87 protein-coding genes, 1 other RNA gene, 2 pseudogenes and 1 other annotated feature (1 of these 91 running past the window's edge) are annotated in these 115,343 nt (G+C 42.2%); of the genes and pseudogenes, 20 read left to right on the forward strand and 70 right to left on the reverse strand.

Annotated elements, in window-relative coordinates; translation table 11 throughout:
- Positions 1-702: 702 nt before the first annotated feature.
- From ilvA to BQ5796_RS14180, 13 genes are all read right to left on the reverse strand, one after another.
- Entirely contained in the window at positions 703-1,659 is a 957-nt protein-coding gene (gene ilvA, locus BQ5796_RS14120) for a threonine ammonia-lyase (protein WP_071460801.1), read from the reverse strand.
- Between the two features lie 78 nt (positions 1,660-1,737).
- Positions 1,738-2,757 carry a ketol-acid reductoisomerase gene (gene ilvC, locus BQ5796_RS14125; protein WP_071460802.1) on the reverse strand — a complete coding sequence of 340 codons (1,020 nt, stop codon included), beginning with the start codon at positions 2,755-2,757 and terminating at the stop codon, positions 1,738-1,740.
- Positions 2,758-2,800: 43 nt separating this feature from the next.
- Positions 2,801-3,094 (reverse strand): acetolactate synthase small subunit, encoded by a 294-nt coding sequence (gene ilvN, locus BQ5796_RS14130; RefSeq protein WP_071460803.1) that lies wholly within the window; start codon positions 3,092-3,094, stop codon positions 2,801-2,803.
- Positions 3,091-4,812 (reverse strand): acetolactate synthase large subunit, encoded by a 1,722-nt coding sequence (gene ilvB, locus BQ5796_RS14135; RefSeq protein ID WP_071460804.1) that lies wholly within the window; start codon positions 4,810-4,812, stop codon positions 3,091-3,093. The genes ilvN and ilvB overlap by 4 nt, the downstream gene beginning before the upstream one ends.
- 359 nt (positions 4,813-5,171) lie before the next feature.
- Positions 5,172-6,839 (reverse strand): dihydroxy-acid dehydratase, encoded by a 1,668-nt coding sequence (ilvD, locus tag BQ5796_RS14140; RefSeq protein WP_071460805.1) that lies wholly within the window; start codon positions 6,837-6,839, stop codon positions 5,172-5,174.
- 24 nt (positions 6,840-6,863) lie between these two features.
- The gene (gene ilvE / locus BQ5796_RS14145) at positions 6,864-7,757 is read right to left on the reverse strand and encodes a branched-chain-amino-acid transaminase (protein WP_071460806.1); all 894 of its coding nucleotides are present in this window, start codon (positions 7,755-7,757) and stop codon (positions 6,864-6,866) included.
- A gap of 75 nt (positions 7,758-7,832) precedes the next feature.
- Positions 7,833-8,083, reverse strand: a binding site (T-box leader).
- 213 nt (positions 8,084-8,296) lie between these two features.
- Positions 8,297-9,490, reverse strand: coding sequence for a PDZ domain-containing protein (locus BQ5796_RS14150; RefSeq protein ID WP_071460807.1), 1,194 nt, complete (start codon positions 9,488-9,490; stop codon positions 8,297-8,299).
- Between the two features lie 161 nt (positions 9,491-9,651).
- Positions 9,652-11,079 (reverse strand): S41 family peptidase, encoded by a 1,428-nt coding sequence (locus BQ5796_RS14155; protein WP_071460808.1) that lies wholly within the window; start codon positions 11,077-11,079, stop codon positions 9,652-9,654.
- Between the two features lie 1,268 nt (positions 11,080-12,347).
- Positions 12,348-13,634 carry a murein hydrolase activator EnvC family protein gene (locus BQ5796_RS14160; RefSeq protein ID WP_071460809.1) on the reverse strand — a complete coding sequence of 429 codons (1,287 nt, stop codon included), beginning with the start codon at positions 13,632-13,634 and terminating at the stop codon, positions 12,348-12,350.
- A 104-nt stretch (positions 13,635-13,738) separates the two neighbouring features.
- Positions 13,739-14,635 carry a permease-like cell division protein FtsX gene (gene ftsX / locus BQ5796_RS14165; RefSeq protein WP_071460810.1) on the reverse strand — a complete coding sequence of 299 codons (897 nt, stop codon included), beginning with the start codon at positions 14,633-14,635 and terminating at the stop codon, positions 13,739-13,741.
- On the reverse strand, positions 14,625-15,311 hold the full coding sequence (ftsE, locus tag BQ5796_RS14170; protein ID WP_071460811.1) for a cell division ATP-binding protein FtsE: 687 nt from the start codon (positions 15,309-15,311) through the stop codon (positions 14,625-14,627). Before ftsE ends, ftsX begins: the two co-directional genes overlap by 11 nt.
- Positions 15,312-15,836: 525 nt before the next feature.
- Positions 15,837-16,145, reverse strand: coding sequence for a cytochrome c551 (gene cccB / locus BQ5796_RS14175; RefSeq protein WP_071460812.1), 309 nt, complete (start codon positions 16,143-16,145; stop codon positions 15,837-15,839).
- 49 nt (positions 16,146-16,194) lie between these two features.
- On the reverse strand, positions 16,195-17,058 hold the full coding sequence (locus BQ5796_RS14180) for a YitT family protein (RefSeq protein ID WP_071460813.1): 864 nt from the start codon (positions 17,056-17,058) through the stop codon (positions 16,195-16,197).
- A 370-nt stretch (positions 17,059-17,428) separates the two neighbouring features.
- Between BQ5796_RS14180 and BQ5796_RS14185 the strand changes: the two genes are divergently transcribed.
- Positions 17,429-18,025, forward strand: coding sequence for a DUF4158 domain-containing protein (locus BQ5796_RS14185; protein WP_071460814.1), 597 nt, complete (start codon positions 17,429-17,431; stop codon positions 18,023-18,025).
- Between the two features lie 590 nt (positions 18,026-18,615).
- On the opposite strand, the gene prfB is transcribed toward BQ5796_RS14185, so the two are convergent.
- From prfB to BQ5796_RS14295, 22 genes are all read right to left on the reverse strand, one after another.
- A protein-coding gene (gene prfB, locus BQ5796_RS14190) for a peptide chain release factor 2 (RefSeq protein WP_097677999.1) occupies positions 18,616-19,717 on the reverse strand; the annotation gives its coding sequence in 2 pieces (ribosomal slippage) (positions 18,616-19,644 and positions 19,646-19,717; 1,101 coding nt in all).
- A gap of 115 nt (positions 19,718-19,832) precedes the next feature.
- Positions 19,833-22,346 carry a preprotein translocase subunit SecA gene (secA, locus tag BQ5796_RS14195; RefSeq protein WP_071460816.1) on the reverse strand — a complete coding sequence of 838 codons (2,514 nt, stop codon included), beginning with the start codon at positions 22,344-22,346 and terminating at the stop codon, positions 19,833-19,835.
- A 312-nt stretch (positions 22,347-22,658) separates the two neighbouring features.
- Positions 22,659-23,207, reverse strand: a complete 549-nt coding sequence (gene hpf, locus BQ5796_RS14200; protein ID WP_071460817.1) for a ribosome hibernation-promoting factor, HPF/YfiA family — start codon at positions 23,205-23,207, stop codon at positions 22,659-22,661.
- Positions 23,208-23,404: 197 nt separating this feature from the next.
- Positions 23,405-23,749, reverse strand: a complete 345-nt coding sequence (gene fliT, locus BQ5796_RS14205; RefSeq protein ID WP_071460818.1) for a flagellar protein FliT — start codon at positions 23,747-23,749, stop codon at positions 23,405-23,407.
- A complete protein-coding gene (fliS, locus tag BQ5796_RS14210) occupies positions 23,749-24,150 on the reverse strand; it encodes a flagellar export chaperone FliS (protein WP_071460819.1) in 402 nt (133 codons plus the stop codon). Before fliS ends, fliT begins: the two co-directional genes overlap by 1 nt.
- Before the next feature lie 21 nt (positions 24,151-24,171).
- Positions 24,172-26,202 carry a flagellar filament capping protein FliD gene (gene fliD / locus BQ5796_RS14215; RefSeq protein WP_071460820.1) on the reverse strand — a complete coding sequence of 677 codons (2,031 nt, stop codon included), beginning with the start codon at positions 26,200-26,202 and terminating at the stop codon, positions 24,172-24,174.
- A 12-nt stretch (positions 26,203-26,214) separates the two neighbouring features.
- Positions 26,215-26,586, reverse strand: coding sequence for a flagellar protein FlaG (flaG, locus tag BQ5796_RS14220; RefSeq protein WP_071460821.1), 372 nt, complete (start codon positions 26,584-26,586; stop codon positions 26,215-26,217).
- Positions 26,587-26,878: 292 nt separating this feature from the next.
- Positions 26,879-28,489 (reverse strand): flagellinolysin, encoded by a 1,611-nt coding sequence (locus tag BQ5796_RS18165; protein ID WP_071460822.1) that lies wholly within the window; start codon positions 28,487-28,489, stop codon positions 26,879-26,881.
- Positions 28,490-28,569: 80 nt separating this feature from the next.
- Positions 28,570-29,808: a flagellin N-terminal helical domain-containing protein gene (locus tag BQ5796_RS14230; RefSeq protein WP_071460823.1), complete on the reverse strand. Its 1,239-nt coding sequence runs from the start codon at positions 29,806-29,808 to the stop codon at positions 28,570-28,572.
- A gap of 147 nt (positions 29,809-29,955) precedes the next feature.
- The gene (csrA, locus tag BQ5796_RS14235; protein ID WP_071460824.1) at positions 29,956-30,174 is read right to left on the reverse strand and encodes a carbon storage regulator CsrA; all 219 of its coding nucleotides are present in this window, start codon (positions 30,172-30,174) and stop codon (positions 29,956-29,958) included.
- Between the two features lie 4 nt (positions 30,175-30,178).
- A complete protein-coding gene (gene fliW, locus BQ5796_RS14240; RefSeq protein WP_071461313.1) occupies positions 30,179-30,607 on the reverse strand; it encodes a flagellar assembly protein FliW in 429 nt (142 codons plus the stop codon).
- A 13-nt stretch (positions 30,608-30,620) separates the two neighbouring features.
- A complete protein-coding gene (locus BQ5796_RS14245) occupies positions 30,621-31,211 on the reverse strand; it encodes a DUF6470 family protein (RefSeq protein ID WP_071460825.1) in 591 nt (196 codons plus the stop codon).
- A gap of 44 nt (positions 31,212-31,255) precedes the next feature.
- The gene (gene flgL / locus BQ5796_RS14250) at positions 31,256-32,173 is read right to left on the reverse strand and encodes a flagellar hook-associated protein FlgL (protein ID WP_071460826.1); all 918 of its coding nucleotides are present in this window, start codon (positions 32,171-32,173) and stop codon (positions 31,256-31,258) included.
- Positions 32,174-32,183: 10 nt separating this feature from the next.
- Entirely contained in the window at positions 32,184-33,704 is a 1,521-nt protein-coding gene (gene flgK / locus BQ5796_RS14255) for a flagellar hook-associated protein FlgK (RefSeq protein ID WP_071460827.1), read from the reverse strand.
- A gap of 26 nt (positions 33,705-33,730) precedes the next feature.
- Entirely contained in the window at positions 33,731-34,204 is a 474-nt protein-coding gene (locus BQ5796_RS14260) for a flagellar protein FlgN (protein ID WP_071460828.1), read from the reverse strand.
- 54 nt (positions 34,205-34,258) lie between these two features.
- Positions 34,259-34,528, reverse strand: a complete 270-nt coding sequence (gene flgM, locus BQ5796_RS14265; protein WP_071460829.1) for a flagellar biosynthesis anti-sigma factor FlgM — start codon at positions 34,526-34,528, stop codon at positions 34,259-34,261.
- A 139-nt stretch (positions 34,529-34,667) separates the two neighbouring features.
- Positions 34,668-35,072, reverse strand: a complete 405-nt coding sequence (locus tag BQ5796_RS14270) for a TIGR03826 family flagellar region protein (RefSeq protein ID WP_071460830.1) — start codon at positions 35,070-35,072, stop codon at positions 34,668-34,670.
- 57 nt (positions 35,073-35,129) lie between these two features.
- Positions 35,130-35,837, reverse strand: coding sequence for a ComFC family protein (locus BQ5796_RS14275; RefSeq protein ID WP_071460831.1), 708 nt, complete (start codon positions 35,835-35,837; stop codon positions 35,130-35,132).
- A gap of 14 nt (positions 35,838-35,851) precedes the next feature.
- Entirely contained in the window at positions 35,852-37,345 is a 1,494-nt protein-coding gene (locus BQ5796_RS14280; RefSeq protein ID WP_074033979.1) for an ATP-dependent helicase ComFA, read from the reverse strand.
- 364 nt (positions 37,346-37,709) lie between these two features.
- Positions 37,710-38,549, reverse strand: a complete 840-nt coding sequence (locus BQ5796_RS14285; protein ID WP_071461315.1) for a DegV family protein — start codon at positions 38,547-38,549, stop codon at positions 37,710-37,712.
- 299 nt (positions 38,550-38,848) lie between these two features.
- A complete protein-coding gene (locus tag BQ5796_RS14290; protein WP_097678001.1) occupies positions 38,849-39,571 on the reverse strand; it encodes a response regulator in 723 nt (240 codons plus the stop codon).
- Between the two features lie 118 nt (positions 39,572-39,689).
- On the reverse strand, positions 39,690-40,829 hold the full coding sequence (locus tag BQ5796_RS14295; protein ID WP_071460832.1) for a sensor histidine kinase: 1,140 nt from the start codon (positions 40,827-40,829) through the stop codon (positions 39,690-39,692).
- 496 nt (positions 40,830-41,325) lie between these two features.
- Between BQ5796_RS14295 and BQ5796_RS14300 the strand changes: the two genes are divergently transcribed.
- Entirely contained in the window at positions 41,326-41,970 is a 645-nt protein-coding gene (locus BQ5796_RS14300; protein WP_071460833.1) for a YigZ family protein, read from the forward strand.
- Positions 41,971-42,069: 99 nt separating this feature from the next.
- Positions 42,070-43,116 carry an LCP family protein gene (locus tag BQ5796_RS14305; RefSeq protein ID WP_071461317.1) on the forward strand — a complete coding sequence of 349 codons (1,047 nt, stop codon included), beginning with the start codon at positions 42,070-42,072 and terminating at the stop codon, positions 43,114-43,116.
- A gap of 91 nt (positions 43,117-43,207) precedes the next feature.
- Here BQ5796_RS14305 and BQ5796_RS14310 read toward each other — a convergent pair whose 3' ends face one another.
- The 7 genes from BQ5796_RS14310 to BQ5796_RS14340 all read right to left on the reverse strand — a co-directional run bounded on the left by BQ5796_RS14310 (position 43,208) and on the right by BQ5796_RS14340 (position 51,755).
- On the reverse strand, positions 43,208-44,266 hold the full coding sequence (locus BQ5796_RS14310; RefSeq protein WP_234969353.1) for a glycosyltransferase family 4 protein: 1,059 nt from the start codon (positions 44,264-44,266) through the stop codon (positions 43,208-43,210).
- Positions 44,267-44,393: 127 nt separating this feature from the next.
- Entirely contained in the window at positions 44,394-45,455 is a 1,062-nt protein-coding gene (locus BQ5796_RS14315; RefSeq protein WP_071460835.1) for a glycosyltransferase family 4 protein, read from the reverse strand.
- A 108-nt stretch (positions 45,456-45,563) separates the two neighbouring features.
- Positions 45,564-46,667, reverse strand: coding sequence for a glycosyltransferase (locus tag BQ5796_RS14320; RefSeq protein ID WP_071460836.1), 1,104 nt, complete (start codon positions 46,665-46,667; stop codon positions 45,564-45,566).
- A 23-nt stretch (positions 46,668-46,690) separates the two neighbouring features.
- Positions 46,691-47,431, reverse strand: a complete 741-nt coding sequence (locus BQ5796_RS14325) for a WecB/TagA/CpsF family glycosyltransferase (RefSeq protein WP_071461318.1) — start codon at positions 47,429-47,431, stop codon at positions 46,691-46,693.
- A gap of 26 nt (positions 47,432-47,457) precedes the next feature.
- Positions 47,458-48,639, reverse strand: coding sequence for a glycosyltransferase family 4 protein (locus BQ5796_RS14330; RefSeq protein WP_071460837.1), 1,182 nt, complete (start codon positions 48,637-48,639; stop codon positions 47,458-47,460).
- A gap of 7 nt (positions 48,640-48,646) precedes the next feature.
- The gene (murJ, locus tag BQ5796_RS14335) at positions 48,647-50,182 is read right to left on the reverse strand and encodes a murein biosynthesis integral membrane protein MurJ (RefSeq protein WP_071460838.1); all 1,536 of its coding nucleotides are present in this window, start codon (positions 50,180-50,182) and stop codon (positions 48,647-48,649) included.
- Between the two features lie 145 nt (positions 50,183-50,327).
- Positions 50,328-51,755 (reverse strand): O-antigen ligase family protein, encoded by a 1,428-nt coding sequence (locus BQ5796_RS14340; RefSeq protein WP_083413129.1) that lies wholly within the window; start codon positions 51,753-51,755, stop codon positions 50,328-50,330.
- Positions 51,756-51,935: 180 nt separating this feature from the next.
- Between BQ5796_RS14340 and BQ5796_RS14345 the strand changes: the two genes are divergently transcribed.
- The gene (locus tag BQ5796_RS14345) at positions 51,936-54,008 is read left to right on the forward strand and encodes an LTA synthase family protein (protein ID WP_071460840.1); all 2,073 of its coding nucleotides are present in this window, start codon (positions 51,936-51,938) and stop codon (positions 54,006-54,008) included.
- Between the two features lie 138 nt (positions 54,009-54,146).
- Here the strand turns inward: BQ5796_RS14345 and galU are convergent, their stop codons facing one another.
- Positions 54,147-55,025 carry a UTP--glucose-1-phosphate uridylyltransferase GalU gene (galU, locus tag BQ5796_RS14350; protein ID WP_071460841.1) on the reverse strand — a complete coding sequence of 293 codons (879 nt, stop codon included), beginning with the start codon at positions 55,023-55,025 and terminating at the stop codon, positions 54,147-54,149.
- Positions 55,026-55,158: 133 nt separating this feature from the next.
- Between galU and BQ5796_RS14355 the strand changes: the two genes are divergently transcribed.
- On the forward strand, positions 55,159-56,301 hold the full coding sequence (locus tag BQ5796_RS14355) for a glycosyltransferase (protein ID WP_071460842.1): 1,143 nt from the start codon (positions 55,159-55,161) through the stop codon (positions 56,299-56,301).
- A gap of 44 nt (positions 56,302-56,345) precedes the next feature.
- Here BQ5796_RS14355 and BQ5796_RS14360 read toward each other — a convergent pair whose 3' ends face one another.
- From BQ5796_RS14360 to BQ5796_RS14375, 4 genes are all read right to left on the reverse strand, one after another.
- Entirely contained in the window at positions 56,346-58,100 is a 1,755-nt protein-coding gene (locus BQ5796_RS14360; protein ID WP_071460843.1) for a glucosaminidase domain-containing protein, read from the reverse strand.
- Positions 58,101-58,358: 258 nt separating this feature from the next.
- Entirely contained in the window at positions 58,359-59,168 is an 810-nt protein-coding gene (gene tagH / locus BQ5796_RS14365; protein ID WP_071460844.1) for a teichoic acids export ABC transporter ATP-binding subunit TagH, read from the reverse strand.
- Positions 59,169-59,187: 19 nt separating this feature from the next.
- Positions 59,188-59,994 carry an ABC transporter permease gene (locus BQ5796_RS14370; protein ID WP_071460845.1) on the reverse strand — a complete coding sequence of 269 codons (807 nt, stop codon included), beginning with the start codon at positions 59,992-59,994 and terminating at the stop codon, positions 59,188-59,190.
- Between the two features lie 90 nt (positions 59,995-60,084).
- A complete protein-coding gene (locus BQ5796_RS14375) occupies positions 60,085-61,275 on the reverse strand; it encodes a CDP-glycerol glycerophosphotransferase family protein (protein ID WP_071460846.1) in 1,191 nt (396 codons plus the stop codon).
- Positions 61,276-61,751: 476 nt separating this feature from the next.
- On the opposite strand from BQ5796_RS14375, the gene tagD reads away from it, so the two are divergent.
- Positions 61,752-62,150 carry a glycerol-3-phosphate cytidylyltransferase gene (gene tagD / locus BQ5796_RS14380; RefSeq protein ID WP_071460847.1) on the forward strand — a complete coding sequence of 133 codons (399 nt, stop codon included), beginning with the start codon at positions 61,752-61,754 and terminating at the stop codon, positions 62,148-62,150.
- A complete protein-coding gene (locus BQ5796_RS14385) occupies positions 62,143-63,333 on the forward strand; it encodes a CDP-glycerol glycerophosphotransferase family protein (RefSeq protein ID WP_071460848.1) in 1,191 nt (396 codons plus the stop codon). Before tagD ends, BQ5796_RS14385 begins: the two co-directional genes overlap by 8 nt.
- A 107-nt stretch (positions 63,334-63,440) precedes the next feature.
- On the opposite strand, the gene BQ5796_RS14390 is transcribed toward BQ5796_RS14385, so the two are convergent.
- Positions 63,441-66,446, reverse strand: coding sequence for a CDP-glycerol glycerophosphotransferase family protein (locus tag BQ5796_RS14390; RefSeq protein ID WP_071460849.1), 3,006 nt, complete (start codon positions 66,444-66,446; stop codon positions 63,441-63,443).
- Between the two features lie 266 nt (positions 66,447-66,712).
- On the opposite strand from BQ5796_RS14390, the gene BQ5796_RS14395 reads away from it, so the two are divergent.
- From BQ5796_RS14395 to BQ5796_RS14415, 5 genes are all read left to right on the forward strand, one after another.
- Positions 66,713-67,759: an acyltransferase family protein gene (locus BQ5796_RS14395; RefSeq protein WP_071460850.1), complete on the forward strand. Its 1,047-nt coding sequence runs from the start codon at positions 66,713-66,715 to the stop codon at positions 67,757-67,759.
- Between the two features lie 147 nt (positions 67,760-67,906).
- Entirely contained in the window at positions 67,907-70,246 is a 2,340-nt protein-coding gene (locus tag BQ5796_RS14400; RefSeq protein ID WP_083413132.1) for an SH3 domain-containing protein, read from the forward strand.
- Between the two features lie 208 nt (positions 70,247-70,454).
- A complete protein-coding gene (locus BQ5796_RS14405; RefSeq protein WP_071460851.1) occupies positions 70,455-72,530 on the forward strand; it encodes an SH3 domain-containing protein in 2,076 nt (691 codons plus the stop codon).
- A gap of 150 nt (positions 72,531-72,680) precedes the next feature.
- A complete protein-coding gene (gene tagU / locus BQ5796_RS14410) occupies positions 72,681-73,595 on the forward strand; it encodes a polyisoprenyl-teichoic acid--peptidoglycan teichoic acid transferase TagU (RefSeq protein WP_071460852.1) in 915 nt (304 codons plus the stop codon).
- A 197-nt stretch (positions 73,596-73,792) separates the two neighbouring features.
- The gene (locus BQ5796_RS14415; RefSeq protein ID WP_071460853.1) at positions 73,793-77,680 is read left to right on the forward strand and encodes a S8 family serine peptidase; all 3,888 of its coding nucleotides are present in this window, start codon (positions 73,793-73,795) and stop codon (positions 77,678-77,680) included.
- A 55-nt stretch (positions 77,681-77,735) separates the two neighbouring features.
- Here the strand turns inward: BQ5796_RS14415 and BQ5796_RS14420 are convergent, their stop codons facing one another.
- Positions 77,736-79,805 carry an Ig-like domain-containing protein gene (locus tag BQ5796_RS14420; RefSeq protein ID WP_071460854.1) on the reverse strand — a complete coding sequence of 690 codons (2,070 nt, stop codon included), beginning with the start codon at positions 79,803-79,805 and terminating at the stop codon, positions 77,736-77,738.
- 150 nt (positions 79,806-79,955) lie between these two features.
- Entirely contained in the window at positions 79,956-81,260 is a 1,305-nt protein-coding gene (locus BQ5796_RS14425) for an N-acetylmuramoyl-L-alanine amidase family protein (protein ID WP_071460855.1), read from the reverse strand.
- A gap of 258 nt (positions 81,261-81,518) precedes the next feature.
- Between BQ5796_RS14425 and BQ5796_RS14430 the strand changes: the two genes are divergently transcribed.
- Both BQ5796_RS14430 and BQ5796_RS14435 read left to right on the forward strand, forming a co-directional pair.
- Entirely contained in the window at positions 81,519-82,532 is a 1,014-nt protein-coding gene (locus tag BQ5796_RS14430) for a processed acidic surface protein (protein ID WP_071460856.1), read from the forward strand.
- Between the two features lie 62 nt (positions 82,533-82,594).
- A complete protein-coding gene (locus tag BQ5796_RS14435) occupies positions 82,595-83,167 on the forward strand; it encodes a class D sortase (RefSeq protein ID WP_071461320.1) in 573 nt (190 codons plus the stop codon).
- A gap of 44 nt (positions 83,168-83,211) precedes the next feature.
- Here BQ5796_RS14435 and BQ5796_RS14440 read toward each other — a convergent pair whose 3' ends face one another.
- From BQ5796_RS14440 to BQ5796_RS17475, 10 genes are all read right to left on the reverse strand, one after another.
- The gene (locus tag BQ5796_RS14440; protein ID WP_071460857.1) at positions 83,212-85,626 is read right to left on the reverse strand and encodes a S8 family serine peptidase; all 2,415 of its coding nucleotides are present in this window, start codon (positions 85,624-85,626) and stop codon (positions 83,212-83,214) included.
- A gap of 293 nt (positions 85,627-85,919) precedes the next feature.
- A complete protein-coding gene (locus BQ5796_RS17970) occupies positions 85,920-86,117 on the reverse strand; it encodes a hypothetical protein (RefSeq protein WP_141769944.1) in 198 nt (65 codons plus the stop codon).
- Positions 86,118-86,506: 389 nt separating this feature from the next.
- On the reverse strand, positions 86,507-87,784 hold the full coding sequence (locus tag BQ5796_RS14450) for an IS110 family RNA-guided transposase (protein WP_071460859.1): 1,278 nt from the start codon (positions 87,782-87,784) through the stop codon (positions 86,507-86,509).
- Positions 87,785-88,220: 436 nt separating this feature from the next.
- Complete coding sequence (locus tag BQ5796_RS14460; RefSeq protein ID WP_071460861.1) at positions 88,221-88,451, reverse strand: helix-turn-helix transcriptional regulator; 231 nt, start codon at positions 88,449-88,451, stop codon at positions 88,221-88,223.
- 23 nt (positions 88,452-88,474) lie between these two features.
- Entirely contained in the window at positions 88,475-89,194 is a 720-nt protein-coding gene (locus BQ5796_RS14465; RefSeq protein WP_071460862.1) for a P-loop NTPase family protein, read from the reverse strand.
- Complete coding sequence (locus tag BQ5796_RS14470) at positions 89,191-90,063, reverse strand: ABC transporter ATP-binding protein (protein WP_071460863.1); 873 nt, start codon at positions 90,061-90,063, stop codon at positions 89,191-89,193. The genes BQ5796_RS14465 and BQ5796_RS14470 overlap by 4 nt, the downstream gene beginning before the upstream one ends.
- Before the next feature lie 112 nt (positions 90,064-90,175).
- Positions 90,176-92,869, reverse strand: coding sequence for a lanthionine synthetase LanC family protein (locus tag BQ5796_RS14475; RefSeq protein WP_071460864.1), 2,694 nt, complete (start codon positions 92,867-92,869; stop codon positions 90,176-90,178).
- A complete protein-coding gene (locus BQ5796_RS14480; protein WP_071460865.1) occupies positions 92,866-95,001 on the reverse strand; it encodes a peptidase domain-containing ABC transporter in 2,136 nt (711 codons plus the stop codon). The genes BQ5796_RS14475 and BQ5796_RS14480 overlap by 4 nt, the downstream gene beginning before the upstream one ends.
- A 76-nt stretch (positions 95,002-95,077) precedes the next feature.
- Positions 95,078-95,245 carry a class II lanthipeptide, LchA2/BrtA2 family gene (locus BQ5796_RS18310; protein ID WP_200792886.1) on the reverse strand — a complete coding sequence of 56 codons (168 nt, stop codon included), beginning with the start codon at positions 95,243-95,245 and terminating at the stop codon, positions 95,078-95,080.
- A 53-nt stretch (positions 95,246-95,298) separates the two neighbouring features.
- Positions 95,299-95,469: a lichenicidin alpha family lanthipeptide gene (locus tag BQ5796_RS17475; protein ID WP_083413135.1), complete on the reverse strand. Its 171-nt coding sequence runs from the start codon at positions 95,467-95,469 to the stop codon at positions 95,299-95,301.
- 148 nt (positions 95,470-95,617) lie between these two features.
- On the opposite strand from BQ5796_RS17475, the gene lanM reads away from it, so the two are divergent.
- The 3 genes from lanM (at position 95,618) to BQ5796_RS14495 (ending at position 100,782) form a co-directional block, all read left to right on the forward strand.
- The gene (gene lanM, locus BQ5796_RS14485; RefSeq protein WP_071460866.1) at positions 95,618-98,353 is read left to right on the forward strand and encodes a type 2 lanthipeptide synthetase LanM; all 2,736 of its coding nucleotides are present in this window, start codon (positions 95,618-95,620) and stop codon (positions 98,351-98,353) included.
- Positions 98,354-99,381: 1,028 nt separating this feature from the next.
- Positions 99,382-100,038 (forward strand): C40 family peptidase, encoded by a 657-nt coding sequence (locus tag BQ5796_RS14490; protein ID WP_159431004.1) that lies wholly within the window; start codon positions 99,382-99,384, stop codon positions 100,036-100,038.
- Between the two features lie 288 nt (positions 100,039-100,326).
- Positions 100,327-100,782, forward strand: coding sequence for a hypothetical protein (locus tag BQ5796_RS14495; RefSeq protein WP_071460867.1), 456 nt, complete (start codon positions 100,327-100,329; stop codon positions 100,780-100,782).
- A 52-nt stretch (positions 100,783-100,834) separates the two neighbouring features.
- Here BQ5796_RS14495 and BQ5796_RS14500 read toward each other — a convergent pair whose 3' ends face one another.
- The 8 genes and pseudogenes from BQ5796_RS14500 to BQ5796_RS14535 form a co-directional block, all read right to left on the reverse strand.
- On the reverse strand, positions 100,835-101,416 hold the full coding sequence (locus tag BQ5796_RS14500; protein ID WP_071460868.1) for an REP-associated tyrosine transposase: 582 nt from the start codon (positions 101,414-101,416) through the stop codon (positions 100,835-100,837).
- A gap of 203 nt (positions 101,417-101,619) precedes the next feature.
- Positions 101,620-102,804: a toxic anion resistance protein gene (locus BQ5796_RS14505; RefSeq protein ID WP_071460869.1), complete on the reverse strand. Its 1,185-nt coding sequence runs from the start codon at positions 102,802-102,804 to the stop codon at positions 101,620-101,622.
- Between the two features lie 2 nt (positions 102,805-102,806).
- On the reverse strand, positions 102,807-103,715 hold the full coding sequence (locus BQ5796_RS14510) for a 5-bromo-4-chloroindolyl phosphate hydrolysis family protein (RefSeq protein ID WP_071460870.1): 909 nt from the start codon (positions 103,713-103,715) through the stop codon (positions 102,807-102,809).
- 354 nt (positions 103,716-104,069) lie between these two features.
- On the reverse strand, positions 104,070-105,734 hold the full coding sequence (locus tag BQ5796_RS14515; protein WP_071460871.1) for a glycerol-3-phosphate dehydrogenase/oxidase: 1,665 nt from the start codon (positions 105,732-105,734) through the stop codon (positions 104,070-104,072).
- Positions 105,735-105,943: 209 nt separating this feature from the next.
- Positions 105,944-107,434, reverse strand: a complete 1,491-nt coding sequence (gene glpK / locus BQ5796_RS14520) for a glycerol kinase GlpK (protein WP_071460872.1) — start codon at positions 107,432-107,434, stop codon at positions 105,944-105,946.
- A 234-nt stretch (positions 107,435-107,668) separates the two neighbouring features.
- On the reverse strand, positions 107,669-108,493 hold the full coding sequence (locus tag BQ5796_RS14525) for an MIP/aquaporin family protein (RefSeq protein WP_071460873.1): 825 nt from the start codon (positions 108,491-108,493) through the stop codon (positions 107,669-107,671).
- Between the two features lie 243 nt (positions 108,494-108,736).
- Positions 108,737-109,299 (reverse strand): annotated as a pseudogene (locus tag BQ5796_RS14530) (glycerol-3-phosphate responsive antiterminator).
- Positions 109,300-109,862: 563 nt separating this feature from the next.
- Positions 109,863-110,687 carry a glycerophosphodiester phosphodiesterase gene (locus BQ5796_RS14535; RefSeq protein ID WP_071460874.1) on the reverse strand — a complete coding sequence of 275 codons (825 nt, stop codon included), beginning with the start codon at positions 110,685-110,687 and terminating at the stop codon, positions 109,863-109,865.
- Positions 110,688-111,333: 646 nt separating this feature from the next.
- On the opposite strand from BQ5796_RS14535, the gene BQ5796_RS14540 reads away from it, so the two are divergent.
- Positions 111,334-111,897, forward strand: a complete 564-nt coding sequence (locus tag BQ5796_RS14540) for a 3D domain-containing protein (protein WP_071460875.1) — start codon at positions 111,334-111,336, stop codon at positions 111,895-111,897.
- Positions 111,898-111,934: 37 nt separating this feature from the next.
- Here the strand turns inward: BQ5796_RS14540 and BQ5796_RS14545 are convergent, their stop codons facing one another.
- The gene (locus tag BQ5796_RS14545; RefSeq protein WP_071460876.1) at positions 111,935-112,786 is read right to left on the reverse strand and encodes a hypothetical protein; all 852 of its coding nucleotides are present in this window, start codon (positions 112,784-112,786) and stop codon (positions 111,935-111,937) included.
- Positions 112,787-113,085: 299 nt separating this feature from the next.
- Here BQ5796_RS14545 and BQ5796_RS18870 point away from each other — a divergent pair.
- A pseudogene (locus BQ5796_RS18870) lies at positions 113,086-114,403 on the forward strand (short-chain fatty acid transporter).
- Positions 114,404-114,655: 252 nt separating this feature from the next.
- On the opposite strand, the gene ssrS reads toward BQ5796_RS18870, so the two are convergent.
- Positions 114,656-114,850: non-coding RNA, 6S RNA (gene ssrS, locus BQ5796_RS14555), on the reverse strand.
- 291 nt (positions 114,851-115,141) lie between these two features.
- Here ssrS and BQ5796_RS14560 point away from each other — a divergent pair.
- On the forward strand, positions 115,142-115,343 hold the 5' end (the start) of the coding sequence (locus BQ5796_RS14560) for a hypothetical protein (protein WP_071460877.1). Its footprint extends 572 nt past the window's final position; the window shows 202 of its 774 coding nt (coding positions 1-202); it begins with the start codon at positions 115,142-115,144; the stop codon falls past the right edge of the window.

Below are 115,343 nucleotides of genomic sequence, written 5' to 3' on the forward strand. Positions count from 1 at the left end.
AAGTAGATTTTCCCGTGACAGGATTCGTTCCATTAACATTGATATAACCTCCTGCGTAAATAGGGTTTCTGTTTGTGTTCTTCCATTCTCCACCCTGTCCTATTGACCCCCATGGATTCACCATTTCTTTCAATAGACAGGTTTCTCTGTTTTCTGTTTCACTGAATGGCAAGATTCGCCTAGCCCCTATTTTCCATAACTGGTTCAGCCCTTCCTTATCCTCTTAAGCGGACAAGTACTATGGCTTCTGCTGACGCCTGCCGTTCAACCTACCCTCACGGATAGGCTTACCGCATGAGTACGGCATTCCGACAGGTTCTCCCCGGGTAAGAGTACAGACTTTCCTTCCACGTCTCCGCCTCATTTACTCTGTGGCACCTTCGGCAGTAAGGGCTTTGTCTTGTTTTGCAGACTCACCCAATGCCACCTAGCCTTATATGAGGTTCGTGTTCCTCGGAGCGGAAGTTTGCCGCCGACTTCCTTCAGATATAAGGGTCGCCCCTTATACCCTTGTCTTGAGCTACAGCTACTACTGCCTTCACTGTTCAGGACTTTCACCTTAGAGCCTGTACCCATGCCGGGCACACAAAAAAAGCTCTTTAAGATTATCTTAAAGAGCTTAGCTTTTTGGTAAAAGTAAAAACTTAGGAACTATTCTATTCATAACTATATTAGTTGCACAAAATAATGACACCATAATAATCATCCAGTATAGTATAGCTTCATTGTAGTTTTTGACATTTCTTTATACATAGGGATTTTAACAGGGTCTACATTGCCACCGCTGATGATGCAGCCTACTTTCTGTTGGTCAATCGGTACCTTTTTGTATAAAATAGCAGCCAATGCAGCCGCTCCTGCACCTTCCACCAGCATTTTTTCTCTTTCGAGCATAAAAATGATTGCATGGGCAATTTCTTCATCGGTAACTGTAACAATATCATCCACATACTTTTGAATGATGGGATACGTTTTAATCCCTGGTTCCTTAACCAATATCCCATCCGCTATCGTGTTGATAGGCAGGTATGGCTTCACTTTCCTGCCAGTGAATTTCTGGTATGTCGCAGATGCCCCATTTGCCTGTACACCGATTACTTTAATGAAAGGGTTGATTGCTTTAATTGCGAGTGCAACCCCAGATGCAAGTCCACCGCCCCCGATTGGTACAAATACAACCTCTAATTGGCTATTTTGCTGCAGCATTTCCAAGGCAACCGTCCCTTGCCCTGCAATCACCATTTCATCGTCAAACGCATGGACAAAAGTGCTACCAGTCTGGTTCATTTCTTCTACTGCTTTGTGGTAGGATTCATGATACGTTTCTCCGACCAATACAATTTCGGCACCATACGCTTTCGTTGCAGCCGCCTTGGAAAGAGGGGTATGTTTGGGCATATAAATTTTCGCTTTCATTCCTCTCAACGATGCGGCCAGCGCTACCCCTTGCGCATGATTTCCAGCAGATGCGGCAAGGATTCCATTTTTCGCTTCGTTTTCAGGCATGGAAACAATTTTATTCATGGCTCCTCTTAGTTTAAACGACCCTGTCTTTTGTAAGTTTTCCAGTTTTAAAAATACGTCGGCATTCGTTAAGTTATTCAGGGTTGTGCTTTGCTTTAAGGGAGTTCTATGGACTTTATCCACCAATTTTTCCATTGCTTCCAGAACGTTGATACCCTTTATTAAATCCCCAATGTCCTCACCTCGTAATGTTTTTTTTTATGATTGTATTATTCATTTACTTTTTTCCGTTTCTCTCTTTGCGTTCTGTTGCACGAATGGCATCATTTTTCTAAGCTCTTTTCCAACCACCTCAATCGGATGCTGCTTCTCCCGGTTATTAACCGCGTTAAATTCAGGCCGGTTTGCTTGATTTTCTAAAATCCAGCCCTTCGAAAATTTCCCCGACTGTATATCCATTAATACTTCCTTCATTCTTGCCTTTGTTTCCGCATTAATCACTCTTGGTCCAGATACGAAATCCCCCCATTGAGCGGTATCGGAAATGGAATGCCTCATTCCTTCCAGCCCTTGTTCATACATAAGGTCGACGATTAATTTAAGCTCGTGCATACATTCAAAATAGGCGACTTCCTTTTGATATCCAGCTTCAACTAGCGTTTCAAACCCTGCTTTCACAAGGGATGTTAAGCCGCCACAAAGAACTGCTTGTTCACCGAATAAATCCGTTTCGGTTTCCTCTTGAAAATTCGTTTCCAGCACACCTGCTCTAGCTGCACCAATTCCTTTTGCGTAAGCTAAGGCGAGCTCTCTAGCATTGCCTGTTGCATTTTGGTGCACCCCAATTAGCGCCGGAACTCCCGCTCCTTCTTCATATGTTCTACGGACTAAGTGACCTGGACCTTTAGGAGCCACTAAAAACACATCCACATTTTCCGGCGGAACGATCTGATGAAAATGAACATTAAAGCCGTGGGCAAATGCCAGTGCTTTACCAGGAGTTAAGGCAGGCTTCACCTCTTCTTCATAAACGCTAGGCTGTTTTTCGTCAGGCAATAAAACCATGATGATATCTGCCGCATCACACGCTTCCTTAACAGATAGTACTCGAAATCCATCCTCTTCTGCCTGGACCCAGGATTTCCCTGGACGTAATCCGACGACTACGTCATAACCACTTTCCCGCAAATTTAAAGCATGCGCATGACCCTGTGAGCCATAACCAACGACAGCAACGACCTTCCCTCTCAACACTTCTTCCTTTACATCAGCTTCATAGTAAACTTTTGCCATTTGAAATCTCTCCCTTTTTCTTAATTTAATAGTGGATATGTTCTTAAGTTAATAACTTCTTCATCGATAAGAGTTCTCTATCAATGACATGTTCGTCTGTCAAATCCGTTATAGACAGTACATCAATTTGTTTATTTATTAGCTTTACAAGCTGCAAAAACTTATGATCATCCTCAGCCTCTACAATGACAGACACTTTTGAAATATCTTTTACCTCGTTATAAACTACTACTGCAAGGCTTATCAGTTTGTATTGATGCTTCGTCAACAGCCCCATAAGACGATTTAGAACACCATTTTGGTTATGGACCAATGCCGTGAACCCCCGTTTTTTCATGGTTTCACCCCAATCATTTCATGTAACCCTTTCCCTGGCGCTACCATTGGATAGACGTTTTCATTAGGATTCACGCAGCAATCAATTAGGACTGGCTCCCGGTCTGTGAAAACTTCTTGCAGAATCCTTTCCGCTTCCTTCCTTGTGGTAACTCTGAAAGCCCTTATTCCATAAGATTGTGCTAGCTGAACGAAATCTGGCTGCAAGGAAAAAATAGATTGCGAAAATCGTTTTTCGTAAAAAGTCTCTTGCCACTGACGGACCATTCCGAGAGATCCGTTATTGATAATCAGGACTTTTACTGGCAAACCCCATTCTTTTAATAAAATCAGTTCCTGCAGTGTCATTTGAAAACCGCCGTCTCCCACTAGCGAAACGACCGTTGCCTCAGGGTCTGCCAATTGTGCACCTATGGCTGCCGGAAATCCAAATCCCATTGTTCCTAATCCGCCGGAGGTAACCCAACGGTTTGGTTGAGAAAAAGAATAAAATTGCGCCGCCCACATTTGATGCTGACCGACATCGGTCGTGACAATCGCTTCTCCCTCCGTATATTTGTGCACCAATTCGATAAATTGCTGGGGTGATAGGAACTCCTCCGAATTGCTATACCAAAAAGGATACATTTCTTTGTTCTTATCTAATTGGTTTAGCCAAAGCTTTGTGTCTGGCCTCTCCTTGCCCGCTTGACTCATAACCATCTGCATGACTACTTTTGCATCTCCTAAAATAGGAATATGCGTCTTAACATTTTTGCCGATTTCTGATGAATCGATATCAATATGCACCACCTTTGCTTTCGGTGCAAAGCTATCCAAGTTACCCGTTAACCGGTCATCGAATCGGGCGCCTATATTGATTAAGAGATCGCATTCATAAATAGCCATGTTTGAGGTATAGCAGCCATGCATACCCGCCATTCCTAAAAATAAAGGATGCTGCGCCGGAAATCCTCCCAGTCCTAAAAGGGTGTGGACTACAGGTATTTGATAATGTTCGGAAAACTTGAGCAATTCTTCTGAAGCCTTAGCATGTAGAACGCCAGCTCCAGCTAGAATGATTGGTTTTTTGGAGAGCTTGAGTGCCTCAAGTAGCTTTTCTATTTGCAATGGATCAGGTTTCACTGTTGGCTGATACCCTGGCAGATGAACAACAGCCTCTTTCAATGGTCCTGTGGGCATAGCTGTTAAATCCTTCGGTATATCGACTAATACAGGGCCTGGCCGTCCGGTTGTTGCAATATAGAAGGCCTCTTTTACTATCCTAGGCAAATCCTCTACTCTTTTCACCTGATAGTTCTGTTTGGTAATAGGTGCCGTAATCCCTACAACATCTGCTTCCTGAAAGGCATCCGTTCCAATTACAGGCGAAGCAACCTGACCTGTAAAAATAACTAGCGGCAACGAATCCATCATGGCATCAGCAATCCCTGTCACTAAGTTTGTTGCCCCTGGTCCGGAAGTAGCAACGACAACCCCCGGCTTTCCTGAAACCCTCGCATAGCCTTGAGCCGCGTGAATCGCTCCTTGTTCATGGCGGGCAAGAATATGCTTGATCGGTGATCTGTAAAGTGCATCATACATACCTAAAACTGCTCCACCAGGGTAGCCAAACAATAGGTCTGTACCTTCCTGCTTTAATGCCTGTATGAACAAATCTGCCCCATTTAAGTTCAATTCATCTAACTCTAGTGCTGCTACTGACTCTTTTAATTCCATATCATACTCCTCCTTTTCAGGATCATAAAAAAAAGCCCAATCACCCTCACAGCAAATTCATCATGTGTGCAGGGGTGAAAAGGCTTATAGCTCTCCACGGTACCACCCTCTTTTGAAACATCCCTTTCGAAATGTAACCTTATAAGGCAAACCAAGATTCCTTTTTTTGATTAAAGGTCCTGATTTGTCTTTTTTTTTGATAACGAGTATACGTACGTATATACTCGATTGTTCCTACTGCTATTTTCAGAACAACACTCAGAGGGGATAAAGGAATTGGCGCATTACTGGCTTCCAGCACGACCAGCTCTCTGTGAATGCGAACTCCAAAGCCTTAAACCTCGTCATCGAGTTAAGTATTAAATTTTTAAAATTCCTCCCGTGCTCGCGGACGTGACAAGCTTTGAATAACGAGCTAAATACCCTTTTTTAATTTTCGGTGGCGGCTGGGTCCATTGGGCTTTTCTTGCATTTAATTCCTCTTCAGAAACAGAGAGTGTGATTGTCCTGTTTTCTAAATCGATGGTTATCCTATCTCCATTTTGCACGAACGCAATTGGGCCTCCTTCAGCAGCCTCTGGTGAAATATGTCCAATGGAGATTCCCCTGGAGGCGCCGGAGAATCTTCCATCTGTAATCAGAGCAACTTTCTTATCGAGTCCTCTTCCAGCAATAGCAGCTGTTGGCGCAAGCATCTCCGGCATTCCCGGTCCACCCTTTGGCCCTTCGTAGCGGATGACAACCACATGCCCCTCCTGGACATCACCATTTTCGATTCCGGCCAATACTTCATCTTGAGAATCGTAAACAATGGCTTCCCCAGTAAAATTCTTGATGGTGGGATCTACCGCACCTACCTTGATAACACAGCCATCCGGTGCAATATTTCCAAATAAAATGGATAATCCCCCTACAGGACTATATGCTGTTTCCTTGCTGCGAATCACATCATCGTTTAAAACTTGAGCATCTTTTACATTTTCATAAAGGGATTTTCCAGTAACCGTCATTCGATCAGGGTGGACGGCCCCTTCCATCTCACATAGCTGTTTAATAATAGCGCTGACACCACCAGCATTATGAACATCCTGCATGGAATAATCCGACGCTGGGCTTATTTTAGACAAATAAGGAACTCGCTTTGCCACTTCATTAATTCTTTTGAGATCATAGTCAATTTCCGCTTCATTTGCGATCGCAAGAGTATGAAGAACGGTGTTCGTAGAGCCGCCCATCGCCATGTCAAGCGCAAAGGCATCATCGATTGTGTCCTTCGTAATAATATCTCTTGGCTTAATGTCTTTTTTTATCATTTCAACTAAATAACGAGCCGCATCATAGATTAATCGATGTCTTTCCTTTGATGTAGCAACTAGCGTACCATTGCCCGGGAGCGCTACCCCGAGCATTTCCATCAAAGAGTTCATCGAGTTTGCCGTAAACATACCCGAACAGGAGCCGCATGTTGGGCATGCATTCTGTTCAATGTCAAGTAATTCCTGTTCGGACATTCTTCCTGATTGATAGGCGCCAACACCCTCAAACACGGATACAAGCGATAAAGGCTTTCCACTGTTTGAAACGCCTGCTTCCATCGGCCCACCGGAAACAAATACGGAAGGGACGTTTGTTCTAACAGCTGCCATCAGCATCCCGGGAGTGATCTTATCACAGTTAGGGATATAGAATACTCCATCGAACCAGTGGGCATTGATTACCGTTTCAGCCGAATCTGCAATAAGTTCTCTGCTTGGCAAGGAATACCTCATTCCAATATGCCCCATTGCAATCCCATCATCTACCCCAATGGTATTAAATTCGAATGGAATTCCACCCGCTTCTCTAATCGCATCCTTGACGACATCCGCAAACTGCCTCAGATGGACATGTCCCGGAATAATATCTATATAGGAATTGCATACTCCTATAAAAGGCTTATCAAGATCCTTTAATTTCACGCCCGTTGCGTAAAGCAAGCTTCGGTGAGGAGCACGGTCTACTCCCTTCTTGATCATGTCACTGCGCATACGGTTCCCCCCTCTGTGTTCCCCTCAAGCATTTTGGCTTTCATATACTTTCACGCCATCTACAAGCACCGTTTTTCGAAACTCCTCTAAAAGCATATTTGTGAAGTGGCCTGGTTTACCATCGCCAATCGTTCTGCCGTCAACTTTCACAACAGCAATTACTTCTGCCGCTGTTCCAGTGAGAAAGACTTCATCGGCTACATACACATCGTGCCTTGTAAAAACTTCCTCTTTCATTGGGAGATTTAATTTATGAGCAATTTCCATGATGACATTTCTTGTAATCCCCTCTAATGCTCCTACATATCCAGGCGGGGTTAAAATCTCCCCATTTTTTACAATAAAGATATTATCCGCAGATCCTTCTGCCACATAGCCCTGGTCATTTAGCATAAGCGCTTCGCCAACACCAGCTAAATTAGCCTCAATCCTGACAAGAATATTATTTAAATAGTTCAAGGACTTCACTTTTGGAGAAAGTACATCCGATCGATTTCTTCTTGTTGCAACTGAAACGATGTCAATTCCCGTTTCATATAACTCTTTCGGGAATAATGCAAGTTCTTCCGCAATGATGATGACTTGAGGCTTGGAACAAGTGGCAGGATCAATGCCCAGATTCCCAACTCCTCTAGAGACAACTACGCGAATATAGGCATTTAGCAGTTTATTTACCTTCAACGTCTCCACAACGAGAGCACTTAATTCCTGTCTACTATATGGAATCGACAACATGATGGACTTTGCTGAGTCATAAAGCCGGTCCAAATGTTCTTTCAGCCGAAAAACATTGCCTTCATACACGCGAATTCCTTCGAAAACCCCGTCCCCGTATAAAAAACCGTGATCATACACTGAGACAACAGCGTCTTTCTTACTAACAAACTGGCCATTCAAAAAGATCAATTGTTCCTGCATCACTAGTTCCCCATTTCCCATTTAATTTTTTGTTTTCACTAAAGTTATTTAAAAATAAAAAAACCCGTCCCCTTAATAAGGGACGAGTTAGCTCGCGATACCACCCTAGTTCCGTCTGTAGAATAAAATCCACATACGGCTCTCAATCAACGTACAATCATACGTGTTCCTCGTAACGGGGGACGATCCGGCAATACTTACTGAAAGGTTTCAGCATTGCATCTCGGAGATGATTTTCGGACAAGTTCTGAACATCGGCTTTCAGCGACTACCGACTCTCTGTGGAACAGGAATCTTATCTTACTCTTTCTCTTCAGCGATTTTTGTTTATTTTAACAATTTAATTAATATAAAAATTATCAGATAAAATCTTATTTGTCAAATGTTTTTTAAAATTCTTTTTTGAGAAGTTTAATTCATAAATAAATGAAAAGGCCCTGTTAAGATGATTCTCTTTACAGGGCCTTTTCAGAAAAAAAGATCAAATTTTGTAAAAAAACCAGTTAATCCTTGAGATAAAAACGCCTTGTTACGGTGTTTTACACTGCAGCATTTCCCCACTTTTTCTCATCCTGCACGAAGAGGATGCCTAGTTCGTGGTGGTCGCCTTCGAACAGCGCTCGCTGGGCGAAACGGATTTGACCGTTTGTGTCGATGACTTCGAGTTTGCAATGGGCACGGTTGTATTGGAGCGCTTCGTACAGCTGCTCTTCATCGCGGACAGCGATGCCATTTACCTTTGACACGAGCTCCCCGACTGTGAGGCCCATTTTTTCTGCAGGTGATCCGGGAATGATTCCTAGAATCATGATTCCGTTATTCTTTTTCGAAAAATAGAACGCAAGATTAGCTTCCTTTATTTTTTGACTCATGGTAATAGATTCCCTGCCAATCATCGCGAGCGCTACAGCGACGATTGACGCAATCGGATACCAATAGCCTGCTGCAGACACCGCCAACACGAGTATAGCAAGCAGCAGCACACGGCGCGCCGTTATCGTTATCGCTTCTTTCGGCAGTAAGCCCTGGACCTGCTGATGGATGCCGATTGGAAACGGAACTAGCAGCAGGGAGAAGGCCTGTTCTCCGAGAGAAAACGTTGGCCACCATGGAAAAATCGACTCAATCGCACTACCGGGGATAAGCAGGAATACTGGTACGAGCCAAAGCCTTTTCACTTCATGCACGCCGACTGTCTGCCCGCGCTTGCTTTTTACAAGCTTCGGAGAAGTTCCTTTCGTTGCATTCTTTCCGATCAACACGCTTTCGCCAATCAATAGCAGCGCAAGCAAAATCGCAAGCGATGGAAAGACAGCGGTATCAAGGCTGGAAAAAGCAGCGCCGATTAGCGGCAATTCCCCACCTCGGCCCGCTGTGAAAACGAGCAGGAAGAAAGCGACTCCCACGGTAAATGCAGGCGAAAGAAGCTTCACTTGAAGCGTTAGCATCGCAAGGAGCGCAACAGCACAGACAAGCAGGAGTGCAGCAAAAGGAATCACCATTCCTGCGCCAATGGCTGCAACAGAAAGCGCTAGCCCTACGAGCCCTCCCAGCGGAAGAAGCTGCCGCAGCTCAAAATACGCATCCTGCGCGCGGACATGAAAGTTTTTCCGTTCGCGTTTAACCCTTGATACTCCCAATGCTGCCGCCATTAAAAAGCAGCCGTAAAACAGAGGGTGAAGAAATAGCTTCCCCGTTCCTTTCAGCAATTCTAATAACCATATTTGCGTCACCCAATGCCACCAGCCTTTTTAAAAAAATTTCTGAACCGTTCGGACAGTTAAGCTTATTTTAGCAAATCTTGTCCAGAAAACATATGGTAACTTGGGAGATTCATATATTGGAAACTATTTCACGGACAAAAAGCTGCCTTTCTAGCTGGCAGCTTCGTTCATTATTTTGCTAGCAGAGTCAACGCTGCTTGGAGCTGTGCGTCGTTTTCTTCCTTCTTCATTTCCTTCTTCGCTGTCTCAACTAAGAGAGATGCTGTTTTTTCATCAATCACGCCTGTGGCCTTCATCCCTTTTTTCTTCTGGAAAGCTTTCACACTCGTTTCCGTCTGTTCGCTGAAATAACCATCTTTTCGTCCGGGGGCAAAGCCAATTCCGCCAAGGATTTCCTGTGCATTCTTTACTTGCTCGCTGTTCATATCCTTTCGCAGCGGTTTCTTCACAGTGATCGGATGCGTCTTGTACAGTGAAGGCTGTTCAACTTTGACTGTCGGCTCAACGCCTTTGCGGTGAATCCAGTTGCCGTCAGATGTCAGCCATTTGAACGTTGTCAGCTTAATATTGCTGCCATCCTTCATTGGTACGGCCTGCTGCACGGTTCCCTTGCCGAACGTACGGGTACCGATTATTGGGTAATCTCCAGCTTCTTTCATAGCCCCAGCCAATATCTCAGCTGCCGATGCGCTTCCCTTGTCGACAAGAACCCCAACAGGGTATGCTTTTTCACTCTTCAATGTCGATGTGAACCTCGTTTTTTTCCCGCTCCGTTCTTCAATTTGATAGAGTACTTCTCCTTCCGGCAGCAGCTGTTTGAGAATAGCCTCGACGCTTGAAAGCAAGCCTCCTGGATTACCCCGCACATCAATCAGCAGTGAATCAATGCCTTTCTTTTCAAGCGACTGCAACTCCTTCTTGAATTCAGCTGCTGTACTTTCGGAAAAAGAAGTAACCTGAAGATAGCCTACTTTTTCTCCGTTCGTCTTCTTCATATCAGAATAAACCGTAATCTGTGGAATCTCATCCCTTACAACATTTACGACAAGCGGGTCCTTCAAGCCTTGCCGCGCTATTTCGAGCTTTACGCTCGTCCCTTTTTCGCCGCGTATCTTCAGCGTTGCTTCGTATAAATCCATGCCTGAAATATTTTTGCCATTCACTTTTAAAATTCTGTCATCGGGTTTCAATCCAGCCTTTTCTGCAGGAGATCCTTTAAACGGGGATACGATGACAATGTTACCATCTACCTTGCTTACCTCCGCGCCGATTCCTTCAAAAGTAGAATCCAAGGTTTCGTTGAATTGCTTGGATGTTTCTTGATTCATATAAACTGAGTAAGGATCTTTCAACGTGGACAGCATCCCTTGAATGGCTCCCTCTACCAGCTGTTCCTCGCCCACTTTTTCCACATAGCTGTTCAGAATAAGGCTGTACGCCTGTCCTACCTTGACAAGTCTTTCAGCAGCCGTCTTTGGCTCCTGCACCTGCTGCATTGCTTCCTCCGCTGGTTTTTTCCACTCCAGTAACGCATAGGTGCCGGCGGAGCCTGCAGCAAGGGAACATGCCATCAGCATGGCTGTCACCTTTCGTCTCATGTTCATCCTCCTCGTCCAATGTCTCCAACATTATATGAACGCGCTGTACAAGTTATGAGTTGGAAATGGGAAATAAAGTATCTGAAATGGCGCAGCATTGTCTGAGGATGCCACTGTATACAAAGTAATGCATCAGACCTCAAAATCCTTTTCTAAGGAAAAATACATTCAGGCCGGCGATATTAAATTTCACCGAAAACCAGTTAAAAATTGTCATTTTGGTAGGTTTTTTTGTGAAAAAGGGAGGAATTTGCGCGATGTGGCGGAAGGTTTTAATTTACATTGTTTGTGTAATCGATTACACAAGAAATTAGCCTTGTTCTGAACCCTTCTGAAAAGCGCTATCTACGGTAACGGTTCGTTTATCTACGGTAAACGGCAATTTATCTACAGTAAACAGCGATTTATCTACAGTAGATCCCAACACGTATCCATTTAATCCGAAATATGTAAATGAACACACAAAGGTTAACCTTCATACTCTCATCATCCATTCCAACGAAAATATGAAAAATCACACTGAAAAGTTAAACTTCATATGAAGCAATTTTTAGTAGTTTTTTTGTGAAAAAGGGAGGAATTTACGCGATGTGGCGGGAGTTTTTGATTTACATTGTTTGTGTAATCGATTACACAAGGAATTAGCCTTTGTTCTGAACCCTTCTGAAAAGCGCTATCTACGGTAACGGTTCGTTTATCTACGGTAAACGGCAATTTATCTACAGTAAACAGCAATTTATCTACGGTAAACAGCGATTTATCTACAGTAGATCCCAAAATGTATCCATTTAATCCGAAATATGTAAATGAACACACAAAGGTTAACCTTCATACTCTCATCATCCATTCCAACGAAAATATGAAAAATCACACTGAAAAGTTAAACTTCATATGAAGCAATTTTTAGTAGTTTTTTTGTGAAAAAGGGAGGAATTTACGCGATGTGGCGGGAGTTTTTGATTTACATTGTTTGTGTAATCGATTACACAAGGAATTAGCCTTTGTTCTGAACCCTTCTGAAAAGCGCTATCTACGGTAACGGTTCGTTTATCTACGGTAAACGGCAATTTATCTACAGTAAACAGCAATTTATCTACGGTAAACAGCGATTTATCTACAGTAGATCCCAAAATGTATCCATTTAATCCGAAATATGTAAATGAACACACAAAGGTTAACCTTCATTAGAAGCAATCAACAGTTTTAAAAAGACAAAAAAAACAAAAAGACAAACCCGATATAGCATCAAGTTTGTCTTTATTAATCTATTAAAAGTATCCGCGCGGGTCAACTGCATTGGATTTTGACTGGTTCCAGTCGCCGACATGGAGTTCAAAGTGCAAATGCTGACCAAAAGACTGGCCTGTGTTGCCCATGAGACCGATTTGCTGGCCGCGTGATACGCTGCCGCCGCTTACAAAGCGTGCGCTCAGATGTGCATAAACAGTTGTATAGCGCTTGCCATTAATAGAGTGGGCAAGGAAAATAACGTTTCCGTAGCTGGAAGAATAGTAGGAACGAATGACAACACCGTCTGCCGCTGCAACAATCGGTACATTGGCTCCCCTGTTCGCAATATCAATACCGGCATGGAAAGATCCCCAGCGCGGTCCTAGACCAGAGGTTACCCTTCCAGTTGTCGGAAATTGAAGCATTCCGCCTGAAGCTGCTGGCATTTGACCGCCTCCGCCGCCAGAAGGTGCTGATGCTGCGGACGAACTGCCTCCGCCACCATTAGAAGAGCTTTGCTTCGGTTGAGAAGCTGCTGCTTGGCGATTTTGTTCATTCTGGATTGCCTGTGCGAATGCTGCTTCCTGAGATGCTGCAAGCTGCGCTTCCTCTTCAAGGCTCAAAGTTTCTGCATGCATATGCTCTTCTTCTTCCTTGAGTTCGCCCATCAAACTGCTCTTCTGTTCAATTTCCGCTTTTAGCTTAACAGAAAGAGCTTCCAGTTCTTCTTTCATCTTCTTTGTTTCTTCAAGCTTCTGCTTTACAGCGTTTTGCTTATCTTCTAATTCTTTTTTATCTTTTTTATGTTCTTCAAGAATATCTTGGTCGGCTTCCACGATAGTTGCCACCGCACTCATTCTTTCAACAAAGTCTCCAAAGCTTTGAGCGCCAAGGATGACGTCTAGATAATCAACGGTCCCGCCGTTTTCTTGGTAGGAACGAGCCCTTTCTTTCAACATCTCATTACGCTTTTCAATTCTTTCTATCAGAACTTTGATTTCTGCCTCGAGCTTCTTAATTTCAGCTTCAATCTTTTTGATCTGCTCATTTTTTTTGTGGATTTTTACAGTTGCATCTTCCACTGCTAGGTCCGCTTTCTTGATTTGATCTTGAAGACCCTTTTGCTGTGACTGAAGTTCGCCGATTTTCGTTTTCTTTTCCTTGATAGCAGAGTCTAGCTTCGCCCTTTCCTGGTGGGCGCGGGACTGCTTTTCCTTCAGTTCGCTAATTGATTCTGCCTTCGCCTGGTTCAGACCAATTGGGCTCGCCAAAGTACCAAGGCTTAAAGTACTAACCATTGCTAGTGAGAGAATTTGTTTTTTCACTAGAGTTTACCCCTCTCAAACTTTTATAGTTTCGTAGCTTTTCTTCTTAGATTTTCGCGCAATGCCCGGGAAAAAACCGGCGCTGTTGCCGGCTCCCTCCTCTATTACACTTTAAGGAATTTACGGACGGACATGAGACTTCCCCAGATTCCGATTGCTGCTCCCATGATCAGCAAAACAGCTGAAAGCTGGTAGACGAATGGATTGAATTCTATTAATTTAATAAAATGCTCTCTAATTAGCTTGGCCTGGATGAAATCGAATAAATAGTAGTAGGCACTTGAAACAACGGCAATCGGAATGATTGCTCCGAGAATCCCCAGCCAGAGACCTTCAAGGAAGAACGGCCATCTGATGAAGGAATTGGTTGCGCCAACAAGTCTCATAATTTCAATTTCCCGGCGTCTTGCCACAATCGTAATCTTGATGGTATTAGAGATTAGGAACATTGCCGTGAACAATAGTCCAATGATGAGGACAAGCCCGACGTTCCTGCTTATTTTCAGCACATTGAAAAGCTTTTCCACCTTGCCTTGTCCGTATTTCGCTGACGAGACATAGTCCATTTTTTCGATCTGCTTCGCAATTTTCATTGTATCTGTTGGATCTTTCGTCTTTACGACGAATACATCATTCAGCGGATTATCCTGCTCAAACAGCTTGAAAGATTCTCCCCTGTCACCAAGGCTTTTAATCAGGTTGTCCAATTCTTTTTCCTTCGGTGAATAAGTAATGCTCTTGATGCCGCCAAGCTGGCCTATCTTTTCTTCAAGGTAATCCTTATCCTTCTCGTTTGCTGCCACATCGATATGTACGCGGATTTCTACGTCCTCTTCTATCGTTGTTGCCATTCTATTGAGATTCATCATAATGACGAAAAACACACCAACAAGCAGCAGTGTGACCGTTACTGCGCTGACGGAGGCGAATGTCATCCAACCGTTACGCGTAAGGCTCTTGAAGCTTTCTCTTATGTGGCGGCGAAAGGTTCTAGCTTTCATATCCGTAATCACCCTTCGCTTCATCGCGGACGATCCTGCCGCCTTCAATCGCGATTACTCGATGTTTGATTGTGTTTACTATTTCTTTGTTGTGGGTAGCCATGACAATAGTGGTGCCTCGTAGATTAATCTCATCGAAAATATTCATAATTTCCCATGAAGTATCTGGATCGAGGTTCCCTGTAGGCTCGTCTGCAATAACAACCTTCGGGGAATTGACGATGGACCTGGCAATAGACACCCGTTGCTGCTCCCCGCCGGATAGCTCCGTTGGAAGCATTCTTGCCTTATGCTTTAATCCGACAAGATCAAGGGTTTCCATGACCCGCCTTTTAATATTGGCAGGCTGTTCTTCAATGACCTCCATCGCAAACGCTACATTCTCATAAACACTGAGCGTCTGCAGCAGTTTGAAATCCTGGAAGACGACGCCGATATTTCGACGGAGGAGAGGCACTTTGTTATGTCTCAGTTTAGAAAGGTTGATTCCATTAACACTGATGGTTCCATGCGTGGGCCGGATTTCCCGGTACATCATCTTGATGAATGTCGATTTTCCCGCGCCGCTCGGACCTACAACATATACAAATTCGCCTTGTTCTATGTTTATATTAATCCTGCTAAGGGCTGTTACACCGTTAGAGTAAGTCTTGCTCACATCCTGCATTTCTATCATTATCAAATCACCTTAGCTTTATGTTAATTCCCTTGGCTATCATTCGACATTTTTTGTAACAAACCCATTATAACATCCTACTCTTTCAATAAAAGCCTTTTAATATTACAGTTTCTTTTCAAAGGAAAAGATATTATCCACCTTATTACAAAAGGAGTAATTGCTGTTATCTTTGTAATGAAGGGGTTTTTCTAAAAAACTACTGCAAGTATTGATATGACAGGATTCGCAAAGCAAGTCGCAACTACACGAATGTTCTGGTATATTTCATTTGTGTTACAATTATTTTCATTAAATTTAGGAAAAAAAAGCAACATTCATAAAAAACTGTTGCTTTTCGCAAAGCCACTGAGAAATTCTGCTGTCCTTTCCCTGCAAAAACCCTGTCAAGCCTCGTCATCAGGCGCAATGCTTTCCGCTAGATGTACACGTGAGCCTTGTCATCGTAATAGCTGCAGCAAAAAAATAAAAAGCCATTCTTCCATCTGGATAGATGGAAGAATGGCTTTTTTCAATGGAGCAAGCTTATTTCTTTTCGCTCAGCCATTTTGCAACAGTTGATGCGTCTTCACCTTCTAGTTGTTTTGCTGGCATACTGCCTTTACCTTCTTTGATGATTTTTTCAATCTCGTCTTGAGAAAGCTTTGCACCAACTTTGTCCAACGCAGGACCTGCTCCTCCTTCAAGATTCCCGCCGTGGCAGCTAGAGCATTTTTGGTTGAATAATTTTTCCGGATCGCCAGCGCTCTTAGAGTCTCCCGCTTCGTCGCTTCCGCCGCATGCAGCAAGTGCAAGCGTTGTTCCCATCAAAATTGCAGCCAACTTTTTCTTCATTCGTAACTCCCCCTTTAAATAATACATACATATTCATTCTATACCATCTCTACGCATTTTTAAAACCTTCACCTACCACTTCAGATGCATCGGTAACAATGACAAATGCTGTAGTGTCTATTTCCTTCACTACTGTCTTTAATTTCGTGAACTCGGTTTGATCGACAACACACATGACGACAGGCCGTTCAGTATCGGTGTACCCTCCATAAGCCGAGAGTCTAGTAACTCCACGATTGATTTCCCGATAAATCGCTTCTCTAACTTCTTCCTGTTTTAACGTAATAATCAGCGCCATTTTCTCCCTGCCGAAACCTACCTGTACAAGGTCGATTGTTTTACTTGTGACATAGAGGCCGATCAACGCGTATAAGCCCCTCTCCACATCAAAAATAATCGCAGCGGAAAGAACGATCATTCCATCAATCATCGCGACGCATTTTCCAAGGGACACCCCAGTGTATTTATGGACAATCTGAGCGGCAAGATCGGTTCCCCCCGTAGAAGCCTCCCCGCGAAATACAAGGCCAAGGCCAAGCCCCACACCAACTCCGCCAAAAAGAGACCCGAGAAGCGGGTCAAGCGTCCAAGGCTCCATATCGTTTGTTAAAAAAACGACAAACGGCAGAAACACAGTTCCAATGAGTGTCTTCATTCCATAGCGCCCGCCTAGAAGCAGCACTCCTGCCGTGAAGAGCGGTATATTAAAAGCCCATTGAACATACGCCGGCTCCCAGCCAAACATGGCGTCAAGAATCGTACTAATACCGCTGATGCCTCCTGAAGCCACTCTGTTTGGTAAAAGGAACTGATTGAATGTAATCGCCACAATTGCAGAGCCTGCCAAAATATAAATATAATCCAATGCCTTTTCGATGATCGGATAAGTTTTCTTGTTCCGGTTTTTCTCCACAGTTTTTTCCCCTTTTTATTTAGTAGAAAGTAATCTGCGGTATGATGTTGACCCCTTTTTTCCGCCGATTCCGACAGTGAGTATAGCATGCCCATTCCTTCCTGTAAATGTCATAGTAATCCCATTTTTTCCTGCACGCCTCGAAGCCGTTTTACTTTTTATGAATTTTTTTGAAAAGGGAAAATATACCCATGCCCCTATGTGTAATTTATGTTATTCTTCGCATATAGGGGTGCGGAAACGATTCGCAGATTGAGGGGCCACACTGGTAAATATTGGGCAAATCAGTTGAACCTATCATTTTGATAGGTTTTTATTTTATTATAATGATAGGAATGTTTAAAACTTTTAGATAAAGAAGGGATATGAATTGCCAAGTATTCAGGATACCATTTACCCCCGGTTTAAAAGTAATCTGACAGAGAAGGACTTGGAAGAAGTATATACCCCAAAAATAAATGAAATAGAATGGGCAGAGATTAAATCTAAAGGTACCATTCAGCAATTGGCGTTACTAATTTTAATTAAAACCGTACAGAAGCTTGGTTTTTTTATGCGTATTGTCGATGTTCCGGAAGTGATTGTCATACATATAGCGAAAAAGGCACACTTGCCTTTGCCTACTGAAGAAGAATGGAAAACATATAGTGGAACGAGAACTGCCAAACGGCACTTCCGTTTTGTTAGGGATTATCTTCAGCTTCAGCCATTTGATTATGAGGCACACCAAATTGTAACCGATACAATGAATAAACTTGCATTTAGCAAAGATGATCCTGCCGACTTAGTTAATGCTGCGATTGAAGAATTAATACGACTACGATATGAATTACCCGTCTTTAATACCTTAAAAGATGCAGCCAATGACGTTCGAAATAAATCCTATCGTACCATCTATCATCAGATTGACCATGCACTAAATGAAGAGCAAAAAAAAGAACATAGACCAACTTTTTCAAATACCTGATGGCGCTACCTTCAGTTCTTGGAATGAACTAAAGGAAGATGCAAAAAGAGCAACTTTGTCACATCTAAACGATTTAATTGTACGTAGGAATTGGTTAATAAATCTACTGATATATTTTTCGAAAAAAAGCTTCGATTTCATTCAAAATGACAAAAATGCAGATTTCAAACCTTAAAAAGATGTAATGCGGCGCTATAGTTCGTTATGTAATCGGTTACACATCGTTTTGCGGACATCCCTATCTTCCTCTCAAGAGGATATCTACGGTAATCTTCATTTTATCAACGGTAAATAGCGATTTTATCTACGGTAAATCCCACTTTATCTACGGTAAACCGCAATTTATCTACAGTAGCTGTATCTTAGTTACTCTCTTAACTTTTAATGTAAAAAATTATTTTGAGCGTCTCTAACTGAGCCCAGAGGAATCAATTAAAATGACAATTTAGGCTTTTAGAAGCCAGCATTGTGAATGACGCTTTTCATCAAAACAACAAGTATATCCTAAATTTACCAATAGTGCGAGCCTGAGAGTTTAACAGCACACCATAAAAATCCCCCGCCTCAAAAAAGGCAGGGGATCGGCATTATTACGCTAGCTTGGAACGCAAGTATGCGTTAATAAACGCATCTAAATCGCCGTCCATGACTGCCTGAACGTTTCCTACTTCCGTATTTGTGCGATGATCCTTCACCATCGAATAAGGATGGAACACGTAGGAGCGGATCTGGCTGCCCCATCCGATCTCTTTCTGCTCACCGCGGATTTCGAGGAGTTGCTTCTCTTTTTCCTCGATTTCGCGCTGGTAAAGCTTTGCTTTCAGCATATTCATCGCGCGGTCACGGTTCTTAATCTGAGAACGCTCCGTCTGGCACGTTACCACAACGCCTGTTGGAATGTGGGTGATTCGCACCGCTGAGTCAGTTGTATTGATATGCTGTCCGCCGGCGCCGCTTGCCCGGTAAGTATCAATTTTTAAATCCTCTGTGCGTATATCGATTTCAATTGTATCATCAAGCTCCGGCACTACCTCGCACGATACGAAGGATGTATGGCGGCGACCGGAGGAGTCGAATGGCGAAATCCGGACAAGGCGATGTACGCCCTTCTCTGCTTTCAAGTAGCCGTATGCGTTATGGCCCTTGATGGCGAGCGTCACGCTTTTGATGCCCGCTTCGTCTCCTGGAAGGTAATCAAGCGTCTCCACCTTGAAGCCGCGTTTTTCCGCCCAGCGCGTATACATACGGAGCAGCATCGAACCCCAGTCCTGGGATTCCGTTCCGCCTGCACCTGGATGGAGTTCAAGTATAGCATTATTTTTATCATAGGTTTCGCTCAAAAGCATTTGCAGCTCGAAGTCGCCAAGACGATTCGCCAAATCAGAAAGCTCGCTCTCCAGTTCCTCTTGCAGGTCAGCGTCCGGCTCTTCTTTCAAAAGCTCAAACGTCAGCTCCAAATTCTCGTACGTTTCGAACATATCATGAAAAACATGAACCTGATCCTTCAGCGCATTTGATTCATTGATGACTGTCTGCGCTTTCTGCTGGTCATCCCAGAACTCCGGCGCCAGCATCACTTCATCAAGTTCTGCAATTCTCGCTTCCTTATTTTCAAGGTCAAAGAGACCCCCTGAAGCCCGCTAATATGTTAGCTGTTTTTTCCAATTCATTCCTGATTTCTGCCATTTCCATTCTCTTTCACCTCATCAATTAGTTGTTATCATTATATATCTTTCCAGCCTGTTTTTCACACACCAGATGAAAAAAAGAGACGGCGGATCGTCCGCCGGCCCTTTCCCTCTCTTGATCAGCCTTCTAGTTTGCCGTGGCAGCTCTTGAATTTCTTGCCGCTGCCACAATAGCATGGATCATTGCGGCCAATGTCAACCGACTTGGTGGCAGGCTTCTTCTTCACCTTTTCTCCATCCTCTTTCGGATTGACAGCATGTCCCTTCACGACTTCTTGACGCTCAAGGTTATTGCGAATTTCCGCTTTCATCACATAGCGAGCTGCTTCTTCTTCGATGGAGGCAATCATGTTTTCGAACATCACGAAGCCTTCCTGCTGATACTCACGAAGCGGATCGATTTGTCCGTAGGCACGAAGGTGGATACCCTGGCGGAGATGATCCATTTGATCGATGTGATCCATCCACTTCGAGTCAACGGCGCGTAGAACGATCACTTTCTCAAACTCACGCATTTGCTCGGAGCCAAGTTGATCTTCCTTTTCGTTATAGCGTTCCATCACCAATGCAAAAATGGAATCTGTTATTTCATCACGGTCTTTATGGCGAAGATCGTCAACGCTGATATCTCCGTCCTGGAGGAGGTTGCCGCTCACATAGTCAGCAATGCCTTCCAGCTGCCATTCATCGCTGTCTTCCCCTGCTGGCGTATGGATGGAGACAACGCGCTCAAGCACAGAAAGAATCATTTTTTCTATTACTTCGCGAAGGTTCTCTGCTTCGAGTACCTCATCGCGCTGCTTGTAGATAATCTCACGTTGCTGGCGCAGCACATCGTCATACTGAAGAAGCTGCTTACGTGCATCAAAGTTATTGCCCTCTACGCGTTTCTGTGCGGATTCAACGGCTTTGGAAACTATTTTGCTCTGGATTGGCTGAGAATCGTCCATGCCAAGGCGTGACATCATGTTTTTCATATTGTCGGAACCGAAGCGGCGCATCAGCTCATCTTCCATGGAAAGGTAGAACTGCGTAACACCAGGGTCTCCCTGACGACCGGAACGTCCGCGGAGCTGGTTGTCAATCCGGCGGCTCTCATGACGTTCGGTACCGATGACCGCTAGTCCTCCAAGCTCGATTACTCCTTCACCAAGCTTGATGTCAGTTCCACGGCCCGCCATGTTTGTCGCGATAGTTACAGCGCCCTTATGGCCTGCTTCCATGATGATTTCAGCTTCACGGCCATGGTTTTTTGCGTTAAGAACATTATGTTTGACACCCTTTTTCAGTAGGAGCTTTGAAATGAGCTCAGATGTCTCGATCGCAACAGTACCTACAAGCACAGGCTGACCTTTCGCATGGCGTTCAGCAATATCCTCGACAACCGCACGGAACTTGCCTTCCATTGAAGCGTAAATTAAGTCTGCTCTGTCATCCCTTATAATCGGACGGTTTGTCGGGATAACGACAACATTCATATTATAAATATTGCGAAATTCTTCTTCTTCCGTTTTTGCCGTACCAGTCATCCCGGAAAGCTTTTCATACATCCGGAAGTAGTTCTGGAAAGTGATCGTTGCTAGCGTCATGCTTTCATTCTGGATTTCCAGGCCTTCCTTTGCTTCGATAGCCTGGTGCAATCCATCGCTGTACCGGCGCCCTTTCATGAGGCGGCCGGTAAACTGGTCGACGATGATAATCTCGCCTTCCTGAATAACATAATCGACATCCAGGTGCATCGTCACATGCGCCTTCAACGCCTGGTTGATGTGATGGTTCAGCGTCACATGCGCAATGTCAAAAAGGTTATCGATGCCAAAGCCGCGCTCCGCCTTCGTGATTCCTTCCTCTGTTAGCTGCACGCCCTTTGTCTTTTCATCATAAGTGTAGTCTTCCCCTTGTTTCAACGTGCGGACAAAAGCATTCGCTTGAATGTAGAGAGAGGTGGACTTCGCCGCAGTACCAGAAATGATGAGCGGTGTCCGCGCTTCATCGATCAAGATGGAGTCGACTTCATCGATTACAGCATAATGGAGCGGGCGCTGAACCTTCTGCTCACTGTATAGCACCATGTTATCGCGAAGATAGTCAAATCCGTATTCATTATTTGTTCCATAAGTAATATCAGCACGATAGGCAGCTTGCTTCTCTGCATTATCCATGCCGTTTAAGTTAAGGCCGACTGTCAGTCCGAGGAACTCATACAGCTTGCCCATTTCCGTCGCATCACGGCTAGCCAAGTATTCGTTGACAGTGACAACGTGAACGCCTTTTCCGGTAATTGCGTTAAGGTAAACCGGCATGGTTGCCGTCAGCGTTTTACCTTCCCCTGTCTTCATCTCGGAAATATTACCTTCGTGAAGGGCGATACCACCCATTAGCTGCACTTTATAAGGATAGAGACCAAGCACGCGGCGGGCACCCTCGCGAACGACCGCGAAAGCTTCCACAAGAAGGTCATCCGTGGATTCACCGTTTTGATAGCGGGTCTGGAATTCTTCCGTCTTGGCCCGAAGCTCGTCATCCGTTAATTTCTCTGTATCACCTGCAAGCTTGTCGATTTCATCCGCAAGCCTTGTTAATCTTTTCACATCGCGTTTGTTCTGGTCAAAAATTTTATCTAAAATCCCCATACTTACGCTCCTTATCCATTCCGTCTTATCCAACAAGCATTTTGCGTTCTATTGGCACTAAATAAAAAAGATTCGCCATAAAACCTACCGAATCCTTGTAAAAATTCGATTTAGTTCTATCTAATTTTAACACTTCAGAAAAAGAGTGACAACATTTCGGGGGATGTTCTCTTGAAAGCTAGGTTCGCAGACCAAGTTTCGCAGGGAAATAATGCGATTTTTCTGGAAAATAGGTTATTCGACATATTCTTCCGACAAAGAACCCAAATAGAAACCCGCAGCCTCAAGTGACTGCGGGTTCGTTCGCGATTCTTATTGAGCTTCGATTAAGCCGTAACGCCCGTCCTTACGCTTGTAAACAACATTGGTGCTGTTTGTATCAGCGTTTTGGAAGACGTAGAAGCTGTGGCCAAGCAGGTTCATCTGGAGGATCGCCTCTTCGCTGTCCATTGGCTTCAGGTCAAAGCGCTTCGTACGGACAAGCTCCAGCTCATCTTCCTCTTCTTCATGCGGAACAGCCTCTGTGAAAATTGGAGCTGACTCCTTGATGCTGTCACTGTTGCGGAACTTGCGGTTTACTTTTGTTTTATGCTTGCGGATTTGTCTTTCCAATTTATCCGTAATCAGGTCGATTGCTGCGTACATATCTTCGTGGATTTCTTCGGCCCGGAGGACGAGGTTCTTCATTGGGATCGTTATTTCTACCTTAGATTTTTTATCTTGATATACTTTCAGGTTTACGCTAACGCTTGCGTTTGGCGTTTCTGTGAAATAACGTTCCAGCTTGGCAATTTTCTTTTCGATATACTCTCTAATTGCCGGAGTTACCTCAATGTTTTCACCGCGAATGTTGTAGTTCATAAGCGAGCTCCTCCTTTAATCTTTCTATGAGTTTATATTTCTATTTTACCCTAAAGAACTCCTGCAAAAACAGGGAAAAGATTTGACGAATTCATGAAGTTTTTCAAGTTCTGGACAGTAGAAAAGTTGAAAACCCTGCCGTTAAAAGGCGAAAACCGCCGAAATGGCGGCTTTCTCTTGTCGAAGATCGGAGGCACTTACTTCCGTTGATCGTAAAATACTCCATCCACCGACAAATTCCCGTATGGATTGATATATCTTCGATTCGATTCTTTTTTATTCTGAAGCTCGCGAATATCAAACTGAATAGCACTGAATTCCTTGGAAAGCAAATCTTCCAGCTTCCGCTCCAAAAAGACGAGCCGCCTGCCCAGTTCCGCTTCCTCCGTGGTAAAGGGCGGGCGGATGCTGCCAAGCAAGCTTTCCCTCTGTTCTAGGAGATTCTCAATTGCAGCGATTTTTTCATCCCGCTCGATACCCTTGCTTTGCAAAAGATCTATCATCGTTACAGTGTATTCGTGATATGAGCTAATAGAACACATCAAGCCCGCCTGCTTTCCCCATATTGCATCTGCCTGTTAATTTGGATTACCTGCTTCCATGTGTCCCGAAATTCTGCAGCGAGGGCTTCTACCTCGACAAGGATGGCCGGGTCGTTTTTGATATTCGCTTCAATCAGCCTTCTGTACATATAATCATAAAGACTCATCATGTCCTTCGCTACGTCCGCTCCCTCATCCAGCGTTACCATCAGTTCCCGGACGATATCCTGTGATTTAAGGATATTGGTGTTTTTCCCGCTGATATCCTTGCTTTCCATGGCTTTCTTAGCAAGTGCTGTGAACTTGATGATTCCATTATAGAGCATGAGGGTCAATTCACCTGGCGAAGCGGTTGTCACTGAATTCTGCTGGTAAGACTCATACGGATTTTTGACTGCCATTTTTACTCTCCTTTTTTATGCTTACTGGCCGCTGAACTGCTGCATCAAGTATGTCGATTGCGAATTCGCTTTGGAAATCGCCTTTTCCATTGCGGTAAACTGGCGCCAATAGCGCTCTTCCACTTGCTTTAGCTTTTTTTCAAAACGCCCAATCGAGTTGTCGATACTGTTGATTTGTTTTCCTAGCGCGAACTGCTGGTTCGTGGAAAAAGTATTGCCCGCTCGCTGCTTCAGATCGTCCATTGTCCCAGTCACCGTGTCATAGAGGCGATGGGCAATTCCCTTCGAAGCATGGTCAGACCCTTCTCCACGGAACAGGTTCTCGACTGATTCCGGATTTTCTTCAATCGCTTTCTTAAGCTTTGCTTCATCGATAATGAGCTTCCCGCCCTCAAGGTAGTTCGGGCTAGTCTTGATACCGATATCCGCAAGCTGCTTCATCATCGGATCAACCCTAGAATTAGCCACTGGTGCATAAAAATCGCTGCGCATCTTAGTCAATGAGCCTGTCAGGATAGAATCTCTCCGCAAAAGACCGCTTTTCGCTTTTTCTTCCCACTGTTCTTGTTGCTTTTCCGAAAGTCCCTTGCGCTGTTCATCTGTCAGCGGTTTGTACGACTTATAGTACTCTTCCGATGTTTTCTTGCCGATTTTATCAATGAGTTCATTGTACTTATCAATGAACCCTTTAATATTGTCAAAAACCTGGTTTGAATCATTGCTGACATTCAATGATACTGCTTTGCCATCGTTGAAAGTCTGTTTGAGTGTAAAAGTGACTCCGCTCATTTCGAACGTATTAGATGAGCGCTCTGTTTGCAGGCCGTTGATGGTGAAAACCGCATTCTCTCCGCCAGATTCTGCCTGCCCGCCAAACTTCAAGACACTGTTCAGAAAATTGCCTGAGAACACCATCTCATTTCCACTAGCGTTGAAGTTTCCCGTTTCCTTTCGGGTCATTGTCATCTGGTCCGTAAAGCTATCATAAAACATTGTCACGCCTGCGTTTGAGCTGTTGACCCGACTCATGACACCTGCGAGAGTTTCGGTTCCCTGAACACCAAAGTTTTCAGTCACAAGCCCTTTTGAAGTATGGGAAGCGACAGAAAAAGTGAAATAGTTTTGCGTATAATCGGCTTTGATTGCTGCATCTTTTTCGATTGCAGCATCTAGCGTTACTTTGCCAGTGATGGTGTCAACACTGCCTACTTTGTCTCCCGCGTCGTTTTTCAGTTCCCTTACTTTATCCGTTGAAACAGTATCCATCGTATAAGTGGAAGTTCCAACGGAAAGCGTCAGGCTGTTAACCGACCCTTTGCCAAGCTGGATAACTGTCTGTCCTTCACCAGCCGTACTGGTTTCTATTTTTTTATTGGCAAAATAATCGACGTGAATAGTTGAACCTGTCGCAGGCGGGGTTTTGAATGTTAAAGTTCCGTCCGCCGCAACCATGACTTGATTATCGCCAAGACCATCTGCTGGAAGAGCTGAAACAACCTGGAATGCCTTCCCGTTCACCTTCACATTCATCGCTTCAATATCCTGGAGAGCAACCCCTTCGCCAAGCTTCAGCTTAATCGGTCCGTCTGCTGCCTTGATGGCTTGCGAGTCAACAGAGCCTTTTTTCCAGTCAAAGTCAGACGAATGAAAGCTGTCACGGCCTTCGTACAGTCCGCCAGTCAGGTTCACCTTCTCAGTTGCGGAAGACGAAATGCCTCCGCTATTTTTCACCATTGCCGATGTCGCGAGATGCGTCACCTTATCGATTGAATAAGATGCCTGTGAAGCAGCACTGCTGGCCGTCGCCGTCACTCGATCGTTGAACGTCGAACTTACGGCCCTTGCGCGATATTTCGTCGTCAGCTTCATGCTCGTCAATTCCGAGCGAAAATTCAGCAGCAGGCTGTTCATCGAGCGGTAATCATCCCGCTGCCACTCGATCACCTGCTTCTTTTGCTTTAATTTATCAAGCGGCATGCGTTCGGCCTTCATCAAATCGCCGACAATCGTATCAATATCCATGCCGCTCGCTAATCCGCCTATCCGTACCATAAAACAACCACCTTAAATTTTTTTATCAACCATCAAGCCAAGATACTCCGTCATCGCAGCATAAATATCGAGCATCTTGCGCGAAGGAATCTCCCGGACCACTTCATCCGTCTTTGAATCAACAACCGTCACATAGTACTCATTTAACTTTTCATGGAACTCAAAGCGGATCGTTGTCTTTGAAACTTGGACGAAATCATTCAGCCCGCGGACAATCTTCTCTACTTCCTCTTTGGAAAGAGCCTCCTCCGGAAAAACCTCTTCCCCCGGAAGAATTGTAGGCCCGCCGTCCGCTGCGCTATGTCCAAGATTCGCTCTCCCAGCCTCCGTAACCCGGAGTCCCGAGGAAAAAACATTCCCAGCCGAAACCTTCTCAATCATCACAGTAGCCCCCATTACAATTCAGCTTCTATAGTACATATATCGGTTGCGGGTGGAGGGTTGTTTAGGGGTTTTTGGGACCATACGCGGGTTTCTCGGCGATCAAATATCTTCAAGCAGCTCAAATATAGTCCGAAGTTTCTCACCAAAATTCTTTGACTTGTCTTCGATAATTTTGGAGCGATTATAATATGATACTTACAACTTTTTTGGAACCCTAGGCTAGGCCTAGATTAGAATTTTCTTTTCCACGAAAAGAGGCTTGTCCATTCGGACAAACCCCTGATTGAGTATATTAACGAAGAAGTTGTAGAACACCTTGTGGTTGTTGGTTCGCTTGAGCCAACATTGCTTGTGCTGCTTGAGACAGAATAGAATTTTTAGTTTGGTTCATCATTTCTTTCGCCATATCAACGTCACGGATACGAGATTCAGCTGAAGTTAAGTTTTCTTCTGAGATAGCCGAAACAGCTATCGCTTTCTCTAGACGGTTTTGATAGGCACCTAGACGTGAGCGTTCAGAAGATACGTATCTAATCGCTCCATCAAATATAGATATGTTGTCATCTGTTTTACTTAAAATATTTACATTATTAATTCCTAGTGATTCACTTGTAACATTAACCAATTCAATATTTATACCTGGACCACCTCGCAATGAAGATACTCCCGCACTAAAAGTTGGCCACTTTTCTACAAAAGCTGTTAAAGGGTTCTCTAAATCTAAATTTACGGTGTCTGGAACGGTTGTATTATCATCACCGCCACCGATAGCTCCGGTGTCAGCATCACTTAAATCTATATTAGAGTTAACAATTGTCGCATTTGCCTTGAAGTCAGAAAGAAAACCTGCTTCATCATAACCTAATAAATCCGTTAAAGCTTGGTCTAGAGTCTTTTCTGCTCCACCAATTTTAATCTCGTCAAACAAAGTTTTAATTCCCCCGGTTAATTGCGCATCCAGGTATTTTACTGCAGCATACGCAGCAGAATAATCCGCACTTGAACTGTCCCATGTATCTATCTCGTTCTTTAGAGTTGCGAAATTTGCTCCATTATTCGAGTCTGCCTTTAATCTTTCATCAGCACCAGCTATAAATTCAGCTGTACCTTCTACAAACCATGTTGGTAGGTCTCGCATATTAGTTGTTCTGCCCATAACCGCATGTGTCATCTCATGAGCGATAATCCGATCATTTGAAATCCAAGATCCACCACCGTTTGGCATAGAAACTGGTGAAAAGTCACTCATATCCAGAACTAATTTCTGATTAAAATATCTCCCATCAGTTCCTGTAGTATAATAAGACCCCTGTACCCATGCCACTCTTCCGTCACCTGAATTTTGTATAAATTGGATATCAAAGGGGGCGTCATCTGTTGCTGCTTGTAAACCATAGTGAGTTGCTATTAGAGTTTCACTATTTTTCAACCAATACTTCTGTAAAGCCTCTACAGCCTTCTTCTGATCTTGACTATTAGATGAGGAAGTTACATTTAGCAAATTGATTGTGTTAAATTCGGTATTATTAGCGATCCGATCCACTTCTTTTACAACTTGATTGATTTCATGTTGGATAGACTGACGATCAATATCAGTTAGAGTGTCATTTTTCGATTGTACTGATAGTTCTCTTCCCCGTTGCAGCAGAGAATGGATTTCTTCCATCCCCCCTTCTGCTGTTTGAAGCATCGAAATGCTGTCTTGCATATTTCTTTGCTCCTGCCCTAAACCTCTAATCTGTGCCCTTATTTTTTCAGAAATTGCTATCCCTGCCGCATCATCACCCGCTCTATTGATACGCAAACCACTAGACAACTTCTCAGAAGACTTCATTATCTGATTTGAAGCTTGTGAAAGGCGACCATAGGTGTTCAAGGCAGCAATATTATGATTAATCTGCATTCCACCAACCTCCAAATTTAAATATTATTTAAGAAAGAGACCTTAGAAGTCTAAGGTCTCTTTCTTAAAAGCTACTAAAATTAACGAAGTAATTGAAGTACTCCTTGAGGTTGTTGGTTAGCTTGAGCAAGCATAGCTTGAGCAGCTTGAGAAAGAATAGAATTTTTAGTTTGGTTCATCATTTCTTTCGCCATGTCAACATCACGGATACGAGATTCCGCAGCAGTTAGGTTTTCAGAAGATGTGTTTAAGTTATTGATTGTGTGCTCTAAACGGTTTTGTGTAGCACCTAACTTAGAACGTTCCGCGGAAACTTTTTGAATAGCCTGATCTAATACTTTAATTGCAGTACCGGCTTGAGATTTTGATCCAACTTGTAAATCTCTTACTCCTAATGTATTTGCTCTCATATCACTTATTGACAGATTAAGAGTTTGTCCTTGATTTGAACCAATTTGGAAATCCGCACTTCCATCTGCACGTTTGTCTTTAGCTTCTGTTGTAGTTGTGAAATTTGACAATGCATTGGATGCAGCTTCTTTTCTTGTTCCATCTGCACTAGTAACCTGGATAGATAGACCATTTATTTGACCTGCAGTTCCAGCAGTTGCAGAAGTTACAACCATTTTTCCTGCTGCAGTTGCTACAGAATCCACTGACGCATCTGCTGCAATTTTATCAGTTACGTCACTTAAAGCTTCAGTTAAGGCACCAACTGTGTGTTCTACAGTCTTCTGAGTGCCATTTACTGACCAAGTAATTGTAAATTTATCACCAACCGCTAGCTGTAAGTTATTTCCGTTGGCATCAAGAAGTCCACTTAACTGTGTATCATCTGCCATTGTACTTTCTAAAGCACCTGTAAGAGCATGGGTTGTTGCAGCGCTTACCCCTGCACCCATATCACCGTTAATTAATTTCTTTGTATTGAATTCAGTTTGTTCACCAATTCGTTGAATTTCTTCACCCAATTGTTTTACTTCGTCTTGTATATTCTTACGGTCTTCTGCTGTATTCGTATCATTTGAGGATTGAACTGCTAATTCACGCATACGTTGAAGTATGGAATGGGATTCATTTAATGCACCTTCAGCGGTTTGAATTAAAGAAATACCATCTTGAGCATTTTTTGATGCCATATCCAACCCACGAATTTGTCCACGCATTTTTTCAGAGATTGCAAGACCAGCTGCATCATCTCCAGCTTTGTTAATACGAAGACCTGAAGCTAATTTCTCCATTGATTTAGATTGTGCATTTGCTGCACTGTTCAATTGGCGGTGTGTGTTAAGTGCTGCGATGTTATGGTTGATTCTCATTTTTGTTTCCTCCTTGAATTGGGTTGTCCACATCCGTGTAGACATTTGTTTTTGCTCGGGGAGCCGGTCGGCCGTCCCTGCTCGCCCTTACAATTGTTTTATCGTCTTTTTGGAGGATTGTTTTATAGTTTTATTCAATTTTTTCTTTTATTTCTTTTTAAGGAATCCCAGCATAGCGCCGATATCTTTAGATGCGTGCTGGTTTTCCTTTGTGATCTGGTCATAGATTTCCTTGCGGTATACTTCAACATGATTGGGAGCCTTGATGCCGATCTTGACTTGGTCGTTTTTCGAAGCGACGATGGTGATTTCGATGTCATCGCCGATTCTGATGCTTTCGCCGTTTTTTCGCGTTAGTACAAGCATGACCTCACCCCTTTGCGCTTTCAAAAATAGGATGCTTCGTCGCATAAGTGCTATCATGAATAATAACCTGCTTCGCCTTCAGGCTTTGGCGGTTCAGAATGATTGGAGCCTGGAGATTTGCTGTTGTATTAACAAACGGGTCTTCCACTGTCAGAATGGAGTACACCTCAACATCCTTTTCTGTCTCTATACCCAGTTCGCCCACCGAAACTTCATCTAGTTTGAAATCGTACTCCTTGAAAAAATGGAAAGGGCTGCTGACGATAAAGGCAAGCTCAGGTGTCTCTATTGATTGCATTGCAAAAAAGATATTTTCCTCGGAAAGCGGCAGAAGGGTAAACTTCTTTTCATCCGGAAATCCGGGAATGCCTTTTTCAAATTCGATTACTTCGCTGATTTCCGTCTCGCCGTGGTATTTTGTCAGGATTCTCATTTTCATCAGTCCTTTAAATGGATTGTTCATAGTTGATTCCCACAAACTTCAGATTCTCAAAATCAATTTTTAATGAAGGGTAGTTTTTTAAGGAAACTTCTGCTTTGCCTGGCGTATAGCTTACACTTGGTTTATTCGCTGTGATGGATATGATCGGCTTATTGGCTTTTGCCCGGATCTCTACCTTTCCGGGGTTGTAATCTATTTTGACACTGCCATGCGACGGAATCCACCCGATATTAAAATCATACATCGGCGTCTCACTGTTTCGCTTTGCCTGCTCAGCAATAGCGTTGCCACCGTTCTCTATCATCATAAGCTCATCACCATCCTGGGAACGGCGTGCGATACCTGACAGCAAGTCCTCGTATCCAAGTTGGGCAAATTCTTCTTTCCTTCTTTTTATAGTCTTCAAATCCATGTCTGCTCGCGCCTGTGTCTGGTCGATCGTCAGCCTTGATGGCGTATGCTCTATTTCTACTTCTGCCGGTGGCTGCTCGATGCTCACCTCCGCCTTCGGCTGCTCGATTTCCAGCTCGCCACGGGTTGTGGCAATCTGGGTTTGCGCGAAGGTTGATTCCATCCTTATTTGCGGTAGCTGCATAACAATACCTCCTAAGAAAAAAAGCTACTCCCAAAGGAAATAGCTTATCGTAAAAAGTCAAGAAGCGATGGCTGGATAATGCGTGCACCAACGCCGAGGGCAGCACGGTGAATGGTTTCCTGTACTTTCAAATCGACGATTGCTCTCTCGAGATCCACGTCTTCATTATCTGATAGAACTCTGTTTGCAATCACTTCCTGCTGGGCAATCCGCTCATCAATCATTTCGAGGCGGTTATAACGAGCACCTAGCTCAGAACGCTCGGCAGAAAGGCTGTCCATCGACTTATCCAAATCCTTCAGCAAGTCGTCCATATTCAGCGTCGCTGGATCAAACTTTTGCGCCGCTTCGCTGTCAGGGTCCATCGCTGCTTGCAGCTTTGTTAACGTATCAAACAGTTCCTGGCCAAACACGTTTGAAGGATTGATGTTCGCCTTCATGGAAACACCACGCGAAACTTCCACATTGTAGTTTTGAATATTAGAGTCCTTAAGATTCGCCGCCACTTGTGGAGGCGTACCTTCCGTCACAGGCGGATTGTTCGTATCGGTTCCGTGAAAAATATAACGACCTGCTACCTGCGTATTCGCAATGGAGACGATATCGTGTTGAATCTGTTCAATTTCGCGCGCAACTGCTTTTCTATCTTCGGGGCTTAACGTACCGGTTTTTGCTTGAATAGTGAGTTCCCTTACGCGCTGCAAGCCCGTATTCGTCTGCTCAACACCCGCCTCGGAATTTTCCATCCAAAGATAAAGCTCAGAAAGGTTGCGTTTGAACTGCTCCACTTCAGACAAGTTGGAACGGTAGAACATCCCTTTCATTGCCACAACCGGATCATCAGATGGTCTAGTAATTTTTTTGCCTGTATTAATTTGGGTTTGGTATTTATCCATTCTGCGGTAGCTTTCACTCAAATTCCTCAGCGAGTTATTTGCTACCATCGATTGTGTGATCCTCATCGCACATCACCTATCTTCCTCCGGTTCCCATGCCGTTGATGATTTTATCTAGAAGCTCGTCCGTCAGGGAAATCATCCTGGCGGAAGCATTGTAGGCATGCTGGAACTGGATCATATTCGACATTTCTTCATCAAGTGAAACAGCGCTGACAGATTGGCGGCGGTTTTCAACCGCTCCCATGAGAGAGCCGCTGTTATAGGATAGCCTTTCAGCTTGCTGTGAAAGTACGGCCATTTCACCTATCACGCCTTCGTAATAATTTCGGAAGTTGGCTTTGCCTTCACTTCCTCCGCTATACGCATATTGGTTGTTGATAACGTTTGCCAAGTCAAGAACTCCCTGGGAATCTCCAAGATAAGGATTGGCAGGTGCGGCAGTGGCAATATTATCGATATTCTCAAGGATTTCCTTCGCAACAGCCATTCTCCCAGCGTAGCCCTTGCGGTCACCGCTTACATTAAAGAATGGGATAGCTTTTTCTCCGTTGGCGATTTCATTCGGGCTCAAGTTGGCTTCATGCACCTTGTTGAACTCTGTTGCAAACGTATATGCTAGGTTGTCCAATTCTTCTAGCATTTTCGGATAGACGCCTTCGACTTTACCGTTGCTATCATAACCGAAAGAATCGATAAGCGCCTTCAGCTTGCCCTGGGATTTCGTGAAATCAATGCTTGTATTACCTACCATCACAGACTTAACAGAGCCATCCACTCCTGAAAAATCAGCGGAAAATTTATTTATTTCACCACCATTAACCATTTCAGCAAGCTTTCCGCCATTGTCATCGACTAGCGAGATGGTTGCCTGGCCTTCCGCTAGTGCACTCGGACTTCCGTCAGGCTCCGTATATTCCACCTTGATATTGGCAAAGGTTGAAAGCTCGTCAATCAAGCGGCTGCGCTCATCATAGAGGTCGTTTGGAAGGTATCCGTGCGGTTCTACTTCACCGATTTGCTTGTTCACTTGACTGATTTGATAAAGAATGGAGTTTAATTTGCTCTCTGTTACCCCAATTTCATTTTTTAAATCGGTTTGAATGGAAGTGAGCGATTGGTTAAGGTATTGGAATGTCTCAGATAGCGCAATACCGCGCTGGCGCACAACAGAACGGGCACCGGGGTTTTGCGGATTGACGGCAAGATCCTGAAGTCCTTGCCAAAATTCGTTCATTGTCTCAGAAAGTCCTGTATCGGAAGGTTCGTGCATAACTTCTTCGAGCTTTTGCAGAGAATCTGCACGGGCTTGCCAATAACCGAACTTATTGCTTTCGCTTCGAAATTGCACATCAAGGAATCCTTCCCTGACACGTTCGATCGAGCCTGCTTCAACGCCAGTACCGAATTGCCCTGGCATTTGCGGCCTGTTCATGGATGCTGCTGGATAGGGGCTTGTCTGGACAAAATTGACTCTTTGACGAGTATAGCCTGGTGTGTTAGCGTTTGCGATATTATGCCCGGTTGTATGAAGTGCACTTTGCTGGGTAAACATCCCGCGGCGCGCTGTTTCAAGACCCATAAAGGTTGAACGCATAATCGTTCCTCCAATGATGTTGTTTTTTATGCTTTTCCGTTGAAGAGTCCCTGTCCTGCTTCATTAGTCTTTCTTTTCTGAGGACCGTAATTATAGTTTTCCTGTTGGGGCATGACAAGGTTTCTGGAAAAACTGATAAATTGCAGCGATTGGTGAATCAGCTGCTGGTTTAAGAGGTTATTCTCTTTTATGTTGTCTATTACTGTAAGAAGGCTTTCCTTTAACTCAAGAAGGCGGGACTTCTCATCGTCTTCCGCCTTTTCCGCTGCCATGGATAGCGTTGCATTGTTTATACCAGGGAATAAGGACGCGGAAACCTTCTCCCTTTCTTTATCAAGTTTTTCGATTGCGGATATATGGGCTTGTTCTTTTTTTATTATGTCATTCAGGGATTCTATATCCCCTTTTTTCACGATTGCGGTTTTCCTTACCGTTAGCTCTTGCAAACTCTGATGCAGCTTTAAAAGCTTTTCCATCACCGGAATAAGTTGGGCTGTCATAGAATCCCTCCATTACATGCAAAAAGAAATACTCGTCATGGAGACGAGTTTCTTTTACTTTTTGAAAAAGAACTCAAGCATGCTTTTAGCTGTTTCCTTCGGCTCCTGTTTGTAGGTTCCGTTCTCTACCTGGTTTTTCAGCGATTCAACACGCTGAGTGCGCTCTTGCTGCACCCGGGACATTTGCTGCATTTCTTTAGCGGCAGATGAAATCTCTACTTTGTCTGCTTTTGTACGCTGATTGAATTCAGTTTTGCCCACTTTCGCCTTTTTTTGGATATAAGGGTTAATCCCTGATGGTCCTTGATTATTATTTATTTTCATAATATAACCTCTCTTTCAACCGTACGTATCTACCACTGATTATATCGGCAAATAAGGCGGAGTTGTTAACATAATAGACGAAAATGGAACAATTTACCCATAAACTAATCTTCTATCGTGAGTTAAGACCTGCGACTTTTTACAGTGATTTCTTTGAAAGGAAGGTTTGATTGCGCTGGAGCTGCTGTTTTCTCTTCTCTTCTTTGTTATAGCGTTCCAGCTCTTCCTTCAATTCTGATGTGCAGCTTGCGCAAAGCCTGCCTTCCCGGATGATGCCCCCACATTTATCGCACGGGTACCCGAGGTTAGGAAATTGCGTCGTACGGAGTCTGCCGGCTTTCACAAATTTGAGGATAAGCGACTCTTTGACACCAGTCGCATCGACAACCTGTGTGATGGTAGCAGCGCGATTCTCCCGCTTTCTCATATACTTAGAAACCGTATCGTACGCCCGTTCTTCTGCTTTCCAGCATTTCTCGCAAACATCGCGAAAATTATTTTTTACAAATATCTCCCCACATCCAGGGCAATTAATGAGATTCATAACGAACCCTCCCTTCTGCGCTTCACCGCATGACCTTCGCACCCAGCCACCGCACCTTTAACGGGCGATGGTCACTGAGTGAATACGCGCCGCACCTGCGCCTTTTAGTATTTTGGCTGCATGTCTGATCGTTGATCCTGTAGTATATATATCGTCAACGAGCATGATTGTTTTACCGGTTAATTCTTCATTTCTACCCAAGGTGAACACCTGTGGTAAATGAATGCGATCCTTCCTGGATTTCTTTGACTGCTTTTCCGAATGGATTCGTGCAAGGAGCAGCGTTGCCTCTCGTCCAGCCTCCAATATCAGCGCCTCCGATTGATTGAATCCCCGCTCGTATAATCGTTCCTCGCTGAGCGGAATCGGAACAAGATAGTCATGAGGAACCTTTCTCAGTACTTCCTCTATCTTCTCGGCAAATACCCTTGCGAGCACATAATCCCCGCGAAATTTATAGCGGGCGATCGTTTCCCTTAAAAAGTCGTTGTAGTGAAACAGCGAAATATTCGAGTCAAGCATACCCGCCCAATCACCGTCCTCTTCCCAGCGAACACAATCCAAACAAAGGTCCTCCTTGCAAAAGTTAGAATCTAGTTCTCTTCCGCAAATCCTGCAAGTCTCTCCTCCAATAGCTTCTAGCTTCGACAAACAGCGGGAACAGCAACCAGTCACTTCTTCACCAAGAAAAACACCGCGCCAAGTAGCGCTTGCCACCATCTCTTCATGACAAATCAAACAGCGTTCTTGCGAAAACATCCCCATCTCTAACCCCCCTCTCAATCAACAAGGCAGCGCTTCTCCGCTTCTTTGTTCATACTCTGAATCACCTTCCGTGCTCTTTGCATTTCTTCTGTCACGCCAAAATGAAAAAAAGACACAACACCCTTTGGAAAGCTCGCACTTCTGCCCGCCCTCCCAGCGATTTGGACAAGGGCACTCTCGGTAAAAAGCTCCGCCTCCGCTCCTAGAACTGCAACATCGATATTTGGAAATGTTACTCCTCGCTCCAATATGGTCGTGGTTAACAAAAGTGGAATTTTTCCTTCCCGCATTTTCCTCACCTTTTCTTTCCGATGCGAATCTTCTGCATGTACAGATTCGATTCCCTGATGCAGCTTTCGGAAAAGAGGCAGCATCTTCTCCATCAACTCAATTCTCGGAATAAACATCAGAGCCCCTTTCCCAGCGTCACACCTTGTTTTCGCCCAACTTACAACACTACCCGGCAGCCTGCCCTTTTGCAGAAGCTTAGCCCAATTACCGCACCAGACAAACTCCGGGACAGGCAGGGGATGGCGATGAAAGCGAGCTGGAATTGTCACATGCGCCCGCTTTCCTTCTCGGCACTCTCTCTGCCAGCTTCTGCATGGTGTCGCTGTAAGGAAAATCATCGCGGAATACGGTTTTCTTGCCTGCCTGACCGCATAGTGAAGCGTTTCATCAACAGAATACGGAAAAGCGTCGACCTCATCGACAATAAGTGTATCGAAAGCGCGGTAGAAACGGAGCAGCTGGTGAGTAGTCGAAATAGTGAGCGCAGCGAAAACATGGCGCTCCTCACTCCCCCCGTACAGTGCGGCAATAGACACATTTGGAAAAACCGCCTTTAACCTTGGCGCAAGCTCAAGGACAACATCCGTCCTCGGTGTTGCGATACACACGCGCTGTCCTGCCGCAATGGCTGCTTCAATCCCTTGGAAAAGAATCTCCGTCTTTCCTGCGCCGCACACAGCCCAGACTAAAAGCTCCTCCTTCTCAAGCATTGCACGCTCCACCCGAATAGCCGCTTCTTTTTGTCCATCTGAAAGCGAACCGTCCCATTGAAGCAGTCTTTGGGCAACATCATCCCGGCCGTTCGAACCAACCTCAGCATCATCCCGCCAGCCAACGAGCGGGGTACACTCACTCACTCTGCCCATCATTAAGCATCGCCTGCAGTATGCGCATTCTTCATTACAGCGATGACAATGGAATGCCGCAAACCAAGTCTTGTCCTCATTACCGCAACGCTGACAAACAAAGCGCTTGCCCGCTGTTATCAATCCTTTCCTGTAGGTGACGTAACCATGTTCGTAATGCTGCTGAATTATTTCATGGGAAAAAGGGACATCTTCGAAAAGAAGCTGTTTGCCATTAAGAATTTTTTTCAAATCAGCTTGAAAAGAAAATTGCGGATCAAGGGGAATCTCGGGGATGTCATCGATTCGGGAAATGGGGGAGCCGAGAATTTTTTCGGGGACAAGCTTGCTATCAATCACTGCAAATCTCATCATGCACCTCCTTTATTTTCTCCCATTCTATTCGGCAAAAAAACTTCCTACCCTGCCGTTTCCTGCTCTGAATTTTTAACAGATCGTGAACATTTCTTCGCTAAAAGGAGAGCAAAAATAATATGGGACTTAAAAGGCAGAGTTGAAGGAGATTATCGTTGTGCGGAACCGATTACACACTCAAGTTGAATCCTCCTAAAAAGGATATCTACCGTAATGACGGATTTATCTACGGTAAACAGCAAAATATCTACGGTAGCTTTTTTTAACTTACTTCTTTTGCATTTTATGTAAAAACAATAACCCCAGAACCAATAAAAAAACAGCCGCAATATCCGGCTGCCGTAACATAACTATCATTCTATTATTTTTTATACCAACCCATTCCCATCGCGCCTTCCCCTAAGTGGGTGCCGATGACAGGACCGAAATAGCTCAGCATAAATTCAACGTTTGGATACTTCTCCTCGAGTTCCGCCTTGCACTCGCGGGCTTGCTCCTCGCGATTAGCGTGGATGATGACAGCGCGGTACTTTTCGCCGTTGCTCACGTCTTCACTAAGCAGCTCGATCACGCGATTCCATGCTTTTTTCCTCGTTCTTATTTTTTCGAATGGTTCGATTTTTTTATCGGAAAAATGCAACAATGGCTTCACTTGAAGGAGGCTGCCGACAAATGCTTGCGCACCGCTCAATCTGCCGCCGCGCTGCAAGTGGCTGAGATCGTCCACCATGAAGTAGGCTCGCATCGTTTGCTTCATTTCCGCAAGCCGGGCCATGATCTCTTCCGGCCCTTTCCCTTCCGCTGCCATGTCAGCAGCTTCAAGCGCATAGAAACCCTGCACCATACAGCTGATTTCCGAGTCAAACTGGTATACTTTAATTCCCTCGGCCATGTTGCTGGCTGCAACCGCTCCCTGAAAAGTCCCGCTGATGCCGCTTGAAAGATGGATGCTGATCACCGCATCGTAATCATTCGCAAGACTTTCGAAAAGCTCGACAAATTGTCCTGTCGGCGGCTGCGAGGTTGTCGGAAGTTCCTTGTCCCTAACTTCTTCGTAAAACTGCTCAGCTGTCATATCTATTTCTTCCCGATAGCTCTCATTTCCAAAAATCACACTCAAAGGAATCAGTCTGATGCCTTTTTGCTCTCTTAATTCCTTCGGTATATATGCCGTACTATCCGTAACGACTGCCGTTTTCATGATAAAGTTACCTTCCTTATCTTTTGGACTACTATATATAAACACCATTCTAAATGAATTTAAGTTTAATTGCATTCCTTTTGATAAAACAGTATTCAGGAAAAAACAGAGTAAATTCGACAGCGCATCCAACATCCGCCCCACCAGGATAGGATGGAGGAAATAAAAAGGTACACCAGCATAGGCTGGTGCACCAGAGGTATGTATGTAGAATCGGTTAAAAAGACAAGCATAAACGGGATGAAACTTTTCATCTTCTCGGTTGACTGGTTCACCGTAAGACAAGCAGAAAACGCTTCCTACCTGACTTCGACCCAGCCATTCTTAATCGCCACAACAACGGCCTGTGTACGATCGTTCACATTCATTTTTTGCAAAATGTTGCTCACATGGTTCTTGACCGTCTTTTCACTGATGAAAAGTGATTCGCCAATTCCCCTGTTGCTTTTTCCATCAGCAAGCATCTGAAGGACCTCGCACTCGCGACGCGTCAGCAAATGCAGCGGCCTGCGAATATCCACTTTCGGCACATACTGGCTTGTTGAAGCAGTTTCGTCAATGGAAAGCCTGCGGTATTCCTTAACGAGATTATGCGTGATTTTAGGATGAAGGTACGAGCCGCCTTCTGCAACCACCTTAACTGCTTCGATCAGCGCATCCGCATCCATCTCTTTTAAAAGGTAGCCCGTGGCTCCCGTCTTCAATGCATGCGTTACATAATTCTCATCATCATGAATGGAAAGAATAATTACCCTCGAATTTGGAAACTTCTCCACTAGCTCATGTGTCGCTTCCACACCGTTCATATTTGGCATGTTGATGTCCATGATAATCACATCAGGATTATATTCCTCTGCAAGGCGGATGGCTTCTGTGCCATCATCCCCTTCAGCAACAACTTCAAATGAATCCTCGAATTCCAGAATCCGCTTTACCCCTTCTCTAAACAGCTGGTGGTCATCTAAAATGATAATCTTGGTTGTCAATACATTCGCCTCCCTTAACCTTCTGTCTCTATTCATTATCGTTCCCCTGCAGCGCAAAGTTAATTGCCTTGCAACTGTACAGTTACAGTACTAGTTTCTTGGAGAAACTGCGGGTTTTGTGTTCCGGGCTGCCGTAAACGCCTCTTCTTTTTTCCTATGCAAGCGGAATTTGTATCATCACGATGGTCCCTAAGCCGACTTTAGAATCGATAGTCAGTTCCCCTTCAAGAAGCTCCACTCTTTCCTGCATTCCCATTATGCCAAAAGATTCCGGGCATTTTTTCCGAATATCAAATCCTTTTCCATCGTCCTTCACAACGACCATCACGACATTGTTCCTGACTTCAAGCTTTACCTGAATAATGGTAGCCTGGGCATGTTTCAGGGCGTTCTGGACAGACTCTTGAATCAGACGAAAAAGGGCAACCTCATACTTTGTCGGCAGGCGCCTGTCGTGTCCCATATTAGAAAAAACTATTTTTGTCTGACTATGATATTCTTCGGTTGTCTGCAAGTATTTTTTGAGGGTAGGCACAAGACCAAGATCATCAAGGGCCATTGGACGGAGGTCATAAATGATTCTTCGCACTTCATATAATGCCGAACGAACCATCTTTTTGACGCTCCGGATTTCCTCCATCGCTTCTTCCTGACTGCGCTCTTTGAATATTCTCTCAATGAGATCGGAACGCAGCATGACATTGGCCATCATTTGCGCCGGCCCATCATGGATTTCCCTTGAGAGCCGCTTTCGCTCTTCTTCCTGAGCCTCAATAATCTTCAGCCCGAAGTCCTGCTTTCGCTTTGCTGTCTCCAGCACTTCCCCCATCTCTCGTATATCGCTCATCAAATAATTTAAGACGACAGATACTTGCGAGACGAGGTGCTCGGCCCTTTCGATTGTCTCGCTAAGACCAATTAGCCTGCGCTCCAGTTCATCTCGCCGTTCCCTGAGCTGCTTCTCGTGTTCCCGACACATCGTCAGATCGATTTGCATCTTATGAGCGACTTCGTATGCCTGACGGACTTGCGCTTCACTATAGTCCTTGAAATGCTTACTTACTTCGGAAAGCCGGTTGCGAGCGAACCTTGCGCTCGTCTCCAGCTTGTCTCCCTCGTCAATCACCTGGGCGACTTGAAGCTTTACTTCCTTCAGTTCATCGACTAGCGACGCATATTCATGCCGGCACTGTTCCCCAATCTGAAAGATTTCGTCTTTTGAATTTCCTACCGTATCTATCATTTTTTCAAGGATTACATCCAGCAATTTCTTATCCAGTTTCTTTATGGCCATACAGATTCCCCCAAAGGCAGTGCATGACAATATTTTAGCTTTAAAATGGTTAAGATACTATGTTTCCCTGTTGAAAAATCCGACTTGGAATAAATTTGGTCATTAAGGCATATTTTTCTTAATCTTTATCATGTCATATATCCTATTATTTTAACAGGAAAATCCATAGACTACTGTGTTCAGTGCCCTTCTCCATTTCTAAGGCGGAAAGTTTGAATGCGTCCTCCATTTTGGCAAATCAAGGATTGAGAATCAAGTCGATTTCATTATATCATTCCGCCACTTTACTAATATTAAAGTTTGATTACATTGCCTAGCAAGATTGTACCGAGAGTCTTGTCGATTTATAATGAAAATTGGCAACTAAAATGGGCCGGCATCCGTCTATATTAAATGAGATGTAAAGAGAATGGACAAAATGCGCCATAATACCATTAATTAACCTATTGAGATTCATTTTTCCAAGAAAGACATTACGAGAAAGGAGCCAGAAACTTTGCTCCCCTATTACTATACTGTATCAGGACAGGGAGAACGGGAGATCGTTATTCAGAAATCAAGGTTTATTTCCCAAGTAGCCCGAGTAGAAACCGAAGAACAGGCTCAAGAATTTATCGCCGCAATTAAAAAGAAACACTGGAATGCGACACATAACTGTTCAGCCTATTTGATTGGTGAAAACGACCAAATCCAGAAAGCCAACGATGATGGAGAACCAAGTGGGACTGCTGGTGTCCCCATTCTCGAAGTACTGAAAAAGAAGAAGCTGAAAGATACTGTTGTTGTCATCACCCGCTATTTCGGCGGCATCAAGCTAGGCGCCGGGGGACTAATCAGAGCATATGGCAAAGCAGCTGCTGAAGGAATTGCTGCAGCACGTATTGTGGAAAGAAAACTTGTGACCACCATGCATTCTACCATTGATTATACCCTCCTTGGTAAAGTGGAAAACGCTCTTCATTCCTCCATCTATGACGTAAAGGAAGTCACTTATCTGGACAAGGTAATAATTGAAACCTACGTTGAAACCGGCCAGGAGCCTGCATTTTGCGACTGGATGACCGAACTGACGAACGGTCAGGCCGACATAGAATCAGGAGAAGAACTTTATCTGGAAAAAAATTTTTCCCAACATGAATGACAAATACTATAGCGATGCTGCCTCTGCGGATGTATACTATTGGTTATCCAATACCATGACATAAGCCTTATGAGCAAAGTAAAAATTAATAAAGGAGAAATTTCGGTGAACAATAGATTGAGAAACAGAGCGGGAATTCGAAAGAAAAAACGGCGTAGAAGAGTGTTTTTCTTTATTTTCCTTCCCATATTCCTTTTGACGATTGCTGGGCTAGGTTATGGCGCCTATCTCTACACAAAGGCGGCTGATGTTCTCGGCTTGTCAAAAGTGGAGCTTAGCCGCGGCGACCAGTCTGCCAAGCGAATCAAAAAAGTTGATCCAAAACATGATAATATTTCTATCCTTATCATGGGGGTGGATGACAGCAAAGTCCGCAACCAAGGTGATGCGACAAGAACGGACGCTCTTATCCTCGCCTCTTTCAATAAGGATGAGAAGACAGTCAAGATGCTCAGCATTCCCCGCGATTCCTATGTGTATATTCCGTCGGAAGGAAAGCGCGACAAAATCACGCATGCCCATGCCTACGGAGGAGTCGATGGAACGATTGAAACAGTGGAAGAACTTTTCGACGTCCCTGTCGATTACTTTGTTAAGCTTAATTTCGATGCATTCATTGATGTGGTGGAAGCACTGAACGGAATCAAGGTCGATGTGCCGGTTGAGTTCACCGAGCAGAACAGCAAGGACACCGGCGATGCCATCCACTTGAAAAAAGGTGTTCAAAAGCTGAATGGGGAAGAAGCCCTCGCGCTTGCCCGGACGAGAAAAATCGATAATGATATCGAACGCGGTAAACGCCAGCAGCTCATCCTAAGAGCAATCATTGACAAAGCTATTTCTGCTGGGTCGATTACCAAATACGGCGATGTGATGGAAGCGCTTGGCGACAATATCACAACAAATATGGAATTTGGCGAAATGCTTTCCCTTTATGATTATGCCTTGAAAGGCCTTGATATTGAGTCTCTTACAATGGAAGGACAGGATGCTAGAATTAATGACGTGTATTATTTTCAGCTGGATCAGGCAAACGTGTATGAGCTTTCCAGCATGTTCAAAAGCCATCTTGATCTCTCGAGCATGAGTTCAAGCCGCGATGACGGCACAGAAGAGGATGAAACAATAAATAGCGACAACCCATAAACATTCTAAACTCCCAAGGTTCCCTTGGGAGTCTTATTTTATTTTTATTCGGTTAAAAAATCTTCTGTAGAGAAGGAGCCTCTTGGCTAGGCTATCCCTTCTTTCTCAACGCAGGAAAAATCAGGCCCATCGTCTTGATGATCGGCTTAAACCGCTTTCCTCCCCACTCGATTTTTTCCGCAAAAAATTCCAAGAGCAGCAAAGCAAAGAGCAGCACTACATTCAGACCGCGGAAATTACTGTGCGAAACAAGCACTCCCAGAGCGCCAAAAACACAAGCGATGAGGTAGATGAGCACAACGGTTTGCCTGTGCGTGAATCCATAATGAAGCAGCCTATGATGCAAGTGGAATTTATCCGCTGCTGAAATGGGTTCCCTGTTCGTAATTCTGCGAATGATGGCAAACAGTGTGTCGGATATTGGGACACCAAGAATCAAGATCGGAACAATGAGCGAAAGGAATGTTAGGCTTTTGAAGCCCATAAGCGACAGCACCGAAATGGTAAAGCCTAAAAAAAGCGATCCTGTGTCTCCTAGAAAAATACTTGCTGGGTGAAAATTATGTAAGAGGAAACCAAGGGTACTAACTAACAAAATAAGGCAGACAGTATAAACAAAGGCATCCCCCATGAGAAAGGCCATGCATGCCATCACGATAAAGGCGATGGCCGAAACCCCTGATGCGAGTCCATCCAAGCCATCGATCAGGTTGATGGAATTGGTGATGCCAATAATCCATAGGAACGTAAAAGGAATGCTGAAGTAAAGGAGATCCAGCTGCCCGCCGAACGGTATGTTAATATAATCAATCTTCAATCCTCCAAAAGCAATAATCACGGTTGCTGCTGTAAGCTGTCCAGCAAGCTTCGCCTTCGGAGAAAGCTCTATCACATCATCAAGAATGCCAACAGCCGTAACAATCGCACAGCCTGCCAAAAAAGCCCATAAAAAAGGACCTTCCGGCCGCAGTATTAGCATTCCTGCATAAAAGCCTGCAATAACGGCGAGGCCCCCCATCCTTGGCACCAACCGCTCGTGCACCTTCCGTTCATTCGGACGGTCAATGGCACCAACGGCACGGGCTAATTTTTTCACAAGCGGTGTGAGAAAACAGGACAGGAAAAAACAACCGGCAAGCACCCAATACATGTCGACCATCCTCCTTAGTCTTAGCCTGCCCAAACTTTCCAGAAGGAACCGCATTTTTTCTATTACCACAAATAAAAAACCGTGGTACATGGCTTTTTAGCATGTTCACACGGTTTCTATGAATCTATTATCTTCCTCTGACCAAAACAGTCTTAAATTCCCTATATGCTTTAATCAGCGGCTTGTAATCATCACGTACGAGACCAATTTTCTCCACGAACAGCTCGATGACGATCAGCATGGCGACGATGACGATCAGCGAACCCCAGACAGTTGCGAACGAGAAGATGAACGCCGTCAATCCGAACATCGCACTCATGGCATAGATCAGCAATACTGTCTGCCTGTGAGTAAACCCTGTCTTCAAGAGGCAATGGTGAAGATGCGACTTATCCGGCGCCGACAGCGGCTGCTTATTCACAAGCCTTCTGACGATTGCGAAGAACGTATCAGAAATCGGTACTCCCAGAATGATAATTGGCACAATCAGGGAAATGAACGTGACGTTCTTAAAACCTAGCAGCGACAGAATCGCAACGATATAGCCAAGGAAGAGTGCCCCGGTATCCCCCATAAATATTTTTGCTGGATGAAAGTTATAGAAAAGAAAGCCGATGGTGCTGCAAGCTGCGATAAGCGCCACAGCAAGCACGTATTGGTTTCCCATGATAAACGCCATGCCGGCGATCGTTAAGAGCGCGATCGTGGAAACCCCTCCTGCCAGACCGTCAAGCCCGTCAATCAAGTTGATAGCATTTGTGATCCCGATAATCCAGATCATGGTGAGCGGGATGCTGAAGATTCCAAAATGAATTTCTCCGCCAAATGGCAGATTGATGAAGGTTACATTCATATCCCCAGCCACTACCACGATCAGCGCAGCGGCCACCTGTCCGGCAAGCTTAACCCGTGGGGAAATCTCCTTTATATCATCAACGAAGCCTGTTGCTATAATGATCAAGCTGCCAATCATGAAAGGCCAGTGATACTTTCCCTCTGGTCCAATTAAGAAGATACCAATGAGAAAACTTAAGTATATAGCCAATCCGCCAAGACGCGGCATCACATTCTGATGCACTTTACGATGATTGGGCTTATCTGTTGCGCCAATTTTAAATGCAAGCTGTTTCACGAGTGGAGTTAGGATGATTGCTGCCAGAAAACTGGCGGCCATTGTTAGATATAACATAATATCCTCCGTATTATCACATAAAAGCATTATTTTCCCTATGGATTGACCTACAAAAATTCTTATCTAGTGGATTATAGCACAACACAAAGCAGTTGAACATTAACTTTAGTTTACAAAGAGTTTATAAGCATTATAGACGCTGTCAGCAAATGATTGGACCGAAAAACGTTCTGACGTGTGTTTCCTGAACTTTTCTCCCATTTCCTTCAATTCACCGCGGGCCTTTAGTCTGGCAGCTTCCATGATAGCTGCTGCGATAGCCTGAGAAGTTCCATCCACAATGAATCCATGTTCCGGATCCGGAATCATTTCTCTGACACCGCCTACATCTGTTGTGATTGCCGGGGTTCCTTCCCGGGAGGATTCAAGCAAGACTAGCGGAAAGCTCTCCGTCCTTGATGTAAGAAGCGTTGCGTCCGCCAATTTAAAAAACGGTGCTACCTCATCCTGATGTCCTAAGAACAAGATATGACTGTTAAGATTCTTCGCCATAACAAGATCTTCCAGCCGCTTCCTTTCTGTTCCCTCACCAACCAATAAAAGCCGGACTTTTTCCTTGGAAACTTTCCTTACAGTTTCAAGCGCTTCAATTGCCAGTTCATGCCTTTTGACTGGATCGAAACGAGCTACCATTAATAAGACGAATTCCTCGGCAGATAGTTTCAAATCCTCGCGCAAAATTTGCGATTTAGTGACGAATTGAAAATCGATGCCATTGTAAATGACGGTAATTCTTTCTCTGGCAATGCCGAATTCTCTCAGCATATCTTTGAATCTATCAGACACGGCAAAATAATGGTCTGCTTTTTTCAATACCGCCATGTTAAGGCCGGTAAACATTTTGCCCGCCAACCCTCTTCCAAGAAAATCGTTTCGCGGGTCGCTATGGACGGTAGTGGCCCATGTCACGCCAGTCATCATCCTGGCAAAAAAGCCGAAGAGATTTGCCCTAGCTCCGTGCGTATGAATGATATCGATTTTTTCTTCCTTGATAAAACGCTTTAGCTTCGATAGAAGAGTAAGGTCGTATCTGGAAGACTGGGAGAAAGTGACGGTCCGGATGCCTTGGGCTCTTGCCTTTTCAGCAAAAACACCATCCTCAAACAAACCGAGAATCAGCTCTTCCGAATCAATTCCTTTCAGGAGGGAAAGGATATGGACCATTCCCCCTCCCGTCTCATTTCCTGCATTTAAGTGCAAAATTTTCATGAAGGCGTTCGCCTCCTTATATTTTAAGTAACATCTTTTTTCTGTCCTGCTTTCACTTTGGCGACTTCAACAACAAATTGCGGCAGAACAAGCATCCGTCTCCAACGGCTCGGTTCCTGGATCAATCTGTACAGCCATTCTGCATGAAGCTTCTGCCAAGCTTCAGGTGCCCTTTTGACCGCGCCTGCCAGAACGTCGAAGCTGCCGCCGACACCGATGAATAGTCCCTTGTTAAATTCGTTGTAATGTTCATAAATCCATTTTTCCTGACGCGGAAATCCAATTGCGACAAAAATGAGGTCAGGCTGCGCCTCCTTTATTTCCTTAACGATGGAACGGGAATCGTGAAAGTATCCGTCATGGTAGCCAGCAATCTCTAACCCTTTGTACCTTGCCTTCACCGTTTCAATCGTCTTCTCGATTACTTCAGGTTTAGCGCCAAGAAAATAGGCACTCCAGCCTTCCTTGCTGCCTGTCTGAAGCAGGGACACCATGAGGTCAAAACCGGCAACTCTCTCAGGAAGCGGTGTGCGCAGCATTTTCGCCCCAAGGATGACGCCGGTGCCATCCGCAATTACATAATCTGCTTGGCTGACGATATTTCGGTATTCGCTATCTTTTCGCGCGTGCATGACAATTTCAGGATTGGCTGTCACGACGAAGGTCTTCTTTTTTCTGTTGATTTTGCTTTTTAACGCCTTTAACAGTTCGTATGCGTTAATATCATCGAATTCCATACCTAGTACATTAACTTTCCTTTTCATGATTGGCACGGGAAATAACCTACTTCCTAACGTGATTGCTTTTGTGACAGCGCTGCTGCGTAAATCTCTGCATATTTTTTCGCTGCCGCAAGATGGGAATACTCTTCTTCAACCTTTGTGCGTGCCAGATGTGCAAGCTTTTGCCCAAACTCACGGTCAGCAAGGATGGAGATGATCGCTCCTGCAAGCTCCTCGACGTTTTCCACATCGACAAGCAGGCCGTCTTTTTTGTCTTCGAAAATCTCCTTCAGCCCTCCGACTGCGCCAGCGACAACCGGCGCCCCCGAGCCCATTGCTTCAAGAGCAGAAATCGAGGTCGCTTCTTCCACTCCATAAGAGTGAACACTTGGAACAAGCACAACGTCTGCAGCAGCGTAAAGCTTTTTCATTTTTTCATGCGGTACAGAACCAAGGAGCATGATGTTTCCCTTCAAACCATGCTTTGCTGCAATTTCCTCGATCCTGCCCTGCTGTTCCCCTGTGCCTGCGTATACGAGCACCGTATCAGGATGTTTGGCAAGCACCTTTTCGAGAGCGAGAGCAGGATAGGAAACGCCGTTTTTCTCGGTCAGTCTCCGCGGTACGAAAAGCATCCGAGCATTTTCGGGAATACCGAATTCCTTTCTGGCTGCAGCACTATCCTCTTTTGACGGCCGGAAGTCGTTCACATCGATGAAATTCTTGATCGTAAATGCCTCCACGCCGGTCTGGTCCATGATATATTTACGGATTCGCTTATCGACTGCAATCACCTTCGCAGCGCCTTTATATGCCTGTTTTTCTGTCTCGAGTATTTCCTTGTCTTCCGCGCTTCCCTTCACAATAGCGCCTCTGCTGATGGCCTCAAAGGAAAAATAACCATGGACAGTCGCGACAGTTGGCACGCCTGTTTTAATTGACGCAGTTGCCGCATACACATCCTGTGAATTGATGACATCGTACTGGCCTTTTTTCTGTTCAAGGTAAGAAGAGAGCAGCTTCCGCTTCTGGCGATCGTTGAGAAGCTGTCCCTTTCCTTTATTCACTTTGTTAAGAAGGAATCCAGGAGCCTGGGCGTACACCTTCCGGAATAATGGATTCATATCGCTGAAGCTTAAAATATCGACAGTATGGCCGAGTTCTTCCAGCCCTTTTTTCAATGTCGCTACATGGGTTGAGAGTCCGCCTTCATGCGGGTATTGAAAAATCGTCGTAATCAGGATTTTCATCTTTCGGTCACCCCTTCTTGAATAATTTTAAGATTGCTTTCGTTTCCTGTATCCGCAATATATAGGACAGCACTAGGAAAACCGCAAACACAACAATTGTAATGACGGTAAGAAGCGGGATTGCGGGCAATTCATTCAAACTTTGGTATACCGGGTAGGCCGCAATGGAGCTTCCGGCAAAAGCCGCTAGAAATTTCAGGATGTCCCAGACCAATTCATTCCATGCGCCTCGTCCTGGCTTTGTTTTGATCCAAAGAAAAAATGCAAGCATACTTGCCTGAAGAAAAGTGGCAAAGCTTGTGGCAATGGCGATGCCTGAAACTTCAAAGTATGTTGATAACGTAAAGCTTAGAACAATATAGACTAATACCATCGAAATGCTTGTATACATCGCAAGCTTTGTTTCTTTCAAAGCATACAGGCAGTTCATCAAGTAATCCCTTAATGCAAAGAAGACTAGTCCCAATGAGTAAAAAATAAAAACCGGAACAGTTTTCATCGTGGCATCAATGTCAAATGCTCCACGCTGGAATGCGAGTTGAATCAAATCCTTTCCCCCGACTACCATGACAGCGACAAACGGAATCGAAAGATAGATGATCGTCTTCGCACCTTTCATAACAAGGCGGAAAAACTCTTCTTTTCCCTTGATGGCCGACTCGACGATGGACGGATACAGCACCGTAATCAGCGGAGCCATCACAATGCTGAGCGGAAGCTGCATCAGTTTGTTTGCATAGCTTAGCGCAGAGACGCTTCCTTCATCCAGTCCCGATGAAATAACCCTGTCGGTCACACCGTTGATCTGGACGGCAAGCGAGGCCACGATAATCGGATAGAAAAGAATCAGCGTCTCTTTGATTCGCTTCCTTTCCTTCTTGAAGGAAAAATTAAGTCTAATATTGTATTTCGATATCGATGGATACTGAATGATAAATTGGAAAATCGTACCGACAAGCACCCCTGCTGCGAGTCCCTTCACCCCGTATTCATCCGCTAACAGCACAGTAAAAAGAATGACGACAATGTTCTGCGCGGTTGCTGTCAGAGAAGGTGTGACAAATTTCTTATGAGAATTAAGAACCCCTGTCGAAATGGTTGTCAATGCCATGAATATGATGCCTGGCACCATGATTTTTGTAAGGAGTGCAGCCTGTTGCTGTTGGGAGTCGCTGAAGCCTGGAGCAAAGATTCGGACAAGTTCCTCTGATAATATAAACGATAAAACAGAGATAAAAGTTGCAATAACGAGAAAAACAGTTCCAAGTACACTCATCGTTTCATCCGCTTTTAGCGGATCTCTTTCTTTTTCCTCTACATAAATCGGGATGATTCCCGAGTAAATGGCAATCCCGATTGCCGTATACAGAAGGGTAGGAATCATATTGGCAACGAAGAAGACATCTGCCATTTCCGAAGCGCCGAAGTAGGTAGCAATAATCGCTTCCCTGACAAAACCGAGCACTTTGCCGAATGCCGAGATGACCGTCACGATTCCGACCGCTTTTACGATTCCGGGAAGTTTGTTAAACTTCGCTCTCATAAAAAAACCTCTTTTTCTCTATGGACAATAAGCCCATTATAAACTTTACGATTTTATATTAGAATAGCAAGAAAATTACCATTTTGTTAAAAAACTGTTAAACAAAGAATCATTCCCGCGGCTTGCACCCCGGGAATGAAAATCGCTACTCAACACTTCTTTTTCCGGCATACATCGTATGAAGGACGAAGCCGAGCATGATATAGAAGTAAAGTGTAAACGTCTTATCTTCAAATATATTGTAGAGCATACCTCCGGCAAAACCTGCAGCAAGGACGGCAATCAGCGGAATTGCTGCCTCATTGGCTTCCCTCCGCTTCCAGCATGACCAAACCATCCCGAGGATAAAGACTGCAAACGCGGCAACCCCAAGGGCGCCAGTCTGGACAATAACTTGAATGTACTGGTTATCAGTATAGAGATTTTTCGGCACCTTATACTTCTCGTAAATTGGCGATAGATAAGTCAATGATGCGGAATCTCCGTAAGTTCCAAAGCCTGTGCCGATAACAGGGTGATCCTTGAAGATTTCAAAACCTCTATTAACCACGTATAATCTGCCCCATGCTGTACTCTTTTTGATTGTTTCTTTGTTGAACGCCTCGTTCATCCTTGTGGAAAAATCGCCTTCAACTTTATCCTGTTTTTCCTTATTCTCCTGTTTCGCCGTTTTGCTCTCCATATAGTCTGTTGCCATAACAACAGGATAGTAGACGAGCGGTAAGGCAAGAATGATGCTGAGCAAGATTGGCCTCAGCACTTTCCAATCCCTTGAAAGAATCAGGTAGACAAGAATGCCGACCCCAAGCGCAATGATCGTTCCCCGAGAATACGTCAAAATGAATGCACCGAAAATCAGTACAGACAAAATAGTGAGGAGCACCTTTTTTCCTTCTGCCAGCCTTCTTAAGTAAAGCGTGAAGACAAATGCGATGGACAGATAAGTTGCAAGCACGTTCGGATTGCCAATCAGGCCGTATATCCGCATTCTGTTCGTCTCAGCTAAAGGCATCTCCACCCAGCTTTGCGGGAGGAGTATGGTCCTTAATGATACTTTCTCCACAATGCCCTGCAGCGACAGCAGTACGGCCATCATCACTGTCACCCACATGAACGAGGCAACGTCTTTCCTAGTGATTTCTAAGCTGCGAACCACGAATATCAGAAGGAAAGTAATCATGAAGGCCCTTAGCTGAAAGATGATTGCGCCGAGCGATACGCCTGTCAGAAGCGCCGATGCTGCCCCAATGGCTAAAAATGCAAGAAAGCCTGCAACAAAAACGAGTCCTGTCCTTGCTTCTTTTCGTTTTCGGAAATAGTATGGCAAGCTTTGTAAAAACAATAATATAATCAATAAATCTCCGATAAACTTTACACTATCATTCACTTCGAGCAGGAATGGCCTTACAGGAAAGTAAACTATCAGAAACAAAATGCCTTGCTTCGGGTTGAACAATAAAATTGCTACAATAAGCACCGTTGCTGCAAAGCCGACAGCCTGATGTGGAACGAGAAGGCTGGCAAGCAGAAATACAACCGAAAGAATCAAACCATATTTACGAATAAAGTCCAATGATGTAACCACCTTTTAATGTGAGCAAATGTGTACTTCATTTCTTTTTCTTGAAATATACTATCACAAATATTAAGAAGTGAAAGAATTATTTTGTAAACTTTCAAATATGCAATAAATTTGTTATCATTAATTTACATTTTAACAAAACATTAACATAAAAAAGAGAGGCAGTGCAGGATGAAAGAGGGAATCACCGTAAATAAAAAAGTTTTCGTATATATGACGTTGCTCATCACGATTCCGTTTCTCACTCTTTTTCTAACTGAAGCAATTCATCGCGGATCGATCAGAAGTGCTTACGACTGGATTTTCGACAGCAGCTTCTCGTTTCTAATATCGTATCTGTTCTACCTTTTCCTTGTATCTTCCTTTATTTTTCTTCCCAAAAAATTGTTCATTCCCTTTTTGTTTCTCCAATCATGGTTCTGGTTCCTTGCAGCATACGGAAGCTTCCGCAAATTCCAGCTGCGGGGAACAAGGCTGATGCCAGCCGACCTGGAACTTGTAAAGGAAGGCATGGCAATCATGGACAGCGTTGGCGAACTGTTCAACTGGAAGATCGGACTGACCATTGCGCTAGTTCTCGTACTATTTATCGTGATGATCTATCTTGGAATCAAGTATTCCAGGCAATTGAACTTTAAAACGAGAGCAGCCATCTCCCTGTTTTCCATCCTAATCTTCGCTGCGCTAACATTGAATCCTCAAGTTTTTTCCATGCGGGTGAGCGACGAGCAACAAAAAGATGATTACGGAAGTCTCGGTCTTGCAGGAGGCTACTTGGAAATCAGGGAAAAGACGACCGTGAAAAAGCCGTTCCGCTATGGAGAGGACAGGATGGCGAAAGTCGGTTCTGCCAAGTCTCCTGATAGCGCTGTTAACCTGAACTTCAAACCGAATGTCATTGTCGTGCTCGCCGAAGCACTGTGGGACCCGTTGAAGCTTGAAAAGTTAAACCTCAAATACGATCCGATTCCTAATTTTCGAGAGCTATACGAAAATTACCCTTCCGGTGAAATGCGGGTACATATTTATGGCGGTGGGACGTTCAATTCCGAAGTCGAAGTGCTAACGGGACTGACGACAAGGTTCCAGCCGGAAGCAATGGAGGCATACTATATCAACCGCCCAACTGACTCGCTTGCGCATGTGCTCCGAAAACAAGGCTACCATACCGCTGCAGTCCATAATTTCAAGAACTGGTTTTATAACCGCAGCGTCGTCTACAAACACCTAGGATTTGAAAAATTCGTTGCAATGGAGTTTTTCAATTACCCAGTAAAAATCGGTCCATATATCGATGATAATGAATTGATGAACAAGGCCTTAACGGAGCTGAAAAAGACGAAAGGTCCTGACTTTCTCAATATCGTCACAGTGGCAAGCCACGGACCGTATATTGATCCCCGGTATAATAACCTGGAAAGCTGCTCAGAATCGAGCTTGTTGAATAATGAAACGAAATACATTTTAGATTTGTATTGCCGGACGCTGAAGGATACGGACGAATCCATCAAGACGCTGATTGACGGCGTGAAGGAACTTGATGAGCCCACAATAATCGCCATCTACGGTGACCACTTGCCGATGCTTGGCAACGACTTTGATATATACCGCCGGGCCGGCTACATGAAAGATACGAATACTTACAGCGACTATGAAAAAATGTACTCAACTCCGATGGTTATTTGGGATAACTTCACACCGCCCGGCAACAAGGAACACTTGAAAATGACACCAAACTTCCTTGGTTCTTATTTGCTGGACCGCGCGAAAAAAGAAATGTCCCCTGTATTCAGGGAAACGAAAAAAATATATGACCAAGGTATCACGATTATTCCGCGGAGAGAGCATAACGACGAAGAAAAAATAGATAGCTCAAAGCTTGAGGACTATAAGCTCATCCATTATGACACACTTTACGGAAATCAGTATCTCTACCAAAACAATCCAATCTCCCCTGTGAAGGACTACTTCCTAGGCAGCGAACGGATTGAAATTACAAGCGCTGAGACGATTTCTAAAGGCAAATACAATATACGCGTCACCGGAAATCACTTCGTGGAGCACGGAAAGGTTTTCTGCAATGATCGATTGCTCCAAACAAAATTCGTCAGCGAAAACGTCATGCTCGCCGTCCTGCCTGAGAGCATGCGGAATCAAAAGGAAAAGCTGATTGACGTCAAAGTTATCGATGACCAAAAAACGCCAATTGCAAAAACGAAGCTTATTCCGCTCGATGGAAACTGACAAAGGACCGACCACTATTTGCAGATTCAGAAAATCCGCCGAAATTTCAGGCTTATTGGGGAACGATACGAAAAAGGCCTGTTCCGTTCCGTTTTGGAATGGAACAGGCTTTTCTTATCCTAACGGCGCTTTTCCAAATTACTTGCCATGAACAATGGCATCAAGGTAACTTCTTACATTATCCTTAATGTCTTCCCGCTGTAAGGCAAAATCGAGCGTTGCTTTGATGAACCCGAATTTGTCCCCGACATCATAGCGGTTGCCTTCGAAATGACAGGCATAAATGCCATCCGATTTGTTCAATATCTGAAGCGCATCCGTCAATTGGATTTCTCCGCCTGCTCCCGGAGCCAGATTCTCAAGAATGCTGAAAATCTCTGGTTTCAGGACATAGCGGCCAAGAATTGCGTAGTTTGACGGCGCCTCTTCACGCGCCGGCTTTTCAACAAGGGCATTTACTTTGAAGACTCTGTCATTCCCCTCTTCGCCGTAGCAATCAATGACACCGTATTTCGAGACATCGTTCCAATCGACCGGCTGGACGCCAACAACAGATGCTTCCTTCTTCTGATAAACATCCATCAGCTGCTTCAATCCCGGTGTTCCTTCCGTCTGAATGATGTCATCGCCAAGAAGAACGGCAAAAGGTTCATTTTCGACAAATGTGCGGGCACAATAAATCGCGTGGCCAAGGCCGAGCGGTTCCTTTTGCCGAACATAATGAATATTTGCGAGACGCGATATTCCCTGAACCTGTTCAAGGATGTCCCATTTTTCCTTTTGCGCGAGCGTTTCTTCCAGTTCATACGATTTATCAAAGTGATCTTCGATTGCCCGCTTCCCGCGGCCGCTGATAATGAGAATATCCTCAATTCCCGATGCAACGGCTTCTTCTACAATATATTGAATGGTCGGCTTGTCGACGATCGGCAGCATTTCCTTCGGCTGCGCCTTTGTTGCCGGTAAGAAACGTGTCCCTAGGCCGGCTGCCGGGATGATGGCTTTGCGGATCTTCATTTTTTAGCCCCCTAATATGTATCTTTGGTTTTCTTTTGCTATACTGCTAAAGTATAATTACATCATATAGAAAAAGGGAATCTTTCACAACTAGCCAAAAATTTGTTAATAAAAATTTAGGAGTTTTTTTACAATGACTACACAATTTCGTCTGCTTGCACTTGGTATGCTCCCATGGAACTATACAGAATTAAGTGATACAATCAGATCTACCATTCTTGCGGGGGATTTCTCCGAAGTGGTCTACATCAACCCTCAGGCTGAAGTAAGAAATCTGTCTCCAAACTGGAGCGAACGGGTGGAGGGAAAGACAAGGATCTGGAACTCGCCGTTCAGCCTCATTCCGACACGTCACGGACTGCACCGCGTCAGAGAAAAGCTCTCTGCCGCCTTCCTCGGAAGCTTTACTGCAAAGAGGCTTGGTTCCGATTGGCGAGAGAACACGGTAATGTACGTGACACCGACAACGCTTGAACAGTCGTATGAGTATGTGATGGCTATGAAGCCAAAGCATCTTGTTTTCGATATTCTTGACGATAATTTGAGCTTTCCTTCCATCAGTCGTGAGAAAAGAGAGAAGCTGACAAAGATGTTCCGCGAAATTGCGGCAAGTGCAACGGTAATCACAGCGGTCTCACAGCACCTTGTCGAAAATGCACAAAAATTGACTGGAAGGGATATTGCCTATTTGCCGAACGCTGTCGACATCGACCGTTTCAGTGCAATTCCCGAGGAGCAGCCAGCCGATATTCGCGCTCTCCCCGACCCCCGCATTACCTTTGTCGGGGCACTCACAAGCTGGATCGATTTCCCGCTTTTAACGGAAACAGCGAAGATTTTGAAAGAGTACCAATTCGTCATGATTGGTCCTATCGACTATCCTGCCATTAATCAAATTGAACTTGCTGGACTGCAAGGCTTGGACAATGTCATCTTCCTTGGGGCAAAGCCGTATGGAGAAGTGCCCGCCTATCTACATGCCTCCGATGTGCTTCTTCTCCCTCGGACGATGGATCCGCACTCCCTTGCGTGTGACCCGCTGAAGGTGTATGAATATTTAGCAACAGGTAAGCCCGTCGTTTCCACGAAGCACCCAAGCATTGAGCGATTTTCAGCGTTCGTAAAAAGCGGTGCAACGCCCGAAGAATTCGCTGCTGCCATCAGAGCAGCCCTGACTCGTGACAATAACGAAAAAGTAATGCAGCATGCGGCTATTGGCGGGCTTTCTTGGAAGGCTAGGGCGGAGAGATTGAAGAAGTTAGTAATAGAGAATTAGCCAAGGCATGTAAAAAGGAGTACCACTCGGTACCCCTTTTTGTTTTATCTTGTAATCACTTTGATGTAATCACCTGAAACATACCCTGTTTCAGTAGAGTTTGGCAAGTATACTTTATACCAGCCGTCGGTGATAACAGGCTTTCCGCCTGAAATTACTGCTTTCAGATATTTTCCAGATGGCACACTTGTCAGAACGGTGCTGCCTGAAGGAGCGTTTCTAATATTCAGGACAGAACCCGATGATACCGTTACTTTTAGCAGATTATCCATTTTGATTAGCTTACCATAGAGCCAACCTCTGCCTGCTCCTGTAGCCACCCTATACCACTTATAGTCATATGGATAAACACCATTCAAGCGAACATCTGTATTATATCCAATCACAGTTATTCGGGAAGTTGCCGAAACCGTATTAATATATGTGGAGCTAGAAGTATAAGGTAGCGTCCTCAACTTCGCACTCTCGATAACTGTCGCGGTTATGCCTTGCGGGAAGTCAATAATGATATGGCCTGGAGAAGTACGGCCTGCTGGAATATCTCTACTGTAGGAACCGGGATAGCCTGAATTTAGCGGCAATACTCCTGCATTCGCGTAGTAGTTCGAATTGTAAGGCTTCATTCTTTCCATTAGGTTACTGATTCCATTTTTCCAGTTTTGATCTGCTGCATAATTGACATTCATGCCACTAAGCGTTGATCCATGCTCGTAATGATAATATGGGCCACCCGGGTTAAGGTAATTGGTCCGAACCATATATGCAACTGCATTGATGCTTTCCGCTGCTGTTGGATAATAGTATCCACATGTGAAAGGACATACATCATATGCTCCGTAACCATACAGATTGTTTTTATATTTCATCAGATTGGATTTTCCCCAACCTGTTTCCCAGATAGCATGCGCAACAAGGTATGCCGCATTTACACCGTATTTAGACTGAGCTGCGAGAAAACTAGATGCATTGTTTCTGAGTGGATTGTTCGGGCTTACTCTATCGAGAAAAGCAACAATTTCTGATGCTGTAATATTGGCCGGCTTTCTTAAATCAAGATTCAAATAAGAGTCCACTTGAAGATTCGTACTGGTATGTGACTTTGAAATATAACCTGTTTTTTTCACTCCTTTCACATATACAGTTGCAGTATACCAGCTGGAAGTGAAATTCCTAACTCTTAAAATAGTGTCTTTTGAATAAGATTTTAAGACTGTAGCACTAGTGGATGCATATGAATACACTTTTGTCGGAGCATTAATCGCGCGCACTTGAAGACTAGTTGTTGATGGAACAGCATTTTCCACGTCGCTCGCACTTATGTACCCTTGAATCTGCTTCCCAGACACATATACCTTTGCTTTATACCAGCCAGGAACGAAAGATTGATAGGAAAGGATCTTGCCTTTCGTATACGTCTTAACGACTTTTGATGCAGTGTAAGCTTTTGAATAGATTGGAGTAGGTGCTTTCAAAGCCACCCCTTGGTAAGAGACAGGGGTGGTATCAGCATCCCTGACATCACTTTTCAAAATATAGCCTGCTGTTGCTAGTCCATTGACATACACCGTACATTTATTCCAAGAAAAATTATATGTATGATACTTTAGAATGGTGCCTTTCGCGTAAGTTTTAATGACTTTAGAGCCTGTCGAAGCGCTCGCATAAATATTAGTAGGGCTTTTAAGCGCAACTCCCTGTACCTTAACAGTTGCAGCTTCTGCCCCTGGCCCCTGTAAGCCGGCTGCGGCCAACAGTAAAAATAAGAACAACAAAATATTTAGTTTTTTTGTTCGTGCCACCAATACACCCCCGTAATTTTTTATCTTTCAAACATTCAACCTTCCAATCCACTATTAATCTATCAAACCCTTTCAGCTATCACCATACGTTTTTAACAATAGAGTTAAAAATGAACCGAATGTCACATTATGTTGAAAATTGATATTGAATTATAGACTAATAGACTCTGTTGCTTATTAAACGCTAAAGCTTCATTGTATTCCTATTTGTGAATGCATTACGTACATCAATAAAAAACCCGCATTTCTGCAGGTTTTTTACACGGACAATGTTGGGTTCGCTTTACTTTGCCTTGCCAACGCCTCTTCCCGATATTTCTTCTGTTCCGCTTTAGACATAGCCTTATACTCTTTAAGGAATTTCTCATATGCCGGTATGACTTTATCCACTGTATCGTACATTTTTAATTCACCGAATTCCAGCCAAATCGCCTTTTCACAAAATTTCTTCATCTGACCAATAGAATGACTAACGAAAAACATTGTCTTTCCACGCTTTTTAAATTCATACATCTTTTCAAGCGATTTTTCCGCAAACGCCTTATCCCCGACAGACAGGGCTTCATCTATAATCAATACATCCGGATCAATATTTACTGAGATAGCAAATCCAAGCTTAGAACGCATTCCGCTTGAATAGGATTTAACAGGTTGATCAATAAACTTTCCCAGCTCGGAAAACTCAATGATTTCCGGTTCAAGTTCTTTAATCTCTTTTTTGTTGAAACCCAACATTAGAAGTTTTAACTCGATGTTATCCCTTCCGCTAAGTTCATTATTCAATCCCGAAGCCACGGCAATTAATGCTGTCTGCCCATTAACTTCCAGTGAACCGCTTGTTTGAGGTACTATTCCTGCAATGATATTGGAGAGGGTTGATTTCCCTGAACCGTTTATACCAACAAAACCAATGACATCTCCAGCTTCTGCCTCAAAACTGATATTTTTCAATGCATAAAAATCTTCCCCGTAGCTTTTCGGCAGAAGAATATCCAGCAGCTTTTCAGATGTCTTAGTATAAAGCTTATATTTCTTTGAAACATTGTTTACAATAACTGATTTGGCCATTCCTTAAATCACTTCCAGTTTATAAGTAATCAACAAAATGCTTTCTGAACTTGGTGTGAACAGAAGAACCAATGATAAAGAAGAAAAGGACAACAGCCCAAAAGTATAGAGTGAACTCCCAATGAGTGTAAATGAACCATTGTTTGTAAAGAAGAGAAGCGCGATATCCCTCAACCAAATAATAAAACGGATTAAGTTTCATTACTACATTAAGAAATCCGCCCAAGTCCCTTTCCCAAAGAATTGGAGTTAAATAAAGCAGCATTCTCATAACTGATTGGACAACCATTTGCACATCACGAACAATCGTTGCAAGTGTTGATGTCAGTAAAGATATTGATACGATTAATACTATTGTAGCAAAGAGAAAATATGGAAGCTGAAGATAATAAACAGAAACTGGGTACCCTAAAAACTGCAGCAGAACGATGCTGATCGCTAGCAGAAGCAAGTGTGAGTACAATTTAGAAAATATTACATAAGTAGGAATTACACTTACCGGAAAACTCATTTTAGAAATAATTTTAATCCGCGTATATATTGACCTGGATCCTTGGGTCATTGCCGGATTAATGAAAAACCAGAGTATAATCCCTGATAGTAGCCATGGGAAGAAGTCAATTCCATGAACAGAGCGCTCCTCACCTCTGATTGCAAAACCAAAAACAAACCAATATATTGCAATTTGAATTCCCGGGTTTAATATCTCCCAAAGTGCTCCAAGATAATTATTATTATTTTGGCTTTTTACTTCATATAGGGAAAGCCTTCTTACAAGGTAAAAATTTTCAATTTGTTCCTTCAAAACCAAAATGGCAGATTTCATATTTGATCCTTTCTAACAAACTGGTGCAGATATAAACACCATAAGATTATACACTATTTAGCCTTCTGATAAACTCTTTGAGTAACTGAACTAGCCAAATAATTTATGAACAACCCGCATAGCTGCTTCACCATCTTCTAAGTGGCAGAACTTCTGGTGAAATGCAGTGAATTCAGGAGAAAGCGGATAACCCTCGGATTCACTTTTTTTGATCTCAGCTATTAATTCATCTGTAGTTTTAACAATTGGACCAGGAGCTTCCTTTTCAAAGTTAAAATAAAAGCCTCTTAGCTTATCCCTGTACGTATCAATGTCATAAGCATAAAAAAACATTGGTTTTTTCCTATTAGCAAAGTCAAAAAATACGGAAGAATAATCAGTTACCAGCAAATCAGTTACCAGATATAGTTCTCTTATATCTTCATAAGAAGAAACATCATAAGCAAATCCTTCAAGAGAAGACAAATCAAGGTTTCCTGCAATCAAATAATGCATCCTAAGCAATAGGATATAATCCGATCCAAGCTTTTGTTGAAAAGCCTCTAAATCAAGGTTCAAGTCAAACTTATACTTACCTACACTATAAAACTCATTATCTCTCCACGTAGGTGCATATAAAATAACCTTCTTGCCAGACGGAATGCCGATATCTTTTTTAATCTTATTAATATAGCTATCTGAATGATCTTTTAGTAGAATATCGTTCCGTGGATAACCCGTCTCGAGCATCTTTTTATCAAAATGAAAAGCCCTCCTAAAAATATGAGATGAATAGTGATTTGGAGATATTAAATAATCCCATCTAGATGACTCTTCCAGGAAGTTCTTTTTATAGGATTCTGTCGTTGTACCTGGCATATATACCTCTTCCATATCAGCAGCAAGACGCTTAAGTGGTGTACCATGCCATGTCTGAAGATATATAGTATGCTTTGGCTTTGGAATCCATAAAGGAAGGCGGCTATTTGATACCCAATATTTTGCACGAGCCATTAAAATTAACCATTTTATAGAAAAGCGATTAACGGTTTCTAAACCCTTGCCTGCAAATGCACTTTGATAATGAGGATCAATGCTCCAATACAATTTGTAATCTGGATACTGCTCCTTTACACACTCATATATCGCACGCGGATTACAGCTGTATTGTTTTCCTAGGTAACTCTCAAAAATAATAAGTTTTTCATCCGCTGGAAACAAACCTATTGTTTGAAAGATAATTTTGTAACCAAGCTTTATTAAAGAACTGCCTTTAATCTTGCGAACCAATTTTTTCAGCATTATTCTTTTCCTTTGTATTTTGGTATAGTCCTTACACAACAACACTATAATAATTCTTTTTATCTTATTCCTCAACCCATGAAATATTATACCAACTACCCCAAGTAATCTCCTTATTTCCATATAAACAACAAAAAGAACCGCCTCGAATATGAGGCGGCCAATAGAAAAACATTGATTTCTTAGGATTCCCAGAGCAAAAAAAGGGTATGAGTGAGAAGATATAATACTGCACTTTGATTCGTTTACAGTTTGTGAGCTAATCTTGCAAAAACATTACATTTGACTTAAAATTATCACAGGTTCAATGAAAATGTTTACAATGTTCGACAAATATAGTTTCACGCTATTTTTTTGTTTATAATCATTTTTAGAGATTAGTATCCTTATTGTAAGTTTACCCTCATAATATTTATTTACAGTTAATTACTTGTAAATTTTTTGATAATATTTTTGCTCGAAAAGGAGGAGAAAACATGAAGAAAGTAATAACTTACGGTACCTTTGACTTGCTTCACTGGGGCCACATTAATCTCTTAAAAAGAGCAAAAGACCTTGGTGATCATCTCACTGTAGCAATATCAACAGATGAATTTAATAAATTAAAAAATAAGAAATCTTACCATAGCTTTGATAACCGAAAAATGATCTTAGAGTCTATTCGCTATGTGGACAAGGTTATACCAGAGAACGATTGGGAACAGAAGATTAAAGACGTAATCGACAACGATATCGATATTTTTGTGATGGGAGACGATTGGAAAGGTAAATTTGATTTTCTTAAGGAATATTGCGAGGTTATTTATCTTCCTAGGACCGTCGGTATTTCCACTACAAAAATTAAGAAAGATATGTTAAAAGTCAACAATGGTTAGGGAGATAGCCGTATTTCTTTATTTACGGCTATTCGCCATATTATTTTACGTCTTTCGTTTATTCCCTTTGCAAAAAGATAAAATTGTCTTTGTAGTATCTTTTACCGAAAATAGTTCCTATATATATAAGGAAATGAAACGACAAGAGATTTCTTGTCGTACTGTTTTTTTAGCTACCAATAAAATGCATCCGTATTTTTCCAAACACAAAGATGCTACTACTTATAAATTTGAACCTAGTAATTTCAAAGACTTTATTTTGTCTTCCTATCATCTTGCAACAGCAAAAATAATATTTGTTGATAATTATTTTGGTTTTCTTGCCACTTGTTCTTTTAAGAAAGAAGTCGAATGCATACAGCTATGGCATGCAAATGGCGCTTTAAAAAAATTTGGCTTAGAAGATGCCTCTGTACCAAGTAGAACTAAGATTGCTCAGAAAAGATTTAAAAAGGTATACAGCAAGTTCGACAAAGTAATTGTTGGTTCCGAAGAAATGGCAGAAATTTTTAAAAAAGCGTTTGGAATAAATGAAAGCAAAATATTAAGAACAGGTATTCCAAGGACGGATTTATTCTACGATACAAAAAGGCATCAGCATGTTAAGAATAAGTATCTACTTAATAATCCTGAATTTAGAAACAAGAAAGTCATTCTTTATGCCCCTACTTTCAGGGATACTAGCATTCATTCCTTCCAAATGCCTTTAAATTTGGACATGATGAAAGACGTGCTCGGACAAGAGTATATTCTCATATTGAAATTGCATCCTGCAATTAAACAGGGAGTGAAGATAAAGGAAACTCTCAAAGACTTTGTATATGATTTCTCAGACTGCAAAAATATTAATGAATTATTTTTCATCTCAGATTTGCTGATAACGGACTACTCTTCCATTCCTTTTGAATATTGCATCCTGAATAAACCAATGATTTTCTTCCCCTATGACTTGAAAGACTACTCAAAAACGAGAGGGTTTTGGGAGGATTACGAAAGCTTTGTTCCAGGTCCTGTTGTCTATACTACTTCGCAACTGGTAAATGTAATATGTAAAATAACTTTGAATAGCTCTCGTTGTGAAGAGTTTAACAAAAAGTGGAATCGATATTCAACAGGAAATTCGAGCAATAATATCGTAAAATATATACAAAACCATATTGGTTCGACCAACGATATAACATAAATGTTAAAAAGGATTCGAAATAAATTTCGGGTCCTTTTTCATACAATAACTTTTTTAGATAAAAGGAAATGAGCCAAACCCGATGATTTAGGTTTGGCTTTCTTTTATTACATTATTTCTTCCATGCCGCTAACTTCAAGGGTTATATCTGAAGAAATTCCTTCTGTAATAGCTTGAAAAATACGCTCATTGTTATGATGGTCTTGATTAGAGAAGATCAAACCTATTCTTTCACTAACTTCTTCTAAAGGAGTGAAATCTCTCTTCACTGCCTCTTCCATTTTCCTGATCAATTCTTCTTCTGTTGCAACAATATCGCCTAAAAATGTTTCTTCTATTGGCCGTAAAATGCCTGATGAGAAGAATAAATCTCTATCGAAATGATAATAAATCACCGGTTTCTTTAAATAAGTGAAGTCAAAGGAAACAGATGAGTAATCTGTTATCATTAAGCTATTTTCTTTGATCAATTCCTGGACATCTTTTTCCCCTAACTTTATAAGCTTGATTCTATCCGATTTAATCTCCACATTCTCTACAATATATTCCTGCATTCGATAATGCGGGTAAAAATTAAGCTGCAAGTCATATCTTTCTAATAGTCCAAACAACTTCTCAGATGTGATAAAGGACATGTATTTTTGAAAATAACTGGAGTGAAGAAGCCTGTCTTCATTCGTAATCCATTCCCTCCAAGTTGGAATAAGTAAAACCTCCCGTTTTGGATGGTGATTTTCTTGTAATTTATCAAATCGGGCGAGTCCGGTATCTCCAACTTCGGAAGGATGATAACCCATTTTTCGAACAACCAGTTCCTTTTCTGCTTGTGATGAAACAATGACGACATCAAAAGGATATTTATAATAATTCTTATGGTAAGGAACGTTTTTCCTTCCCAGCACACCATGCTGAAGAAAAATCTTTTTCGCATTCCTGTAATTTTTAAAATGAATGCCTTTAAAAGGAAGGATATAGTCAAGGTCGTGAGTTCCAATAAAAGTAGAAGCTTTTAAGCTTTTTTCAACATGCTCACTTGATCCAATATATAAAACGTTACCTAATGCCTCCACTTTAAATGCATCTGGTGCTCCACTTTCTATAGCGTAATAAATTTCGATTTCAGGGTGATTATTCCTTACATATTCAAAAAAACGAATGCCGTTATCTTGTGCTGTATTTGGTCTCTCGCCAACGATCCATAAGTTCTGCTGCGGATTGATTCGATCTGCATTTTTAAGAAGTTCATATGATTCATTCTGATAAAAAAAGCTTTCTAATTTCAAATTCCCTTTAGGGGTAATCGTCATATAATATTCAATAGCTCCATTTGTACTATTGTCTGTAAAGCTGCCAAAAACTTCATCTTTATAATAATCAAATTGTTTTAGGCCAATTTTCATCTTCCTGAAGAAACTCTTGCCTTCCAAGACAACATAAAAGTCAATAATCTCCTTAAACTCTTCAATTATTGGAATTAAAGAAGTATAAGGAATTTCTACCTTAAAGTCACTGCCTCTTCGGACAGCTTTTATACTGACGGTTTCCTCCGTACGTCTATTGACAAGCTGGAAAATAACATCTAAGTTTTTTTGCCCGTCAAAGTGGTATTTAAACTTCAAGTGACCCTTTAGGGAAAAAACCCCTTTCTCAAATGAATAGCTTTCTACATGTTTATTCAAAGGAACTCTGCTGTACACAAAAGATAAATTTCGGTATTTTGTCCTGTAAAACATGCAATAGTACCGATCTATTTCATCATTTAAGAAAATGGCGGATTCTTTAAAAGAAGCAAAACGTTGAGTGCGGATTCGATAATTATAAATCTCCCCCAACTGCTCCAAGCCAAGAAACAGATCCCATCTACGTGCATTATTCAAGTATCCTTCTGTAAAAGAGTTCACAGGAAACGAGGCTTTGAAGATATAAGTATTTCCTTGTGGGATAAGCTGAGCTTGTATATCAAAATATTCATTCGTATCACGGGAGTTGAAACGAAGATAACATGCATTTTCTTGTTGAAATTTTTCCACCATCTGAATATTTTGAAAGTATATTTCCATCGATAGTTGATAGTTTTGATGATCATGAGTGATAGTGATATTCTTAGGCAGAATCGTTAAATAAGAAACTTTCGCAAAGATTTTCCCGTTTTTTATGTGGGTCGTCAGCGCCACTGTTTCTTTAAATGCAGGCAAAAAGAAACTTGTGGAAACAACTTGTTCTGCCTTGCGTCTTATATAACTTGGAAAGTATTTTTCCTGTCCTCCCCACCTAACCATTATATAGAAATTCCATTTTCCTTTTGGCATAAATCTGTCTGGAGAAAATTCCAATGCTGCTTCAAAATCTGTACCTCTAGTAAAAAAGGGTGCTTTCACCATCACACCACCTTTTGATTTAAGCACAAAGAAATATTCCGCATCAGGGAAACAGGAAGAAAAAGTGGCTTTCCATATTTCTCCCTTTACAGTTAGTTTGCCATCCTGATAGGAAAGAGAGTTTACAAAGTGAGGAAGATCAAAAATGGTATCAAGCTGGTGCATATAGCTTGCCCGGAAAAAAACTCTTCTGTGCCTGTCTCTTCTTTCCATAAATAAGTGACTGTTTGTCTCAAAAAAAGACACGGAATTTTCTTCTTCATAGTCCTCTTCAAACCGTATGTGATGCCAGCGGCCGCTCACGCCTATGTATAAATAGTACTGATTTTTTTCAGCAGACTGGGGAAGTGATTGTTTCGGAATTTGAAAGGCGTATATATAATAACCTTCTTTTTGTTCAAGCAGGTCGGCTTCTTTTTTATAGACTACTTCCTTCCTTTCCGTCATAAAGGCTAATGCTACATTCGAAGGAGACCTTCCTTTTCGATATTGGACACGGAAAGTGATAGATGAACCTTCGTCCGTCATAGTTAGAAGCTCACCATAGACAAGCATATTGTCTATGATGTACTCTTTTATTTTCCTCTTTTGTCTTTTTATTTTTACAAAAATTTCTTTTCTCGATCTTTTAATTAGGCTTAATACTTTCCTTGCTCTTCTAATGGAAAAAACCTTCTTTCTCAACGAGGTGTATACTAAAAAAATGATGCCCTCTTTTTCAATATGAAAAAACACTATAGCTACCGTCCTTGACAGTGTAGAATAGTGTAGAATAGTGTCGAAAAAATAATCAATTGTTATCCTCCCCAATTTTATGATATTTATAAAACCAAATCAATAGGAGGATGACTATGTGGAGATTGTTTATTCGAATTTTTAGGGGACCATAACCTTTTCCCTCTTTCGACATCTAAATGGAATTTGTTTTTTATTGACGAAAATTACGGAATTCTTTATAGTTTTCTATGAGTAGTCTATAAAAATTTTTAGCGGGGAGAGCCATGATTAAAGAATGGAATTTATTGAGGGCCATTGCCTGTTCTAGTGTACTGCTGCTTCATGCGTTGACACAAACATCCAGAATTGTCGGCCATCCTCAACTTGATGTTTACCACTTTAGCCGTATTATTCTGAGTTTCGCCACGCCCACATTTATTATTTTATCTATTATTATCCTAGCAAATCGATATTCCACAGGATTGCCGGAAAACTTCTGGGCCGGGAGAATTAAATATATTTATCTTCCCTTCGTGTTCTTTGGGATTATTGATGCTCTCGTTCGTAAATACTTTAACGTAAATTTAATTATTGATCATAAGATTTTAGATAACATTTTAACAGGTAAATATGAAGGCTGGTTTGTACTTGTTATTTTCCAGTTTTATTTTCTTTTCTATTTAGTTATTCGCTTTAAGCCTTCTATGAAATGGCTTTTCCCAGTAAGCCTTTTAATTATGGGATGGTATTTGTATAAAATCAGAGGGGAGTTCCCATCGTTAAACGGATTAGATTACTTGCTTAAAATCTCTTTCCTTGCATGGTTTGGCTATTTTACAGCAGCATTTTTGATCGGAAAGCATTATTCCTACCTCGCAGAAAAATTATTTAAATACAGGTGGGCAACAATCTTGTTAGCTGCCGGAGCTATAGGAATGATGTATATTTCCTACCGTTATGGCTATGTTGAGATTAGTTCCAGAAGGATTGATTTATTCCCTCTCGTCATTGCACTGAGTGCTCTCATTTTAGCCTGGGGCCAGCGCCTGCCGCAAAGCAGAATTGTAAATGTTATCAGCAATTATTCTTTTGGAATCTATTTGCTTCATTGGCAAGTTCAAAGATTCCTGAGTCCTTACACGGCTGAATTTACCTCTTCTTACCTCATTCAGGTGGGAGTTTTGTTCGTATCTTCATTGCTTATCTCGATTCTCATCATTAAAATAGTTTCATTGCTGCCGTTTGGAGCCTATCTTGTAGGCAGGGTGCGCAAAACAAAACCAATTGCTTTGAATCAGCAAAAAAGCGCCATTCCAAAAGTAGTTGGTTAATACAAGCAGGCTGGATGATGAATATCCAGCCTGCTTTTTTAGGCAAATTAACCCAATTCCATCCTAATCTTTACTTTCTCACTAAAATTGCCGATATAAGGTATACCAATCCTTTTAAGGATAGGCCTAATCTTATGGAGGTATACCATGAACAAATCAACAAAGGCGATTCTACTTTCTACAAGTCTTTTATTTAGTGGCGTGTCCCCCATTGTCCTTGGCAATCCAATTGAAACAGAGGCTGCCGTCATTCAGCAGATATCCATGACTACAACCGCCAACGTCAATATGCGCACAGGCGCAAGTACGAGCTATAAAGTGATCATGACTGTGCCAAAGGGAGCTAGAGTAGTAGCCTCAGAGAAAGTTGGCAGCTGGTATAAAGTTTCCTATACCTATTCTAGGAATGGGAGCAATGTTACGAAAACTGGATGGATGACAGGAGATTACCTAGCCTACGCTACAACAAAATTCACTAGGACCACCTATAAAACAACGGATAGCCTGAATCTTAGGACTGGCCCTGGAACATCCTTTAAAACGATGTTGACTATTCCGAATGGCAAAGTTGTTACGTCATCTGAAAGAATGAACAATTGGTATAAAGCCGCCTACACTTACAAGGTTAACGGGACTACTGTTACAAAGACTGGCTGGGTTAGCGGAAGCTATTTAAAAGCATATGACCAATTTTCAACTATCACAACAAGCTATTATTTTACAAACAAAACAGCCAGCCTCTTCCCAAACCCTGATACTAGAGGAACAGCTGCATATGCACTTCCAGCCAATAATGGCTTCAATTCAACCCAAAAAGCAGTGAACAGATATGGTGAAACGATGTACAGAGTCTCCTATCAGGGAAAAACGCTATATATTAAGGCCACTGATGTATTAAAAGCTTCTGCCCAAACGATAGCAGCAACTAAATTCAAAGCGAAGATGGACACGTATGTATACGCTTCGTATGGCACATCGTTCAGCAAATTAATCAAAATACCGAAGGATACTGTGATTTCCACATCATATAAAGTCGGCAGCTGGTACAAAGTATCTTACGGAGGAAAAACAGGATTTGCGCCGGCGGCAAGCTTTGTAACGTATGCGGAGCAGACACCTGTACCTCCACAGCCAACTGTTCCAAATCCTGTTCCAACTGTTCCAGATCCTGTTCCAACTGTTCCAGATCCTGTTCCAACTCCCGCTCCAAATCCTGCCCCTGTTGTGTCCGTGACAGAAACAGCGATTAGTGGAAAGACTTATTTGACAACAACTAATTTGAATTTAAGACAATCGTATACTACTGATTCTTCTGAAATTACAACAATACCAAATTCTACTTTTGTCTTTCCGACTGCTGTCACTTCAAATGGCTGGTACAAGGTCAGCTACGCAGGCAAAACAGGCTACGTCTTCGGAGATTACCTCTTGCAAGTAGTGACAGGCGATCCGATGCACCGAAACGGATACCAATTTATTGATTTACGAAAGCCTTCTCTCGTTACGGCATCTCAAATCAATGCCTATATTGATGCGTATGTAGCCCAGACAGGGAAAGCAAGCGTCCTAAGAGGAAAAGGGCAAGCATTCATTGATGCAGGAAACCGTTATGGTGTAAACGCTCTATACCTTGCGGCAAATGCTATTCATGAAAGCGGGTTTGGTACATCGAATCTTTCCCTAGGCAAGTTCAACTTGTTTGGTTTTGGGGCATATGATGCTACTCCTTTCGTTGCTGCCTATCGCTTTGCAACCGTCGATCAATGCATCGCTTATATCGCGCAGGAAATCAAGGCAACTTACTTGAACCCAAATAACTGGAAGCACAAAGGGGCATACCTTGGCTATAGTACGAAAACAGCTGCAACTAACACTAGGGTCGATGAAAAAAGTGAGGGCATGAACTTCTACTATGCCAGCGATCCAAAATGGGGCCAAAAGATAGCTTCCCATATGGAAAAAATCCGCCCTTATAATAAAGCAGAATATGATAGCGCCACTGCCAATTTGGTGTTCCCTGCAAGACCGTCAAAACCAGCCGGCTATGACCGGTTCCCTGCTGGAATCACTGCAGGAGCAAAACAGAACTTGAATTTGACTGCACAAAAAGGCAGTACCACCGTAGCCAAAACCATCGGCGCGAACACTGTTTTCACTCTTTTGGAAAAGCACAACGATTACTGGGTGAAATTGAGTGTTAATGGTGTTGTTTATTGGACAAACAGCATCAAATTCGATGTTTACAACCAATACATCACCGTCAAAAACCTTGGAAGAGTCACAGCAGACTCTCTGAACGTACGTCCTACCGCTTCCACAGCTCAAGCGCCAATTGCAGCGCTCGACTTAAATCAATATGTACAACTTAAGCTTGACAGCACGGGAAAAGTCATCACAGACAACACGGCGGGCTGGTATAATGTGAAGCTTGCAGACGGCAGAGAAGGCTGGGTAAGCAAAAGCTATATTTATCGTGAACTACCATAATGAGACGTTAAGAAGGGACTTTAGGTTCCTTCTTTTTTTCTGCTCTCTTTTTTTCTTCCCTATTAAAAAAGCATTACCTTCCCATTATCTTCTTAACAACTAAGTAAATTAACCGATAAAGTTTATATGGATTATTTTTCACTAGACAAAAAAATACCATATTTTCAAAGGAGGACCCAACAAAAATTTCTACAAGGAGTGTTATATCATGAAGAAAACCGTCTGCCTCTTTATCGCTGTTCTTCTTCTTGTTGCCTCTTCCCTGCCTTTTCACGCAAAAGCAGCTAGAGAAACTAGAATAGCGAAAACCGAATATGCCACGACTCAAAACTTGAACCTTCGTTCCGGAGCCGGGACAAAATACAAGATCATCTTAACGATACCGAAGGGAAAAAAAGTGACAGCAACGAGTCGAAGCAGCAACTGGTACAAAGTGACCTACAGCTATACAGCGAAAGGAAAAAAGTATGTTAAAACAGGATGGGTTTCAGGAGGATACTTAAAACGAGCGCAAGCACCTTCCCCTCCCCCACCAGCTTCGGTAAAGATTACTCGTACAACGTTTCAAACGACAGCAAATTTAAATATGCGCTCAGGCGCAAGCACAAAGTACAAAGTGATCGCGACAGTACCTCGGAAAAAAATCATTACTGCTTTCGAAAAGAAAAGTACATGGTACAGGGTCAGTTACAAATATTCTTTTAAAGGAAAAAGCGCCACGTTGACCGGATGGGTCAGCGGAAGCTATTTGAAAGAGTATTATCAGTATACGAGTACAAAAAAGACTTCCTATGAAGCAAAGCGAACCATTTCGCTTTATCAAACCCCCGATACGAAAAAAAAGCCCTTGGTAAGAATTCCGGGGGGGACAAAACTTCTTGCGACACAGAAAGTGGTCAACAGTGTTGGCCAAACATGGTACCGGGTCACCTATAAAAATAAAAGTTATTATGCTATTCATTCAGATGTAAGCGTGGCCGCTAAAAAGCCGATTACTCTGCCTGAACCGCCAAAGTGGACAGAAGCATCCGCCGGCGGGAAGACCTACATGACATTGGACAACCTGAATATAAGAAATGCTCCTTTTGCTGATGCTAAGCTAATTGCAACCGTTCCAAAAACGACGTTGGTCAAGCCTTCGACACGGACATCGAACGGTTGGTATAAAGTTTCTTATGGCAGCAGCACGGGCTATATTTCAGGGAATTATATAGTGGAAATCATTTCTGGAGATCCACATACACGAACAGGCTACCAGTTCATCGACCTTAGGACAAAGTCCCCTGTCACAGCTGCACAAATCAATCAATATATTGCAGCGAACGCACGTGGAAAGAGTATCTTGCTGAATAAAGGACAGGCATTTATCAATGCCGCAAATAAATATGGGGTTAATGCGCTTTACCTCGCTGCCCACGCTATTCACGAGAGCGGGTACGGGACATCACAAATTTCACTTGGGAAGAACAATTTATTCGGCTTCGGCGCTTTCGATCTTACGCCATATGTGGGAGCTTACCGCTTCGGCTCCGTTGAGCAGAATATCGATTATATCGCTAGGGAAATGAAAGCTACATATTTGAATCCGAAGAATTGGAAGTATAAAGGAGCCTATCTTGGATTTACAACCAAGACTGCGGGTAATACCCGGGTCGACGCATATAGCGAGGGAATGAATTTTTATTACGCTAGCGATTCGTTCTGGGGAAGAGCAATAGCTAATCATATGGAAAGAATTCTGCCATTTAATGAAAGCTACTATAAAAAGGCAAGGCCCAACCTGAATGGTTACACCCAACCAGCAAAGCCTGATGGAAAAGATATTTTTCCTGCTGGAGTAAAAGCGGTTGCTACAAACACACTTGCCCTGTCTGTAAAAAAAGGCGGTTCTTCCGCCAAAACCATCACTAAGGGCAGTTCCTTCGAACTCCTTGAAAAGCATAACGACTACTGGATGCGAGTAAAATACAAGGGAAGCCTTTACTATGCAGGAGTAAAAAACGGTGAAAATACTGTACCAATTTCATTCCATGCTTATAACCGCTACTTTGTTACAAATAACCTTGGCCGCGTCACTGCATTGGATGGACTCAATGTTCGTTCCAAGCCATCGGCGGAAAGCGGCAAAATCGGCTTCCTGCAGCCAAATCAATACGTTGCACTAATTTTAGACAAAAGCGGAAAGCCTGTGTTGGACTCTACACGTGGCTGGTACACCATCCAACTCTCCAATGGAAAAAAAGGCTGGATCAGCAGCTCTTACATCAAGCTGGAGCTTAAATAGGGAATTAAGCGATCTTGAAAAAGTTGAGTCGGAAACAGCATTTGGATTTTCTATAGGGACTTCGTAAAAATATCTATATCCAAGAGACCATATTTTTGGTATCCTTAGGATTATCAATTGCAAAATTTGTAAAACAATGGAGGACTAGTAATGAGAGGCGACAAACATCATAAAAAGAAAAGAAAAGGGCTCAAAATTTTTGGGATTCTTGTTCTTTTACTCGTTCTAGGATTGGGAGCTTACGTTTTCTCGATTTATAGATCACTTTCAAGTGCTGTGGATACGATGCATGAACCGATTGAGCGCAATACACGGAACATTTCCTTTGAGAAAAAAGAGCCCTTCACTGTTCTGATGCTTGGTGTGGACGAACGTGAGGGTGATAAAGGCCGCTCTGATACGATGATCGCTATGACCATAAATCCCGATAAGAACTCTGTTAAGATGCTAAGCATTCCACGTGATACGAGGACGGAAATTGTTGGACGAGGCACCCAGGATAAGATTAACCACGCTTACGCATTCGGTGGTGTGGAAATGTCGATGGACACAGTGGAAAAATTCCTCGACATCCCGATTGACTACTATATGAAAGTGAATATGGAAGGCTTTAAGGATATTGTTGATGCACTAGGCGGAATTACTGTCAACAACACGATTGACTTTTCCCAAGACGGGCACCGCTTTCCTGTTGGCGAAGTTTCTCTCGACGGCAACCAGGCACTTTCCTATGTTAGAATGCGGAAAGAGGATCCTCAAGGGGACTTCGGAAGGCAAAACCGCCAGCGCCAAATCATCCAAGGTGTCATGAAAAAAGGCGCAAGCTTTGGATCGCTGACAAAATATGACGATGTATTTGCGGCACTTGGTGAAAATGTCAAAACAAACATGACGTTTGACGAAATGAAAGACATCCAAAAACACTATAAAACAGCTGCCGACAATATTGAACAAATGAAAATTGAAGGAAATGGCACTTCCATTGGCGGCATTTATTACTATGCGGTACCAGAGACAGAAAGACAACGTGTTCAAGGAGAACTAAAGACGCATCTCGGAAAGTAATCGCAAAATAAAATAAACCATCTTACCCGGTGTTTATCGTTAGCGTCGGGTTTTTCTATTGAAAGATTTGTAGAAAATCGTCGAATTTTGTCAAAAATTTTTTATATAGTTCTTCGGTCATTAATTGTACAATTTTACTAGATTCGTATAGAAAGGAGCATAGTCTAGCAATACTATAAAAGATAAAGGGGTACAAGATGAAAAAAAAGAAAGTTTTAGCCGTCTCACTCGCAACCATGCTTTCCGTTTCTGCTGTTGCACCAGGCCTGCTCTTTGGATCAACAGATATCAGCGCTAACGGGGAGATCAGAAAAAGCCAGCTTACTCCTGCTAAAAAGTCCATGAAAAATCATGAGATGAAGCCTGTTATGAATGAACATGCAAGGAAACTACGGGATATGATGAACAAAAAGGAGAAAAAGCAGGAATATGTCAAAGGTGAATTGATTGTCACCTATAAAAAATCCGCATCTTCTTCCACCGCTAAAGCACTGCATAGCAAATATTCACTTAAAAAAGTGAAAAGTTTTTCCTCCATGAAAAGTGATATTGTGAAGGTACCTGCTGGCCAAGAGCAAGCCATGATGAAAAAGCTAAAAAGCGACCATGCAGTTGCTTCCGTACAATACAACTATAAATATTACCCTTCTAGTGATTTGAATACGCCTAATTACTTTAACGAACTATGGGGATTGAACAACATAGGCCAGCCTATCAAAGGCATACAAGGTAAACCGGACGTTGACATCGACGCTCCTGAAGCATGGTCAAAGCTAAAGCTTCCATCCGATAAAAAGCTTGTTGTTGGCGTTATTGACACCGGTGTGGATATCAACCACCCTGATTTAAAAGAGAAAATCTGGACAAATGAGAAGGAAGTTCCTGATAACGGAATCGATGATGATGGCAACGGATATATCGATGATATCCACGGCTATGATTTCTACAACAAAGATAACACTGTCTATGATCCGCTTGATGGAGATGAGCATGGGACGCACGTATCTGGCACGATTGCAGCTCGAGCAGAAGGACCATCCATCAAGGATAATACCGGCGTTGTCGGAGTTGCACCAAACGTTGAAATTATGTCGCTGAAGTTCCTTGGACCAGAAGGCGGGGATACAGCAGGCGCAATTGAAGCAATTGAGTATGCGAAGAAAATGGGCGTCAAGCTGACGAACAATAGCTGGGGCGGCGGAGAATATGACGAGCTCCTTGAGAAAGCTATCTCGGAAAGCGGCAGCCTATTTGTTGCAGCAGCTGGGAATGACAGCATGGATAACGATGAAGAAACCGTCTACCCTGCCGGCTATGAATCTCCTAATATTCTTACTGTTGCGGCGTTGAATAATGCCGGCAAGCTTGCTGATTTCTCCAACTATGGCGCCACTTCTGTTGATGTGGCTGCACCAGGAGAGAATATCCTAAGCACCGTTCCAAAGGTCCCGCTTGAAGACTATGAGAAAAAATTAGGTAATATCTCTGCAGCAGTCTCAGTCGATCATACACAATACAAGTTCAAATCTATCATCGACGGAATAGGCTACGAAAAGCTATCTGAAGAGGTTCGCCAGGCTGCATTCGATGCAGCAATGAACTACCTTGCTCCTGATGCAAAGAACGGAAAAGTACTGCTTGTCCAAGATGATGAGCATGACCTTGCAACTATCTTCAAAGGAATGACGGACACCGAAAATTACTTTAAAGATTATCTTCCAATCTACGAAAAGCTTTTAAGCGGCTATAACCACGATAAGGTTACGTTGAACGCAGACGATTCATTGCCCGAGGACACAGATCTTGGCAGCTACGATGCAGTTGTTTGGTTCACAGGCCACGGTCTAGGCTTTGGCTCAAATGAAGACACGACTCTCACTGACGATGATTTGAAACTGCTTGATGCTTACTTGAAAAAGGGCGGAAAACTGTTGCTTACAGGTCAAGATGCTCTTATGGGGCAAGAGGGATCAGCCTTTGTCAAAAATCTCTTGAAGCTGAAGGTACATGCTGATCTAGCTCAACATATGAACGTGAAAGGTGTAGAAGGTTCTATTTACAATGGAAAGAAATTTGAGGTGGATCGTTCGGAAAGTCAGTTTCCTTCTGCTGATTTCTTTACATCGACAGATGCATCAGTGAAACCGCTGCTGAAATATCATACAGACTACTCGCAAGCGTATGATTACTACAGCGGCACATCGATGGCTACACCGCATGTGACTGGCGCAGCAGCATTGTTCTTGGGAATGAATCCTGATATAGAACCGGATTTCGCTAAGCTTTATCTCATGCACAGAGGATTGAAGCTTGACAGTATAAATGGCTTTACGAAGAGCGGCAAACAAGTGAAAGCATCAGCACTTGATACCGTAAACGACGATCTCCTTCCTGGTGTACCATTTAAAAACCATACAGAAAAAGGAAGCCTTGATGCATCGACCGATAAAAATGATGTATATGCCTTTGATATGAAAGAGGGAGAAACAATCCAGCTTTCTTTAAGAGGAAAACAAGGGACAGATTTTGATTTATATGTTTACGGAGAAAATGACGCTGACGTCAGCAATGCGAATGGCCTTCTTGCTCATTCTGAAAACCAAGGTACATCAACTGAAAAGATTACTTTCACAGCTCCTGAAACAGGCTTTTATTTTGTCAATCCTAGTGCATTCAAGGGCAGCGGTGAATACCAGCTTTCCGTTGGCAATTTCGGCGGAGATTACGAGAACCAGTCTCGTGCAATTCAGTACGAAGGCGAATGGGAAAAAGTCAGCAATGCGAAGCACTCTGGAAAATCTGCTAGCATCCTGAAAGAAAGCGGAGAAATGAGCTTTACATTTGTTGGCTCCAGCTTTGAATGGATTGGCTTCAAAGATGCCACCCAAGGACTTGCTGACATTTACATTGATGGCACGAAAGCGGACTCCGTTTCGTTGTTCTCAAGCACGCATAAGTATCAGCAGTCTCTATTTAAAAAAGATTTTGGCTCTTACGGAAAACACCATGTCCGTATCGTCTGGACAGGGAAAGATGACCCCGCTGGCCGCAAGAGCGCTTCCGGCATCAATATTGATAAGCTGATCGTGAAAAGCAGCTCTTCCAAACCGGTAGCCTCCTACCAGACTAAGAGTAAGGTTGTCAAACTAGCATGGCCTGCAACAAAGTGGGGCAATTCTTACAATGTATATCGGAAGGAAGCGGGCGGAAAAGAATACGTCAAGCTGAACAAAGCACCGCACAAGACTCTATCGTTTGAGGATAAGACTGCAGTCATGGGGAAATCCTACAGCTATGCAGTCTCCGTCAACACAACTGAAGAGGAAACATCATTTGCTGAAACACTGTTTGTGTTTGATGACGATATCAAAGGGGCACAGAGCTGGAAAGGAACTTCCACAGCAGGAAGCCTCGATGCCAGCCTAGGTGACAGCAATGATGTATGGGTGAAAAAATTAGAAAAAGGCAAGACGTATCGAATTTCTCTGAACGGACCTGCTAAAACTGACTTTAACTTGAAGCTTTATATCGCCCGGACAAAAACAGTATATGGTACAAAGCCTGAAGCGAATTCCTCGAAGTCAGGATCAGCAGAAAGCATTAGCTTTACACCAAAGTCAACAGGCAACTATTATATTGCCGCAAGCGCTGCTTCAGGTGCAGGTACGTACATGCTCAACATCGGCATGAAAAATGTCAAGACTGCAGAGAATAATGCCTTGAAATACAGCGGTAAGTGGTCTGTAGAGAAGCACGCAAAAGCATCCGGCGGCTCCCTCTCCTACACCGGGAAAAAAGGAAATGCTGTACAGTATGATTTCACAGGGGAAAGCATTTCTGTCTTTGCTAAAAAAGACAAAAACTCCGGCCTTGCTGATATTTACATCGATGGCAAGAAAGTAAAACAGGTAGATCTATACTCTTCCTCGACTAAGCATCAGCAAAAAGTGTACACAGCTTCCGGGCTAAAGAGCGGCAAACATACGATTAAAATCGTAGCCGCAGGAAAGAAAAACAAGTCATCCAAAGGAACCAATATTTCTGTCGACAAGCTTGAAGCTATTTCGTACACACCAGTGAAATAAAAGAAAAAACTCCGGAAAGACGCTTGGCGTCCTCCGGAGTTTTTTTAATAGAATGTTATTTTTTCACCGTAACCTTAGCACTTTTGCTTGTGTTACCTGCTCTATCCTTTGCGTATACGTATACAACAGTATTCACTCTTTGCCTGGGAATTTTTACTGAAAAGGCGTTTGAACTCTTGAGCGTTTTCTTGCTGACTACTTTTCCTTTTATTTTTACATAGACAGTCGAGTATGGCTCCGCTTTTCCCTTCACATAAGAGGACGAGGTTTTCAGCGAATAGACACTTGGACGCGCTGGAGCTGTTTTGTCGATGACTTTTACTGTAGCGTTTCTGTTTTCATTTCCTGCTTTGTCTTTAGCATATACAGAAAGAACGGTTCCTGCTTTCTGGGTTGTTTTCATTGCTACACTGTAATTGCCATATCGATCAGCAGCAGCGTAGCCCAAGCGTGTTTTTCCTTTGTATACACTTACTGTTGCCCCTGGTTCTGTTTTACCGCTAATTACCTTGTCATCATCCTTCACTGTGTTAATAGCAACTTTAGCAGGTGGAGTCTTGTCGAGAACCCTCACCCTTCTTTCCACGCTTTTATTAGCGCCCTTCACACTGTGGATTTGCAGAACAGTCCCGGCCTTTTGCGGCGTGATCGCCAGTTTAAAAGTTCCATCAGTCCTTGCTACCGCTTTTCCTAATAGCTTACCATTTGCTTTAATATGAACGGAAGCTCCGGCGGCTGCTTTTCCTGACACCTGCTTATCGCTATCACCAACAGTATTCGCTATTGGGCTTTGCAGCACTCCGGCAGATGTGCTATCTGTGTACGTTACAGTGGGACCGGCATTGGCTGGTACCGTGAAATCTGTACTCACAAATTTCAAGATAGCCCCGCCGCCTCTTAAGTTAACGGTTCCGCCTGTATATGGCTTTGTTTTTAATGCATTAAATTCTGGTTTTCCTTTAAATCCGTAAGGACCTGTTGCATCCTTGCGCTGCATAGCAAGCCTGAAATTCGTCATCAAACTTCCAAAAGGAATTTTTAGTGCATTTTCCACCGCTTTATAATCATTCCGCTTATCGTTCAGCATTTCTTTAAAGATGGCATTCCCTTTGTTCGACTGCAGCATGATGTACTGACCGAAAAGATAAGATAAAGAATAATTAGCTAAAACGTCACCATCTTCGTCCCAGTAAAGCAACGACTGGCCACGAGCGATGGAGTCAGAATTATTGTAGTAATCTATTCTTTCATGCAGCACTTTCCCCGAATAAATCTGCTCTGCTGCCATGGCAAATGCTTCATCGAGCCAAGTATCCATTTGCTCTTCAGCATTTTCCATAAAGATGTTTCGGTTGAAGTTCACCATATGCTGGAATTCGTGAGCAAGCGTAGTGTAAGCAGCAGATACATCCCTGCCTCGGTCTGTTTGCATCAACGGAAACGTATCAATATGGAAAACTTCAGACTCATTGGATTGCGGGATTCGGAACAAATCACCTGCATAAAAATAGCCTGCTACGAAATCGTTTGCCCCATTAAATCCATCTTGGATATCATAACAAAGAATATTAATCCTCTTGTCACCGTCCACATCGGACTCTACACCGAAGTTGTTTGCTACAGAAGGATAAATCTTCGCATCAAATTCCTTGCCGAGTTTTATTGCTTCTGCTTCGGAGATTTGGTTGCTGTGAACCCATACGTTTGCTTTCTTTCCTTGGTAGTATAGTTTGAAAGGCAAACTTACTGTCGTATTCATAAAAATATTACTTACATAAAAACGCTTCGCATTACCAACTGTATATACTGCCTGCTTTTTGGCCTTGCTGCCGTCAATTCGGCCTTCCCCGTTCTTCGGTACTTCGAAAGGCTTTATATAATCGCGCTTATACATGCCTTTGGGCTGCCCAGGCACCGTATTAAATTTAGTGCTGCTTGCATGCAGCGTTCCGCTGGATTCCTGCTTTTCGGGAGAGATAGATTCGTTGCTTATAAGAACGTACTTGCCCTTAGAGGAAACATTCAAGCTTTTTTCTCCATTTTCACTAGCATTCGCTGCCAACGGCATAGCCATTACCGAAAGAGCAAGCGCTGCACCGCTCATTACTTTTAAAAACTTCTGCATCATTTACCCCCATCTTCTCTTCTATATATCCATAAATTCCATACTATAGCATATTACTACAAAAAAGATTGTCTCTTACTAATTTAACATTCTTTTATGGGAAAAAATAGTGCGAATGATTCGTTTTCATTCGCACTTTCTACCTATCTATTATCTTGTTGCAAAATAGCTTAGTATTCCGTTAAAAATTCCACGTGTTGCTTTTGCTTGATAGTTTGGCGTAGCGATATACCTTTCTTCGACAGGATTGGACAAGAATCCAAGTTCTACGAGGACCGCCGGCCTGCGGTTTTCCCTTAGAACATGGTAATTTCCAAATTTCGCACCCATATTCCTCATTCCGGTCTCGCTAACCAGTCCGCGCTGAATACTGCTTGCCAGAATGCCTTCTTTACTATAGCCATAGTAAAAAGTCATCACGCCGGATGAAGTGCTTGCAAAAGAATTGTAATGCAACGACACAAAAGCATCTGCATTATATGCATGGCTAATGCCAACCCGCTTGCTTAAGCTTAAATATACATCCGATGCCCTTGTCATAATTACCCTTGCGCCACTGTTGCGAAGAAGGCTGGCAAGTTGATTTGCGCTCGTGAGCGCAAGTGCTTTTTCCTGGTAGCTTCGGCCAAGCGCGCCAGGATCCATCCCGCCGTGTCCTGCATCAATGACGATGGTCTTGCCGCTAATACCTCCACCAATGGAGGGTTGCGGTGACGAAGGTGCGGGAGTTGGCGCAGGATTAGTTCCGGAAGGTTTCTTCACTGAAAGATAATTAGAAGATGACCAGCCTTTTAATCCGTTGCTGCTTTTGATTTGCGACCATGAACCGCTTTTTGCATACACTTGGACGGCAGTATTTTTTTTCACGCTGCCAAGCACCGAACCTGAAGTGGACGGCTTGCTTCTCACGTTAAGTGAGGACGCTGTGACATAATAGGTTTTCGTGCTGCTAGGCGGCGCACTTGCTTTGCTTTGTTTTGATTTTGAAACATACGACTGCGAAACCCAGCCTGTCATCTTTTTAGAAGGAACATATACCTTTAGCCAGGAGGATTGGCTGCCTCGAACTGTCAGGCTTGTTCCATTTGGAAGAGATGCAATTACTCTTCCTTTCATGCTCGGGGTGCTTCGTAAATTTAGGCTTGTTGCATTCACGTATCCGGTCCAGCTAACAGCAGAAATATATTTTGCTGAAACCCAGCCGTTGACTCTGCCAACTGAAACCTTTAACCAGCCGTTCTGTTGGGAGGTGACATTTACGACTTGACCATTCCGCAGTTTTCCGACAATAGCATAAGACGTACCCGGCTTCGCTCTGACATTTAGAATATCGGCAGTCACCTTGCCCTGATAACTATTGGCAGCATGTGGCTGTAATCCTGGAAGGACACTCATCAAAACCATCGCGACAAAGACAACCAGACAGAGGGTTTTTTTAATCATTGATGCATTCACTTTTTCCCCACCCTTTTATGTATTTCCCATGGACGAAAGTGGCAGTCTCTCTCTCTAGTAAACATTTGGCTATACCCTATTTTCAGAACATTACACTTCTTTAGAGAAAATAGTCGAATATTATATCGGCTGTATATTGTTTTCCTTAATAGGAAATCGGGAAAAAACAAGCCAGTTTTACATATATTGCACTGTCAAAATTGCAAGAATTAGATTATATTTAAAGAGATGGAAAAATTTTATTTTGGAGGAAGAGAGATGCGTAAATTAATAGCGGTATTGATGGCAATCTTGCTGGTTGCCGGCGGCCCTGCAGCACAAAGCTTTGCTGCATTCACGGAACAGGACTTGGATACCTTTTTGAAGAGCGAGGGGATTACGAAAGAGCAGCTAGCAGACCATCTCGAATACTACTATGATACCGTTATCGATGACTTTGAAAGTATTCAGAAACTGGACGAGTTTCTGGGAGCGAAAATTGACGAAAGCAATCTTAAGGCATTGCTTGGAGAGTTCGGCTTTGCCAACGAAACCGAACTTGTAGCTTTCCTTGCAGAAAATGGCGAGATGGAAAGCAATGAGAATGTCAGAGACATTTTCATTTATGAAGATGCCCTCAGATCCACCGTCGAATTCTATCAAGAAGAGCCTATGTTCGATGATGCAGAGCTCCAAGCAGTCCTTGCCGAGCTTGGAATCGGTCTATCAGAAGCGGAAGCAGAGAATCTTGCGAACCATTTCATGAGCCTTGATCTCGAAAACCCTGCCTTCTTGGAAAAATTGATGAATCTTGCTTCAAGATTGGATGCAATCGGCGAGTTTGATAGTGCAACAGACCTAACTCCACAGCAGATCCGAGAGCTTGTCAGCCTTTATAAAGAAGGAATGAATTTGCTTAACCTGAATGCGAAATATTATCTAGTAAAAGACGGTGCTAAGACACCTATTTCCCAAGATCAACTTATGACGCTTGAAGATACGAATGGCAGCGACGTGCTGATTGAGTTTTATAACAAACAAGGCACTTTCCTAGCAGATATCTTATTGACGGCAGAAATGTTCGGCTCCAATTTGATTGATGGTGTTGACGAAGTGGTCGCAAAGGCACCTGTAGTGAAAGATAAGGGTGAAAAAGGTGAAAAGCCTCAGACAGTAAAAGGCGGAAAGCTCCCGAATACTGCTGGCGATTATGCTGGACAAGCGCTCTTAGGCGCAGCATTGCTTGCAGCCGGGTTCGTTCTTTTCCGTAAAAGGAATGCGCGTATACAGTGAGAAAGAAACGCAGGCGGAAAAGGAAAAAGCTTTCGTTCGCGGCATTGATTGGATTGTTATGCATGATAGCAGGCGCGGCATTGATTTACCCGAATGTCTCCCGCCTGCTCCCTGCTTCCGGCGCGTCGAAAGCGGAGACGAAAGCCCCTGTGAATGAAAGAGCGAAAGAAACTCCTGCTCCAGTCAAGAAGGAGACGGAAAAAGTCCTATATTCTACCCGTCCTGCTGAGGGAGAAATGATGGGCGAGCTTTCTATTCCGAAAATAAATGCGACACTTCCCATTTACCACGGGACCGATGAGGATGAGCTTGAAAAAGGTGTCGGGCATTACGCAGGAAGCGTTTTGCCTGGTGAAAAAGACAATTCCGTCCTTTCAGGTCATCGTGATACGGTGTTTCGGAAGCTTGGCGAGGTTGGAAAAGGCGATTTGCTCGTTGTTAAGACTAACGCGGGCGAATTTACCTATAAAGTTAGAAAAGTTAGAATTGTAGACGCGGACGACCGCACTGTCATTGTTCCAAAACCGCGCGCTACCCTGACCGTCACAACGTGCTACCCGTTCTCGTATATCGGTGATGCGCCCGAACGCTATATACTTGTCGCAGATCTTACGGAACAGAAACTGCATGAATAAATGAAGAGCTCCACATCATAAGCTGACGTGGAGCTTTTTGCTGTTTAAGGAGTAACAGGTGCCCCTTTTAAAATGGTGATAGTCCCACTAGAACTTTCAACGAAAGAATAGGAATCTTCCAATGTAATGGTATATGAATATTCCCCATCCTCGAGAGATTCGGGATTCACGGTGAACACTTGATTCCCTGCTTCCATCTCGTTTTTTTGAGTTAAAACAGTTTGCCCCTCATTAAAAATTTCCATTGTCACAGTACCAGCCCGGTTGGTCCTATATGTTATCGTGTTGAAGCCACTTGCAGTTTCAGAAGCGAGAACAGGCGGAGCGACTAGGTTGAAGGTTTTGCTTTTTATTGTGGATCTATTCCCCGCTGCATCCGTCAATTCCAGCTTATAATAGTAACTCCCTTCCATTGCCTTTCTCCCTCGATGATCATTGCCATCCCATTGGAAGGCAATCGTTCCAGTTTTGAGGGGTTTTTTTAGCGTAAGCGTCTTTACGACTGTTTCATTCCCTGTCATGATATATGCGCTTGCCGTTGCATTCTCCTTTATATTTGCGGTGAAAGCAAATTTTTTCCTTCCATCCTGTCTAAAAGGAGACTTTGCCGGTGTTACTATAGCGGTGGGAGCCTTCGTGTCTACCGTCAAGGTCATTTTCCTTGTGGCCTTTCGCTTGGCGGAATCAGCCGCAGAGAAGACTAACGTGTATTTTCCATCCTTCACGAATCTTCCTTTCTCGTCTTTTCCATCCCAAATGATTTTATGCGTTCCTGACGTTTGCAACCTTGAAGTAAGCAGCCTGCGGACTTCCCTGTTTCTTGCGTCCCTTATGCTTGACGTCATATACACCTTTTTATTGATGCTGTAAGGAGCGGAAAGCGTTTTTTTCACTGGCGGTGAAAATAGAGCATTAGCATTCGCCTTTATTGCCGGCAACACATTGTTTGTTGCTATGATTGTCGCTCCTTTGGAGGCTGTCTGTTTTCCGTTGGATGCTTTGACCATCAGCTTGTATGTTCCAGCTGCGGCATACTTCCCGTTTGAAAGCCTGCCATCCCAAGCTGTCGAAACTATCCCTCCGCCCGATTTTTTCTTTGTGGCAATTTTACGGACAATGCTTCCTCTCGAATTCTGGATATAAACGGAGTATGTCACTCCCTTTGCTAAAGCAAATGAAATATTGTCTTTTAAATCGCCATCAATGGAAAAGCGAGGAAGTGATTGTTTGATACTCGATATGGCCTCCGGTGTTTTCCCGAGCGCCGCTCCAATGTCAATCCTTCCATAGCCGTAATATCGATCCCAGCCTTTCTTCCCAAGGTCAATGGCTGATTTTTTTAGGGTATTTATTATCTGGGCTTGCGAAAAAAATGGATTTTTCGACAGGATGAGGGCAGCTGTCCCTGAAACGACAGGTGTAGCCATGGAGGTGCCGCTCATGTAACCAAATGAACCACCAGGAACAGTGGAAAATATCCTATCACCCGGGGCTGCAAAATCAATATAGCTGCCATAATTGGAATAATAGGCAAGTCTATCCTGGCTGTCTGTCGCACTAATGCCAAGAACATTTTTCAAGGAAGCAGGGTAGGTAATTTCTTTTGTACTTTCATTACCTGAAGCCGCTACAATGAGCGCCCCCTTTTTCCAGGCGTATTGGACGGCATAATCGACGATATAACTGTAGCTTGGTGTACCAAGACTCAAGTTGATAATATTGGCGTTCCTGTCAGCAGCGTAAATAATCGCATCGGCAATATCATACATTTCAGCGTCATTTCCGGAAAAAACGTTGATTGGCATGATTTTCACATTCGGAGCCACGCCTGAACCGCCTAGCTTATTGCTAGAGGCGGCAATAATTCCAGCTACATGAGTGCCATGCATATCCGGGGTTATTTTCGTCCTGCGGGAAACCATGTCATACGGAGCAACAATTTTGCCAGCAAGATCCGGGTGGTTAATTTGTACCCCGCCGTCAATAACTGCAACAGTGATTTTTCTTGAGCCCTTGCTTGCATCCCACGCTTTAGCAGTATTTAATTTTTGTAAATACCATTGTTTCTTAAAGTCAGGATCTGATGGTGTAAAAGCTGCTTCCGCCCGATAATTCGGCTCAACAAACTCGACATTCGATAGATGATGAAGTTCTTTAGCGGCCTTTTGGAGGCTTGTCCCTTTTGGCACTTGTATAAGAGAGAAACCAGCTTGTGCTAAGCTCTCCTTCTCTTTTGCCCGGATGGATTGCAGCGCTTTCTTTCTAGCCTGCTCGCTCGTCCCTTCTTTAAATTTAATAATCAGCTCGGTGCTGGCAAAGTCATTCTTTTCTTTGTCAAAACGCTCTCCAGTGCTCTGCGGTGGTACTTCTGGTGCCATATCAGTTGAAGCTGTGCCTGCTCCAGCGGGATAAAAGGATAATAAGAGCGGGATAAGAAGCAATAAGCATGATTTTTTCATCGTATTCCCCTTTATTTTTGAAGTTTGTTTCTCTTTATATCGGTATTTTCCTAAACAGTTACTGTTTTTTCGACAAGGGCAGGAATGTACCGTAGATGTTGTTTCTATAGGGACATGGACATAACGAGGCAAGTCGTACGTACGGGGAAAATAGTAAGTTTTCGCTCTGAGACAGGAAACGCACCTCCCTAATAGGAGGTGCTGCGTGCTTACATGCGTCGTTTGATTGGGGGTACGTGTCCTACACGATACAATCACAAATATAAGAAGCAAAAATTGGCTAGGTGCCGTTTTTATTTCATATTAAACTTGGTAAATGTCCAAACCGCAACAATGAGGCAAAGTGCTAAAGAGATTCCCATAATAGCTGTGTCTTGCAATGAGGTATTGAACTGGAAAAACTTTTTAAAAGAGTATGATAGAATAGCTTGTGCAGCAATAAAAACAATAACGCCTAAGCCGACTGATATTAAAACTCTTAATAAACCCATTATATTCTCTCCCTCTATAAATATTGATATATCAACGGTTTGACCCGTTGTTGGAGTGTCAAAAAAATATTTTTCGACACAAACCCTAACAGATATTAATAAATATGTGATTCTCTTACAAATGCCAGGTACGCTACGCGGTCACTACTGGATAATAACGGAAAGTAGTGATAGGAATTTATGCGATGCACCATGGATCTCTGCGTAGCTTATGATGACGTACCCTCCCATGTCTCTGGGCATCAGTGTGCCTACATTCCTTCGTTCGGTCTAGTCATAAGGCAGAGGCTAGCGAAGCTCCTTTAGGGACTCGAGGTCGAATGGAAAAAATAGTGCCAGCTTCTCCGTGTCATCCTGTTGTCTAGGTCCAATTAAGGGGATGTAGGGCCTTATGCAACCTCTGCGAGGCCGGGAATATCCCTCATCATTCGCTTTGCGTCAAACGCTTTGTGCTTGGTGCTAATTCCATGTAATACTTTTAATAGCTTACCGCATAGAACCACGATAGATCGCTTCTTGCGCAACGGATTAACCTTACGGTTAGTGTAATATTCGTGTAGCTTTCTAAAGGCTTCATTGTGGCGAATCATCGGCATCATTACTCGGAACAGGAGGGCACGTAGCTTTCTTCTGCCCCGTTTGGAGATGCGTTTTTGCCCTTTGTGCAGGCCGGAGGAATTTTCACGTAACGTTAATCCCGCGAGTTTGATTAGTTGGCGTGGATCTTCGTAGTGTGAAAAGCTTCCGATTTCAGCTAATAGGTCAACAATCGTGGTATCTCCAAGCCCTGGAACCGTTGATAACCATTCGTATTCTACAGACGTTTTTACAAGTTCAACTAAGTGTTGAGTAATACTTTCGATATCTTGTTCTAGCTGGTGGTAACGGCGAACGAGTGTGGCGATTTCGATACGGGCCATCTCACGTCCTTCTGTTACTCCAATAGAGCTAGCTGCGACTTCGATAAGGCGCACTGCTTTTGGTCTTTGGGGGGATTTGAGTCCCTCGACCTTTCGATAAAGGGATAACACCTCATCGGGTTGTTTCTGGTGAAGATCGCTCGGAAATGGAGTGCATTCAAGTGCAGCCATAGCCATTTTTCCGAATAACGGAAATACCTGAACGAACTCTGGAAAATAGCGATCTAACCAGCGAATCATCCTGTTTTTGACAGCGCCTAGCTCCTCTGCAAGCTTACTTCTAAGCGAGGATCCAACGCGAAGTTCAGCCTCCATACCTTTCAAGATACGGGGGTAGCTGAAGCGCCCATCTTTTACAAGACGAGCAATTACCAGTGCATCTTTGCGGTCATGTTTGGTTGGTAGATTATCGTCCAACTCTTTTGAGCGTTTGACATGCATGGGATTGGCCATCACCAAGGGAATGCCCCGTTCGTCCAGGAAATAGGCTAAATTGAGCCAATAATGGCCGGTAGGCTCTATCCCGATGATGACTTCTGTTTTCCCGTTCTCTTTCATTGCGGCGAGAATACGTTGATAGAAAAGCTCGAATCCATCTCCAGATTGAGAAACAGAGAATGATTTTTGGAGCACTCGTCCGCGGTCATCCACAAAGCAAGCGTAGTGTGTCCGCTTGGCAATGTCGACTCCCACAACAAGTGTTTTTTCGGTGACTTGATTAATCTTGTGATTTTGTATAAAATCCATATGGAGTCCTCCTTGGTTATCAAATTAGGGGTCAATTCGTGCTACGTTTTGACACCCCGCATCATACCAAGAGGGCTCTTTTTGTTCAAGTCCCCGAAAATGCTTCTAACAGGAATGCTCCTTTATAAAAAAGTACAGAAAGGAAGCTGCTCCGCATAAAAGAGCCAGAGATATGATTGTCAGAAGGTATAGCTTCATATAGATCAAATAATAGTCTTCAGGAAACATGTACATGAAAAAAAACAGCAGTATTACAAGAAATGTTAAGACAATTTGGTTGACCTTCAGTTGTATTGCTTTCCGCCTTTCATCCAGCTCTCCTATTCTGTATGCTAAAATTCCTAAAGTGACAATTGAAAACAAAAAGATACATAACAGTAACCCTACATATAAATTAAAGTTACTTCTGTCAGCCCCTATCCATTGGTCCAGAGCTTCAAGCATCTGTATTTCCTCCTTCAAAGCTGAATATTTCTTCTATATTTACTTTAAAATATTTAGCTATTTTAAAGGCTAGTAATAAAGAAGGAACGTATTTATTCTTTTCCATCACAATTATTGTTTGTCTCGAAACCCCAATTTCTTTTGCCAGTTCTTGCTGAGTTAATTTATTTAATACCCTATATTCATACACCCTATTCATGATTACTTCTTCATGCTTTTCCATAATAAACCCCTTCATATGCTTCATTAGTAATCTTGTTTGGATATCGCAAAAAGGGAGCAGAGCAAAACCACTACTATTGATAATGCAACTATCAAATATTCCATTCCACTTAAATTGTGAGAACCAATTAAAATAGGGAAAAAGTAAAACGGAACTTTTTCAACGATCTTCTCTACACTGGCCGGAAGTATATTTCCCTCGAGCAGCGTACTCACTAAATTAGGGAGAAAAGAAATGGACAATACTGCTATGACAAATAAAACAGTTACTTTTCGATAAAATAAACTGATGAATAAAAAGAAGGTGGCATATAAAACAGAGAATAGAATGTAGTTTAAGATGCTTTTCAAATAAAGACTTAGTTCCACTGTGGAATTTAAATAATAAGCCATCCCCAATGTCATTAGCGAGCAAGTAATACCGAAAACAAGCCCGATGTATAGGAAACCAGTAAATTTAGAGAGGACGTATTTCTTTCTATTGGTTTGGCTATTGAAAATCAATGTATTTACACCACTGCCCATATCCTTTGTAAACAAGTTCATTCCGAAGCTGACACAAAGGATACTTCCAAATAGTGCATAAAAAGAAGTAACATGAAGAATCGTAAACGGGCCATCAAGGTTTTTGATCGAGTATGCAATCCCAAAAGCAGGGAAGATAGAACCAATTAATGCGACATATAGATAAAATTTAGAGTGAAGACCTCTTACATCAAGCCAGAACAGTTTTGATGCTATCATAGTACTTCTTCCCCCTTCTCGGATAAATGGAAATAATAATCTTTAACTGAAGTGACTTTCTTCTCAATATTTAAAGGGAATATGTTGTTAGCAGCTAGATTTTTAAGGATTTCAGAGTAATCCTCCATATATTCTGTTTTGATGATATTACCTTCAACTTGAACATTCCTTATACCATCTTGCAAAATAGCATATGCCGCTTTAACATCTTTCTGCGAAAAAGTAAAAACAATAAGACCCGAATTCGTCAGGTTTTGTTTATTGACAATATCCTTAATTCTTCCACCATCAATATAAATGATATTGTCGCTAATGAACTCTATGTCTTCTAGTTTATGGCTGGATATTAATATAGCCATATTGTTTTCTTTTGCTATTTGTTTAATGGTTGTCAAAATACTAATTGTCCCCTCAGGATCCATTCCATTAGTCGGTTCATCCAAAATTAAATAGTCAGGTTTCCTTAATAAAGCAATTGCTATTCCTAGTCTTTGTTTCATCCCCAATGAATAATTCCGAACTTTTTTATTCATGTATTGTTTCATTTCTAAAGTATCAATAATTTTGTTCAAGAAATTCATATCGACCTTATTCGTAAATATTTGCTGAAAATACTTCAAGTTAAACAGTCCAGATTCATGAGCATAAAACTTTGGATGTTCAATTAAATAACCTACTGAAGTGTTTGCGGGAATCTCAACTCTTCCTTCAAAGTTAACGATATTCCCGCAAATGATTTTCATAAGGGTTGTCTTACCTGCACCGTTCTTCCCAACAAGCCCATTAATGGTCCCCCGCTCTAATTCCATTTGAGCATTTGCTAGTACCGTATGATCTTTATAGGTTTTAGAAACGTTTATTATCTTCATCCCTGCACCCCCAAATTAAAGTATATACATATTGTAAAACAAACCATACAAAATGTAAAGTGCGCTTTACTCAAAAAGACGAAACTACCTTTTATCTACAATTGGAATGTTTTTATTGTGCCAACAAAACATTATTCGATCGGATAATGTTTTTTTCTAAAAATAGTAAGTACATAAATAAAATACCGCTATATCCGGTCATAAATGATTTATTCATTCCATTTATATCGTCAACGGAGAAATAACTGGTGAGACCATCCTCCAATTTCTTCATAAACTTGTTATACAGAACCTCGTCTTTTAAGGAATAGGCTATATATATACCAATAAAATAATTACCGAATTTCCCATGGCATAAGGATAAAGATTGCTTTTCACTTTGTTCCAGTGTTGATAAATTATGATAAATGACCTCTTTTAAGTTTCCTTTTGCATAGCCTTCATTGAGGAGTTCCGTAAGTGAAAGTAAAATGCCAGGAGCGCCATGGCACCAATTATCCAACTCCTTCTTATTTTGAATGGAACAAGGCCAATTCTTCGTCGTACTATTGTTAGCGGAATTTAAAAATTCCAAACAATCGTCCACGATTCTAAATAATTCTTGATCATCAAGTAATTTTGCACATTGGAACAAAACAGGAAGATAGCCAGCAATTCCATGGGAATAACCGAAACTAATATCGATGCCGCTTTTTTCCTTTGCAAGCCAACCGGAGACATTATTTTGTTTGTAATAATTTGTCACAAGGTGATTTTTGACAAGGATGATATTTTCTTTGAGGATGTGTCTATAGTTTTTGAATCTTTCCGCATGATAAATATCAAGCAGTGCTTTTAACAGGCCAACACTTCCTGATACTATATCAAAGGAGAGATCATGCGATACATTCCTGCCCAACTTTTCAATTGTTTTGATTATTTCTTCTTTGTAACTAGGATTATTCTTTTCAAACTCTACCATTAGATACAGCAGTCCGGCCGCACCGTCAAATATCCCATTCTGCATTGATGGATTATTGTCGATGTCCTTTTGAAAATCCTCAATAAATAATCGTATTTGCAACTGCAATTCGTTTTCTTCACGCGTTTTCATTTTGAAATGCTGACTATATTTCAATAAATATAAGTATATACCCACTTTACCGTAATAAAGAGTGTCAGGCATATAGTCCACCTGATAATCCTTATATAAGTCGTTTCCTTTTTCTACAATTTCTAACCAATTCAGCCTATTATTCTCACTATAAAAACTTTTTTGCATTAAATTTTCATAGCAATGAAGAAAAATGTCATTTAAGTCCCCATTATGGGAGGAGACATTTTTACTTACTGGATTGCTTCCACTTCGAACTTGCTCAAGAATATAGGCTTCCTCAATAAACTGTAGTTGTTTCTTCAAATCGAGCATGCAAAACTTATGATAATATTGTGGATCAATATTGATTTCTTGGCGGAAACTTGGAATGTTCCCCTCTAGAAGAAAGTTAATTTCATTTTCCTCAAAAATTTCGAGCGTTCTGAAAAACTCTTCTCTCCATTTCCTTGCCGTCAGAAGCTTCGGGGCATAACTGGACCAAATAGCATCACTGTATATGTAGGTGTGTTTTTTAATAATTCTATTTTGTATTCCGGTAAACAGACTTTCCATTTTATTCATCATTTCCAGTTTGTTATCAAGGAAAAACTCATATGATTTCTTAAATCCCTCCATAATAAAATTTTTATATTGATAAAAGATAAGTTCTTCGCCTTTATATTTAGGGATATTAAGGTGAACACTCCCCTTTTTCTCAATAACTTTCCTTACTTCTATACCTTTCTTGGTGATTTCGTATACATACTTCAAAATATCTAAATCACCCTCGAAATTATTGGAGAATGCGGCGAGTGTCTTCTCCCTTATGGAAAAGGAAGGCAATAAGGCTGTATCATAAACAGTGAAATCCTCTTTTATATTAAAAATATTCTCCGAATCTATTGTGATGATTGTATCTTTTGTTGAAATAATGTTTTCATAATGGAAGTCTGATCCCGATATTAAATATGTGGTGAACAAAAAAATACCAACATTTTTAAAGTATGTCTCGACGCAATCTATATCCTCCACTATTATTTCTCTTTGTATATAGAATTGATCTAATGTTAAAATATCCAAGTCAACTTCGGGGCCATTCATATGTAAGCATTCTCTCAAATATTCATAAAGATGCTGGTGGTTCATCTCAGCTTTAGCATCTTTCCATTTAACAAAGAAATTTTCCTTTCCGATTTTCACGGAAGCAGTACACCGACCATTTTCGTGTTTATCTCCTTTACTTAAATCAAAAGATAGCAGCTGATATTCCGCTTCACTAATGGAGAATTTCTGTTGTATCGCGCTTTTATTTTCTTCTAGTAATTGGAGAAGGTACTCTACATTATTTAGTGTTTGATTATAATAGTTATAGAGAATCGATATCGCTTCAGGAAATATACTGAAAAATTCATTAAACTTTTTATTGTCCGCAATAAATTCCTTTTTATACATAGAGTAAAATTCTTGGAAATCTTTCACTTTATTTAACGAATCTTTATATAAGTTATTCAGGTAAATAGTAACGGCCCTTGAAATCACTCTCATGGAGAAAGAATGTATATCTTTTAAAACATCCTGGAAAGCTGGTTCCAGGATGTTCATCCATTTGTTCTGCTCAAGGACATAGCTAAGAATCCTTTTATAAACAAACCCAAATTTATAATGTTCACAGTGATAGTCTTTATCCGATTGGTAACGACTTGTTACTTGAATTAAATTGTGAGTATTCAACTATAAGCTACCTCACTTTCTCTATTAAGTTCACGATAAGATTGGCTATTCACTAAGAGATATTCATGGCTTCCTGATTCCATGATCACCCCATCCTCCAAAATAAAAATAGTATCGGAGTTTAAAATGGTGCTTAGCCTATGGGCTATTACAATTTGCGTTTTATTGTTGTTTTTAAAATAAGAAGTAATCGCTTTTTCTGTTAAATTATCAAGAGAGCTGGTTGCTTCATCAAGGATGATTAGCTCCGGGTTATTCACTAATGATCTGGCGAGGATAATCCTTTGCTTTTGGCCGCCGGAAATATTTTGGCCAGATTCAGATACTACCGTTTCATACTTCATTGGCATAAGATGAATCTCTTCATATATTTGCGCGACTCTGCAAACTTCTTCTACTTTTTCCATTGGGATGTCCTGGTTCATTACTATATTTTCTTTTATAGACTTATTGAATATAAACGGCTCCTGGGGAACGAACCCTATTAATGACTTTAATTTTTCTTTGTCGAGCATTTCCAACTTGTACCCATTAATAAGAATCTCCCCTTGATTAGGAGAATATAAGCCCAATATTAGTCCAATTATTGTTGACTTTCCGGAACCGGTTTTGCCTACGAACGCCACTTTTTCGCCACTGTGAATGGTGAAATTTAAATTCTTTAGAACGTAACTCTTTTGTCCCGGATATTTAAAGTAGACATCTTTAAACTCAATTGTTTCAATTTCATTGATTTCGATGGAATCCGATCTGTTTGTGTCAGAAGGGTGTTCGAGAATATCTGAGATACGCTCTAAATTATTCTTCAAGGTTCCATATACATTAAAAGCTGTAAATATGCTTCCTAAACTGCTGAAATATATGCCTAAAAGGGTGTAACCAAAGATTGCCTTACCAATACTTATTTCCGATTCCAAAACAAAAATAATCACTAAAAATAGACATACTGGGCCAAAAATGGAAAATGCAGAGATAACCATGGAATAGAGATCATTCGAAAATGTTCTCTTTTTATAAAACTCCAACGATTTTACATATTGTTCATTCAATAGCTTGTTCATAAAGGATTCCTGATTTCCTGCTTTTACCGTAAACATTGCAGACATCGTTTCATATTCAAGCGACTGCAGCTTCGTGCCTTGGAGGATTTCAAGCTTATGATTTTTTAAAATAATTTTTCTTATGTAAACCAATATAACTCCCATAAGGAAACTTGCTAACAATGTATATACAACGAGAGCAGGATTAATATAAAACATCATTATATTAACGGTTATAACCATCCCAAAATCTATGAGCCCCATCAATACCGTGTTTATCAGATACTCTCTATTAGTTTTTAACAATCCAAGCCTATACATTAAGTCGCTGGAATTCCTTGTTAAAAAAAAGCTGTAAGGAACATGAAACATTTTGTTTATTACTTTAATGTATATGCTTTTATCCATTGCTGCGGAGAACTTGATAACGACCAAACTTCTAAGAGTATAAATCATAAGAAAGGAGAAAATGGCAAGAATGATCCACAGAAAGTTCCGGAGATTCGCTACCTGCTGCTTGTTTTCATAGTACTCCGTAAAAAATCTCATTAAATTTGGAGCTACTAACGTTACTGCATAACTTAGAATGGAGATAAACAATAATAATAAAAAGATCTTTTTTTCACTTTTAAAAAAGTCAGTGTATACCTTGAAATAGTTCTCTTTTTCGCTTATATATTCTTTATTTTCTTTCGGCGTCGCCAAGAGTACGATGTTGCTAAAAAATTTCTTAAACTCCTCTTCTTTCAGCTTCATTCTTCCTATGTTTGGATCAACAATGACAAATTCATTCTTCCTTATACTTTCAAGAACAACAAAATGGGAATTGTTCCAATAAAGAATTAAAGGTGCTTTTTCTATCTTATCGAGCATTGAGGTCGAGACTTCATACAATTTCACTTCATATTGTTTTCTTTCTAAAATGCCCTTCATATCATTTAAACTGACGCCATCTCTTCCTACTTCAACTATTTTAGAAAGCGATTTTACAGATATATGTTCACCATAATAACCCATGACCATGGATACACAGCACAACCCACATTCAGACTCTTGCACTTGCGCAACATAAGGAACTTTTCTTGAAAACATTTTTTTACACCTCAAAATAGTAGACTCTTTCTATTAAAAAATAGAAAGAGCCATATTTTCTAAGTATATAAATCGATTAGCACTGAGAAGTACATTTAGTTGTAGGACACATGGAAACTGAAATTGTTACTGTAATGCCTACACATGGAAGAGTTGTAGTTCCGCCATTTACTCCCTCAGCGTTCGATAATTCCCTCAAAATTCCTTCGTTTTTTTCATTTTTTTCCAAAGCTTTTGAAAACATGTTAACTCCCCCTAAAATTTAATTTTCATTCAATAGTAAGTATTCGGAATTTACTAGTTGCATGAAGGCATGCATTCCACTGTAAGAGTGCAAAATTTCCCGTCATTTCCCAGCAGAGAAGATAATCCACCACCGGCAACGTTCACAGATTCAAATTGTTCAAGTTCTACAAGATAATCTTTTTCCATTTCAGCAACCATTAATTCCTTTTGCTCTTTTGTCATTTAGTTCACCCCCTTCCTGATATAACAATATATAACATGATTAGTAATTTAAAGTAAGTATATTTACAAAATATTTACAAAAATACGACATAAATATGGTATTGTTGTCATATCCAAACAAAATATGAATTCTAGGAGGTTCTTACAAATGTCACATAGTTTTATAGACATCCTTCATTCTTTTCATGATAGGGAAATAGCTCTTCACAAAGTAGAGGAAAGACTTACCCACTTTTTAGGTGAAGAGCTAGCTGCCAATTTAATAGATCAGCTGAAAAAACAACTGGTTCCAATTGTTATAAATGTTTTACATTCTGAATATGAGGGCTACAAAGAGCACTTTCATTTAGCGCCAGACGTCGCGCTGAAAAAATTTAACGATGAAGTTAAATCTAGTCCGTATTTTTTCTCTTTAAAACAAAATTTCCCCCTTATGGAAAGGAAGATTAGGACAACGATTAATCACTTTCTTCTTTTTATGGAAGAAATCAAAAATAACTTAAACTTACATAAGCGAAAAAATCATTTTGACCATATCGACAATATGGAAGTCTCCCTCGGAGATACCCATAATAAAGGAAGAACAGTCTGTTTTGTTGAATTGGATGGAGAAAAGTACATTTATAAGCCGCGAAACTCAAGTATTGATGTGAAATTTATGAACTTTATTTCACAATACATTCCTGAATACAAATACAAAATCTTTAACTACCAGCACTTTTCCTTGCACGAGGTAATCGAGTATAAACCTCATCATCATTCTCTGGAAAGTGTAAGGAATTATTTTTACAATATTGGGTTTATTTCCGCATCGTTTTACTTTTTATGTTCAACAGATATGCACTTTGAAAATTTAATTGTAAACGGGGAAGTACCCGTTTTTATTGACTTGGAAACCATTTCTGACATTACCGATTTCGAAAAGAATAACACTCATAATGATCTTTATAACCTTATGTCGAATTCCATTTTCCAAAGCATGGTTTATCCTTTTGAAATGAGCGAAAATTATTTAAATATATCCGCACTAACAGGAGAAAAGGGGACAGTTTCCAAATTTCACTATACAAATTCCAAAACAATGATTAATTCTGAGGGAGAATTGGAGATTGCTGAGGAAAATCCTTTCCTAGAGGAACAGAAAAATAATATTTATTTAAATGGAACAAAGCAAACACCTAGCATGTATACAGGTGATATAAAACGAGGTTTTCTTCATTTTTGCAGAATCGTGTTACAAGAGCCGGAAAAAATGTACGACCAGTTGCTTTCAATTATTAAAGACTCACAAATCCGGCAAGTTATCAGACCTACCCACATTTACGCAAAGTATTTAAATATATCCTTAGAAGCTTATTACCTAAAGGAGTTAGAACGGGATACTCAACTATTCAGCAACTTAGGAAAATCAAAAGCCCCCGCAATCATTCAAAAAGAGATGGAAAGTCTCTGTGACGGTGATATTCCGTTATTTTACACTTATCACAACTCATATGACCTGTACTCGGAAGGGGAAATTATTGCAGAAAACTATTTTTCAACATCAATTGAAGAAAATATTAAAGGGAGAATTTTGAATTTCAACTCTAACCGTTTACTCCAGGAATTAAATAACATAGAGAGTTCTCTCCTCATCTATAACTATAATTATTGCAATGACGCATCGATAAGCAGGGAGTCTGTTTTTCTAGGTGAAAATGACCCACTAAAATTTTTAGAGGAGTTTAACAATATATTTCAAACATTAAATGACTCAACTTCAGCTCTCTTACCGACCTTTTCAGGTTCAAAAATGACTCTTTCCCCCATTACTCCTTCAATTTTTGAATATGGCGGGAACCTCCTTTTACTTTTATTTTGCAAGGATGAATTAAATATCGAAACAGAGCGTTTTATTCAAATATTTAACACGATGAAGAATTGGAAAACCTACAGCAGGGAAGAGGTTACAGGGTTTAATGGGGTCAGTGCCAGTTTATATTTACATTTAAATGCATACAAATTAACAGGAGAGAGCTATTTCTTGCGTGAATTGTTAAAAGAACTGAATGAAATTCCTATTGACAACGAAGCAGCCATTAAAAGCCTTGACTATTTTACAGGACTATCAGGAATGATAACCGTCCTTTCAGAAATCAATCTAAATATTACTAATCAAGATATTAATGACCGAGTGGACGATATTTTAAATTCGTTTGTAAAAACATTGAAGAAGCGGCACAATGAACTGTTAGACAGTGATTCAAGAATTGGATTATCTCATGGTTACAGTGGTTTAATCCTTGCGCTATCTCGCTATGATCGAATGAGGGGTTCTGATGCTCATAAAATGTTAATAAACCAATTCATTACAATGGAAGAGAACTATTACGATGAAGGGTATATCAATTATACTGATTTAAGAGACATGAGTTGTAGTAAGTATTATATATGCTATGGCATTGTTGGGATTCTATTAGCCAGAATTGAATTATTGGACAACGGCTATAGCGAACTTAGAGGAGATATTGCCAAAAAGTCCTCCCTTCTATATCAGGCACTGCTAAATGATCAGATTAACTTAAGAGGGGAAAGTTATTGCTTATGTCATGGAGTTGGAGGACTTTTAGAACTTCTAGAAGAATTAAAGCGTTTAAATCTCGTTGACCTAACTATTTATGAAAAAGCACTAGATAAATTGCTTTTCATGTTAGGGGAAAATAGAGTTAATGGCGTAAATAACTTTTTAAAGTATTCTAGTTTTATGTTAGGTTCTGGAGGAAAGGCTTATAATAAATTGAGAAGCACCTCAGATATGGCTTCTATTCTACGTTTAAAAGTATTGAAAACATGTACGGAAAGTTTTGATGCAGATCATTCGCGACAATTAACTCAGCAATATTAGATGACATAACAGTTGGTGGAAAAGAAGCGATCAACTGCTTTCTTCCACCAACTCTCCCCACCGAAAGGCAAAAGAAGAAGGGAATTATTACTATTATATTTTCCCCTTGCAAAAAGCAAGGGTTTATACGAGACTTGTCTGGTACTTTGGTGCAGAAAAAGGCTTGCCACTCACTTATTATTATTATTATTACTATTATGTTATTACGATTGTGACCTTATTTCTGTTTGTAACCGGATTGCTTTTGAACAGTGATAGCGCGCTTTTTCAATTAGTTTTGCCTTGAGAACTTCACAGTGCGCATCTTTCACCAAGGCTTTATTATGTTTATGCCAAAAGGTATGCCAGTGAAATCGGATTTTAGAGATTGCCTTGCACATCACTTCTCCTCCTTACGTTAAATATAAGATTGTTATATATTGTACGGCACGTGTTTAGCTGTTTAATAAGAGGTTTTCCTCATTTGTTTTATTATGTACGAAAATATAGAGGATGTTCCAGTTTAATCTATCGTATTTTTTCGATAGAAAGATGGTGAAATCACCCCTTTCCATCTAAATTTCCCCAAAAAGAACGGGAATATGCCAAAATACAGATTATTTCTCGGGAAATATGTAGATATTTTTGTTGTTTGATCCTTAATGAATGGCGGTATAAAGTAAGTATAAGAATACCAGATTTTAACCAGTAACCTATGGAGATTGTTTTTTATCTTTTTAATAGGAGTGATTGTAATGAAAATCAGAGCTGGAAGCTGGAGTATGCTGTCGAGACAAGAGAAGCTGTTTATCCTCAAAGCGATTAGTTATCGGTCGCAAAAAATATCTCAAAGTGAATAATCGGAGAGATAGCATAATCGAATGCTGTCTCTTTTTTTGTTTATATGGGTCTCATATCAGGGAAAATGTAACAATTTATATTTTCCCTGTGTCGTTGTTTGTAATAAAAATGTAATGATGCTGTTATTTGAATGTAACCCCTTTCCGATTATACTTAGTTTACCAACTAGCAATCGGGGGTATAACACCTTGTTAAAGAGAATACTATCTGTTTTATTATTTTTTGCTCTTGCTGCCGCTGTTGCACCGTCATTGGATAAGGCTCATGCTGCTGGAAAGACCTATTATGTAAATATCGACTCTGGTTCTTTAAATGTCCGCAAGGCTCCATCGACACGTGCCGCGATCATCACAAGGCTGACAAAAGGCAAAGCCCTTACAGTGTATTCTCAGTCCAAAGGCTGGGCAAGGGTATCCGCCAATGGAAAACAAGGTTATGTCAGCTCTAGCTTTATTACGACAAGAAAACCTGCTGCTCCTAGCTCAAACTACCGCACAAAAGCAGTTGCTATCGCGAAGAGCAACCTTGGTGTTAGATACCGTTACGGCGGAACATCACCTAGCGGATTTGACTGCTCTGGATTTGTCGGTTACTCCTACAAGAAAGCAGGCAAAAGCTTGCCGCGCACCGCTTCCCAGATGGCTTCAACTGGAAGGCCAGTTTCATCCCTTTCACCCGGGGACCTGATGTTCTACGCAACAGGCGCACCTGGTAGAGTATCTCACGTAGCTATCTACATCGGAAACGGCAAAATGATCCACTCAGCAACTTCTTACGGAGTATCTATTGCAAGCACAAGCAATTCTTACTGGAAACCTAGATATCTTGGTGCGAAACGCATCTAACCATATTAAAGAGGTCATGTAGGCTCAGCCTGCATGGCCTCTTTTTTGCTATTCCCTATTGGCAGAGCGGGTGAAGCAGAGCGGCAATCCGCTTTCGCACATTAAAGTGCTGGGGGTCAGGCACGCTGCGGTACTTTGGTGCATTAAAGGTTATAAGCAGCCTGGGTTTCCTAGGCTGCTTTCTCTTATTATATAAATATAAAGGAATGAATAGTTATTGAATCTCTCGGTCTAATAGTTATCTCTTTCACATAAAATGGAAAAAAACCTCTTATGGAGGCAAGATGAATGAGAAAAAGATATTCGCCCACTTTAAAACTGTTGCTAATCTGTTTTTCTTTCTTAGTATTAGCGGCAATTTTTTATAAATTTATCTCACTCGAAAGCCAAGCAGAACGGGCTGTTGAGCAATTTTATCAAGAAGAACAAGAAGGAAATTACTCTGAATCGTGGGAGCTCTTACATCCTCTACTGAAAGAGAAGTTTCCCAAAGCCGTATTTATCCAGGATCGGACGCATGTGTTCATGGGTCACTTTGGAGCGGACACCTTTTCCTATTCTATTGAGAGTGCGGGGAAAGTGAAAAACTGGAGAATAGAAGCTGAAGGCAAGAAATTTGCTGATGGGTTTCGCTTTCTTGTCACACAAAGCTACAAAGGAAAGTACGGGATATTCCACTTTCAACAGGAGGTAATTGTCGTTCAGGAAGACGGAGACATGCTGCTGCTGTGGGATTACAATTAACTTTATCGTATTAGCGCATTGGGGGACAGGCACGCTTTGATGATTTAGTTTATTAATGCGGTATCCAGACGATTTCACCGTTTTCGCCAACTAGCTCTTCTATCGGTGTTTCAACATAGCGTCGGTATTCTTCATGTGCTGGCTCTCTGAAGTAAGATAGGGTTTTTAATGGATCAATATGGGGATTTGCCTTGCCGAGAACGTAGGAAGAAAAGCTGCTCCATGGATAATCTTCCATGGCTGTCACCATGCCTGATTCAAGAGGATTGCGGTGGATGTAACGACTAACTTGGAGAAAGTAATCCGTGTTTTCAATAACCTTAGCTCCGTATCTGCCCTGGAAAACATGACCGTCGAGTTTGAACTTTTGATTAAAATACACTGCATACCGGAATTGTATCTCTTTCATAATGGATTGAATGGGAGAATCGTTTGTTTCGAGTTGGAGATGAAGGTGATTGGTCATTAAACAGTAGGAGTGTAATGTGAAGGGTTGATGCATGCGGACGTCCTGTAAAATAGTTAAGTACTTCTTGAAATCTTCACTTTCATTAAATATGGCTGCTCTCCTATTTCCCCTTGCAGTAAGGTGATAGGTGGCGCCTGGGTACCAGATTCGATGTCTGCGTCCCAACGGAAATCCCTCCTGCCTTTTCATGGTTTAGAGTTGTATTGCAGAGTGATAAACCTCTAAATCCATTTTATTCCTTTAATAGGTGGCAGTCAACAACAAAAAGCACAGCCTCCTTTTTGTTTAAAGGAGCATCTGTGCTTTATCGCATCACCGCGCCGGGGGTCAGGCACGCTTTAGGGATTTAGGGCGGTGATGCAGTACTCTTATTTGTCCTTGATTTCCAGGAGTTTGCGGCGGAGGTCATCTTCCATTACTGCAAGGTCTTGCTCAGCTTGTCTGCGCTTGTTCCGTCCTTCTTCCTGGATTCGGAGCGTTTCTTCGAGCGTTGTAATTAAACTTTCCTGCGTCTTCTTCAATGTTTCGATATCGACAAGGCCACGTTCGTTTTCACGTGCTGTTTCAATCGAGTTCGTTTTCAGCATTTCTGCATTTTTTACAAGAAGTTCATTTGTCGTTTTGCTCACTTGTTTTTGCGCTTCGACTGCGCTTCGCTGGCGCAGCAATGTGAGCGCAATCGCCACTTGATTCTTCCAAAGCGGGATAGCCGTCATGATGGAAGACTGGATTTTTTCCGCAAGCGCCTGGTTCGTATTTTGAATCAGCCGAATCTGCGGCGCACTTTGTATAGTGATCTCCCGGCTAAGCTTCAAATCATGGAGACGCTTATCCAGCCTGTCTGCAAACTGAATCATGTCATTGACTTCCTGAAACTTCATCTGATCGCTAGTAGCCGCTGCAGCTTTTTTCATCTCTGGAATAGTCTTGTTCTGCAATTCCTCGAGTTTGAGTTCGCCCGCAGCAATATATACATTCAATGCATGAAAATACTCCTTATTGTTTTCGTACAGCTTTTCAAGCATAGCAATGTCCGATAGCAGTACATTTTTACTCCGATCGAGCTTGACGCTGATGCGGTCGATTTGAGCACCAGTCTTCTGATACTTCGAAAGCACCTCCTGGATAGAGCCCGAAAGCTTGCCAAACATTCTTGAAAAAAACGAGGGCTTTTCCGTTTTCAGTTCATCGGGACTTACCTCATTCAAACGCTTCATTAAATCATTGATGATCTCTCCAACCTCGCCAACATCCTTCTTTTGCACATGCTCCAGCATGGCGTGAGAAAAAGTAAGAAGTTTGGCCTGCGCTTGAGTTCCATAGGAAATCATCGCTTGATGATTCGTCGGATCAATCATTTCCGCAAGCTGGTATGCTTTCGCCTTATTTTCCTCCGGTATAACATCAATTAGCCGGACAGGTTTTTCATCGCCTTTTTTTAGCTCTTTTTGAGGTGCTAGTTGGAGCTCATCATCTCCAAACGGGTTAGTTAACATGTCATCCATCAAACTGCCGGAATTTTTTAAAAGAGATTCATTGTTGTGCTCACTCATTTTTATAACCTCCTGCTTTTTTCACTTTTTCCGGCATCCGCTGGACGAACCGGTATTCCTACTTTCGATTTCGGAGTTGTATCTGTATTAATAAAAAACCTTTGTGCCTCAGGTTCCTTTTTTCCATTTGAGCACTTCTCGTCTTTCTCATGTCGCGCCATTCTAGTTTTCGGCTGCTCACTCGTTTCCTGTTTGCATTTAAATGAAACGAAAGGGCCCTTGTCCGATCTCACTTTCACAGATTCATCGGTTTTCACATTTTCTATCGGCCTGACAGTCTCCAACCTTGAGCCTCTTTCCGTTTTTAGCGTATTTTTTGCTACATCAATTTCAAAGTTTAGGTTCTCGACGTCATCGGAAAGGATTTCATACAAATCTTGTTCCACTGTACGGGTTAGATCCTCCAATGTCCATCTTGTATCTGCAAGCGCCTCCGAGATGTCACGGTTCTTTTTTGGCTGAGAGGCCAGAAAGGCATACTTTTCGGTCAGCTCCAATACTGAATCCAAGTGTGAAAAGTAAAAACGCTCGGCCTGGTAAAAACGTTTTGGATCTTTTTTAACGATGCTGTTGATTTTTTTCACAAGACGGACAAGCTCAAAGCGTTGCTTAATCGTTGGCAAATGTTTGATAGAGTATGCAGACTTCTGAAGTCTGGATATTTTCCCTTTTGCTTCATCTAGATTTTTCTTAATATACTTGTACTCTTTTCTCGTCACGCCATGCTTTTTCAAGAACTTGTTCTTCCAGAGAAAGCCGAGCATCCAAAAAAGGGCGAGCGATCCGCCGATGGCGACACCTGATGACAAAATAGCGGAAAGGTCAGCTCCAAAATAACTTACAAGCCATATGACAACTGCGGCAGGGCCCGCAATGAAGGATCGCAAAACAAACGAGAGAAACGGGTTCATGTTTATCGACTCCTGTCGTGAATTCCTTTATTGTGTTACGGATGGATATGCAACAATGTTTCAACTAAGAGAGAAAAAATATACCTGTTTTTTATTCTTCCTTTATTATACATTATCTGAAAGGTCTGCGTCTTTCCACAGACCATAATTGTAAACTTTTCTAGGTCTTGAGGCGGAGAAAAAATGTGCAAGGGAATTTCGAGTCCGGTTGATGAGAAACAAAGAGATTTATACACAGATTTGATCATATTTGCTGAGGGAAACTGCTGTTATATTATTAACTTTTGCATAGAAAAGCGTGCCTGATCCCCTTTACCGCGTTAAACCACTGGGGGTCAGGCACGCTTTAGTGCTTTATTTTTCTGAAGTTACTGGGTTTTGAGCGGATACTAGCTCTGCTTCTAGCTCTGCGGCGCGCACTTTTGTCTGCTCTTCCGTCCAGCCGAAGCGCCCTGACATATAAGCAGTAACTTCGTATTTATACTCCTTCACTGCTTGGATATCGAACAGCAGCGCTCCTGTTCGTCTAAGGAAAAAGTCCAACGGTGTTGCCACCATTTCGTGCTCCATGCCGTATATCAGCTTCGCAAATAGAACGTTAGAAATACCGGAAGCTACCGCCTCCTCCTTATGCTGCGCGAACAAGTTGAATACCAAGGGAGCATTGGAACCGAAGAACAGCGCAAGTTCTCTCGCCTCTTCCTTCGTAAGGGTGCCGCCTGCTGCACCAGCACTAGCTGTCTTCTCAACAAATTCCAGAAACTGCTCTGAACCGCCAACATTACCGCCTGAAATCGGAAGATGCTTCGTACGGCATGAATCGAACTTTTTCCCTTCCTCAGAAGCAAATTTTTCCGAGACAAGATCGACAATCGTCTCCGCCATTTTGCGGTAACCTGTTAGCTTCCCGCCGGCAATCGTGATTAAACCCGAATCTGACTCCCAAATCTCATCCTTCCGGGAAATCTCCGAAGGACTCTTGCCTTCCTCGTGAATCAGCGGGCGAATTCCCGCCCAGCTGGACTCGATATCCCTTTCCGTTATTTTTACTTCTGGGAACATATAGTTAATCGCATTGATTAAATATTCCATGTCGCTTACTGTCATCTTAGGATTCGCCTTATCGCTATCGTAAAAAGTATCTGTCGTACCCACATATGCTTTGCCGCTGCGCGGAATGGCGAAAACCATTCGTTTGTCCGGTGTGTCAAAATAAACCGCCTGCTTCAGCGGAAATCGAGACTGATCAATGACAACGTGAGCACCTTTTGAAAGAATAAGCTGCTTTCCGTTCCTCGATTTGTCTTTTTCGCGAACCGTATCAACCCATGGGCCGGTCGCATTGAGGATTTTTTTCGCACGAGCTGTGAATGTTTCTCCTGTTAAAAGATCTTCCACCACAGCACCCGTTACTTTTCCGTTTTCCTTAACTAGTTCGACAACTTTACTATAGTTTAATGCAGTTGCCCCCTTATCCACAGCTGCTTTCAACACCTCGATTGTCAGCCTGGAATCATCCGTCCGATATTCAACATAATAACCGCCGCCTTTTAGTCCCTGCTTTTTAATAAGCGGTGCTTTTTCCAGCGTCTGTTCCTTTGAAAGCATCGTACGGCGTTCCCCTTTTTTCACACCTGCTAAAAAGTCATATACCCTTAGACCGATGGAAGTAGAAAAGCTCCCAAAGGTACCACCTTTATGGAATGGAAGCAGCATCCATTCTGGTGTTGTAACATGCGGTCCATTCTCATATACAATTGCCCGCTCACGCCCAACCTCTGCGACAACTTTAACGTCAAGCTGTTTTAAATAGCGCAAACCCCCATGAACGAGTTTAGTGGAACGACTTGATGTTCCTGAGGAGAAATCCTGCATTTCAAACAACGCTGTGTTCATTCCTCTTGTTGTTGCGTCAAGGGCAATCCCTGCACCTGTAATTCCGCCTCCAATGACAATCAGATCAAACGGCTCCGCTTGGACCTTTTTTACGATATCATTGCGTTTCCTATTGCTGAACATGCTGTTAGCCTCCTTAAAAAATAAAAAGAGACCGCAAAAAACACTACCTTCAAAATTGGTAATGCTCTGCGGTCTCTCCATATCTCCTGCCGAATATTAACTTGTTTTCATTATAGCAAACTTGTATCTAAAAGCATATGCTCTAGAAGGCGATGGATTATACAGAACCACCTTCCTTACTTTACCAAAATCGACTATCATTTAAAATTTTATTTAAAAGCCATTGCTGCGTTTACAGCCTTTTTCCATCCAGTATAAAGCTGATCGCGTTCCTCATCGCCCATCTTCGGCTCAAAAGAACGGTTAATTGCCCATTGTAAAGCGATTTCCTCTTGGCTTTCCCAGAAACCGACAGCGAGTCCTGCGAGGTAAGCGGCTCCTAGTGCCGTAGTTTCATTTACCATTGGCCGCTCAACCGGAACGTTGAGAATGTCACTCTGGAATTCCATCAGGAAATTGTTCATAACGGCTCCACCGTCGACGCGGAGCGTTTTCAATTCAATACGAGAGTCAGCTTCCATAGCCGAAAGGACATCTTTCGTTTGATACGCAAGTGATTCAAGGGTAGCGCGGACAAAATGTTCTTTTTCCGTACCGCGGGTCAAGCCGAATACCGCACCTCTTACATCGCTGTCCCAATATGGCGTGCCAAGGCCGACAAATGCTGGAACAACGTATACACCGTCAGTAGAAGCTACTTTTCGTGCATAGCCTTCGCTTTCGTGCGCGTTCTTCAGCATCCTTAAACCATCGCGAAGCCACTGGATTGCAGAGCCGGCGACGAAGATACTTCCTTCAAGCGCATACTCGACTTTGCCATTGAGACCCCATGCAAGAGTTGTGAGAAGCCCGTGGTCTGATTTCACCGCCTTCTCCCCTGTGTTCATCAGCATGAAACAGCCGGTTCCATAAGTGTTTTTCGCCATTCCTTCCTCGAAGCAAGCTTGGCCGAATAGCGCTGCCTGCTGGTCACCTGCTGCACCGGCAATCGGCACTTCTTTTCCAAAGAAATGGTAGTCAATAGTCTTGCCGTAAACCTCTGAGGAAGGTCTGACTTCCGGCAGCATGGATGCTGGCACGCCGAGAATTTCAAGCAGCTCTTCATCCCACTTCAGTTCATGGATATTGTACATGAGCGTACGGGAAGCGTTGCTGTAGTCCGTCACATGCGCGCGGCCGCCGGAGAGCTTCCAAATTAGCCATGTATCGATGGTGCCAAACAGAAGTTTTCCTTCTTGCGCTTTCTGGCGGGCACCTTCTATGTTGTCAAGGATCCATTTTACTTTTGTTCCTGAGAAATATGCATCGATAAGCAAGCCTGTTTTTTCACGGAAAAGGTCATTATAGCCTTTCGCTTTCAGTTCATCACAGATACCGCTAGTCTGGCGCGACTGCCAAACGATGGCATGATAGACAGGGATGCCAGTTTCCTTATCCCAGACGACAGTTGTTTCTCGCTGGTTCGTTATTCCAATACCCGCAATTTGTTCGGACCTAACATTGGATTCGGACAGGACCCCTGCTATAACTGCAAGGATAGAGCCCCAAATTTCACTCGCGTCATGCTCAACCCAGCCTGGCTTCGGAAAATGCTGTTTGAACTCCTTCTGTGCAACATGAACAGCCTCGCCCGCTTTGTTGAAAAGGATTGCCCGAGAACTCGTCGTCCCCTGATCCAAAGATAAAATAAATTTCTCCACTGGAATACCTCCCCATATTTATATACAGTAGCAACTTGTTTCTATACAGTAAAAATCTAAGCGCTTTACCACATCACCGCGCCGGGGGTCAGGCACGCTTTAGCGCTTTAATACACTGGGGGTCAGGCCCCTTGCGTGGTAGTGCGGCAATGCGTTAAATTATGTTCTTCTCTCTCAGAAACTAGTGTTTCAACTTAAATTAGTAACCTAATAATAAGATTAAATGATTTCCTCCTAAGCAATAATTTTGGAGGCTTCCATTTCTCCCTTTTGTTTGCTTCCAAATGCATAGGCTGCTCCTAATACAACAACCGCCACAGCTATAACTACCCAAAAGACAGTTGATATAACACCTGCAAACAACGCTTTATACACGACGGCACCCAGCGCTCCGCCAAGCAGCGGACCTACAACAGGAATCCACGAATATGCCCAATTCGATCCAGCTTTCCCCGGGATCGGTAGGATAAAGTGTGCAATACGAGGTCCTAAATCGCGTGCTGGGTTAATTGCATAACCCGTCGTTCCTCCTAGCGACATACCGATAACCACAATCAGAAGGCCTACTGCAATAGGATTCAAACCTTCGGAAAATTTGTTGGCCCCGATAAAAAGCAATCCAAGAACAAGAATGAAAGTACCGATAATTTCACTTAATAGATTAGAAAAAGTATGCGGGATTGCAGGAGAAGTAGCAAAAACACCAAGCTTTGCTCCCGGATCCTGCGTTTCTCTCCAGTGAGGCAAATAATGAAAAAATACCATTGCTGCACCTACAATTGCTCCAAGCATTTGAGCTAAAATGTAGCTTGGAACTAAGACCCAATCAAAAGAACCATCAATTGCTAGTGCTAGCGTAACAGCCGGGTTTAAGTGAGCTCCGCTTATTGGACCTACTGCAAATACTCCCATCGTAACTGCAAGTCCCCAGGCAATTGTGATCACAATCCAGCCTGGGCTATTAGAATAAGTTTTTTTTAGAAAGGCACCAGCACCAATACCAGCACCAAAAACAATCAAAATCATCGTTCCAATCAATTCTCCCATAAATGGCGACATAAATTATCTCCTTCCATTATGTGATTTTTTCGCTAGTATTTAAAAATATGCTTGTGACGAAAAAAAGAGACCCACAACAGAAAACACCTTTTCAACAGGTATATCTGCGTGAATCTCCAATTCTCCGTCACAATTTGTTGACTTTTTATTGAAGTATACTCCAACGCTGAAAACGCTGTCATTTATTTTGTTAATAATTTTATTAAGGTTATTAATCTCTAAATATCCGAAGCCCTCCCTGCCTTATTCAGAATATAACTTCCATAATTCTTTTTGCGAAGAAGTAACAGCCCCGAGTCTATGGCACTGTTGGCATCAGTTGCTGTGCGGATAAATCCTTCTGCAATGACCGGAGTGTTAACATGTTCTTTTACTTCCGTAATTAAGTTCGGCCTTGCCCCTGGGAGTACTTAGATATAATCGGGAACTGTTTTCTTCAAAAGCTTATAGCTTTTTTCAAAGCGCACGGGAATCAATTAAAAAGATCCGTTGGATTGCTATAACGCCTTTCTCCCTAGCTTTCAAGATAACACTTGCTTTTGTAGAAATAAGCCTATAAGGTTTGAATTCTAGCAAATATACTCGGTTGAATAATCGTCCGCCTTGATTCCATGAATCATATCCATATGGTAAATCATCTCCTTTTTACACGATTCAGCCATAGCACTGACATTTTTCAGTTGGGCGATATGCACTTCTAGAAAAACACCTGTTTGATAGGGGATTTTCAAAAAAGATTCGAAGTCTTTCATACTCGAAGAAGCAGGTGAAATTATCCATTCATCTTTTTTATCTTCGTAGTCCATTTGCCTTTATGATAGAGTATTCTCGCTCAAAAGCAATAGCCGGCAGATATTCCCTTATCCATCCAGGGGAAACCGTGTATTCCTATTAAAGCTTTGCTGCCTTCCTTGCCGGGGCATGGCCATTGGGGCATGCACACTTTACCGAATCACCGCAATGGGGGTCAGGCACACTACATTCTATTAATACAGTAAAGCGTAGTTTCTCCTTTCCTACCCATGTATTGATAGTTCTATGGAGCGGATAAATTCTTATTTAGACTTACCAATGCCTTAGGACCTTCAAGATCTTTCTACAGCACTTTCTAAGAAAACTCCGATTCATCAAACGTTTGATTAAGAATACCAGATAGACTTTTGAAGGACCCTAAACTGGTTGAAGCTAAAATTCCGCAGTGGATAAATTCCCTAAATTGAAAAAACTGCTTGCTGAAACCTTCAGTGGCTCCAACAAGCAGTTTTTTCCCCTGCCCTTCATCTAGGATAAGTGTATTTCATACGATTTTCTTGCTTTAACGCTGCACACTAGTGGGGGTCAGGCACGCTTTAGATTAGTAAAGAGAAATTTATTTTCGCGGATCTACATAATCCGGATAGTCAGTAATAATTGCATCTACTTTCATATCAATCAGGAACTGTGCAGCCTCTGGAGTACGAACTGTCCAAGAAGAGATTCCCATACCTAGTCCATGCACCTTATCAACAAGTTCTTTTGTGACAATGCCATAGCTTGGGTTAAAATAGTCCGCGTACGTAGCGAACTCCTTCAATGCCTGGTCAGTAGTATGCGTCCTAGAAGATGTAAGAACGCCAACAGGTACGTTAGGTAGCAATTGATTGGTTTTTTTCACACTATCAAAGTTAAATGACTGGATAATAATCTTGTTATTTCTAGGCTTATCAAGATTTCTCACTTTTAGTAGGTGAGCAACTTCTTCTTCTATTCCAGGATATTTTTCCGGGGCTTTCAGCTCAATTAAAATTCCAGCCTTACCTCGGTAACGATCCAATACCTCTTCGAAAGTTGGAATTTTTTCTCCCGTAAACTCTGGTCCTTTGAAGCTCCCGGCATCCAGGCTTCGTAGCTGTTCAAGCGTCAAATCTTTTACCGCTCCCGTTCCATTTGTCGTCCGGTCTACCGTAGTATCATGAATAATGACAAGTTTGCCGTCCTTGCTGCGCTGTACATCAATCTCAATATAATCTGCCTTCATATCAACAGCTTTATCGAAAGCCGCAATTGTATTTTCAGGCGCATATCCTGAAGCCCCCCGGTGTGCTACATTATCAATCTTTCGTAACTCCCCAACAGACTCTGATGCAAATGCTTGTTGAAAAGGACTAAGCATCAGCGACAATGCAATTCCCGCTCCGGCTAAACTCTTTTTCATTTCTCCCACTCCTCTGTCCGAATTATGTTCAAGACCAGTGTATCGGAGAAATGTTGAGTGTATGTTTGTATAATATTTAGTTTGGGTTATCACTTTATAAACAATAACAGTATGATTTTCATAGATTTGTTTACATTCCCTCAGTAACAATCGACCTACATACAAAATAACGAGGCAGTGAACTATCTTTATAGTATGCTAGGGAGCAAAATTAATAAGAAAAACCTGGGCAATGAAATCCCGTTTTAGGAGGCTACACAGCTCCTTTGCAATACCTCCAATCCCCATCCTTTAACGCATTAACACACCAAATAGTGCCTGACCGCCTGTACAATGCAACAATAAAGCGCCAAAGTGTGCCTGACCCCCATCGCGGTGACGCGGTGAAGCTTTTTCGTAAAATCAATGTCACATATTTGGTTATTATACCCTTGTTATCCTATACTATTAACCTCTATCATCATAAACTAGAAACACTTCTAATCCCTTATTTGACAGTACCCGATCTCACTTTGACTGTTATGTAACTAGTAATATACAGTGCAATTGACACAATACAGTAATTAAACTAGCAATAAACTGAAATATCATTGTAATATTTCTGTGTTATCTTTTAACCACTGGGATAAAACAAAGGAGAGCAAAGATGAAAAAGTTTATTATTACTGCCGTCGCTGCCTTTTCTATACTATTCGGAACATCAAACTTCGCTTCTGCCGCATCTAATGTGTACGTTGTAAAAAGCGGTGACAGCCTTTATAAGATTGCAAGAATGTACAAAACTAGTGTTTCTAACATTAAAAAATGGAATAACCTAAGAACTGATATTATTTATCCAAATCAACGGTTGAGAGTCTCTGGTTCAAGCACTCCAGCACGTCCGGCTGCTAAACCAACACCTAAAAAACCGTCAAACGTTGCAAGGACTCTTACTGTTAGTGCTTCTGCCTACACCGCAAACTGCAGAGGATGCTCCGGAATTACAGCTACAGGATTCAACCTTAAAAAGAATCCTAATGCAAAAGTGATTTCCGTTGATCCTCGAGTAATCAAACTCGGTACAAGGGTTTACGTACCTGGTTATGGGTATGCAGTTGCAGCCGACAAAGGCGGCCACATTAAAGGAAATCGAATCGACCTATTCATGTCCTCCCACCAGAGAGCAATCAATTGGGGTAGAAAAACTGTAACTATTCAAATCTTAAAATAAATAAAAACTGCTGCAAGCTCAACTTGCAGCAGTTTTTTTATTTAGGAATCTCTTTTTTCTTATAGGCAATTATTCCAAACAGTGTGAAAACTAATCCTACTAAAAAGGTTAACCAAGGAAAAACTAGTGGATAAAGATAATAGTAATAATAAAAGAAAACATCATTTTTATAGCCCAGGAATGAACCGGTCGCTCTATTAATAAAAAAAGTCTTACTAGGGTCATCCTTTCTATCACCATTATCAAAGACTTCTTCCCTCACTTCACCTTTTTCAGGGATCCATACAAATTTCCACTCTTGCCCATCGACGCCTGCATTGGAATTCTCAATCGGAGAAGTTATCAGCACAGACTTCTTGCCGTTACTCTTGTTTTCTACAAATAAAAAATTAAGTTGGTTATAATACCGCGTCAAATTCATCTCTGTTGCGCGTAGTTCAACCTTACTTCTATTCCAATATTCCTCTCCGTTCAAGGTGATTTTCACTAGCCCTTCTGTTAATTCGGGAACCTTTTTATCTGGGTTAGCATTTTTGCGCAACGGAAAGGAATCCCTAATTTCAATATTATTTTTTCCAAACAAGAGCTTTAAATAAAAATTTCCTTCATTACCTCTGTTGTAAAAGCGGAGATCATCCAGAGCAAAATTACTGGGATTTTCTTTCTTTGTATAGTCTTCGGTTATGACCAATTCTCCTGTTGCTTCAATTCCCATCTTTCCATTGTCTTCAACAAAATAATGTGTATTTTCAATGTGGATATCCTTCGTAATGTACATATTATTTAACTTGCTGTCATAGCATAGCTCTACCGCCATCAGAACATTCAATGGAATAGAAAGAATCAGAAGCACGCTCCCAATAATAATAGACTTAATCCCTTTTCTCATCGCCTCATCTCCACGTTTAATCTCAAATTAAATTATATACCACATTTTCCATACAAACTACGAATCCGGAAAAAGGGAAACCAAATAACAAAGACTTTAATTCTCATATGAGCTCTTAATCCTTATTAGCTCTAAGCATTAGCTCTCTTTCCCACTTTAAAGCAATGGGGGTCAGGCACACCCCTTCACTTTAACACTGCACCTTGCCGGGGGTCAGGCACGCTTTAGGGTGGTAAAGTAGCATATTGGGATGGTTTTGTCCATAACCTTTTATTAACTTGGATAAAGGGGGAATGTGAATGCTGAATAGGGTTTCCAGCCGTTTCTCGAGGCTTGTGGAGAGGTATCTGCCTGACGCGTTTGTCATCGCTGTAGTTTTGTCACTTATTGTTTTTGTCATAGGATTTCTTATGAATCCTACTGAGCCGGGCACATTAATTGAATCATTTGGAGATGGATTTTGGGTATATCTCGGGTTTACCATGCAAATGGTATTGCTTTTGATGACAGGAATAACACTTGCTGCCGTCCCGGCGATTGGTAGGATACTTCAATTAATCGCCTCTACTGCAAAAACTGCCAAACAGGCATATATTCTCACCTTTCTTATATCCTCCGCAGCTTACTATGTCAACTGGGGATTAGCTGTGGTGGTCGGTGCAATCATTGCTCGTGAAGTTGGAAAAAGAAACCAGGATGCGCATTTCCCATTGTTGGTTGCTTCGGCCTACGCCCCTACTGTTTTATACACTGCTGGTTTATCGAGCACCATCGGATTGACCGTTGCTACTGAAGGACATTTTTTAGAAAAAATAATGGGTGTAGTGCCGACATCAGAAACTATTTTCCACCCAGGGACAATCACCATTTATTTAGCTTTGTTAATTACTATTCCTATTTTTATCCTATTGATAGCTCCAACGAAAAACATCATACCTTACAAGGCTTACCATCAAGAAAAAGTGGACATCCCGCCACAGGCAAGTGCTCCAGAAACACCTGCTATCAAGCTGGAAAGGACCCCTATTCTTGGAACCATAACAGGACTGCTAGGGCTCTCCTACGTGCTGTTAAAAATGCTTTAGTGGAAGCGATTTAAATTTAAATATTATTAACCTAGCATTCCTGTCCCTTGGGCTTCTGCTACACGGTTCTCTTTTTAATTATGCCAACGCCTTTAAAAAATCAGCTACAGCTATCTCGCCAATTATTCTACAGTTTCCATTTTATGCAGGAATTATCGGATTGTTGGGGAGCACTGGTCTAGGTGAAGCCATGATAAAGGGCATCACTTCGGTAGCAACTAAGGAAACCTTTGATATTTTTACCTACTGGACAGCAGGATTGGTAAACATCTTGGCTCCTTCAGGCGGTGGCCAATGGGCGTTGCAGGGTCCCCTCCAAGTGCCTGCCGGCATCGAGCTTGGTGTTAATCCCGCCATTACCGCGATGGCAGTCGGCTGGGGTGACGCATGGACGAATCTCATCCAGCCTTTTTGGGCCCTTCCTATTCTTGCGGTAGCACGTCTGCACATCCGCCATATTATGGGTTATTGCATGCTCTTAAGTATTTGGGTCGGCCTTGTGACAACAATCATGATGCTCTTTGTGTATTAAAGGTAGGATTAGTCTGTGAAAATACTTTTGGGTCATATTTCGGAGGTCAGGCACGCTTTAGTTCTTTAATGTACTGGGGGTCAGGCACGCTTTAGTTGTTTAAAGCGCTGGGGGTCAGGCACGCCCCTTCACTTTAACACTGCACCTTGCCGGGGGTCAGGCACGCTTTAGGGATGGGTTGCGATAATGCGGCTTTCCTTCATTACGATAAAGAAAAGCCAGCTCCCGCTTGGGAACTGGCTGAATGTACTGTTTAGAGCCGCAATTGCCGTAATGTCGATAAGAAAGTTTTAAACCACCACTCCTCAAAGTGGGTGTTCGCAAGGATTTTCCTGCATGTCCTCCATGTCCAATGGACAGAGGCTTGTCATTCCTGCCCTAATTAAAACTCCCTATTACAGCTTAAAGGTTAAAACTTTATTATAATTACGCACAACGCAGCTTATATTCTCTATATTAACGGAAACTAAAAACAATAACAATGTTAATATCAGGAATTTTTTAAAGTTGCATCTTATCACTATGATTAATATCGTACAAAAAGGGTAATAGTCTCTCAACTCAAGCAAAAAGTCTAATCGAATCTAATGGACTCCATTTTTCACCTATTGCTGTCAAGCCTAATGTTACAATCAGAAATATTTTTGTAATCTTTTTGAAATATTTTTAGAAAAAAATGCAACTTTCTCTCATTTCAAACGTCTTATCAGTGAATAACTTAAATTAGGAGTGAATGGAATGAAAAAACAGGCGAAAATATTTGGTGTTTTGTTGAGTGCAGTGATTGCTACTGGAGGTGCGGGATATTCGTTCCCTCAAGATAATAACAGCGCTCTTGCGGCGGAGCTACCAAAACGTGAGATGAATGCACCGATTGTAAAAGAAACACAGGGCATTAAGAATTCTGTTCCAGTAAAGAGTAAAATTGAACAGCCAGCTG

It is taken from the genome of Bacillus massilinigeriensis, from assembly GCF_900111815.1.
Taxonomy (GTDB): Bacteria; Bacillota; Bacilli; order Bacillales; family Cytobacillaceae; genus Mesobacillus_C; species Mesobacillus_C mediterraneensis.

Excerpts from the sequence above, each read along its gene's own strand:
- ilvA (WP_071460801.1), bottom strand. The coding sequence starts at position 1,659 with ATGGAAAAATTGGTGGATAAAGTCCATAGAACTCCCTTAAAGCAAAGC.
- ilvC (WP_071460802.1), bottom strand. The coding sequence starts at position 2,757 with ATGGCAAAAGTTTACTATGAAGCTGATGTAAAGGAAGAAGTGTTGAGA.
- ilvN (WP_071460803.1), bottom strand. The coding sequence starts at position 3,094 with ATGAAAAAACGGGGGTTCACGGCATTGGTCCATAACCAAAATGGTGTT.
- ilvB (WP_071460804.1), bottom strand. The coding sequence starts at position 4,812 with ATGGAATTAAAAGAGTCAGTAGCAGCACTAGAGTTAGATGAATTGAAC.
- ilvD (WP_071460805.1), bottom strand. The coding sequence starts at position 6,839 with ATGCGCAGTGACATGATCAAGAAGGGAGTAGACCGTGCTCCTCACCGA.
- ilvE (WP_071460806.1), bottom strand. The coding sequence starts at position 7,757 with ATGCAGGAACAATTGATCTTTTTGAATGGCCAGTTTGTTAGTAAGAAA.
- BQ5796_RS14155 (WP_071460808.1), bottom strand. The coding sequence starts at position 11,079 with ATGAGACGAAAGGTGACAGCCATGCTGATGGCATGTTCCCTTGCTGCA.
- ftsX (WP_071460810.1), bottom strand. The coding sequence starts at position 14,635 with ATGAAAGCTAGAACCTTTCGCCGCCACATAAGAGAAAGCTTCAAGAGC.
- ftsE (WP_071460811.1), bottom strand. The coding sequence starts at position 15,311 with ATGATAGAAATGCAGGATGTGAGCAAGACTTACTCTAACGGTGTAACA.
- cccB (WP_071460812.1), bottom strand. The coding sequence starts at position 16,145 with ATGAAGAAAAAGTTGGCTGCAATTTTGATGGGAACAACGCTTGCACTT.
- secA (WP_071460816.1), bottom strand. The coding sequence starts at position 22,346 with ATGGGGATTTTAGATAAAATTTTTGACCAGAACAAACGCGATGTGAAA.
- hpf (WP_071460817.1), bottom strand. The coding sequence starts at position 23,207 with ATGAACTACAACATTCGCGGTGAAAACATTGAGGTAACTCCGGCAATT.
- fliT (WP_071460818.1), bottom strand. The coding sequence starts at position 23,749 with ATGTGTTCTATTAGCTCATATCACGAATACACTGTAACGATGATAGAT.
- fliS (WP_071460819.1), bottom strand. The coding sequence starts at position 24,150 with ATGGCAGTCAAAAATCCGTATGAGTCTTACCAGCAGAATTCAGTGACA.
- fliD (WP_071460820.1), bottom strand. The coding sequence starts at position 26,202 with ATGGTACGGATAGGCGGATTAGCGAGCGGCATGGATATTGATACGATT.
- BQ5796_RS18165 (WP_071460822.1), bottom strand. The coding sequence starts at position 28,489 with ATGCAGATTAATCATAATATTGCTGCCTTGAACACCTATGGTCGCCTT.
- BQ5796_RS14230 (WP_071460823.1), bottom strand. The coding sequence starts at position 29,808 with ATGAGAATCAACCATAACATCGCAGCACTTAACACACACCGCCAATTG.
- csrA (WP_071460824.1), bottom strand. The coding sequence starts at position 30,174 with ATGCTTGTACTAACGCGAAAAAACGGCGAAAGCATCAGAATCGGCGAT.
- fliW (WP_071461313.1), bottom strand. The coding sequence starts at position 30,607 with ATGAGAATCCTGACAAAATACCACGGCGAGACGGAAATCAGCGAAGTA.
- BQ5796_RS14245 (WP_071460825.1), bottom strand. The coding sequence starts at position 31,211 with ATGCAGCTACCGCAAATAAGGATGGAATCAACCTTCGCGCAAACCCAG.
- flgL (WP_071460826.1), bottom strand. The coding sequence starts at position 32,173 with ATGAGGATCACACAATCGATGGTAGCAAATAACTCGCTGAGGAATTTG.
- flgK (WP_071460827.1), bottom strand. The coding sequence starts at position 33,704 with ATGCGTTCAACCTTTATGGGTCTTGAAACAGCGCGCCGCGGGATGTTT.
- BQ5796_RS14260 (WP_071460828.1), bottom strand. The coding sequence starts at position 34,204 with ATGACAGCCCAACTTATTCCGGTGATGGAAAAGCTTTTAAAGCTGCAT.
- flgM (WP_071460829.1), bottom strand. The coding sequence starts at position 34,528 with ATGAAAATAAATAATAATCAAGGACCATCAGGGATTAACCCTTATATC.
- BQ5796_RS14270 (WP_071460830.1), bottom strand. The coding sequence starts at position 35,072 with ATGAATCTCATTAATTGCCCTGGATGTGGGGAGATATTTGTAAAAAAT.
- BQ5796_RS14275 (WP_071460831.1), bottom strand. The coding sequence starts at position 35,837 with ATGGGGATGTTTTCGCAAGAACGCTGTTTGATTTGTCATGAAGAGATG.
- BQ5796_RS14280 (WP_074033979.1), bottom strand. The coding sequence starts at position 37,345 with ATGAGATTTGCAGTGATTGATAGCAAGCTTGTCCCCGAAAAAATTCTC.
- BQ5796_RS14285 (WP_071461315.1), bottom strand. The coding sequence starts at position 38,549 with ATGAAAACGGCAGTCGTTACGGATAGTACGGCATATATACCGAAGGAA.
- BQ5796_RS14290 (WP_097678001.1), bottom strand. The coding sequence starts at position 39,571 with ATGAATAGAGACAGAAGGTTAAGGGAGGCGAATGTATTGACAACCAAG.
- BQ5796_RS14295 (WP_071460832.1), bottom strand. The coding sequence starts at position 40,829 with ATGGCCATAAAGAAACTGGATAAGAAATTGCTGGATGTAATCCTTGAA.
- BQ5796_RS14310 (WP_234969353.1), bottom strand. The coding sequence starts at position 44,266 with ATGTATTGGGTGCTTGCCGGTTGTTTTTTCCTGTCCTGTTTTCTCACA.
- BQ5796_RS14315 (WP_071460835.1), bottom strand. The coding sequence starts at position 45,455 with ATGTTATATCTAACAATGGCCGCCAGTTTTCTGGCAGCAATCATCCTA.
- BQ5796_RS14320 (WP_071460836.1), bottom strand. The coding sequence starts at position 46,667 with ATGAAAATTTTGCACTTAAATGCAGGAAATGAGACGGGAGGGGGAATG.
- BQ5796_RS14325 (WP_071461318.1), bottom strand. The coding sequence starts at position 47,431 with ATGAAAAGGAAAGTTAATGTACTAGGTATGGAATTCGATGATATTAAC.
- BQ5796_RS14330 (WP_071460837.1), bottom strand. The coding sequence starts at position 48,639 with ATGAAAATCCTGATTACGACGATTTTTCAATACCCGCATGAAGGCGGA.
- murJ (WP_071460838.1), bottom strand. The coding sequence starts at position 50,182 with ATGAGAGCGAAGTTTAACAAACTTCCCGGAATCGTAAAAGCGGTCGGA.
- BQ5796_RS14345 (WP_071460840.1), top strand. The coding sequence starts at position 51,936 with ATGAAAGAGGGAATCACCGTAAATAAAAAAGTTTTCGTATATATGACG.
- galU (WP_071460841.1), bottom strand. The coding sequence starts at position 55,025 with ATGAAGATCCGCAAAGCCATCATCCCGGCAGCCGGCCTAGGGACACGT.
- BQ5796_RS14355 (WP_071460842.1), top strand. The coding sequence starts at position 55,159 with ATGACTACACAATTTCGTCTGCTTGCACTTGGTATGCTCCCATGGAAC.
- tagH (WP_071460844.1), bottom strand. The coding sequence starts at position 59,168 with ATGGCCAAATCAGTTATTGTAAACAATGTTTCAAAGAAATATAAGCTT.
- BQ5796_RS14370 (WP_071460845.1), bottom strand. The coding sequence starts at position 59,994 with ATGAAATCTGCCATTTTGGTTTTGAAGGAACAAATTGAAAATTTTTAC.
- BQ5796_RS14375 (WP_071460846.1), bottom strand. The coding sequence starts at position 61,275 with ATGCTGAAAAAATTGGTTCGCAAGATTAAAGGCAGTTCTTTAATAAAG.
- tagD (WP_071460847.1), top strand. The coding sequence starts at position 61,752 with ATGAAGAAAGTAATAACTTACGGTACCTTTGACTTGCTTCACTGGGGC.
- BQ5796_RS14385 (WP_071460848.1), top strand. The coding sequence starts at position 62,143 with ATGGTTAGGGAGATAGCCGTATTTCTTTATTTACGGCTATTCGCCATA.
- BQ5796_RS14395 (WP_071460850.1), top strand. The coding sequence starts at position 66,713 with ATGATTAAAGAATGGAATTTATTGAGGGCCATTGCCTGTTCTAGTGTA.
- BQ5796_RS14400 (WP_083413132.1), top strand. The coding sequence starts at position 67,907 with ATGAACAAATCAACAAAGGCGATTCTACTTTCTACAAGTCTTTTATTT.
- BQ5796_RS14405 (WP_071460851.1), top strand. The coding sequence starts at position 70,455 with ATGAAGAAAACCGTCTGCCTCTTTATCGCTGTTCTTCTTCTTGTTGCC.
- tagU (WP_071460852.1), top strand. The coding sequence starts at position 72,681 with ATGAGAGGCGACAAACATCATAAAAAGAAAAGAAAAGGGCTCAAAATT.
- BQ5796_RS14415 (WP_071460853.1), top strand. The coding sequence starts at position 73,793 with ATGAAAAAAAAGAAAGTTTTAGCCGTCTCACTCGCAACCATGCTTTCC.
- BQ5796_RS14420 (WP_071460854.1), bottom strand. The coding sequence starts at position 79,805 with ATGCAGAAGTTTTTAAAAGTAATGAGCGGTGCAGCGCTTGCTCTTTCG.
- BQ5796_RS14430 (WP_071460856.1), top strand. The coding sequence starts at position 81,519 with ATGCGTAAATTAATAGCGGTATTGATGGCAATCTTGCTGGTTGCCGGC.
- BQ5796_RS14435 (WP_071461320.1), top strand. The coding sequence starts at position 82,595 with ATGATAGCAGGCGCGGCATTGATTTACCCGAATGTCTCCCGCCTGCTC.
- BQ5796_RS14440 (WP_071460857.1), bottom strand. The coding sequence starts at position 85,626 with ATGAAAAAATCATGCTTATTGCTTCTTATCCCGCTCTTATTATCCTTT.
- BQ5796_RS17970 (WP_141769944.1), bottom strand. The coding sequence starts at position 86,117 with ATGGGTTTATTAAGAGTTTTAATATCAGTCGGCTTAGGCGTTATTGTT.
- BQ5796_RS14450 (WP_071460859.1), bottom strand. The coding sequence starts at position 87,784 with ATGGATTTTATACAAAATCACAAGATTAATCAAGTCACCGAAAAAACA.
- BQ5796_RS14460 (WP_071460861.1), bottom strand. The coding sequence starts at position 88,451 with ATGGAAAAGCATGAAGAAGTAATCATGAATAGGGTGTATGAATATAGG.
- BQ5796_RS14465 (WP_071460862.1), bottom strand. The coding sequence starts at position 89,194 with ATGATAGCATCAAAACTGTTCTGGCTTGATGTAAGAGGTCTTCACTCT.
- BQ5796_RS14470 (WP_071460863.1), bottom strand. The coding sequence starts at position 90,063 with ATGAAGATAATAAACGTTTCTAAAACCTATAAAGATCATACGGTACTA.
- BQ5796_RS14480 (WP_071460865.1), bottom strand. The coding sequence starts at position 95,001 with ATGTTTTCAAGAAAAGTTCCTTATGTTGCGCAAGTGCAAGAGTCTGAA.
- BQ5796_RS18310 (WP_200792886.1), bottom strand. The coding sequence starts at position 95,245 with ATGTTTTCAAAAGCTTTGGAAAAAAATGAAAAAAACGAAGGAATTTTG.
- BQ5796_RS17475 (WP_083413135.1), bottom strand. The coding sequence starts at position 95,469 with ATGACAAAAGAGCAAAAGGAATTAATGGTTGCTGAAATGGAAAAAGAT.
- lanM (WP_071460866.1), top strand. The coding sequence starts at position 95,618 with ATGTCACATAGTTTTATAGACATCCTTCATTCTTTTCATGATAGGGAA.
- BQ5796_RS14495 (WP_071460867.1), top strand. The coding sequence starts at position 100,327 with ATGAGAAAAAGATATTCGCCCACTTTAAAACTGTTGCTAATCTGTTTT.
- BQ5796_RS14505 (WP_071460869.1), bottom strand. The coding sequence starts at position 102,804 with ATGAGTGAGCACAACAATGAATCTCTTTTAAAAAATTCCGGCAGTTTG.
- BQ5796_RS14510 (WP_071460870.1), bottom strand. The coding sequence starts at position 103,715 with ATGAACCCGTTTCTCTCGTTTGTTTTGCGATCCTTCATTGCGGGCCCT.
- BQ5796_RS14515 (WP_071460871.1), bottom strand. The coding sequence starts at position 105,734 with ATGTTCAGCAATAGGAAACGCAATGATATCGTAAAAAAGGTCCAAGCG.
- BQ5796_RS14525 (WP_071460873.1), bottom strand. The coding sequence starts at position 108,493 with ATGTCGCCATTTATGGGAGAATTGATTGGAACGATGATTTTGATTGTT.
- BQ5796_RS14535 (WP_071460874.1), bottom strand. The coding sequence starts at position 110,687 with ATGAAAAAGAGTTTAGCCGGAGCGGGAATTGCATTGTCGCTGATGCTT.
- BQ5796_RS14540 (WP_071460875.1), top strand. The coding sequence starts at position 111,334 with ATGAAAAAGTTTATTATTACTGCCGTCGCTGCCTTTTCTATACTATTC.
- BQ5796_RS14545 (WP_071460876.1), bottom strand. The coding sequence starts at position 112,786 with ATGAGAAAAGGGATTAAGTCTATTATTATTGGGAGCGTGCTTCTGATT.